The organism is Nocardioides exalbidus, from assembly GCF_900105585.1.
GTDB classification, from domain to species: Bacteria; Actinomycetota; Actinomycetes; order Propionibacteriales; family Nocardioidaceae; genus Nocardioides; species Nocardioides exalbidus.
This window is the reverse complement of the sequence record NZ_FNRT01000002.1, coordinates 3671337-3785084: the sequence shown is the minus strand read 5'-3', so window position 1 is coordinate 3785084 and position 113748 is coordinate 3671337. Positions and strand designations below refer to the sequence as shown.

The 113748-nt window shown below is 71.6% G+C and carries 106 protein-coding genes, 1 pseudogene and 1 riboswitch (2 of these 108 running past the window's edge); of the genes and pseudogenes, 42 read left to right on the top strand and 65 right to left on the bottom strand.

The genetic code is table 11. From position 1 onward, the window contains the following. From clsA to BLV76_RS18340, 15 genes are all read left to right on the top strand, one after another. On the top strand, positions 1–572 hold the 3' portion of the coding sequence (gene clsA / locus BLV76_RS18410; protein ID WP_090970985.1) for a cardiolipin synthase ClsA. Its footprint begins 28 nt before the window's first position; 572 of the gene's 600 nt are visible here — the last part of the coding sequence; its start codon lies beyond the left edge, outside the window; its stop codon occupies positions 570–572. Continuing rightward, positions 565–1497, top strand: a complete 933-nt coding sequence (locus tag BLV76_RS18405) for a DUF881 domain-containing protein (protein ID WP_090970983.1) — start codon at positions 565–567, stop codon at positions 1495–1497. The genes clsA and BLV76_RS18405 overlap by 8 nt, the downstream gene beginning before the upstream one ends. A gap of 7 nt (positions 1498–1504) precedes the next feature. Further along, positions 1505–1837: a small basic family protein gene (locus tag BLV76_RS18400; protein ID WP_090970982.1), complete on the top strand. Its 333-nt coding sequence runs from the start codon at positions 1505–1507 to the stop codon at positions 1835–1837. Beyond that, the gene (locus BLV76_RS18395) at positions 1830–2621 is read left to right on the top strand and encodes a DUF881 domain-containing protein (protein ID WP_090970980.1); all 792 of its coding nucleotides are present in this window, start codon (positions 1830–1832) and stop codon (positions 2619–2621) included. Before BLV76_RS18400 ends, BLV76_RS18395 begins: the two co-directional genes overlap by 8 nt. A 9-nt stretch (positions 2622–2630) precedes the next feature. Beyond that, positions 2631–3017 (top strand): glycine cleavage system protein GcvH, encoded by a 387-nt coding sequence (gene gcvH / locus BLV76_RS18390; RefSeq protein WP_090970978.1) that lies wholly within the window; start codon positions 2631–2633, stop codon positions 3015–3017. Positions 3018–3126: 109 nt separating this feature from the next. Next, entirely contained in the window at positions 3127–3639 is a 513-nt protein-coding gene (locus tag BLV76_RS18385) for a zinc-ribbon and FHA domain-containing protein (protein WP_090970976.1), read from the top strand. 3 nt (positions 3640–3642) lie between these two features. Continuing rightward, a complete protein-coding gene (ftsR, locus tag BLV76_RS18380) occupies positions 3643–4383 on the top strand; it encodes a transcriptional regulator FtsR (protein WP_090970973.1) in 741 nt (246 codons plus the stop codon). 87 nt (positions 4384–4470) lie between these two features. After that, a complete protein-coding gene (locus BLV76_RS18375) occupies positions 4471–4950 on the top strand; it encodes a bifunctional nuclease family protein (RefSeq protein WP_090970970.1) in 480 nt (159 codons plus the stop codon). 259 nt (positions 4951–5209) lie between these two features. Next, entirely contained in the window at positions 5210–5794 is a 585-nt protein-coding gene (locus BLV76_RS18370; protein ID WP_090970968.1) for a MerR family transcriptional regulator, read from the top strand. Between the two features lie 106 nt (positions 5795–5900). Continuing rightward, positions 5901–6020, top strand: a riboswitch (glycine riboswitch). A 63-nt stretch (positions 6021–6083) separates the two neighbouring features. Next, positions 6084–8954: an aminomethyl-transferring glycine dehydrogenase gene (gcvP, locus tag BLV76_RS18365; protein ID WP_090970967.1), complete on the top strand. Its 2871-nt coding sequence runs from the start codon at positions 6084–6086 to the stop codon at positions 8952–8954. A gap of 16 nt (positions 8955–8970) precedes the next feature. Then, entirely contained in the window at positions 8971–10239 is a 1269-nt protein-coding gene (locus tag BLV76_RS18360) for a serine hydrolase domain-containing protein (protein ID WP_090970964.1), read from the top strand. 46 nt (positions 10240–10285) lie between these two features. Further along, entirely contained in the window at positions 10286–11614 is a 1329-nt protein-coding gene (locus BLV76_RS18355; protein WP_090970962.1) for a glycoside hydrolase domain-containing protein, read from the top strand. Between the two features lie 102 nt (positions 11615–11716). Next, complete coding sequence (locus BLV76_RS18350) at positions 11717–12913, top strand: SHOCT domain-containing protein (protein WP_090970960.1); 1197 nt, start codon at positions 11717–11719, stop codon at positions 12911–12913. A 1-nt stretch (position 12914) separates the two neighbouring features. Continuing rightward, positions 12915–14156, top strand: coding sequence for a hypothetical protein (locus BLV76_RS18345; protein WP_090970958.1), 1242 nt, complete (start codon positions 12915–12917; stop codon positions 14154–14156). Continuing rightward, positions 14153–14434 carry a hypothetical protein gene (locus tag BLV76_RS18340; RefSeq protein ID WP_217630388.1) on the top strand — a complete coding sequence of 94 codons (282 nt, stop codon included), beginning with the start codon at positions 14153–14155 and terminating at the stop codon, positions 14432–14434. Before BLV76_RS18345 ends, BLV76_RS18340 begins: the two co-directional genes overlap by 4 nt. 50 nt (positions 14435–14484) lie before the next feature. Here the strand turns inward: BLV76_RS18340 and BLV76_RS18335 are convergent, their stop codons facing one another. From BLV76_RS18335 to BLV76_RS18315, 5 genes are all read right to left on the bottom strand, one after another. Then, positions 14485–15879: a metallopeptidase TldD-related protein gene (locus tag BLV76_RS18335; protein WP_090970956.1), complete on the bottom strand. Its 1395-nt coding sequence runs from the start codon at positions 15877–15879 to the stop codon at positions 14485–14487. Then, positions 15879–17396 carry a TldD/PmbA family protein gene (locus BLV76_RS18330; RefSeq protein WP_090970954.1) on the bottom strand — a complete coding sequence of 506 codons (1518 nt, stop codon included), beginning with the start codon at positions 17394–17396 and terminating at the stop codon, positions 15879–15881. The genes BLV76_RS18335 and BLV76_RS18330 overlap by 1 nt, the downstream gene beginning before the upstream one ends. A gap of 23 nt (positions 17397–17419) precedes the next feature. Continuing rightward, positions 17420–20419, bottom strand: coding sequence for an AAA family ATPase (locus tag BLV76_RS18325; protein ID WP_175539735.1), 3000 nt, complete (start codon positions 20417–20419; stop codon positions 17420–17422). After that, positions 20416–21582 carry an exonuclease SbcCD subunit D gene (locus BLV76_RS18320; RefSeq protein WP_090970950.1) on the bottom strand — a complete coding sequence of 389 codons (1167 nt, stop codon included), beginning with the start codon at positions 21580–21582 and terminating at the stop codon, positions 20416–20418. The genes BLV76_RS18325 and BLV76_RS18320 overlap by 4 nt, the downstream gene beginning before the upstream one ends. 84 nt (positions 21583–21666) lie before the next feature. Then, positions 21667–22494, bottom strand: a complete 828-nt coding sequence (locus BLV76_RS18315) for a formate dehydrogenase accessory sulfurtransferase FdhD (RefSeq protein ID WP_090970948.1) — start codon at positions 22492–22494, stop codon at positions 21667–21669. Positions 22495–22665: 171 nt separating this feature from the next. Here BLV76_RS18315 and BLV76_RS22680 point away from each other — a divergent pair, with 171 nt between their 5' ends. Next, positions 22666–22806, top strand: a complete 141-nt coding sequence (locus BLV76_RS22680) for a hypothetical protein (protein ID WP_175539734.1) — start codon at positions 22666–22668, stop codon at positions 22804–22806. Positions 22807–22883: 77 nt separating this feature from the next. Here BLV76_RS22680 and BLV76_RS18310 read toward each other — a convergent pair whose 3' ends face one another. Next, positions 22884–24908, bottom strand: coding sequence for an MSCRAMM family protein (locus BLV76_RS18310; RefSeq protein ID WP_090970946.1), 2025 nt, complete (start codon positions 24906–24908; stop codon positions 22884–22886). Between the two features lie 72 nt (positions 24909–24980). Between BLV76_RS18310 and BLV76_RS18305 the strand changes: the two genes are divergently transcribed. Next, positions 24981–25412: an OsmC family protein gene (locus BLV76_RS18305; protein WP_090970944.1), complete on the top strand. Its 432-nt coding sequence runs from the start codon at positions 24981–24983 to the stop codon at positions 25410–25412. Positions 25413–25436: 24 nt separating this feature from the next. Here BLV76_RS18305 and BLV76_RS18300 read toward each other — a convergent pair whose 3' ends face one another. Together BLV76_RS18300 and BLV76_RS18295 are read right to left on the bottom strand one after the other, a co-directional pair. Then, on the bottom strand, positions 25437–26201 hold the full coding sequence (locus tag BLV76_RS18300; RefSeq protein WP_090970943.1) for a peptidylprolyl isomerase: 765 nt from the start codon (positions 26199–26201) through the stop codon (positions 25437–25439). 25 nt (positions 26202–26226) lie between these two features. After that, positions 26227–27066, bottom strand: a complete 840-nt coding sequence (locus tag BLV76_RS18295) for an aldo/keto reductase (RefSeq protein WP_090970941.1) — start codon at positions 27064–27066, stop codon at positions 26227–26229. A 100-nt stretch (positions 27067–27166) separates the two neighbouring features. Here BLV76_RS18295 and BLV76_RS18290 point away from each other — a divergent pair, with 100 nt between their 5' ends. Then, positions 27167–28447: a calcium-binding protein gene (locus BLV76_RS18290; RefSeq protein ID WP_090970939.1), complete on the top strand. Its 1281-nt coding sequence runs from the start codon at positions 27167–27169 to the stop codon at positions 28445–28447. Positions 28448–28466: 19 nt separating this feature from the next. Here BLV76_RS18290 and BLV76_RS18285 read toward each other — a convergent pair whose 3' ends face one another. After that, complete coding sequence (locus tag BLV76_RS18285) at positions 28467–30182, bottom strand: cation:proton antiporter (RefSeq protein WP_425433735.1); 1716 nt, start codon at positions 30180–30182, stop codon at positions 28467–28469. A 212-nt stretch (positions 30183–30394) separates the two neighbouring features. Here BLV76_RS18285 and BLV76_RS23205 point away from each other — a divergent pair, with 212 nt between their 5' ends. Then, entirely contained in the window at positions 30395–30547 is a 153-nt protein-coding gene (locus BLV76_RS23205; protein ID WP_139306683.1) for a lytic polysaccharide monooxygenase, read from the top strand. Between the two features lie 232 nt (positions 30548–30779). On the opposite strand, the gene BLV76_RS18280 is transcribed toward BLV76_RS23205, so the two are convergent. Continuing rightward, positions 30780–31994 (bottom strand): MFS transporter, encoded by a 1215-nt coding sequence (locus BLV76_RS18280; protein ID WP_090970934.1) that lies wholly within the window; start codon positions 31992–31994, stop codon positions 30780–30782. Continuing rightward, on the bottom strand, positions 31991–32443 hold the full coding sequence (locus tag BLV76_RS18275) for a YiiD C-terminal domain-containing protein (RefSeq protein ID WP_281246171.1): 453 nt from the start codon (positions 32441–32443) through the stop codon (positions 31991–31993). The genes BLV76_RS18280 and BLV76_RS18275 overlap by 4 nt, the downstream gene beginning before the upstream one ends. A gap of 67 nt (positions 32444–32510) precedes the next feature. On the opposite strand from BLV76_RS18275, the gene helR reads away from it, so the two are divergent. Beyond that, positions 32511–34673, top strand: a complete 2163-nt coding sequence (gene helR, locus BLV76_RS18270) for an RNA polymerase recycling motor ATPase HelR (protein ID WP_090972945.1) — start codon at positions 32511–32513, stop codon at positions 34671–34673. Here helR and mmuM read toward each other — a convergent pair. Continuing rightward, complete coding sequence (mmuM, locus tag BLV76_RS18265) at positions 34663–35571, bottom strand: homocysteine S-methyltransferase (RefSeq protein ID WP_090970930.1); 909 nt, start codon at positions 35569–35571, stop codon at positions 34663–34665. The two genes, helR and mmuM, sit on opposite strands and share 11 nt — an antisense overlap. 62 nt (positions 35572–35633) lie before the next feature. Here mmuM and BLV76_RS18260 point away from each other — a divergent pair, with 62 nt between their 5' ends. Further along, positions 35634–36425 carry an Fpg/Nei family DNA glycosylase gene (locus tag BLV76_RS18260; RefSeq protein ID WP_090972943.1) on the top strand — a complete coding sequence of 264 codons (792 nt, stop codon included), beginning with the start codon at positions 35634–35636 and terminating at the stop codon, positions 36423–36425. Positions 36426–36431: 6 nt separating this feature from the next. Here BLV76_RS18260 and BLV76_RS18255 read toward each other — a convergent pair whose 3' ends face one another. Then, positions 36432–38795, bottom strand: coding sequence for an ATP-binding cassette domain-containing protein (locus BLV76_RS18255; RefSeq protein ID WP_090970928.1), 2364 nt, complete (start codon positions 38793–38795; stop codon positions 36432–36434). A gap of 154 nt (positions 38796–38949) precedes the next feature. On the opposite strand from BLV76_RS18255, the gene BLV76_RS18250 reads away from it, so the two are divergent. Genes BLV76_RS18250 through BLV76_RS18240 form a run of 3 tightly spaced genes read left to right on the top strand, consistent with a single transcriptional unit; the run spans position 38950 to position 40879 of the window. Next, a complete protein-coding gene (locus BLV76_RS18250; RefSeq protein WP_090970925.1) occupies positions 38950–39432 on the top strand; it encodes a pyridoxamine 5'-phosphate oxidase family protein in 483 nt (160 codons plus the stop codon). Positions 39433–39439: 7 nt separating this feature from the next. Then, entirely contained in the window at positions 39440–40246 is an 807-nt protein-coding gene (locus BLV76_RS18245) for an SRPBCC family protein (protein WP_090970923.1), read from the top strand. Positions 40247–40255: 9 nt separating this feature from the next. Beyond that, positions 40256–40879, top strand: coding sequence for a CG0192-related protein (locus BLV76_RS18240; protein WP_090970921.1), 624 nt, complete (start codon positions 40256–40258; stop codon positions 40877–40879). A gap of 57 nt (positions 40880–40936) precedes the next feature. Here the strand turns inward: BLV76_RS18240 and BLV76_RS18235 are convergent, their stop codons facing one another. Both BLV76_RS18235 and BLV76_RS18230 read right to left on the bottom strand, forming a co-directional pair. Continuing rightward, entirely contained in the window at positions 40937–42715 is a 1779-nt protein-coding gene (locus BLV76_RS18235; protein ID WP_090970918.1) for a hypothetical protein, read from the bottom strand. An 83-nt stretch (positions 42716–42798) separates the two neighbouring features. Next, a complete protein-coding gene (locus BLV76_RS18230; protein ID WP_245734749.1) occupies positions 42799–43920 on the bottom strand; it encodes a DNA glycosylase AlkZ-like family protein in 1122 nt (373 codons plus the stop codon). A gap of 207 nt (positions 43921–44127) precedes the next feature. Here BLV76_RS18230 and BLV76_RS22675 point away from each other — a divergent pair, with 207 nt between their 5' ends. After that, positions 44128–44274 carry a hypothetical protein gene (locus BLV76_RS22675; RefSeq protein ID WP_175539733.1) on the top strand — a complete coding sequence of 49 codons (147 nt, stop codon included), beginning with the start codon at positions 44128–44130 and terminating at the stop codon, positions 44272–44274. Here the strand turns inward: BLV76_RS22675 and BLV76_RS18225 are convergent. Next, a complete protein-coding gene (locus BLV76_RS18225) occupies positions 44261–46066 on the bottom strand; it encodes an alkaline phosphatase D family protein (RefSeq protein ID WP_245734748.1) in 1806 nt (601 codons plus the stop codon). The two genes, BLV76_RS22675 and BLV76_RS18225, sit on opposite strands and share 14 nt — an antisense overlap. Further along, positions 46063–47079 carry a zinc-dependent alcohol dehydrogenase family protein gene (locus tag BLV76_RS18220; RefSeq protein WP_090970916.1) on the bottom strand — a complete coding sequence of 339 codons (1017 nt, stop codon included), beginning with the start codon at positions 47077–47079 and terminating at the stop codon, positions 46063–46065. Before BLV76_RS18220 ends, BLV76_RS18225 begins: the two co-directional genes overlap by 4 nt. Before the next feature lie 91 nt (positions 47080–47170). Here BLV76_RS18220 and BLV76_RS18215 point away from each other — a divergent pair, with 91 nt between their 5' ends. Further along, complete coding sequence (locus BLV76_RS18215; RefSeq protein ID WP_139306622.1) at positions 47171–48691, top strand: hypothetical protein; 1521 nt, start codon at positions 47171–47173, stop codon at positions 48689–48691. An 89-nt stretch (positions 48692–48780) separates the two neighbouring features. After that, entirely contained in the window at positions 48781–50304 is a 1524-nt protein-coding gene (locus tag BLV76_RS18210; RefSeq protein WP_090970912.1) for a helix-turn-helix domain-containing protein, read from the top strand. A gap of 112 nt (positions 50305–50416) precedes the next feature. Here BLV76_RS18210 and BLV76_RS18205 read toward each other — a convergent pair whose 3' ends face one another. After that, positions 50417–51508, bottom strand: coding sequence for a hypothetical protein (locus BLV76_RS18205; RefSeq protein ID WP_090970908.1), 1092 nt, complete (start codon positions 51506–51508; stop codon positions 50417–50419). 96 nt (positions 51509–51604) lie between these two features. Continuing rightward, entirely contained in the window at positions 51605–51856 is a 252-nt protein-coding gene (locus BLV76_RS18200; RefSeq protein ID WP_281246183.1) for a TFIIB-type zinc ribbon-containing protein, read from the bottom strand. A gap of 44 nt (positions 51857–51900) precedes the next feature. Here BLV76_RS18200 and BLV76_RS18195 point away from each other — a divergent pair, with 44 nt between their 5' ends. From BLV76_RS18195 to BLV76_RS18185, 3 genes are all read left to right on the top strand, one after another. Then, on the top strand, positions 51901–52698 hold the full coding sequence (locus BLV76_RS18195; protein ID WP_245734747.1) for a glycerophosphodiester phosphodiesterase family protein: 798 nt from the start codon (positions 51901–51903) through the stop codon (positions 52696–52698). Between the two features lie 5 nt (positions 52699–52703). Beyond that, positions 52704–54080, top strand: a complete 1377-nt coding sequence (locus BLV76_RS18190) for an MFS transporter (RefSeq protein WP_090972935.1) — start codon at positions 52704–52706, stop codon at positions 54078–54080. A 198-nt stretch (positions 54081–54278) separates the two neighbouring features. Then, complete coding sequence (locus BLV76_RS18185; protein ID WP_090972933.1) at positions 54279–54659, top strand: RNA polymerase-binding protein RbpA; 381 nt, start codon at positions 54279–54281, stop codon at positions 54657–54659. A gap of 27 nt (positions 54660–54686) precedes the next feature. Here the strand turns inward: BLV76_RS18185 and BLV76_RS18180 are convergent, their stop codons facing one another. From BLV76_RS18180 to kdd, 7 genes are all read right to left on the bottom strand, one after another. Then, positions 54687–55223, bottom strand: coding sequence for an FxsA family protein (locus BLV76_RS18180; RefSeq protein ID WP_217630387.1), 537 nt, complete (start codon positions 55221–55223; stop codon positions 54687–54689). After that, positions 55220–55972 (bottom strand): polyprenol monophosphomannose synthase, encoded by a 753-nt coding sequence (locus tag BLV76_RS18175; protein ID WP_425433734.1) that lies wholly within the window; start codon positions 55970–55972, stop codon positions 55220–55222. The genes BLV76_RS18180 and BLV76_RS18175 overlap by 4 nt, the downstream gene beginning before the upstream one ends. 7 nt (positions 55973–55979) lie before the next feature. After that, complete coding sequence (lnt, locus tag BLV76_RS18170; RefSeq protein ID WP_090970898.1) at positions 55980–57503, bottom strand: apolipoprotein N-acyltransferase; 1524 nt, start codon at positions 57501–57503, stop codon at positions 55980–55982. 423 nt (positions 57504–57926) lie between these two features. Next, positions 57927–58331: a 3-aminobutyryl-CoA ammonia lyase gene (gene kal / locus BLV76_RS18165; protein WP_090970896.1), complete on the bottom strand. Its 405-nt coding sequence runs from the start codon at positions 58329–58331 to the stop codon at positions 57927–57929. Next, entirely contained in the window at positions 58328–59068 is a 741-nt protein-coding gene (kamE, locus tag BLV76_RS18160) for a lysine 5,6-aminomutase subunit beta (protein ID WP_090970894.1), read from the bottom strand. The genes kal and kamE overlap by 4 nt, the downstream gene beginning before the upstream one ends. Then, complete coding sequence (gene kamD / locus BLV76_RS18155) at positions 59065–60666, bottom strand: lysine 5,6-aminomutase subunit alpha (protein WP_090970892.1); 1602 nt, start codon at positions 60664–60666, stop codon at positions 59065–59067. The genes kamE and kamD overlap by 4 nt, the downstream gene beginning before the upstream one ends. Beyond that, positions 60666–61748: an L-erythro-3,5-diaminohexanoate dehydrogenase gene (gene kdd / locus BLV76_RS18150; RefSeq protein WP_245734746.1), complete on the bottom strand. Its 1083-nt coding sequence runs from the start codon at positions 61746–61748 to the stop codon at positions 60666–60668. Before kdd ends, kamD begins: the two co-directional genes overlap by 1 nt. Positions 61749–61906: 158 nt before the next feature. On the opposite strand from kdd, the gene BLV76_RS18145 reads away from it, so the two are divergent. Together BLV76_RS18145 and BLV76_RS18140 are read left to right on the top strand one after the other, a co-directional pair. Then, on the top strand, positions 61907–63373 hold the full coding sequence (locus tag BLV76_RS18145) for a KamA family radical SAM protein (protein WP_090970890.1): 1467 nt from the start codon (positions 61907–61909) through the stop codon (positions 63371–63373). Positions 63374–63574: 201 nt separating this feature from the next. Then, positions 63575–64531 carry a hypothetical protein gene (locus tag BLV76_RS18140; protein WP_090970886.1) on the top strand — a complete coding sequence of 319 codons (957 nt, stop codon included), beginning with the start codon at positions 63575–63577 and terminating at the stop codon, positions 64529–64531. Between the two features lie 91 nt (positions 64532–64622). On the opposite strand, the gene BLV76_RS18135 is transcribed toward BLV76_RS18140, so the two are convergent. The 11 genes from BLV76_RS18135 to pafA all read right to left on the bottom strand — a co-directional run bounded on the left by BLV76_RS18135 (position 64623) and on the right by pafA (position 75856). Continuing rightward, positions 64623–65075, bottom strand: coding sequence for an Lrp/AsnC family transcriptional regulator (locus BLV76_RS18135; RefSeq protein ID WP_090970883.1), 453 nt, complete (start codon positions 65073–65075; stop codon positions 64623–64625). Positions 65076–65084: 9 nt separating this feature from the next. After that, positions 65085–66020: a 5'-3' exonuclease gene (locus BLV76_RS18130; protein WP_245734745.1), complete on the bottom strand. Its 936-nt coding sequence runs from the start codon at positions 66018–66020 to the stop codon at positions 65085–65087. A gap of 30 nt (positions 66021–66050) precedes the next feature. Continuing rightward, the gene (locus BLV76_RS18125) at positions 66051–68783 is read right to left on the bottom strand and encodes a DEAD/DEAH box helicase (RefSeq protein WP_175539816.1); all 2733 of its coding nucleotides are present in this window, start codon (positions 68781–68783) and stop codon (positions 66051–66053) included. Between the two features lie 68 nt (positions 68784–68851). Beyond that, the gene (locus tag BLV76_RS18120) at positions 68852–69778 is read right to left on the bottom strand and encodes a diacylglycerol kinase (protein ID WP_090970878.1); all 927 of its coding nucleotides are present in this window, start codon (positions 69776–69778) and stop codon (positions 68852–68854) included. A gap of 36 nt (positions 69779–69814) precedes the next feature. Further along, on the bottom strand, positions 69815–70207 hold the full coding sequence (locus BLV76_RS18115; protein ID WP_090970876.1) for a hypothetical protein: 393 nt from the start codon (positions 70205–70207) through the stop codon (positions 69815–69817). A gap of 43 nt (positions 70208–70250) precedes the next feature. Continuing rightward, on the bottom strand, positions 70251–71075 hold the full coding sequence (gene tatC / locus BLV76_RS18110) for a twin-arginine translocase subunit TatC (protein WP_245734744.1): 825 nt from the start codon (positions 71073–71075) through the stop codon (positions 70251–70253). Further along, on the bottom strand, positions 71076–71363 hold the full coding sequence (gene tatA / locus BLV76_RS18105; protein WP_217630386.1) for a twin-arginine translocase TatA/TatE family subunit: 288 nt from the start codon (positions 71361–71363) through the stop codon (positions 71076–71078). 51 nt (positions 71364–71414) lie between these two features. Next, positions 71415–72404 carry a helix-turn-helix transcriptional regulator gene (locus BLV76_RS18100; RefSeq protein WP_090970873.1) on the bottom strand — a complete coding sequence of 330 codons (990 nt, stop codon included), beginning with the start codon at positions 72402–72404 and terminating at the stop codon, positions 71415–71417. Further along, positions 72401–73369, bottom strand: coding sequence for a helix-turn-helix transcriptional regulator (locus BLV76_RS18095; RefSeq protein WP_245734743.1), 969 nt, complete (start codon positions 73367–73369; stop codon positions 72401–72403). The genes BLV76_RS18100 and BLV76_RS18095 overlap by 4 nt, the downstream gene beginning before the upstream one ends. Before the next feature lie 63 nt (positions 73370–73432). Continuing rightward, on the bottom strand, positions 73433–74392 hold the full coding sequence (locus tag BLV76_RS18090; protein ID WP_175539731.1) for an FKBP-type peptidyl-prolyl cis-trans isomerase: 960 nt from the start codon (positions 74390–74392) through the stop codon (positions 73433–73435). A 102-nt stretch (positions 74393–74494) separates the two neighbouring features. Then, entirely contained in the window at positions 74495–75856 is a 1362-nt protein-coding gene (pafA, locus tag BLV76_RS18085) for a Pup--protein ligase (protein ID WP_090970867.1), read from the bottom strand. 79 nt (positions 75857–75935) lie between these two features. On the opposite strand from pafA, the gene BLV76_RS18080 reads away from it, so the two are divergent. Then, the gene (locus tag BLV76_RS18080) at positions 75936–76424 is read left to right on the top strand and encodes a hypothetical protein (protein ID WP_090970865.1); all 489 of its coding nucleotides are present in this window, start codon (positions 75936–75938) and stop codon (positions 76422–76424) included. A gap of 10 nt (positions 76425–76434) precedes the next feature. Beyond that, positions 76435–76845 (top strand): hypothetical protein, encoded by a 411-nt coding sequence (locus BLV76_RS18075; protein WP_090970863.1) that lies wholly within the window; start codon positions 76435–76437, stop codon positions 76843–76845. Between the two features lie 13 nt (positions 76846–76858). Here BLV76_RS18075 and prcA read toward each other — a convergent pair whose 3' ends face one another. The 4 genes from prcA to dop all read right to left on the bottom strand — a co-directional run bounded on the left by prcA (position 76859) and on the right by dop (position 80492). Continuing rightward, positions 76859–77758, bottom strand: coding sequence for a proteasome subunit alpha (gene prcA / locus BLV76_RS18070; RefSeq protein ID WP_090970861.1), 900 nt, complete (start codon positions 77756–77758; stop codon positions 76859–76861). A 111-nt stretch (positions 77759–77869) separates the two neighbouring features. Continuing rightward, positions 77870–78700 (bottom strand): proteasome subunit beta, encoded by an 831-nt coding sequence (gene prcB, locus BLV76_RS18065; RefSeq protein WP_245734742.1) that lies wholly within the window; start codon positions 78698–78700, stop codon positions 77870–77872. Beyond that, on the bottom strand, positions 78697–78894 hold the full coding sequence (locus BLV76_RS18060; RefSeq protein ID WP_090970859.1) for a ubiquitin-like protein Pup: 198 nt from the start codon (positions 78892–78894) through the stop codon (positions 78697–78699). Before BLV76_RS18060 ends, prcB begins: the two co-directional genes overlap by 4 nt. A 77-nt stretch (positions 78895–78971) precedes the next feature. Next, entirely contained in the window at positions 78972–80492 is a 1521-nt protein-coding gene (gene dop / locus BLV76_RS18055; RefSeq protein WP_090970857.1) for a depupylase/deamidase Dop, read from the bottom strand. A gap of 3 nt (positions 80493–80495) precedes the next feature. Between dop and BLV76_RS18050 the strand changes: the two genes are divergently transcribed. After that, positions 80496–81119 (top strand): class I SAM-dependent methyltransferase, encoded by a 624-nt coding sequence (locus BLV76_RS18050; RefSeq protein ID WP_090970855.1) that lies wholly within the window; start codon positions 80496–80498, stop codon positions 81117–81119. Between the two features lie 156 nt (positions 81120–81275). Here BLV76_RS18050 and BLV76_RS18045 read toward each other — a convergent pair whose 3' ends face one another. The 4 genes from BLV76_RS18045 to BLV76_RS18030 form a co-directional block, all read right to left on the bottom strand. Further along, entirely contained in the window at positions 81276–81623 is a 348-nt protein-coding gene (locus BLV76_RS18045) for a hypothetical protein (protein WP_090970853.1), read from the bottom strand. A gap of 30 nt (positions 81624–81653) precedes the next feature. After that, positions 81654–83399 (bottom strand): proteasome ATPase, encoded by a 1746-nt coding sequence (gene arc, locus BLV76_RS18040; RefSeq protein WP_090970851.1) that lies wholly within the window; start codon positions 83397–83399, stop codon positions 81654–81656. 113 nt (positions 83400–83512) lie between these two features. Continuing rightward, a complete protein-coding gene (locus BLV76_RS18035; protein ID WP_090970849.1) occupies positions 83513–84493 on the bottom strand; it encodes a tRNA (adenine-N1)-methyltransferase in 981 nt (326 codons plus the stop codon). Positions 84494–84527: 34 nt separating this feature from the next. Continuing rightward, a complete protein-coding gene (locus tag BLV76_RS18030; protein ID WP_090970848.1) occupies positions 84528–85697 on the bottom strand; it encodes a site-2 protease family protein in 1170 nt (389 codons plus the stop codon). Positions 85698–85756: 59 nt separating this feature from the next. Between BLV76_RS18030 and BLV76_RS18025 the strand changes: the two genes are divergently transcribed. Then, the gene (locus BLV76_RS18025) at positions 85757–86692 is read left to right on the top strand and encodes a RecB family exonuclease (RefSeq protein WP_090970845.1); all 936 of its coding nucleotides are present in this window, start codon (positions 85757–85759) and stop codon (positions 86690–86692) included. On the opposite strand, the gene BLV76_RS18020 is transcribed toward BLV76_RS18025, so the two are convergent. The 7 genes and pseudogenes from BLV76_RS18020 to metH form a co-directional block, all read right to left on the bottom strand. After that, positions 86677–87813, bottom strand: a complete 1137-nt coding sequence (locus BLV76_RS18020; protein WP_090970843.1) for an ABC transporter ATP-binding protein — start codon at positions 87811–87813, stop codon at positions 86677–86679. The two genes, BLV76_RS18025 and BLV76_RS18020, sit on opposite strands and share 16 nt — an antisense overlap. Continuing rightward, entirely contained in the window at positions 87810–88838 is a 1029-nt protein-coding gene (locus tag BLV76_RS18015) for an ABC transporter ATP-binding protein (protein ID WP_090970841.1), read from the bottom strand. The genes BLV76_RS18020 and BLV76_RS18015 overlap by 4 nt, the downstream gene beginning before the upstream one ends. Positions 88839–88842: 4 nt before the next feature. Then, the gene (locus tag BLV76_RS18010; protein ID WP_090970840.1) at positions 88843–89817 is read right to left on the bottom strand and encodes an ABC transporter permease; all 975 of its coding nucleotides are present in this window, start codon (positions 89815–89817) and stop codon (positions 88843–88845) included. Positions 89818–89823: 6 nt separating this feature from the next. Continuing rightward, a complete protein-coding gene (locus BLV76_RS18005; RefSeq protein WP_090970838.1) occupies positions 89824–90834 on the bottom strand; it encodes an ABC transporter permease in 1011 nt (336 codons plus the stop codon). A 92-nt stretch (positions 90835–90926) separates the two neighbouring features. Next, positions 90927–92558 (bottom strand): ABC transporter substrate-binding protein, encoded by a 1632-nt coding sequence (locus tag BLV76_RS18000; protein WP_217630385.1) that lies wholly within the window; start codon positions 92556–92558, stop codon positions 90927–90929. Positions 92559–92682: 124 nt separating this feature from the next. Beyond that, positions 92683–93330 (bottom strand): HAD family hydrolase, encoded by a 648-nt coding sequence (locus BLV76_RS17995; RefSeq protein WP_245734741.1) that lies wholly within the window; start codon positions 93328–93330, stop codon positions 92683–92685. Positions 93331–93335: 5 nt separating this feature from the next. Next, positions 93336–97012: pseudogene (gene metH / locus BLV76_RS17990) on the bottom strand (methionine synthase). A 250-nt stretch (positions 97013–97262) separates the two neighbouring features. Here metH and BLV76_RS17985 point away from each other — a divergent pair. After that, positions 97263–98108, top strand: coding sequence for a PAC2 family protein (locus BLV76_RS17985; protein ID WP_090970833.1), 846 nt, complete (start codon positions 97263–97265; stop codon positions 98106–98108). A gap of 183 nt (positions 98109–98291) precedes the next feature. Here BLV76_RS17985 and mshC read toward each other — a convergent pair whose 3' ends face one another. From mshC to BLV76_RS17965, 4 genes are all read right to left on the bottom strand, one after another. Then, positions 98292–99530, bottom strand: a complete 1239-nt coding sequence (gene mshC, locus BLV76_RS17980; protein WP_090970829.1) for a cysteine--1-D-myo-inosityl 2-amino-2-deoxy-alpha-D-glucopyranoside ligase — start codon at positions 99528–99530, stop codon at positions 98292–98294. 87 nt (positions 99531–99617) lie between these two features. Further along, entirely contained in the window at positions 99618–100412 is a 795-nt protein-coding gene (locus BLV76_RS17975) for an SCO1664 family protein (protein ID WP_245734740.1), read from the bottom strand. After that, complete coding sequence (locus BLV76_RS17970) at positions 100402–100986, bottom strand: DUF3090 domain-containing protein (RefSeq protein ID WP_090970827.1); 585 nt, start codon at positions 100984–100986, stop codon at positions 100402–100404. Before BLV76_RS17970 ends, BLV76_RS17975 begins: the two co-directional genes overlap by 11 nt. A gap of 10 nt (positions 100987–100996) precedes the next feature. Next, a complete protein-coding gene (locus BLV76_RS17965; protein WP_090970825.1) occupies positions 100997–101716 on the bottom strand; it encodes a histidine phosphatase family protein in 720 nt (239 codons plus the stop codon). 32 nt (positions 101717–101748) lie between these two features. Here BLV76_RS17965 and corA point away from each other — a divergent pair, with 32 nt between their 5' ends. Both corA and BLV76_RS17955 read left to right on the top strand, forming a co-directional pair. Next, a complete protein-coding gene (corA, locus tag BLV76_RS17960) occupies positions 101749–102729 on the top strand; it encodes a magnesium/cobalt transporter CorA (RefSeq protein WP_090970823.1) in 981 nt (326 codons plus the stop codon). Continuing rightward, positions 102726–103973 (top strand): MFS transporter, encoded by a 1248-nt coding sequence (locus BLV76_RS17955; protein WP_245734739.1) that lies wholly within the window; start codon positions 102726–102728, stop codon positions 103971–103973. The genes corA and BLV76_RS17955 overlap by 4 nt, the downstream gene beginning before the upstream one ends. Here BLV76_RS17955 and BLV76_RS17950 read toward each other — a convergent pair. Next, a complete protein-coding gene (locus BLV76_RS17950) occupies positions 103939–104763 on the bottom strand; it encodes an undecaprenyl-diphosphate phosphatase (RefSeq protein ID WP_090970821.1) in 825 nt (274 codons plus the stop codon). The genes BLV76_RS17955 and BLV76_RS17950 overlap by 35 nt on opposite strands. A gap of 65 nt (positions 104764–104828) precedes the next feature. Between BLV76_RS17950 and BLV76_RS17945 the strand changes: the two genes are divergently transcribed. Further along, the gene (locus BLV76_RS17945; RefSeq protein ID WP_090970819.1) at positions 104829–105776 is read left to right on the top strand and encodes an aldo/keto reductase; all 948 of its coding nucleotides are present in this window, start codon (positions 104829–104831) and stop codon (positions 105774–105776) included. Positions 105777–105832: 56 nt separating this feature from the next. After that, the gene (locus tag BLV76_RS17940) at positions 105833–106060 is read left to right on the top strand and encodes a DUF5703 family protein (protein WP_090970817.1); all 228 of its coding nucleotides are present in this window, start codon (positions 105833–105835) and stop codon (positions 106058–106060) included. Positions 106061–106212: 152 nt separating this feature from the next. Here the strand turns inward: BLV76_RS17940 and BLV76_RS17935 are convergent, their stop codons facing one another. The 5 genes from BLV76_RS17935 to BLV76_RS17915 form a co-directional block, all read right to left on the bottom strand. After that, positions 106213–106677, bottom strand: a complete 465-nt coding sequence (locus BLV76_RS17935) for a DUF427 domain-containing protein (protein WP_090970814.1) — start codon at positions 106675–106677, stop codon at positions 106213–106215. A gap of 42 nt (positions 106678–106719) precedes the next feature. Beyond that, on the bottom strand, positions 106720–107382 hold the full coding sequence (rpe, locus tag BLV76_RS17930) for a ribulose-phosphate 3-epimerase (RefSeq protein ID WP_090970812.1): 663 nt from the start codon (positions 107380–107382) through the stop codon (positions 106720–106722). Positions 107383–107391: 9 nt separating this feature from the next. Beyond that, positions 107392–108339: a lipid kinase gene (locus tag BLV76_RS17925; protein WP_090970810.1), complete on the bottom strand. Its 948-nt coding sequence runs from the start codon at positions 108337–108339 to the stop codon at positions 107392–107394. A gap of 62 nt (positions 108340–108401) precedes the next feature. After that, a complete protein-coding gene (ligD, locus tag BLV76_RS17920; RefSeq protein WP_090970808.1) occupies positions 108402–109361 on the bottom strand; it encodes a non-homologous end-joining DNA ligase in 960 nt (319 codons plus the stop codon). 16 nt (positions 109362–109377) lie between these two features. Next, the gene (locus BLV76_RS17915; protein WP_090970806.1) at positions 109378–110355 is read right to left on the bottom strand and encodes a hypothetical protein; all 978 of its coding nucleotides are present in this window, start codon (positions 110353–110355) and stop codon (positions 109378–109380) included. A gap of 182 nt (positions 110356–110537) precedes the next feature. Here BLV76_RS17915 and BLV76_RS17910 point away from each other — a divergent pair, with 182 nt between their 5' ends. After that, positions 110538–111287, top strand: a complete 750-nt coding sequence (locus BLV76_RS17910) for an AAA family ATPase (RefSeq protein WP_090972914.1) — start codon at positions 110538–110540, stop codon at positions 111285–111287. A gap of 49 nt (positions 111288–111336) precedes the next feature. On the opposite strand, the gene BLV76_RS17905 is transcribed toward BLV76_RS17910, so the two are convergent. The 3 genes in view from BLV76_RS17905 to fmt are tightly spaced (each overlapping or abutting the next) and all read right to left on the bottom strand, a layout consistent with a single transcriptional unit that may run on beyond the window. Beyond that, positions 111337–112668, bottom strand: a complete 1332-nt coding sequence (locus BLV76_RS17905; protein ID WP_090970804.1) for an RsmB/NOP family class I SAM-dependent RNA methyltransferase — start codon at positions 112666–112668, stop codon at positions 111337–111339. Beyond that, the gene (locus BLV76_RS17900) at positions 112661–113086 is read right to left on the bottom strand and encodes an MmcQ/YjbR family DNA-binding protein (RefSeq protein WP_090970803.1); all 426 of its coding nucleotides are present in this window, start codon (positions 113084–113086) and stop codon (positions 112661–112663) included. Before BLV76_RS17900 ends, BLV76_RS17905 begins: the two co-directional genes overlap by 8 nt. Next, positions 113083–113748 carry the 3' portion of a methionyl-tRNA formyltransferase gene (gene fmt / locus BLV76_RS17895; RefSeq protein ID WP_090972912.1) on the bottom strand. Its footprint extends 267 nt past the window's final position, so only the last 666 of its 933 coding nucleotides appear in the window; its start codon lies off the right edge, out of view; its stop codon occupies positions 113083–113085. The genes BLV76_RS17900 and fmt overlap by 4 nt, the downstream gene beginning before the upstream one ends.

Sequence of the window (113748 nt, the reverse complement as noted above, 5' to 3'; positions counted from 1 at the left end):
CCGTGCCCAACATCATCAGTGTGGTGCGGCTCGCCGGTGTGCCCTTGTTCCTCTGGCTGGTCCTCGGCCCGGAGGCCGACGCGATCGCGCTCGTCGTGCTGATGGTGGCGGGGTTCACCGACTTCCTCGACGGCTGGCTGGCCCGGCGGCTCAACCAGTACTCCAAGCTCGGCGAGATCCTCGACCCCGTCGCCGACCGGCTCTACATCCTGGCCGTCGTCATCGGGCTGTTCCTGCGCGACATCATCCCGTGGTGGGTCGCGATCGCCCTGCCGCTGCGCGACCTCCTCCTCTGGGGACTGGTGCCGATCCTGCGCACCCGGGGCTTCTCCGCCCTGCCGGTGCACTTCCTCGGCAAGGCCGCGACCTTCAACCTGCTCTACGCCTTCCCGCTGCTGCTGCTCGGCGAGGGCGACGGGATCGTCGCCACCCTCGCCCGCACGTTCGGCTGGGCCTTCGCGTGGTGGGGGATCGGCCTCTACTGGTGGGCGGGCGTGCTCTACGCCTGGCAGGTGCGCAAGCTGATCCGCGAGACGCCACGGCGTACGTCGCCGGCCTCCGACCATGCCTGACACCAAGCCCGACCGGAGGCCCGACTCGCGGCCCGACACGAGGCCCGACTCGAGGCCGGCCGCCCGCGACCTGCCCGACCACGTCACGGCGCCCCTGCTCTCGCTCATCACCGCGCGCTCGCTGGACGAGGACTACGCGCACGTCGCACGGCAGCGCGCCGCTGCCGGGCTGCCGCCGAGGACGACGTCGCGGGGCCGGCCGCACTGGGCCAGCCTCGTCGCGATCGGTGCGCTCGGGGTGATGGCCGCGATCGTCGCCGCGCAGACCGACCGGGAGGCCGCGGTCAACGAGCTCAGCCGGGCCGCGCTGGTGCAGCAGATCGAGGCCCGTCGCGACGAGGTGCGCAGCCTCCAGCACGACGTGGGCGAGCTCACCCGCTCCAACGCGGCGGCCGCCAGCAACAGCACCACCGTCCAGGGACAGCTCGACGACATCGACAACCGCGTGCGCCGCGCCGAGCTCAACACCGGGTTCTCCGTCGTGCACGGGCCGGGCGTGCGGATCACCGTGGACAACCGCCCGGGCGTCGACGTCAACGGCGAGATCCGCGACGAGGACCTCGCGATCCTCGTCGACGGCCTGTTCGAGGCGGGCGCCGAGGCGATCGCGATCAACGACCAGCGCATCAACGCCCTCGGCGGCATCCGCAACACCAGCCGGGCGATCCACGTCAACGGCCGACCCGTCAACGCCCCCTACGTCGTGTCCGCCATCGGCGACCCGAAGACCCTCCAGGCCAGGCTGCTCCAGACCTCGGAGGGCCAGGAGTGGTTCGCGCTCGTCAACGGCCTCGATTTCGTCTACACACCCCAGAATGTGGACGACATCCGCCTGCCGGCTGCCCCGGAGCGAGGCTTGCGTGATGTGATCGAGGACAACGCCGACCCGGACGGCACACCAGGAGGAGGGGGCAACGCGCCATGACCGCCCGATGATCGCCGCGCTCGGCCTGCTCCTCGGCATCCTCGCCGGACTGGTCTTCGCCCCCGACGTCCCGCTCGGCCTGCAGAACTACCTGCCGATCGCGGTGGTCGCTGCCCTCGACGCCGTCTTCGGCGGCCTCCGCGCCTACCTCGACGGCATCTTCGACGACAAGGTCTTCGTCGTCTCGTTCGTCAGCAACGTGGTGATCGCGGCAGCGATCGTCTACCTCGGCGACCAGCTCGGTGTCGGCGCCCAGCTCACCACGGGCGTCGTCGTCGTCCTCGGCATCCGGATCTTCTCCAACGTGGCCGCCATCCGGAGGCACGTCTTCCATGCCTGACCAGCCCGACCAGCCTGACCGACCCGACCGGCCCGAGCACCCACCCGGGCACGTGAGGCCCGACCCGGAGAGCCCGGGCCGCGAACGGCTGCGGCACGCCCTGCTGAAGCCCTCGCGGCGCCAGGGGATCGTCGCGGTCCTGCTGGCCGTCCTGGGCTTCGGGTTCGTCGTCCAGGTGCAGGACACCGCGGCCAACGACACCTACGCCGGCCTGCGCGAGGGAGAGCTGATCCAGGTCCTGGACGGACTCACCGGCACCGCCGAGCGCGCCCGCCGGGAGGTCGACCGGCTCGAGGGCCGACGCGACGAGCTCAGCAACGAGAACCAGGCCCGCGCGGCCGCCCTCGACGAGGCCGAGCAGCGGGTCCGCACCCTCAACATCATCGCGGGGCTGGTGCCCGTCTCCGGTCCCGGCCTGCGCGTCACGATCACCGAGTCCACGAGCCGGGTCAGCGTCGGGTCGCTGCTCGACACCGTCCAGGAGCTGCGCACGGCCGGCGCCGAGGCGATGGAGTTCAACGACTCGATCCGCCTCGGGGCCGACAGCTCCTTCGAGAACGCCGTCGGGGGGATCGAGCTCGACGACCAGCTGCTCGAGCCGCCCTACGTCCTCGACGTCATCGGCGACATCCACAACCTCCGCACCGCGCTCACGTTCTCGAGCGGGCCGGTCGAGACCCTGGAGACGCTCGACGGCGCGAGCGTGACGATCGAGAAGGTCGAGGTGACCAGCGTCCGCGAGGCGCCGAGACCTGAGTATGCGGAGTTCGGCACGGGCCAGTAGCCTGCCGCCATGTATCCGGAGAACCTGAAGTACACCAGCGAGCACGAGTGGGTTCGCACCCCCGGCGATGCCGAGGGGTCGGTCCGGGTGGGCATCACCGACTTCGCGCAGGACGCGCTCGGCGACATCGTGTACGCCTCCCTCCCGCAGGTGGGCGACCAGGTCACGGCGGGGGAGACCTGCGGCGAGCTGGAGTCGACGAAGTCGGTCAGCGACATCTACGCCCCGGTCACCGGTGAGGTCGTCGCGGTCAACACCGCGCTCGACTCGACCCCCGAGCTGGTCAACAGCGACCCCTACGAGGCGGGCTGGCTCTTCGAGGTCGGCGTCGCCGACGCCGCGCAGGTCGACGGCCTGATGGACGCCGCGGCCTACCAGGCCGGCCTCGACGCCTGACCACCGCACCGAATCCGCCAGCCGCCCATCACCGGGCTGGTAGGTTCGGACCAACCGTCAACCTCAACCCTCGGCTGAGGGTTGGGCGTCGATCCGTCGAGGAGCATCCATGCCGTTCTGCACCGCCTGTGGCAAGCAGAACCCCGACGACGCGCGCTTCTGTGCCCAGTGCGGCACCAAGCTGCTCGCCGGGGAGGACACCGGGGCGAGCCCGGTCGAGACCACCGCGACCATCACCTTCGGCGTGCCCGACCAGCGCGAGTCCTCCGACCGCCAGCTGAGCCCGGTCGACGCCGCCGCGGTCGACGCCCTCCCGGAGGGCCACGCCCTCCTCGTCGTGCAGCGCGGGCCCAGCGCCGGCAGCCGGTTCCTCCTCGACGTCGACGTGGTCGGCGCGGGTCGCCACCCCGACAGCGAGATCTTCCTCGACGACGTGACCGTGTCCCGTCGGCACGCCGAGTTCCGTCGTACGGGTGCCGGCTACACCGTCAGCGACGTCGGCAGCCTCAACGGCACCTACGTCAACCGCGACCGGATCGACTCCGTCGAGCTCAACGACGGCGACGAGGTCCAGATCGGCAAGTACCGGCTGGTGTTCTTCTCCTCCCACCCGGACAACTGATCCGTGAGTGCCTCGACCTCTCCGGGCTCGAGTCGCGGCGCCCGCCTCAACATCGGGCAGGTCCTCGACCAGCTGCGACCCGACTTCCCCGGCGTGACGATCTCCAAGATCCGGTTCCTGGAGGACCAGGGCCTGGTCAAACCCGAGCGCACTCCCGCCGGCTACCGCAAGTTCTCCTCACAGGACGTCGACCGGCTGCGCTACGTCCTGACGATGCAGCGCGACCACTACCTCCCGCACAAGGTCATCGGGGAGCACCTGGACGCCATCGACCGCGGCCTCGAGCCGCCGGCCATCGAGGGCGTCGTGCCCACGGTCCCGAAGGTCGCGCTCAGCGCCGACGGACTGCCGAGTCCCGAGTCCTTCCGCCGCTCGAGCGACCTGCGCCTGTCGCGTCGTGAGCTGGTCAAGGTCGCCGACATCACCGAGGAGCTGCTTGCCGAGCTCGAGCAGTACGGCCTGGTCACCGCGCGCACGGGCACCGGGCACTTCGACTCCGACGCCCTCGTGGTCGCCCAGACCGCACGCGAGCTGGCCGACTTCGGGTTCGAGCCGCGCCACCTGCGGGCCTTCAAGACGGCCGCGGACCGCGAGGTCGGGCTCGTCCAGCAGGTCGTCGCACCGATCTCCCGTGGTCGCGACACGGCTGCCCGCGCCCGGGCCGAGGACGCGACGGCGGAGATCGCCGCGCTGTCCGTCCGCCTCCACGCGACGCTCGTGAAGGTCGGGCTCGACCGCGGCTGAGCCGCCGCCTCACCCCGGAGCGCACCCCCGCCTCACCCTCGCCGCACCCCCGGCGTCCCGCATGGGTCGCGTGAGTAGGGTGGCTGCATGCGTGAGATGGACGTCGTCGGAGTCCGCGTCGAGATGCCCTCCAACCAGCCGATCGTGCTCCTGCGCGAGGTGACGGGGGAGCGCTACCTGCCGATCTGGATCGGTGCCGTGGAGGCGACGGCGATCGCGTTCGCCCAGCAGGGAGTGACGCCACCGCGGCCGCTGACCCACGACCTGATGCGCGACGTGCTCGCCGCGACCGGCCAGCGACTCGACGAGGTGCGGATCGTCGACATGCAGGACGGCATCTTCTTCGCCCAGCTCGTCTTCGACGGTGGCGCCGAGGTCGGGGCCCGCCCGTCGGACTCGATCGCCCTCGCCCTGCGCACCGGCACCCGCATCGTGTGCGCCGAGGCGGTGCTCGAGGAGGCCGGCCTGGCCGTGCCGGCCGAGCAGGAGGACGAGGTCGAGCGGTTCCGCGAGTTCCTCGACCACGTCTCGCCCGACGACTTCGAGTCGCCGGACTCGCCTGAGTGAGCCTCACCGGTCACAGGGGGCTTCACGCGCACCCCCAGAAACACTCACCCTCAACCTGAGGTCGAGGGTTGGCGACACGCCGCGGACGTGGATGGACAACCTGCGTGCGCGGGCATACCTTGAACTGTCTCTGTTGTAACTCCACCGTTGTGGTTGCCGGTCCTCCGGCCTCCGAGCGGGCCCTTCCCCCAGGAGTTACCGCTCAGCGGAGGAACTGACCTGGAGGGTCACTGTGGTTAGCAACGAGAACGACCCCGGCGTGGACGGCGCCGCGATCAAGGCGGCGGCCGAGGCTGCCGACCTCGCCGAGGAGCAGGGCCTGCTCTTCGACGACGACGTCTCCCCGCTGCCGAGCGACACCGGCTACCGTGGACCGACGGCGTGCAACGCCGCCGGCATCACCTACCGCCAGCTCGACTACTGGGCCCGCACCGGGCTCGTCGAGCCCAGCGTGCGCGGCGCGGCCGGGTCCGGCTCGCAGCGCCTCTACTCCTTCCGCGACATCCTGATCCTCAAGGTCGTCAAGCGCCTCCTCGACGCCGGCATCTCGCTCCAGCAGATCCGCACCGCCACCGCCCACCTGCGCGAGCGCGGCACGGACGACCTGACCCGCGTGACGCTCATGAGCGACGGCGCCTCGGTCTACGAGTGCACCAGCAACGACGAGGTCATCGACCTCCTCCAGGGCGGCCAGGGCGTCTTCGGCATCGCCATCGGCGGCGTCTGGCGCGAGATCGAGGGCACCCTCGCCGAGCTGCCCAGCGAGCGCACGGCCGAGGAGCCGGCGGCGTCGGTCGCCGGCGACGAGCTCGCGGCCCGTCGGGCCGCCCGCCAGACGGGCTGACCGCACCCGGATCGCCCTCCAGAACCCCAGCAGAGCAGTCGAAGCCGCCCGAAACACCGGGCGGCTTCGACCATTTCTGTTGCGTATCGCTAAACTCGAGGTGCCGACATCCCGTGCGGGAGAGTCGTGGAGGCAGGCCCCGAGCAGTCGGGACGGACCGGCCGCCGCGCGCCGAAGGGGCAATTCCTCCCCGGAACCTCTCAGGCACCCGGACCGCACGGGTTGGCACTCTGGAGGCCAGCTGGGCCGACAGAGGGGGAGGTCCACCTCGTGACCTCTGGGAGCTCCTGTGACGGACGCCACCTCCACCCCCTCCGCGACGAGCGACACCCGACAGCTCGGTGAGTTCGTCGCGCGGCACATCGGACCCGACGAGTCGTCGGTGGCGCGCATGCTCGCTGCCGTGGGGCACGAGTCGCTGGAGTCCCTGATGTCCGCAGCCGTCCCCGGCGGCATCCGCTCGGCCGCCGCGCTGGAGCTGCCCGACGCCCTCGACGAGGAGGCCACCGCCCGCGCCCTGCGCGCCCTCGCGGCGCAGAACCACCCGGCGGAGGCGATGATCGGGCTCGGCTACCACGCGACGATCACGCCTCCCGTGATCCGGCGCAACGTGCTCGAGGACCCCTCCTGGTACACCGCCTACACGCCCTACCAGCCGGAGATCTCCCAGGGCCGGCTCGAGGCGCTGCTCAACTTCCAGACCGTCGTCGCCGACCTCACCGGTCTCCCGACCGCCAACGCGTCCCTGCTCGACGAGGGCACGGCTGCCGCCGAGGCGATGACGCTCGTACGCCGTGCGCAGCGCAACGCGACCGGCCCCTTCGTCGTCGACGCCGACGCCCTCCCGCAGACGATCGACGTGATCCGCACCCGCGCCGAGGCGATGGGCATCGAGGTGGTCGTCGCCGACCTCGACGCGGGGCTCCCGGACGGCGAGCTGAGCGGCGTGCTCGTCCAGTACCCCGGGGCCTCGGGCTCCGTCCGCGACCCGCGTCCGGTGATCGACGCGGTCCACGAGCGCGGCGGGCTGGCCGTCGTCGCTGCCGACATCCTGGCCCTGACCCTGCTCGAGGCACCGGGGACCTTCGGCGCCGACGTCGTCGTCGGCTCGTCCCAGCGCTTCGGCGTACCCCTGTTCTACGGGGGTCCGCACGCCGGCTTCATGTCCGTGGCGGCCGGCCTCGAGCGGCACCTGCCCGGCCGGCTGGTCGGCGTCTCGGTCGACGCCGAGGGACGCCCGGCCTACCGGCTCGCGCTGCAGACGCGCGAGCAGCACATCCGCCGCGACAAGGCGACGTCGAACATCTGCACCGCGCAGGTGCTGCTCGCGGTCGTCGCCTCGATGTACGCCGTCTACCACGGGCCCGAGGGCCTGCGGCGGATCGCCCGGCGCACCCACGACCACGCCAGCCGGATCGCCGCGTCGCTGCGGGCCGGGGGAGTGCAGGTCGTCAACGACACCTGGTTCGACACGCTCACCGTGGCAGTGCCCGGTCGCGCTGCGGAGGTCGTCTCCGCCGCGCGCACCGTCGGCCTCCACCTGCGCCTCGTCGACGCCGATCACGTCGGCGTCTCGACCTCGGAGCGCACCTCGCACTCGACCGTCTCCGCCGTGCTGCGAGCGTTCGGCGTCGCGGCCGACGACGGCGCCGACCGCTCCGGGCTCCCCGAGGACCTGCACCGCACCACCGAGTTCCTGACCCACGAGGTCTTCAACTCCCACCGCAGCGAGACGCAGATGCTGCGCTACCTGGCGAAGCTGTCCAACCGCGACTACGCGCTCGACCGCGGCATGATCCCGCTCGGCTCGTGCACCATGAAGCTCAACGCGACCACGGAGATGGAGCCGGTCAGCCTGCCGGGCTTCGCCGACCTGCACCCGTTCGCACCGGCGCAGGACGCCGCCGGCTACCGCGAGCTGGTCGACGACCTCGAGGGCTGGCTGGCCGAGGTCACCGGTTACGACAAGGTCTCGGTGCAGCCCAACGCCGGCTCGCAGGGCGAGCTCGCCGGCCTGCTGGCCATCCGGGGCTACCACCACGGCAACGGGGACACCGGCCGCAACATCTGCCTCATCCCGTCGTCGGCCCACGGCACCAACGCCGCGTCCGCCGTCATGGCGGGCATGAAGGTGGTCGTGGTGAAGGCGGCCGACGACGGCTCGGTCGACCTCGACGACCTGCGCGCCAAGTGCGACCAGCACGCCGAGACGCTCGCCGCGATCATGGTGACGTACCCCTCGACCCACGGTGCCTACGAGGACACGATCACCGACCTCTGCAAGATCGTCCACGACCACGGTGGCCAGGTCTACGTCGACGGCGCGAACCTCAACGCGCTGCTCGGCTTCGCCCGCCCCGGCGAGTTCGGTGGCGACGTGTCGCACCTCAACCTGCACAAGACGTTCTGCATCCCGCACGGTGGCGGCGGTCCCGGCGTCGGCCCCGTCGCCGTCCGCGCCCACCTCGCGCCCTACCTCCCCTCCCACGGGTGGCACCCGGAGGAGCAGAAGCGCGCCGGCATCGGTCCGATCAGCGCCGCGCCCTACGGGTCGGCCGGGATCCTGCCGATCACGTGGGCCTACATCCGGATGATGGGCGCCGAGGGGCTCACCCGCGCGACCGCCGTCGCGGTGCTGTCGGCCAACTACATCGCGAGCCGGCTCGGGGAGCACTTCCCGGTCCTCTACCGCGGCCACGGCGACCTGGTCGCCCACGAGTGCATCCTCGACCTGCGCCCGCTGACCAAGGCCAGTGGCGTGAGCGTCGACGACGTCGCCAAGCGGCTCGTCGACTACGGCTTCCACGCACCGACGATGTCGTTCCCGGTCGCCGGGACGCTGATGGTCGAGCCGACCGAGTCCGAGGACCTCGCCGAGATCGACCGCTTCTGCGACGCGATGATCGCCATCCGCGGTGAGATCGCGCGCGTCGAGGCGGGGGAGTGGACGCCGGAGGACTCGCCGCTGCGCCACGCGCCCCACACGGCCCGTGCGCTCGTCGGCGAGTGGGACCGGTCGTACTCGCGCGAGGTCGGCGTCTTCCCGCAGGGCATCGACCCCGACAAGTACTGGCCGCCGGTCGGCCGCATCGACCAGGCCTACGGCGACCGCAACCTCGTGTGCGCCTGCCCCCCGCCGGAGGCGTTCGCGCAGGACTGATCGCTAGGGTCTGCCCATGAGCGACCAACGGCAGAGGCTGCTGGACGTCGCGCAGGCCGAGGGCCGGCTGACCTCCGTGGTCGGCGCGGTGCTCGACCGCTACGGCGCCGTGTGGGCGGGAGGGGCGGGCGACGCGCCCGGCCTCGACGGGCAGTACCGGATCGGGTCGATCACCAAGACCCTCACCGCCGTGCTGGTGATGCAGGCGCGGGACGCGGGGCTGCTCGACCTCGCCGACCCGCTGTCCGCACACCTGGGCGACGTCGGCTACGGCGAGACCACCGTCCGCGACGTGCTCGCGCACACCTCCGGCATGCAGAGCGAGCCGCGGGGCTCGTGGTGGGAGCGCACGCGCGGCTCCGACTTCGCCTCGCTCGTCGCCGCGAACGACGGGAGCGGTCGGGTGGCCGCCGCGGGCGACTGGTTCCACTACTCCAACCTCGGCTACGGCCTCCTCGGCGAGGTCGTGGCCCGGCGCCTCGGCGTGCCGTGGCGCGTGCTCGTCTCGGAGCGCCTGCTCCAGCCGCTCGGCATGCGGGCGACGTCGTACCTCCCCCGTCCCGGGGCGCAGCCGGGGTGGAGCGTGGACCACTTCACCGGCATCCGGGTGCACGAGCCGCTCGCCGACACCGGGGCGATGGCCGCGGCCGGGCAGCTCTGGTCGACGCTGGGTGACCTGGTGACCTGGGGCCAGGTGCTCGGTGGCGCCCGTCCCGACGTGCTGCCCGCGGACACGCTCGCGGAGATGCAGCGGCCGGTGACGGCGGACTACGGGCTCGGCCTGATGCTCGGCGTGCACCCCGGAGGGCGCCTGGTCGGGCACAACGGCTCGATGCCCGGCTTCCTGGCGGCCCTCCACGTCGACCCCGACAGCGGGATCGGGGCCGTGGTGCTGACCAACGCGACGACCGGGATCGACCCGCGGGTCCTCGCCGTGTCGCTCATCGAGGGCGACCCCGACGCCGCGGACGAGCGCCCGCCCCCGTGGCGCCCGACCGTCGTGCTGCCGCCGGAGGTGGTCGGGTTCCCGGGCCTGTGGTTCTGGGGCAACTCGGCCTACGACGTGCGCTGGCACAACTCCGGGCTCGAGCTGCGCCCGATCGCGCGCGGGGGAGCCGTGAGCGACCGGTTCGAGCTCGTCGACGGCCGCTTGGTCGGCGTCCTGGGCTACCACCGCGGCGAGCACCTCGACGTCGTACGACATCCGGACGGGTCGATCCGCAACCTCGAGTGCGCGACGTTCGTCTACACCCGGAAGCCCTACGACACCCTGCGCCCGACCTGACGGGGGTCGACTAGGGTCGGCCATCCAGCACTCTCGGGGGAGATCCATGCACGCACCTGCCAGTCCTGCCCGCCTGACCGTCGTCGCGGCGGTCGTCCTCGCGTTCTGCGCCACGTTGCTCGTGGGAGGTGGCGCGGAGGCCGCCGGCAGCAAGGACGGCCTCACCGGCTACGCCTTCGACGCACGCTGCGCGCCGACGCAGGAGCAGATGGACGCCTGGCTGACGTCGTCGCCGTTCTGGGGCGTCGGGATCTACATCGGCGGATCGACGGCGTCGTGCCAGACCAGCGCGACCGACCCCGGCCAGCCGCACCTCGACGCCACCTGGGTGTCGCGCCAGAGGTCGTCCGGCTGGCGCGTGCTGCCGATCTGGGTGGGCCCGCAGGCGGCGTGCTCGTCGTACGCCGACCTGATCGATCCGAACCCCGCGGGGGACTACGCAGCCGCTGACGCGCGGGGCCGCGCCGAGGCGACCGCTGCCGTCGTCCGCGCACGTGAGCTCGGCATCAAGGCGCGCACGACTCTCTGGTACGACCTCGAGGGCGGCTTCGACGTCGCCGACGAGGACTGCCGGCGCTCGGCCCTGCGGTTCCTCAGCGGCTGGACCGAGGCGCTGCACGACCTCCGCTACCGCTCGGGCGTCTACTCCAGCATCTCGGCGGGCATCCACGCGCTGGACAACGCCGACAACCTCTCGCCCGGGTCCTACGAGATGCCTGACCAGGTCTGGTTCGCGTGGGACAACGACCGCGCGAACGTCGACGTGGACCAGCGCTGGGTCCGCAAGGACAGCTGGGAGGGCGAGCGCATCCACCAGTACCAGCTGCACACCGACGCCGCCTACGGCGGTGTCGCGCTGACGATCGACCGCAACTTCCTCGAGCTCGACGGTGGCTCGCAGCCGCCTCGCAACCTCCTCGCGTGCGGCCGCACGGACCTCGACCTCCGGTCGTACCCCCGGCTCCGCACCGGCCGCAGCGGCGATGCCGTGGAGGCGCTGCAGTGCCTCCTGAGGAAGCACGCCGGCTACCGCAGTCGCCTCGACGGGCGGTACGACACCCAGGTGGCGCGTGCCGTGCGGAAGTTCCAGCGCCGGCACGACCTGCGCCAGACCGGCAGGACCGATCCCGCGACGTGGACCGCGCTGTTCGCCCAGGGGTCGAAGCCGCTGGTGAAGGTGGGCTCGTCCGGTGACGCGGCGCTGCGGCTCGAGCGTGCGCTCCGGGCCGCCGGGTTCGGATCGGTGAAGGTCACCGGGGTCGTCACCGACCGCACCACCAGGGCGGTCGCGCGCTGCCAGCGGCGGGTCGGCCTCGACCCCACCGGGGTCGTCACGACCGACACCTGGAAGGCGCTCCAGACCGGCGCGCGCTGACCGGCGTTGCGAAGTCCGTTTCACCTGCCTCGGCCACGTGCTGGGGTCTAGTGTTGCCGCGGGCGCATCCATGGCGCACCGCATCCGTCAAAGGGGAATGACATGGGACTGTTCCAGGCTGTCAGCGGCGCCATCGGAGGCACGCTCGCCGACCAGTGGCTCGACTTCTACGGCGTGCCGGACGGGCTCCCCGCGACCGCGGCGCTGTTCCCCGCGGTGGCCAAGGGTCAGAACGCCGGTCGCGGCAGCAACACCCGCGGCTCCGAGGGTGTCATCACCAACGGCTCGAAGATCGTGGTCCCCGAGGGCTACGGCCTGGTCCTGGTCGAGGACGGTGCGTTCACCGGCTTCGCCGCCCAGCCCGGCGGCTACATCTGGGACTCCGAGGAGACCGCCTCGCAGTCGATCTTCTCCGGCGGCGGCCTCGTCGACTCGCTCATCAAGCAGAGCTGGGAGCGCTTCAAGTTCGGCGGCCGCCCGGGCTCGCAGCAGACCGCGATCTTCGTGGCGCTGAAGGAGCTGCCCAACAACAAGTTCGGCACCCAGTCGGAGATCTACTGGGACGACGCGTTCCTGAACACCCAGGTCGGCGCGATCACGCGCGGCACCTACACGCTCAAGATCACCGACCCGCTGACCTTCATCCGCAACTTCGTCTCGGCGTCGGTCATCAACGGCCACGGGGTCTTCGACTTCACCGACATCGACAACCCGGCCGGTGAGCAGCTCTTCAACGAGGTCGTCGGCTCGCTGGCCCCGGCGTTCTCGATGTACACCAACGACCCCGCCAAGGGGAACCGGATCACCAAGCTCCAGCAGGACTCCATCGGCTTCGCCCACTCCCTCTCGGCCGCCGTCGAGCAGAACTACCAGTGGCGCACCGATCGCGGCCTGGAGATCGTCAAGACCGCCATCATCTCGATCGAGTACGACGAGAACACCCGCGAGCTCCTCAAGAACGTCCAGCGTGCCGACGCACTGTCGGGCCAGCGCGGCAACTCGAACCTGCAGGCGTCCGTCGCCGCCGGCATCGAGTCCGCGGGCGAGAACGCCGGTCCCGGTGGGCTCATCGGCATGGGCATGGCAACCGGCGGCATGGGTCTCGGCGGGCTCCAGCAGCCGGCGGGCCAGCCGGCCCCGGCTGCGCCCGCCGCCGCCCCGGCTGCGCCGGCGGCTCCTGCCGCGCCCGCCGCGGAGGACCCCATGGCGGTGCTCAAGCGGGCCAAGGACATGCTCGACGCCGGCCTGATCACCCAGGAGGACTACGACGCGGCGAAGGCCAAGGCGCTCGGTCTCTGACATGCCTGACGAGAACAAGCCCTTCGACGGCCCGCCCCTGTCGCTGGAGGAGGAGCTCGCCGCCGCGCGCGCCGAGCCGGAGCCCGGTCCCGACATCAAGACCGTCAACGAGGACCTCGCCGACGGCCTGAACCGCTGCCCCAAGTGCGGCTCGACCGACGTCCGGCTGCGCGGGTCCACGGGCATGCTGGTCTGCCTGTTCTGCCGCCACGAGTGGCAGGAGTCGCGGGTCGAGGAGGAGTTCGGCCTCGGCGAGGGGATCGACGACCTCCAGGGCACCGTCATCGCGGGCGGCGCCGAGGAGATCGACGACGACGCCGGTGCCGTCATGACCCTCAAGTGCGGCGGTTGTGGTGCCGAGGTGGTGGTCGACACCGCCCACGCGATGAACGCGCGCTGCCACTGGTGCCGCCACACCCTCAACATCCAGCAGCAGACGCCCAACGGCGCCGTTCCGGACGCAGTGCTGCCGTTCCGGCTGACCCACGACGAGGCTGTCGCGCGGATCAGGGAGTTCGCCTCCAAGCGGCGGCTCTTCGCGCACCCCCGGTTCAAGAAGGAGTTCGTCCCGGAGAACGTGCTCGGCGTCTACCTGCCCTACCTCGTGATCGACGCGCGCGCCGAGGCGACGTACGCCGGCACGGGCGAGGTGCAGACGCGCCGCTGGAGCGAGAAGCACGGCGACAGCAGCACGACCTACTACGCCGCCGACGTCTTCAAGGTCGACCGCAAGGTGCAGTTCACCGTCGACGACCTCACGATCGAGGGCGCTGCGGACCGGGCCAGCAATGACGAGTCGAAGACCAACAACATCGTCAACACGATCCTCCCGTTCGACACGAAGAACGCCGTCAAGTGGAACTCCAGCTATCTCGTCGGGTTCACCAGCGAGAAGCGCGACCTCGACGTGGACGACCTCCAACCGGTGCTCCAGGACCAGCTGCTCTCCATCGGCCGCTCGCAGGTCGAGGGCTCGATCGCCGAGTTCGACCGCGGGGTGCGCTGGGAGCAGGAGGGCCTCGACGTCGGCGGCTCGCGCTGGGTCTCGATGTACCTCCCGGTCTGGGTCTACTCCTACTTCCAGGAGGACACGAAGATGCTCCACTACATCGCGGTCAATGCCCGCACGGGCGAGACGATGGGCAGCGTGCCGGTCTCGCAGTGGCGACTGGTGCTCGCGGCGATGACGGTCGGCACCTTCCTCGAGGGCATCGCCGGCGTGCTCCTGGTGGCGTTCTCATGAGCGGGCTCGTGCTCGACGTCGTGGTCATGGCCTCCGACGGTCCGCCGGTCTGGCTCCTGGCCGCGGGTCCGGCGGGAGCCGTCGCGACCTACTGGGCGTTGTTCCGCTACTACCGCAACACCGACAAGTCGCACTCCTACGAGCGCGACACGATCATCGAGGCGAAGCCGGTCCAGGGCGGTCGGGAGAAGATCGACCACATCTCCAAGACCCGCAAGTCCGGGATCGACGGCGACAACAGCTCGCGCCACCGGGAGCGGGTCAACCGACTGCGGTGACGCGTGGGTCGACGCGCGGGTCGACGGGCGGGTTGGCCTGCGGGACCCGGTCAGACGCCCTGCGAGACGCTCGACATGTTGAAGTCGGGGATCCGCAGGGCCGGCGTCGCGGTGCGCGAGAAGTAGTCGTCACCCCACTCGCGGCTGAAGCTCGGGACGGTCGTCGAGGCCGCGCTGAACCGGTTGAGCAGGTCGATCGGGCTCTCGTTCCAGCGGAAGTTGTTGGCCGCGCCGACGATCTCACCGTCCTCCACGACGTAGACCCCGTCGCGGGTCAGTCCGGTGAGCAGCATGCTCTGCGGGTCGACCTCGCGGATGTACCACAGGCAGGTCAGCAGCAGGCCCCGCTGGGTGCCGGCGACCAGGTCGTCGACCGAGCCCGCGCCGTCACCGACCTCGAGGACGAGGTTGTCGATCATCGGGGTCACCGGCTGCCCGGTCATCCCGGCCGAGTGCCGCGTCTGGAGCAGCCCGGTCAGCAGGCCGTCCTGGATCCAGTCGGTGCGCTCGAGGGGGAGCCCGTTGTCGAAGACCGAGTCGGTGTTGTCAGAGGCTCCGGCGACCACGAACGGCGCGCACTCCAGGCCGCGGTAGGCCGGGTCGGAGAACAGGCTCACGCCGGGGGCGGCGACCTTGTCGTGGATCCGCGTGCCACCGCCTCGCCGGCTGTAGACCGACTCGCCCTCATGGGCGACCCGGGCGCCGGCTCCCCAGTAGGCGTCGATCATGAGGTCGGCCACCGACGACGGCGGCAGGATCGTGTCGTAGCGGCCGGCGGGCAGCTCGATGCGCCGCTCGGCCCACGAGAGGCGCTGGGCCACGGTGGTGGCCATGGCAGCCGCGTCGACGTCGCCGAAGTCGCGGGTCGCGCCGCCGACCCAGGCGCTCCGGGTCAGGCTCGTGTCCTTGGCGGTGCACGCGTAGTGCCCGGTCGGCTGCACGTGCCGCAGGCGCAGACCACGCGTCGACCCGAGGTAGGTCGTCGTGACGTCGTGGTTGACGAATCCGTAGAGCAGCCGGTCCTCGGCGCTCGCCTGCCCGAACGCCTCGCCGAGCGCCGGCGCGAAGGCGTCGTAGACACCGATGTCGGTGGTGGCGGGGGAGTCGTCCCAGTCGGACGAGGTCCGGTCGCCGACGAGGTCGGCGACGTCCTCTGCCGGCGAGCCCGCCCGGGCGGCTGCGTCGGCCGCCTCGACCAAGGCCGTGACCGCTTCCGTCGTCGCGGCGCTCCCGGAGACCGAGCCGGTGGCGATGCCGCCGTCGACGGAGGCGAAGCTCACGATCGTCACCGCGACCTCGGTCATCACGCCGTTGGTGGTGAGCGTGTTGTTGGCCCAGCGCAGGTTGGCGCTGGTGACGTCGCGGACGATGGCGATGCAGTCGTCGGCGCGGGAGGTCGCGAGCGCGTGCTCAACGAGCTGCTGCGCAGTGGTGGAGCTGGTCATCAGTGGCCTGCCTCGTCGATGGTGTTGAGGATGTTGACGCCCCGGAAGAGGGCGCTCGGGCAGCCGTGGCTGACGGCCGCCACCTGCCCCGGCTGGGCCTTGCCGCAGTTGAAGGCCCCACCGAGCACCCAGGTGTCGGGGCCGCCGACGGCCTCCATGGATCCCCAGAAGTCGGTCGTGGTGGCCTGGTAGGCCACGTCGCGCAGCATGCCGTCGAGCTTGCCGTCGGTGATCTTGTAGAACCGCTGGCCCGTGAACTGGAAGTTGAACCGCTGCATGTCGATCGACCACGACTTGTCGCCGACGACGTAGATCCCGCGCTCCACGCGTCCGATCAGGTCGTCGGTGGAGAGACCGTCGGTGCCGGGCACCAGCGAGACGTTGGCCATGCGCTGGATCGGGATGTGGCCGGGGGAGTCTGCGTAGGCGCACCCGTTGGACCGGCCGTCGTTGAGCTCCGGCTTGAGGTGCCCCATCGATCGGTCGAGCTGGTAGCCGACGAGGACCCCGTCACGGACGATGTCCCAAGTCTGGGTCGCGACGCCCTCGTCGTCGTACCCGACCGTGGCGAGCCCATGGTCCTGCGTGCGGTCGCCCTGCACGTTCATCACGGGCGAGCCGTAGCGCAGGGTGCCGAGCTTGTCGTAGGTGGCGAACGACGTCCCGGCGTAGTTGGCCTCGTAGCCCAGCGCGCGGTCGAGCTCGGTCGCGTGGCCGATCGACTCGTGGATGGTGAGCCAGAGGTTGGAGGGATCGACGACGAGGTCGTAGGTGCCGGCCTCGACGCTCGGCGCCCTGAGCTTCTCCGCGAGCAGGTCGGGCACCTCGGCGATCTCGGCGTCCCAGTCCCAGTGGGCGCCGGAGAGGTACTCCCAGCCGCGCCCGACCGGCGGGGCGACGGACGCCATGGAGTCGAAGATGCCGGTGTCGGCGTCCTCGCCGGTGGCCTCGAACCCGGGCTGGAGGCGTACGCGCTGCTGCGTGGTGCGGGTGCCCGACAGGTCGGCGTAGTACTTGTTCTCCTGCACCTGCTGGAGGAAGGCCGTCGCGTGCGCGACGACGCCGGTGCGCAGCCGCTGGGTCCAGTCGACGAGCAGGTCGGCCTTCTCCCGGGTCGGCACCTCGAGCGGGTTCACCTCGTAGCCGGAGATCCAGGTGACGTCGTCGTGCACGGGCTCGGGGGCGAGCTCGACGGGGGTGGTCGTCATCGCCGCGGCGACCTTGGCGACCGCGACGGCGGTCTCCGCGACCCGCCGCGCCTCCTCGTCGGTCAGGACGACGCCGGAGGCGAAGCCCCAGGCGCCGTCGTGCACGACCCGCACCGCGAAGCCGAGGTCCTCGGCGTCGCTGGAGGTCTGGAGCACGCCGTCGCGGGCGCCGAGGTACTGGTAGCGGTTGCGCTCGAAGCGGAAGTCCGCGTGGCTGGCGCCGAGGTCCTGGGCGCGGGCCAGGGCCACGTCGCCGAGGCGACGGTGCGGCAGGTCGGAGAAGGTCGGGTCGAGCCCGGGCGCACTCATGGGACGAACCTACCCAAGGATCCTCAGCCGGTCCGGAGGGACACCCGGCTTCCGCTGCGACCGCGGTGGACCCGCAGCTGGGTGGGGATCCGGGTCTGCAGCTCCGGCACGTGGCTGACCACGCCGACCACCCGGCCCCCGTCACGGAGGGCGTCGAGGGTGTCCATCACGTCCTCGAGGGTCTCGGCGTCGAGCGACCCGAATCCCTCGTCGACGAAGAGGGTGTCGAGGTCGGCGCCACCGACCTCCTGGGTGATCACGTCGGCGAGCCCGAGCGCGAGCGCGAGGGACACGACGAACGTCTCGCCGCCGGAGAGGGTCGCGGGGTCGCGGGTGTCGCCGGTCCAGTCGTCGCGCACGAGCAGGCTCAGCCCACCACGCTGCTCGCCGGCACCGCGCTGCCCGGTGTGGACGAGGGAGTAGCGCTGGTCGCTCATCGTCGAGAGGCGCTGGTTGGCCGCCTCGACGACCTGGCTGAGCCGGTGGGCCAGGACGTAGGCCGACAGGCGCATCTGGAGGCGGTTGTCGGGGTGCTTGCCCTCGACCAGCGACGCGAGGTCGGCGACGAGGTCGAGATCGGCGCGCGCGGGCTCCCACGCGGCGAGTGCTGCCTCGAGCTCGGCCGCGAGCGAGCCGAGCCGGCGCGAGCGCTCCACCAGGCGCAGGTGGTGCTGCTGGGCCGTCGCGGCCCTCGCCCGGGCCGCCCGGTGGACGTGGTCGAGCGCGTCGAGGTCGGGGACAGGGCTCTCGGACGCCCGGACGAGCGCAGCGTCTGACAGCACCTCCGCGACCCGGACGACCTCCCTCTCGTGGGTCTCGATCGCGTCGTCCAGCTCGGCCAGGCGCGCCTCGTCGAGCCAGGCGCCAGCGGCCTCCGCTGAGGTCGCAAAGCCCGTGCTGACCGCCAGGGCGTCGGCGGCGTCGCGGGTGCGGACCGAGGACTCCCGGGCGCGAGCGAGGTCCGCGCCGAGCTCGGCGCAGCGTCCGGCGAGCTGCTCGACCTGCTGGTGGAAGGACGTCAGCGCCTCGAGGTCGCCGTCGTCGCCCGCGACGACGGCCACCTGGGCGTGGAGGTCGGTGAGCCGCGCCTCGAGGACCGCGATCGCGGTGTCGCGGCCGCCGGTCGACCTGACGAGGTCGGCTCGCTCGTCCGACAGGGTCGTGACCTCCGCACGCAGGGCGGCTTCGTCGGCCTCCAGCGTCGGCAGCTCGTCCGCGTCGCGCCTCGCGGCGAGGAGGTCCTGCTGGAGCCCGGCATGCTGGGTGAGGAGCTGCTCGAGCGTGTCCCCGGACTCGGCGAGGGCCGTGGCGAGCCGGGTCTCGAGGCCGCGCACCTGCTGGCTGTGGGCCTCGACCACGACCTCCAGGTCGTCGACCGCGCGCCGCGCGTCGCGCTCGACCGCCTCGTCGGGAGCACCCGGGGCGGGCGATGCGGGGTGCGGGTGGTCGGCCGAGCCGCAGACGGGGCAGCTCGCTCCGACGGCGAGCCGGCCGGCGATCTCGGCGGCCATCCCGTCGAGCCGCTGCTCGCGCACCTGCACGAGTGCCTCGCGGGCGACCAGCCGGGTCTCGGTCGCCTCGGCGAGCAGGAGCTGCGCGTCCGCGACCTCCTGGCGGAGCCGCGCGGCCGTGCGGGCGGACCCGATCCGCACGTCGAGCGCGGCGAGCGACTGGCCGAGCACGACCGTCCGGGCCTGTGCGTCACGTGCGTGCTCGACCCGGGGGACCAGTGCGTCGAGGACGTCGGGGAGCTGGGCGAGACGCGCGTCGACGCGCACCATCTCGACGGCGGCTGCCTCGCGCCCCGCCAGGGCCTTCTTGAGCTCGCGCTCCACATCGAGCGCCTCGACCTGCAGTGGACGGACCCGCGCCAGGTCGGTGAGCGCCTGCAGGGAGGTGCGTCGGAGCTCCGAGACGGTGGCGGTGTCGACGAGGAGGCCGTCGCCGCCCTCATCTGCGACCAGGTCCGCCAGCCGTCGGCGAGCCTCGTCGTCGGCGACCGTGAGGCGGTCGACGGCACGATCGGCGTCGACGGCCAGGTCGTGGAGCGGGCGCACGACCGCAGCCCGTCGGGCGTCGTCGGCCCGCCGTCGGCGCTCGGCATGGTCGGCCGCCGCCCCGTCGAGGGCATGGTGGTCCTCGAGCGCCGCCGCCCGGACTGCCTGGAGTCGAGCCGTCTCGTGACCTGCCGTCGCGAGACCGGCGGCCTCCTGCTCGACGCTCGCCGTGGTCTCGACGTCGACGAGCGCCAGGACGACGGCCGCGTCGACGGACCCGGCCGCCGAGGTCGTCCAGTCGCGGATGAGCGCCGGGTGGGCGGACCAGTCGTCCGGGGCGACGTCGTGCGCGACCTCGCTGAACCGGCTGACGAGGTCGGCGACACCCCTCTGGTGCGCGTCCGACTCACGTCGGAGCGCGACGCGGCGGTCGCGCAGCCAGCGCTCGGTGCGGTCGAAGCGGGCGGTCTGGAAGACCTGCTGCAGGAGAGCGTGCCGGTCCTCCGAGCGTGCCCGCAGGAATGCCTGGAACCTGCCCTGGGGGAGCAGGGCCACCTGGCAGAACTGGGGGAGGGTCATGCCGACGAGCCGGGTGACGAGGTGCCCGGTCTCGTCCAGGCGCGTGCTGAGGGGCACCCACTGCGCCGCGCCGGCGTCGTCGGAGCGACGCTCGGAGATGACCACGTGGGCCTGCTCCGTCGTGGTGCCGGTGCCACGCTTCTTGGGCCGCGACCACGCGGGCGAGCGGTCGATGCGGAAGCGGCGGCCGGAGAGGGTGGCCTCGAGGACCACCCGCGGGACGACGTCGGGTGCGGCGTGGTCGGAGCGCAGCCTCTTGGCGACCGACCGGTCGCCCGGGACGTCGCCGTAGAGGGCGAAGCACACCGCGTCGAGCACGCTGGACTTGCCGGCGCCCGTGGGGCCGCTGAGCAGGAAGAGCCCTGCGTCGGACAGCGCGTCGAAGTCGATCCGGGTGCGGTCGGCGAACGGCCCGAAGGCGGTGACCTCGAGATGGTGCAGCCTCACGTGCTGCCTCCCGGGACCAGCACGTCGAGGTCGGGGTCGTGGCAGCACGCGTCGACCGCCTGCTGCAGCAGGTCGGACTCGGCGTCGGTGGCCGCGGTCCCGCGGACGTGGCGGACGAAGTCGAGCGAGATCGCGTGGTCGCTCGTGCCGGCCGCGGGACGCGCGGGCACGCCGGGCGCGGGAGCAGCCGTCGGGAACTGGAGCACCAAGGTGTGCGGGAAGCGCTGGCGCAGCTGCTCCATCGCCCGCACCGGACGGCGGGCGTCGGTCAGCGTGACCTGGACCCAGTCGTCCTCGCGGTCGTCCAGCGACGGGTCGAGCAGGAGGTCGGCGAGCGTGCCCATGAGCCGGGACAGGCGCCGCGGCACGGGCGCCTCGACCCAGGTGGCGTCGACGAAGCCCGACGGACCGAGCTCGACCAGCCAGGACCCCTTCTGCTGGTCGGCCTCCGAGAAGGAGTAGGCCAGGGGTGACCCGGAGTAGCGCAGCCCGGGGCCGAGCACGTGGGGCCCGTGGAGGTGGCCGAGCGCGGTGTAGTCGATGCCGTCGAAGACGCTCGTGGCGACGCGGGAGACACCGCCGACGCTGATGTCGCGCTCCGACTCGGACGGGCTCGCGCCCGCGACGAAGGCGTGCGCCAGCACGACGGAACGGGTCTCACCGGACCGCGCGGACAGGTCGGCCCGGACCCTGCTCATCGCCTCCGACAGCGCGGCCTCGTGGCTGCGGCGTCCGAGCTGCCAGGGCTCGAGGAGCGCCGAGGGATCGAGGTAGGGGAGGGCGTGGATCGCGACCGGGCCGTGGCGGTCGTCGAGGACGACGGGGGTCCCGACGGAGGACGCGTCGGTGCGGACGAAGACGCCGGCTGCGTCCATCAGCCGGGAACCGAACCCGAGGCGCTGGGCGCTGTCGTGGTTGCCGCTGCTCACCACGACCCGGGCGCGGGAGGAGGCAAGCCGGGCGAACGCCTCGTCGGCCAGCGCGACGGCGTCGACGTGGGGGAGCGCGCGGTCGTAGACGTCTCCCGACACCACCACGACGTCGACCTCCTCGGCGGCGACCACGTCGAGCAGGTGGTCGACGAACGCACCCTGGTGGCCCAGGAGGTCTTCACGGTGGAACGACCTTCCCAGGTGCCAGTCGGAGGTGTGGAGGATGCGCACGGGACGACCGTAGAACGACGCACCGACACCGCCCGGGCACCGCGCCGTCCGCACGGAGGTGTGATGTCCGGGGACGCGAGCGGATCAGCAGTAGCTGACGGACCGACCCGGCGAGGTGAAGCCCCACAGGGCGATCCCGGCCTCCTCGGCGAGACGGGCCGCCAGGCTCGTCGGCGCGCCCACGGCGACGATGGACCCGATCCCGCTGGCGGCCGCCTTCTGGACGAGCTCGAAGCCCACCCGCCCGCTCAGCACGAGGCAGGCGGCGGCCGGGTCGTCCCCGGCGAGGACCCGCGCTCCGACGACCTTGTCGACGGCGTTGTGGCGCCCGACGTCCTCCCGCACGACCAGCAGCGTGCCGTCGGCGTCGGCGAGACCGGCCGCGTGCACGCCGCCGGTCTTGGTGAAGAGCGACTGCCGTTCGCGCAGCGCGTCCGGGAGGCGTCGTACGACGTCCGCGGACGGGCGCGCTCCGGCCCAGGGGGCAGCGGCCCGGGTCACCAGCGCCTCCGAGACGCTGTCCTTGCCGCACACGCCGCACGCCGACGACCCGGCCGACGCGGCGACGTGGCGGTGGGGGAGGTCGGCGGCACCGGTCACGGAGACGGTGACCACGTTGAACTCCTGCTCGGGATTGAGGTCCTCGTCGGTGCAGTAGGCGACCTGGGTGAGCCCGGCGGGAGTCGTGATGCCCTCGTTGACCAGCCAGCCGGCGGCGAGCTCGAAGTCGTGACCGGGCGTGCGCATCGTGACCCAGGCGCGGCGTGGCTCGAGCCGTCCGACGCGGACCCGGATCTCGAGCGGCTCCTCGGTGATCAGCCGGTCCTCGCGGTCGATCCGGTCCTCGCCGCGGTGCTCGGAGACGCGCGTGCGGACCGTCGGGCCGGGACGTCGCGTGCGCTCGGTGGTCACGTCCCGAGGGTAGCCGTAGGCCCCGCGCGGTGGTGGCCGAGATCACCCCGTCGCCGATGCGGACCGACGTCTTCTTCGTCCGTAGAATGTAAGAGCCGCAAAGGAGCGGCTACCTCTTACCAATCACGCTCATCGCCAGAGGGCCGGAAGCCCTCGGAAGGACAGATCTCCATGAACCCGCAGCTGCACCTCGCCCTGAGGCTCGTCGACGCGCGCGCCCACTCGGACGAGGACCGTGCCCTCCTGCGTGACGTGGAGATCGCCCGCAGCGACGAGCGTCGAGCCCGTCGCGCTGCGCGTCGCCCCCGCTGACGCAGCGCGACTCCGCGCCCGATCCCCACATCGGGCGCACGACACCCTGCCAGTCATTCCTGACTGGCAGGGTGTTCTCACGTCCGGCGGGTACGACGCCGCGCGACGGCCACGAGCGCGAGCCCGGCGAGGACCAGGGCGAGGCTCCCCGCCCCGAGCCACACGGACGGACCGCCCGTGTCCGGGAGCACCGCGCCGCCGTCGCCTCCGCCGCCCGAGCCGTCGTCCGTCGGTGACGCGGTGGGCGAGCTGGTCGGGGACTCGGTCGGCGAGCTCGTGGGGCTCGACGTCGGAGTCGCGGTCGGGGTCGCGGTCGGGGTCGTGGTGGGCGGCGAGGTCGTGGGGGGCGTGGTGGGTGCCGGGGCGAGCACGAAGTCCTGGCCGCCGCGGATCTCGCCCTCGCTGGTGATCGTGACCGTGTGGGACGCAGGCCCCGTCACGACCGTGCCGGCAGGCGGCCGGACGGTGAGGGTCCACGTGCCGGGTCCGAGCTGGTCGAGGAAGTACTGCCCGTCGGCGTCGGTCGTCACGACCGTCTGCCCCGTCGGGCCGTCGACGACCACCTGCACGCCGGCGACGGGCTGACCTCCCTGGGTGACCGTGCCGCCGACGGCACCCGGTCGGGTGAGGTCGACGTCCTGGTCGGTGAGCCCGCCGGAGGGAACGGTGACGGCGCGTGGCGGGGGAGCGGTGTAGCCGGCGGGGGCGACGACGCTGAGCGTGTAGTCGCCCGGCGGCACCGCGTCGAGGACGTAGGTCCCGTCGCCCTCCGTCGCGACGGTGATGGGCGTCCCGCCTCCGGCCGGGGTCAGGACCACCTGCACACCTCCGAGGCCGACTCCGCCGCCGGACACGGTCCCGGAGACCGACGGCAGGGCGACGACCTGGAAGTCCTGGCCGGTGACGGGCTGGGTGGCGACGTCGATGCCGGTGATGGAGGTGCCGCCCGGTCCCGCCGAGTAGCCGGCGGGCACCGCGATCGAGACCGTGTAGCCCGTGCCGATCGCGTTGTCGTCGAACAGGTAGCTCCCGTCGGCGCGGGTCGTGGTCGACGTGGTGCCCCCGCCCGGTGCGGTCAGGGTGACGACGACGCCGGCGACCGGCCCGGCGCCGTCCGTCACGACTCCGCTGATCGCCTGCGGGACGATCTGGCGCACCTCGAAGTCCGCGCGTGAGGCCGGGTCGTTGTCGTTGCCACGGTTGGACACCGTCAGCTCGGCCGGACCGACGATCGCGCACGAGGCCGGGACGTCGAGGCGGACGACGTAGCCGGCCTGGGTGGCGTACTCCCCGAACGAGTAGGTGCCGTTGGCCGCCGGGGTGGTCGTGGCGAGCTCGTCGCCGAACGGCGAGACGAGCGTCATCGTCGCCTGCGTCGGCGCGCACGACCCGGTGCCCGACACGTCGTCGACCGTCCCTCCGATCGGCCGGGCGCGGCTGACGAACCAGGTCTGGTAGACGGGGAAGCCGGCGCGCCGGGTGAAGGTCAGGGTGAGGCTGGAGATCCGGATGTCGGGCTCGAACCAGCCGCTGGCCCCGTCGGTGTCCGTGGCGGCGGCGTTGCCGGTCAGCGTCGACGTGGCCGCGCTCCACGTGGGCAGGTCGGTGCCACCGGCGTAGTTGAAGGCGCCGCGGTACCAGCTGTCGACCTCGGCGGCCGGCACGGCCGCACCGCTCGCGTCGGTCGCCGTCACGCGTACGGCGTCCGCGTCGACGTCGCCGAGGACGAAGGCCCAGCCGGTGTCGGGCGTCGGCGCCGCGAAGGTGTACGTCGTCGTGGACGGCGTCGTGGCGGTGTCCGCCTTCGGGCGGAGCAGCAGGTAGGCGCTGCCGCTGCTGGTGCCGTACTTCGCGCCCGGCGGGGTCGCTGGGCCGAGGAACGTGCTGGTGCCGGCGGGGAGCGACACCGGGGCCCGTGAGTCCGAGACGACCGTCGCCGGCGGGAAGCCGGGCGACTGCTGGGTCATGGTCGTGCGGTAGGCGTTGGCCGTGCCCTGGACGGGCGCCCAGGCCGCCCAGCGGTCCGTGAGCGCGTGGGCCGGGCCGGCGACGAGACCGACGCACAGGACGCCTACCGCGAGCAGAGCGGTCTTCCGAGACATGAGTGGTTCCCCCAGATCGAACGTCCCTCACGAGGAGGATAGACCCGCGATCGCCTCTGGCAGGGTGGGCGCATGACTGACGACACCGTGCGCAGCGTGGAGCTCACCCGCATCGGCCCCGCCCGCTTCAAGGCCACCAACGCCAGGGGAGGGGAGACGTTCTTCGGCACCGGGGGAGAGGATCCCGACTTCACGCCGGTGGAGCTCCTGCTGGCCGCCATCGCCGGGTGCAGTGCCCTCGACGTCGAGGCCATCACCCACAAGCGCACCAGCAGCACGACCTTCGACGTGCACGCCGAGGGCCACAAGGTCAGTGACGATCACGGCAACCACATGTCCGGGATCCGGGTGTCGTTCGACGTCGACTTCCCCGACGGGCCGGACGGCGAGAAGGCGCGCGGTCGGCTCGAGCGCGCGATCGAGATGTCGCGCGACCGGCTGTGCACGGTCTCGCGGACGGTGCAGCTGGGGGCGGAGGTCGGCTACGAGCCGGTCAGCGACTGACTCGAGCGCTCCTCGGCGGACGCGTCAGCTGACGGTGACCTTCTCGATGCTGACCTCCTTGTTGGGCGCGCCGCCGCCGGCGGGGTTCGACGCGTCGTTGCCCTCCTTGGCGATCGCCTGGAGGACCTCGAGACCGGGCTCGTCGATCTGGCCGAAGACCGTGTAGTCCGGGGTGAACTGGGAGTCGCGGAAGACGAGGAAGAACTGCGAGCCGTTGGTGTCGGCGCCCGCGTTGGCCATCGCGAGGGTGCCGGCCGGGTAGGTCTCGTCACCGCTGAGCTCGTCGGCGAACGAGTAACCGGGGCCGCCCGACATGGTGCCGCTCGGGTCGCCGCACTGGAGGATGCCGAAACCGTCCTGGTCGCCGATGCGCGGGCAGACGGTGTCGTCGTAGAAGCCCTGCTCGGCGAGCGAGACGAACGAGTTCACGGTGCACGGCGCCTTGGCGGCGTCGAGCGTGAGGCCGATGTCGCCGAAGTTCGTGGTGATGGTTGCGGCGACCGTGCCCTCGGACGGGGCGTCCGTGCTCGGCGCCTCGACGTCGCGCGCCGGGTCCTGGCCGTCGGAGGGGTACTCGCAGGAGGCCGTCGCGCCGGCCGGCTCGGACGTGGACTCCGAGGGCGAGTCCGAGGGCGATTCCGAGGGCGAATCCGAGGGCGACTCCGAGGACGCGTCGGACGAGGAGGAGCTCGACGGGTCCGTCGCGGTGTCGCTGTCGGCCTCGTTGCCGCACGCGGAGAGGGCGAGGACGGACAGGCAGGCGGCCACGGTGGCGAGTCGCTTCAGCATGCGGGTGACTCTAGCCAGCGCCGCCTCACATCTCCTCGTGGGTGTCGGGGTCGCCGCCGAAGAGCCGTCCGTCGTCCTCCGCGAGCCCGGTGATGGCAGCCATCTCGTCGTCGGTGAGCTCGAAGCCGAAGACGTCGAGGTTCTCGGCCTGCCGGGAAGGGTCGGCGGACTTGGGGATCGGCAGCGACCCGAGCTGGACGTGCCAGCGCAGGATGACCTGCCCGGCCGAGACGTCGTGGGCCGCCGCAGCCATGGTCACCGCGTCCTCGTCGAGCGGTGCCCGGCGCTTGCCCATCGGGCTCCACGCCTCGGTGCGGATGCCGAGTCGCTCGTGCACCTCGCGCATGTGGGCCTGCGGGAAGCGGGGGTGCAGCTCGACCTGGTTGACCGCCGGGACGACGCCGGTGTCGTCGATGATCCGGGTGAGGTGCTCCTCGGTGAAGTTGGAGACGCCGATCGAGCGGACGAGACCGTCCTTCTGCAGCTGGACGAGCGCGCGCCACGCCTCGACGTACTTGCCCTGCGACGGGTTGGGCCAGTGGATGAGGTGGAGGTCGGTGCGCTCCAGCCCGAGCCGGCCCAGCGACTCGCGCACCGACGCGATGGCGTCGTCGTACGCGTGGTGGCGGCCGGGGATCTTGCTGGCCACGAGGATCTCGTCGCGGGGGACCCCCGAGCGGCGGATGGCCTCGCCGACCTCGGTCTCGTTCCCGTAGTTCACGGCTGTGTCGACGAGCCGGTAGCCGGCCTCGATCGCGCCGGCGATCGAGCCGATGCCGTCCTCGTCGCGCAGGGGATAGGTGCCGAACCCGATGGCGGGGATCGTGGTGCCGTCGTTGAGGTCGTACGTCGGGATCTGGGACATGCGTCCAACCTAGGACCGGTCGCCACAACTTCCTCACCTCTCCGTGCATCAGACTGGTACGGCCCCGCCCAGGGGCTCGACGCCCTCGGAGGAGATCACCGTGCGACGCACCGCTGCCGCTGTCCTGACGATCGCCATGACGCCGTTGGCCGTCGTGGGCCTGTCCGCCGGGACGGCTGTGGCCCAGACGACGTGCGACGGGAAGGCGCCGACGATCGTCGCGCTCCCGGGTGTGCCGACGTCCGGCACCCCGGGCGACGACGTGATCCTCGGCACCGAGGGGCGCGACACCATCGACGGCGGCGCGGGGAACGACACGATCTGCGGTCTCGGCGACGCCGACGAGCTCATCGGGGGGCCGGGCGACGACCGCCTGTTCGGTGGCCTCGACGGCGAGTACTCCCCGGACGACGGCTACGACGGCGACGTGCTCGTCCCCGGTCCCGGTGACGACGTCATCGATCTGGGTGACGACCCGCAGTCGGCCGACGTGGACTACGTGGACCGTCTCGCCGACTACGACACGGTGTCCTTCGCCGGTGCCCGCGGCCCGGTCACGGTCGATCTCTCCGCCGGTACGGCGACGGGCGAGGGCGGGGACACCATCGTCGTGCCTGCCTTCTCAGGCGGGATCATCGGATCCGCGTACGACGACGTGCTCACCGGCACCGACGGCCCCGACCGCATCCGTGGTGGTGCCGGCGACGACCGGATCGACGCCCTCGGTGGCGACGACGACCTCCAGCCCGGAGCCGGCGACGACCTGGTCCGCGCGGGCGACGGGGACGACATCGTGGTCTCGCCGGAGGGCGGCCGTGACCGGATCCTCGGAGGCGCGGGCGAGGACTTCCTCGAGACCTACGGCCGCGGCGCCTTCATCGGCGGTGGCGCCGGGGACGACTACCTCGTCGGGCAGCTCGGCGTCAGCGTGCACGGCGGTGCGGGCGACGACGAGATCGACGCCGTCCTGCGCCGCGGCAAGGCCATCAGCGTGAGCGGTGGCGCGGGCCACGACATCGTCCGGCTGCGCGCACCGAAGTCGCAGTTCCCGCGCGGCTCGCAGTACGTCGTCGACGTGCCGCGCAAGCAGGTCATGGTCTCCGGTGCGAAGCGGGCGCGCTACACGAAGGTCGAGGACCTGCGGTTCTCCGCGGGTCGCGCGTCCCTGCGCTACCTCGGCGGCCCGGGGCGCGACAGCGTCTCGGTGGGCGGAGGCCTGCAGATCACGGCGTACGGCCGCGGTGGTCGCGACGTCCTCATCGGCGGCAGGCGGGACGACCTCCTCGTCGGTGGTCCGGGTCGCGACCAGCTCGTCGGCGGTGCCGGGCGCGACCGATGCCTCGGCGGTGAGGAGCTGCGGCAGTGCGAGCTGCGTCGCTGATCCCGGCGCGCCCGGTGGCTCACCTCTCGAGCCGCAGCTCCTGGGCGTCGATCATCGACGACGCCATGGTGAGCGCCCCGGTGCTGTAGGCGCCGATCGCGCGCTCCTCGTGCAGCGCGTCGCGCATCAGCGCGATGAACTCACGGTGCAGGAGCACCCGCTGGGTCGCCTGCGTGAGCGCCTCGGGCGTGGCGTCGGCCCGTCGCTCCTCGATGCGGTCGAGCCACGACAGTGACTGCTCGGCGACGTCGGGGTCGATCCTCTGTCCGTCGATGACGATCTGGTCGAGCGGACCGAGTGCCGTGACGGCCGTGCTGGTGATGTCGCCGAAGAGGTCGACCACCTCGTCGCGCTGCTTGGTCGGGTCGGTGCCGGTCACGCCGAGCCACCGGATGACGAGCGGGAGGGTGCCGCCGTAGAGGAGGAGCGAGGCCACGGCCACGACGAAGGCCACGGTGATCAGGAGCGTGCGCTCGTCGACCTCGGGGCCGATCGTGAGCGCGGCCGCGAGGGTGACCACGCCGCGCATCCCGGCCCACGACAGCACGGCGCCGCCGCGGGCGGTGATCGGCTCGCTCTCCTGGTAGTCGACGTCGGCCTTGCCGCGCTGCACGCGACGGCGGTACATCGACAGGCGCTGCTGGCCACGCTCGCTGTCGATCCGCTCGCCGCCCTCCTCGGTCATCGTGTCGACGCGTGTGCTGATCTGGTCGAGGCGCTCGCGCATCGCGTCGAGCTTGGGCTGCTGGCGTCGCTCGCTCAGCACCTCGACGCCGACGAAGCCCACGCGCAGCACGAGCAGGAGCGCGAACACCACGGCGGAGATGGCGAGGACCTCGGGCACGGTGCTGTTGGACTCGTCGAGGTCGCGGAGCAGCGACTCGAGCTGGAGTCCCATGAGCAGGAAGACGCCGTTCTCGACGAGGAACTGGAGCGTGAGCCAGTTGGTGCGCTCGGTGAGGCGTTCGCGGGCGCTGAACTTCCGCGCCCCGTAATGGCCAGTGACCAGGCCCGCAACGACCACGGCGACGACGCCCGAGGCCTCCGCCTCCTCGGCGGGGAGGAAGGCGAGGAACGGAACGATGAAGCTGACGGCCGTCATCAGCACCGGGTCGTCGAGCTTGCTGCGCAGCCACACGGTGGCGTGGCCGACGACGAAGCCGATCACGACGGCGAGGACGACCGCCTTGGCGAAGTCGAAGACCGCGTCGCCGAGGCTGAAGCCCGCGGTGATCGCGAGCAGGGCCGTGCGCAGCACCACGAGGGCGGACGCGTCGTTCAGGAGGCTCTCGCCCTCGAGCACGGTCATCAGCCGGTGGGGGAGCCCGAGCCGCTTGCCGATCGCGGTCGCGGCGACGGCGTCGGTGGGGCTGACGACGGCGCCGAGCGCGACCCCGGCCGCGAACGACACGTCCGGCGCGATGAGGTGGACCACCGCCCCGACGGCGAGCGCGGAGACGATGACCAACGTGACGGAGAGCCACGTGATCATGCCGAAGCTGCGGCGCAGGTCGACGACGGGCACCTGCACCGCAGTGGCGTACAGCAGGGGCGGCAGCGCGCCGATGAGGATCCAGTCGGGCTCGAGCTCGAAGTCGGGCGTCGCGGGGATGACGCTGAAGACGATGCCGACCACCAGCAGGACCAGGGGCGTGGCGATGCCGGTCCGGCGGGAGAGGACGGCTGCGACGACGATGGCCATGAGCGCGGCGATGGCGAGGGTGAGCAGCTCCACGGGCATCAGGGTAGGCCGCGACGGTCCGGTCTCAGGATGCAAGACCGACGGCACCGCGATCCGCTGGGGAGTCCGCCAGACCCGTGACTAGCACCTTCGTCGTCGTACGACGCCAGTGGTCCGGTGGGTTTGTCAGGGGACCGGACCAATGGTCCCTTGTGGCGCGTCGAGGGTGCTTCCTACGGTCCTGAGGCACCGGCCGATCGGCCGTCATCCACATCATCAGCCACACGATCACCGGCCTGTCGCCCGGGCGCCACACGATCCTGGCGCGCTGGAACGTCGCCGACACGGTCAACGCGTTCTACAACTGCGTCGACGTGGACGTCGTGAGCGGCGTGGGCAACGGGCTCGAGCACGACTGACGGACGCCGACAGTGGAGCCAGGCGCCGGTAGATCGGGCTCCTGGCTCCATTGTCGGGAGGAGTGGCCCGATCCACTTGTAATGACATAATGTCAGTTATCGGCGATATACTCACGCTCAGGGAACCCCTCTCGCCACACGTGTCCGCGATACTGCCCCTCTCGATGCACCACGAGGGCCATGTCTCGGACACGTGTGGCGTCGGCGGCCGAATCACATCCTCGTGGGGTGCCTACACCGGCGCCCGGACGTTCCGGAACGGCGTTGCAGCCAGGCTGAGCGTGACGAGCCCGAACAGCACGGCCGAGAGCACGAGCACCGGTGTGATACCCCAGGCGTCGGCCAGGATGCCGGCGATCGGCGAGGCCACCACGACGACCGCGCGGTTGAGCGAGCGCAACGTGGTGTTGGTGCGGGCCTGGAGCTCGTCGGGCGTCACCAGCTGGCGATAGCTCATCTCGTGGGAGTTGCTCATGCCCATCGCGAGTCCGTAGAGCAGCTGCCCGAGCGCCAGCACGACCACAGCGGCGCCGCCGACCTGGCCCGCAACGGCGTACGTCACGACGGCGACCGTGGTGATCGCGTGGCACAGGATGATCGTCCAGCCGGTGCCGAGCCTGCGGCCGACGGCCGTGGTGACGAGGGTGCCGACCACTGCGCCGACGCCTCCGACGGCTCCCGTGACACCGAGCTGGACGGCGCTGAGGTCGAGGACCAGGAACGCGTACGGCGCCAGCACGACACCGACGACGGCGTGGGCGAGGAACCATCCGTGCGTGTTGATCGCCAGGGTGGCGAGACCGGAGCGGCCGTAGGCCCACCGGATGCCCTCGCCGATGTCCGCGAGCAGCCCTCGCACCGTCAGCCCGGCGCGGGCAGGCGGCTCCTCGTGCTCGATCCGGCGCAGGGTGAGCGCCGAGTAGAGATAGGTGAGGGAGTCGACCAGGACGGCGACCGGCGCACCGACGAGGCTAACCAGTAGTCCCCCGATCGCCGGCCCTGACGTGGTCGCCACGGCGTCGGCGCCGTCGATCCGCGCGTGCGCCCGCTGCAGGTCCTCGCGTCCGACGATCCGCGGCAGGAACGACATCGACGCCGAGCTGTTCACGACCGCGGCGGTGCCGTAGGCGGCGACCACGACCAGCAGCACCGGCAGGGTCAGCACATCGAGCCACCACAGGAGCGGGATCGCGAGCAGGAGCACGGCCTGCACCACGTCGGTGCCGACCATCAGCGGCAGCCGGCGCCGTCCGTCGACGAGCGCGCCGACCACGATCCCGACGACGAGGTACGGCAGCCACCGCACGGCGTTGAGCCAGCCGACGTCGGACGCCGTCCCGTCCAAGGTGAGGACCACCAGCGCCTGCAGAGCGAAGAGGGTGACGTAGGTGCCGAAGCCGGAGACCGCAGACGCGCGCCAGTAGCGGGCGAAGCTCGGGGAGATCACCCGAGGCGCCGGACCTGGTAGGTCCCGACGGTGGACGCGACGACCTCTCCCCCCGCGTCCGTCAGGGTCGCCTCGAGCGCGAACTCACCTTTCCCGGTGGTGAGCGCCGACTCGCGGACGCGGGCGACCTCGTCGTCCGGCAACGACGCCTCGGCGCGTACGACGCCCAGCGCGGGCCGCCGGAACCGGATGGTCGACTCCTTGACGAGCGGCACGAAGCCGGCGAGCTCGCCGCCGAGGTCGAAGCTCGCCATCGCGAGCAGGCCACCGAGCATCTCGGCCACGCTGAAGAGCGACCCGGCGTAGGTGACCCCGAAGTGATTGGTGTTGGGCTCGGGCGGCAGGTCGGCGCTCGCGAAACCGGGCCGGACCTCGACGACGCGGATGCCCATGGCCTCCAGGATCGGGACGGAAGCGAGGCCCCCGTCGTGGCCAGCGGCTTCCTCCACTCCCAAGGTATAGGCGATCAGGGGGCTTGTTTCAAGACCCTGTCGGTGACCCACACTGCTCGGCGTGATGCCGCACGACACCGCTCCCTTCGCCCTTCCCGACGCCCTCGCCGACAAGCTCGAACCGTCCCTGACCGACACCGACCGCGACCACTTCCGCACCGTCGCCGCGAGCCTCGAGCACGCCATCGCCGAGCTCGAGGCCGGCCTGGCCGAGACGAAGCAGGCCACCGCGCGCCACGGCACCGCGGCCCTCGAGCGGGACCAGGAGGTGCACCGCCAGACCGCGCGGCTGCGGGCGCTGCGCCGCTTCGACCTCGACCTCTGCCTCGGCCGCATCGTCCACGAGGGCGTCGCCGAGCCGACGTACATCGGCCGCTTCGGGCTCTCCGACCAGGACGGCAGGCGCCTCCTCGTCGACTGGCGCTCCCCCGCTGCCGAACCGTTCTTCGCCGCCACGCACGCCCATCCGCAGGGACTCGTCAGCCGTCGTCGCTACCGGTGGACCGGTGGCCGCATCGTCGACTACTGGGACGAGGCGTTCACCGAGGAGGGGCTCACCCACACCGCCGCGCTCGACGACCAGTCCGCGTTCATCGCGACCCTCGGGGGCAGCCGGACGGCGCGGATGCGCGACGTGCTCGGCACGATCCAGTCCGACCAGGACGCCATCATCCGCGCGGGCTCGAAGGGCGCGCTGGTGGTCGACGGAGGCCCGGGCACGGGGAAGACGGTCGTGGCGCTGCACCGCACGGCCTACCTCCTGTACTCCGACCCGCGGCTCGGGCACCGTCACGGCGGTGTCCTCTTCGTCGGACCCCACCAGCCCTACCTGGCCTACGTCAGCGACGTCCTGCCCAGCCTGGGCGAGGAGGGCGTGCAGACCTGCACGGTGCGCGACCTCGTGCCCGAGGCGCCCGCTGCCCGCCCGGAGGCGGACGAGCGCGTGGCGGCGCTGAAGGCCGACCTCCGCATGGTCGCCGCGATCGAGCCGGCGGTGGCGCTCTACGAGGAGCCGCCGAGCGACGCCCTGCTCGTGGAGACGCCGTGGGCCGACGTCCGGATCACCGTCGCGGAGTGGAAGGAGGCCTTCGACTCCGCCGACCCCGGCACCCCGCACAACCTGGCTCGCGACGACGTGTGGGAGGAGGTGCTCACGATCCTGGTGGACAAGGCGGACCTCGACGACCTCTCCCCTGACGAGTTCCGCGCCGTGCTGGAGCGCAACGCGGCCCTCCGCGAGGAGTTCGACCGCCACTGGCCGCTCCTCGAGCACACCGACCTCGTCGGCGACCTCTGGACGGTCCCGGCCTACCTCCGCCACTGCACGCCGTGGCTCGGGCCCGACGAGGTCACGGCGCTGCGTCGCGAGGACCCGGAGGCATGGACGTACGCCGACCTCCCGCTGCTCGACGCGGCCCGGCTGCGGCTCGGCGACCCGGAGGCGTCGCGCCGCCGGCGTCGTACGCAGGCGGCCGAGGCGCGCGAGCGGGCCAGGATGGGAGAGGTCATCGACGACCTGCGCACGACCGCACGCGAGTCCGGCGCCGACGAGTTCGGCGACGGGCTGGTCTCGATGCTCGTCCACGGCGACCTCCAGACCGCGCTGGTCGACGACGCAGCGCTGCCGACGGCCGACCCCGACCTGCTGGAGGGGCCGTTCGCGCACATCGTGGTCGACGAGGCCCAGGAGCTCAGCGACGCGGAGTGGCAGATGCTCCTGCGGCGCAACCCGTCGCGGAGCTTCACGATCGTCGGCGACCCCGCCCAGGCGCGGCACGGCTTCACCGAGACGTGGACCGAGCGGCTCACGCGCATCGGTCTCCCGGACGCGACCGTGGCCCCACTCACGGTGAACTACCGCACGCCCGCCGAGGTCATGGCCGAGGCCGAGCCGGTGATCCGGGCCGTGCTCCCCGACGCCAACGTCCCGACGTCGATCCGCGAGAGCCGGATCCCGGTGCTCCGCGCCCCGGTGGCCGACCGCGACCGGATCGTGGCCGAGTGGCTCGCCGAGCACGCCGAGGGAACCGCTGTCGTCATCGGCGACGCGTCGTACGCCGACTCGGCGCGCGTCCGCTCGCTCACGCCGGAGCTCGCGAAGGGCCTCGAGTTCGACCTCGTCGTCCTGGTCGATCCGCAGAGGCTCGGCGACGGCATCACCGGGGCCGTCGACCGCTACGTCGCGATGACGCGTGCCACGCAGCAGCTGGTGCTGCTCACGTCGTAGCGCCCACCAGCTGCCGCAGCGCGGAGACGTCCTCGGGGCCGACCCGGCAGCATCCACCCACCAGCCGGGCCCCGGCCGCGACCCACGCCGAGACGTCCTCGGCGTCGAAGGCGGAGCGCCCCTCCCACGCACGCGTCTCCGCGTTCCAGGCCTGGCCGGAGTTCGGGTAGACGATGGCAGCGCCGTGCGCCCCGGCCAGCGGCACGGCGGCCCGGGCGTCGGCCGGAGTGGTGCAGTTGACGCCCACGGCGAGCACCTCGGGGACGTCGGCCGCCATCGCGAACGCGTCCTCCAGCGCCTCGCCCGCCCGGGTGCGGTCCCCGGCGGCCGACAGCGACAGCCAGGCCGGCACGCCGGTGCCGTCGAGCTCGGCCAGCACGGCCTCGACCTCGGCCAGGCACGGGATCGTCTCGATCGCCAGGATGTCCGCGCCCTCCCCCACGGTCGCGGCGAGCACGTCGAGCCGCGGTCGGTGGAAGGTGCGCAGGCCGGCGACGTCGAGGTCGTAGTCACCCCGGTACTCCGAGCCGTCGGCCAGCACGGCGCCGTAGGGCCCGACCGACGCCGCCACCCAGGCGTCGGGGGCGGCCGCGTCGCGCGCGTCGGCCGCGAGCGACACGCTGCGGCGCAGCAGCCGCGCCACCTCGTCCCGGTCGACGCCGGTGGCGCCGAAGCCCTCGAAGGAGACCTGGTAGGACGCGGTGGTGGCCACCTCGGCCCCGGACTCGAAGAACTCACGGTGCGCGCGCTCGATCGCGGCCGGGTCGTCGCGCAGGAGCCGGGCGGACCAGAGGTCGGAGGAGAGGTCGTGGCCGTGCCGCTCGAGGAGGGTGGCGAGGCCGCCGTCGAGGACGACGGGACGCGCGGTGATGGCGTTGCTGAGGCTGGTGCGGGTCACCGGACGAGTCTTGCACCCGAGGGGTGTGCCTGACGCGTGGTCTCGTCGGCGACGATCGCCGCGTGCCAGAGGGACACACGATCCACCGACTCGCCCGTCGCCACGCCCGGCTGCTGGGCGGCAGCCACGTGTCGGCGGACAGCCCCCAGGGCCGCTTCGAGGACGGTGCGGCCCTGCTCGACGGCCGCGAGCTCGCGGCGACGGACGCGTGGGGCAAGCACCTCTTCCACCGCTACGACGACCTGTGGCTGCACGTGCACCTCGGGCTCTACGGCAAGTTCCGCGACGGGGTGCTGCCCGCTCCCCCGACCCGTGGTGCCCTGCGGCTCCGCCTCCTCGGGGGCGGTCACTGGCTGGAGCTCCGTGGCCCGACCGCGTGCGAGGTGCTGACCGACGACGAGCGCCGCGGGATCCTCGCGCGGCTGGGCCCGGACCCGTTGCGACGTCGGCCGGACGTGGAGGCCTTCGTGGCTCGCGTGCTGCGCAGCCGGGCGCCGATCGCCACGCTCCTGATGGACCAGTCGGTCGTCGCGGGCGTCGGCAACGTCTATCGCGCGGAGGTGCTGTTCCGGCAGCGCCTCGACCCGTTCCGGCCGGGGCGGGCCCACGACGCGGCGACGCTGCACGCGCTGTGGGACGACCTCGTCGGCCTGCTCCGCGCCGGCGTGCGCGCCGGCCGCATCGTCACGACGCACCCCGAGGACCGGGAGCGTCCCGCCGGGCGGCCGCGGCGGGTCGACGCGCACTACGCCTACGGACGCGCCGGACTGCCGTGCCGGATCTGCGGCACGCCGGTGCAGGACACGACCATCGGAGCGCGGCGGCTCTTCTGGTGCCCGGTCTGCCAGGCCTGAGTGGCGTCAGGCGCCGACGTACTCCTTGAGGTGCTTGCCGGTCAGCGTCGGCTTCTTCGCGCCCACCATCTCGGACGGCGCCCCCTCGAAGACGACGGTGCCGCCGTCGTGGCCGGCACCGGGTCCGATGTCGATGATCCAGTCGGCGTGCGCCATCACGGCCTGGTGGTGCTCGATCACGATGACGGACTTGCCCGAGTCGACCAGGCGGTCCAGCAAGCCCAGGAGGTTCTCGACGTCGGCGAGGTGGAGGCCCGTCGTCGGCTCGTCGAGGATGTAGACGTCGCCCTTGTCGCCCATCTGCACGGCGAGCTTGATCCGCTGGCGCTCGCCGCCGGAGAGCGTGCTGAGCGGCTGGCCGAGCGTGATGTAGCCGAGGCCGACGTCGACGAGGCGCTCGAGGATCTTCACCGCGGCCGGGATCTTCGCCTCGCCGTCGCTGAAGAGCACGAGCGCGTCCGACACCGACATCTCGTGCACCTCGGCGATGTCCTTGCCGCCGAGGGTGTACTCCAGCACCTCGGCCTTGAAGCGACGGCCCTCGCACTCCTCGCACGGAGACTCAACCGTCGCCATGGGTCCGAGCTCGGTGAAGATCACGCCGGCGCCGTTGCAGGTGGAGCAGGCGCCCTCGGAGTTGGAGCTGAAGAGCGCCGGCTTCACACCGTTGGCCTTGGCGAACGCCTTGCGGATCGGCTCGAGGAGGCCGGTGTACGTCGCGGGGTTGCTGCGGCGGGAGCCCTTGATGGCGCCCTGGTCGATCACGATGACGTCCTCGCGACCCGCGAGCGAGCCGTGGATGAGCGAGCTCTTGCCGGACCCCGCCACCCCGGTGACGACGGTCAGCAGGCCCAGTGGCACGTCGACGTCGACGTCCTTGAGGTTGTGGGTGCTCGCACCGCGCACCTCCATCTGCCCGGTCGCCTTGCGCACCGAGTCCTTGAGCGAGGCGCGGTCGTCGAGGTGCCGGCCGGTGATCGTCCCGCTCCGGCGGAGGCCGTCGACGTCGCCCTCGAAGCAGATCTCGCCGCCGCCGGCACCGGCCGCCGGGCCGATGTCGACGACGTGGTCGGCGATCGAGATCGTCTCGGGCTTGTGCTCCACGACCAGGACGGTGTTGCCCTTGTCGCGGAGCTGGAGCAGCAGGTTGTTCATCCGCTCGATGTCGTGCGGGTGGAGGCCGATGGTGGGCTCGTCGAACACGTAGGTCACGTCGGTCAGCGACGACCCGAGGTGCCGGATCATCTTGGTGCGCTGCGCCTCGCCGCCCGACAGCGTGCCGGCCGGGCGGTCGAGCGAGAGGTAGCCGAGGCCGATCTCGGAGAACGAGTCGAGCAGGTGCTGGAGCCCCTTGAGCAGCGGCGCGACGGACGGCTCGTCCAGGCCGCGCACCCACGCGGCGAGGTCGCTGATCTGCATCTCGCAGAGGTCGGCGATCGACCTGCCGTCGATCTTCGAGGCCCGCGCCTCCGGGGTGAGTCGAGTGCCGTCGCAGTCGGGGCAGGTCTGGAAGGTCACCGCGCGGTCGACGAAGCGCCGGATGTGCGGCTGCATCGCCTCGGGGTCCTTGGACAGGATCGACTTCTGGATCTGCGGGATCATGCCGGTGAAGGTCAGGTTGACGCCCTCGACCTTCAGCTTGGTCGGCTCTGACCACAGCATCGTCTCGAGCTGCTTCTTCGTGAACGACTTGATCGGCTTGTCCATCGGCAGGCCCATGCCCTCGAACAGCCGGCCGTACCACCCGTCCATCGAGTAGCCCGGCACGGTCAGCGCGCCGTCGTTGAGCGACTTCTCGTCGTCGTAGAGCGCCGTCAGGTCGATGTCGTTGACCTTGCCCATGCCCTCGCAGCGCGGGCACATGCCGCCGAGGTAGACCTCCTGCTTGGCGATCCGGCGCTCGGTGCGGCCGCCCTTCTCGGTCGTCATCATGCCGCTCGCCTTGCGGGTCGGGACGTTGAAGGAGTACGCCGTCGGCGGGCCGACGTACGGGTCACCGAGGCGGCTGAAGAGGATCCGCAGCATCGCGTTGGCGTCGGTGGCGGTGCCGACCGTGGAGCGCGGGTTGGCGCCCATCCGCTCCTGGTCGACGATGATCGCGGTCGTCAGGCCCTCGAGGTGGTCGACGTCGGGCCTCGCGAGCGAGGGCATGAACCCCTGCACGAACGCGCTGTAGGTCTCGTTGATCATCCGCTGCGACTCGGCCGCGATGGTGGCGAAGACCAGGGAGCTCTTGCCGGAGCCGGAGACGCCGGTGAAGACCGACAGGCGTCGCTTGGGCAGGTCGACCGAGACGTTCTTGAGGTTGTTCTCGCGCGCGCCCTCGACGCGGATCAGGTCGTGGTCGTCGGCTGGGTGTGTGGTCGTCATCGCCTCGGTGTCTCCCCGGTCGTGTCGTGTGCCTGCTCGCGCGGGCAATCCTGCCAGTACGACGGACGGGGACGCGGGGACGTGACATCGCCGCGGGCCGGCCCGCCCCTCGGTGTGTGGTGCCGCATCTGCGCATCGTGCGACGGTCGATGGCATGACCACTCATGACGACCAGCTCGCGACCGTTGCCGAGATCATGGAGGACACCCGCATCGCGGTGCTGACCTACGTCTCGGCCGACGGCGCCCTCGTCTCGACGCCGATGGGCACCCAGGACTTCGAGCACCCGGGCACCGTCTGGTTCCTCACCGAGCGCGACACCGACAAGGTCCGCGCGATCGAGGCCGACCCGCGGGTCAACGTCGCGTACGCCAGTGGCGACGGCTGGGTGTCGCTGACCGGCACGGCGCGGGTGAGCGAGGACCGGGAGAAGCTCAAGCAGCTCTGGGACCTGTCGGCCGGTGTCTTCATGACCGGTGGGCCGGAGGACGAGTCCAACGTCCTGCTCGAGGTGTCGGGCAGCTCCGCGGAGTACTGGGACTCCCCCGGCAAGGTCGCGTCGGTCCTCGAGCTGGCCAAGGGCCTCGTCGGTCGAGGGACGCCCGACCTCGGCGACAACGACACCGTCGCCCTCTGACGACCCGGTGCTCGTCCACGCACACGGACCGGCCGGCGCCGACGAGGCCTGGCTGCGGTTCACCACCCCGTCGACCTGGCCGGTCTGGGCGCCGCTGATCACCGCCGTCGAGGCGTCGCACGACGAGCTCGAGGTCGGCACGACGGGGCGCGTGCACGGCCCCGGACCGGTGTCGATCGACTTCGAGGTGACCGCCGTCGACGCCGTCCGACGATCGTGGTCCTGGCGGGTGCACCGTGGCCCGGCGTCGGTCGAGATGTCGCACCACGTGCTTCCCGCCGCCGGGGGTGGAAGTCGTGCCCTGCTCCGCGTCCACGGTGCGTCGGCGACGCTCCTGCAGCCCTATCGCATCCCTGCAGCCGCCGCGCTCCGCGGCCTCGTCCGTGACCGCTTCGGCCTGGCTCGGGATCAGGAACCGGTCGAGACGTTCGACTTCCGCTTCGACCGGACGTATGCCCTGGCCGGTCGCCCCTTCGGCATCACGCCGCGCACGACGACCATCGAGGTGGGCCCCGAGTGGCTCTACGTCGGCTACGGCCCGTGGCGGCTCGCGACCCCGCGCAGCAACATCGCGTCGGCCGAGGCGTCCGGCGGCTTCGGGTTCGTGAAGACCGCCGGTCCCCCGCACCTGTCCCTCGCCGACCGCGGCATCTCCTTCACGACCAACGGCGAGCGGGCACTCTGCCTCACCTTCCACTCCCCCGTCCCCGCCATCGACCCGACCGGCACGATCCGGCACCCCGGCGCGACGTTGTCGGTGGCCGATCCCGCGCGTCTCGCGGAGGCGCTGGGGCTCTCGCTCCCCGCGGCCTAGAGTCCGCCCATGGGAATCGTCCACCGCGCCACGCTGTCGCCGTCGAAGCAGGAGATCGTCGAGGCCTGGCTCCAGACGCGCACGTGGCCGACGGGGAAGGTGGTCGCCGAGAAGCTGGCCGAGTACCGCTACGACGACCCCGACGGCGAGGTCGGGGTGGAGACGATCCTGTGGCGGTGCGACGACGGGGCCGTCGTGCAGACACCGCTCACCTACCGTGCGGCGCCGCTCGCCGGTGCCGAGGACCACCTGATCACCACCACCCAGCACTCGGTGCTCGGCGAGCGGTGGGTCTACGACGGCTGCGGCGACCCGGTCTGGGCGCGCACGCTCGTCACCGGCATCCTCACCGGCGCCCGTCAGTCGCAGATGTTCCTCGAGCAGGACGGCGAGCGCGTCGACATCCCGGCGCGGATGCAGGTTCGCGGCAGCGGGTCCGGCACGAGCGCTCCCCCGGTCGCGTCGATCGACGAGGTGACCGACGACGGCAACCTCACTGTCGTACGCGCCGGGGACACCGAGATCGCGCTCGCGCGTGTCCTCGGCACTCCCCTCGGCGAGGGCCCGCACCTCCTCGGCCGGGTCGGGCACCGCGGCGAGACCACGGTGCTGGCCGTGCTGCGGACCCACTGACCCGCACCCGGCCCGCCCACCGGGACGGCTCCGGGCAGGCGGGCCGGCAGGCAGCGGCTACTTCCTCCTGGACCTGCGCGCCGGCGCCTTCGCCATCTCGCCGAGCCGGTCGACCCCCGCGTCGACCACCTCGGACATGGATGCCAGGTCCCGCTGCAGGTCGCGGACACCTGCGGAGAGCGCCGTCGCCATGCCCCGGGTGACGATCGCCGACTCCTCCTCGCCGAAGCGGGGCGGCTTGGCGGGCGGGTAGGGGTGCGCCTCGCGGAGCGCGACCAGGGCACCGCCGAGAGCGATCTTCATCAGCGGCTCGGGATCGATCCAGGGCATCTCGGGCAGTCCGTCGCGGACGACCGGGTCCCACGGGTTCACCCAAGGCACCAGCTCGGCCCACACGATCTCGAGCCACGGGATGACGAAGTGCAGCGAGCGGCACACCGTCGCACGGCGCCCGAGGACGTCCCGCGCCTGCGACCCGATCTCGAAGAAGTCGCGGACGCTGACCTCCTGGATCCGGGTGTTGGGGTCGAGCAGCGTGGCCTCGACGACCCGGTCGTTCCAGACGAGGTCCCACCAGAAGCCGTCGTTCATCGCCTGGACCAGCGGCGCGGGCGAGAGCCAGACCGCGGTGTTGACGTAGTAGTGCTGGACCTTCTTCAGCACCTCCTGTCCGGCCGCGCTGGCCAGGAACCCCGTGTGCTTGCTGGGGTCCTCCCCCGGCCGGCCGAAGTCGTCGAAACCACCGCCCTCGAGGATCCCGATGAGGTTGACGTTCACGAAGTGGTGCCAGGTCGAGTCGGTCACCACCCGCCCCACGCCGGCGCGGTGTCCGTCGTACGCGCAGAGCAGGCCGAACGCGTGCGCGAAGGTGGCGAGCTTGCTGCCGGCGGTGTTGCCGGCGGGGACGCGCCCGTGGGCGATGATCCGCGGCTCCTCGCGCCCGGTGCCGTCGAGGCGGTCCGGGTACTCCGGGCTCCCGTCGCGGCAGGCGAGGGACATGTCGTCCGGGACGCGCACCTCCCCCTCGTGCGGGTGGTCGGGGAACACGTCGATCCGGCCCAGCGGGCTGCACAGGATCGGGTGCGGGTAGCGCTCCTCCCTCAGCGCGCCCCACGGCGCGTGGTAGAGGTCGAGGTCCAGGCTCTGCGGCACGTCGTCGCTCTGGTCGCTGAACTGTGTGCCGGGGTCGTGCCCGGGTGCGTTCGAGTCGTTGCGCCGAGGGCCGCTCATGCTGACTTCCCCGCTGCCGAAGTCGGCCCAGTGACGCATGTTGCGGGCCCGGTCGAGCGCCTTGCCCATGCCGGCCCCGAGGAAGGCGTGGTCGCCCGTGGCGAAGAGGCCGCGACCGCCGTTCATGTGAGCGGTCAGGTTGTCGAGCTCGGCGTCGCTCAGCCGGTCAGCCGGATAGCTGGCACTCGAGCTCCGCGTGCCGTAGGTCGGCTGCTTGTAGTCGGTCTCGACGCCGAACAACCACACCTCGTCGTACGTCGTGGGCGTGAAGTGGCTTGCGACGTCGAACCGGAAGCCCTTGATCCGCTTGGTGATCCGCGGCTCGCGGGCCAGCATCGCGCTGTCGGTCACGTCCGAGCGCAGGTGCCCGAGGGTGATGTCGAACCGTGCGTAGCGGCGACCGTCGTTGACCAGGCTCGTGACGAAGGCGGAGAGGCCGAAGTCGCCGTCACCGAAGTCGAGACCGTCGGTGACGAGGAGCACCTTGACCGTGACCGTGCTCCACCACGGCCAGTAGAGCTCTGGCCGGACGAGCGCGTCGTCGAGCCGGAACCGAGCCAGGTCGTGGAGTGTCACGATGGGTGCTGCGTCGGTGATGTCTGGCATGTGAACCTCCGAGAGTGACGGGCCCACCCGTTGGACCCACTCTTGAGGAGGTACCGGCGGAGCGACCTGATACCCCGGTCCAGTCAGGTGCGGACGACGGCCAGCCCCAGCCACCCGGCGAGCGCGTCGACCTCCGCGTCGACGCGCTCGCGGCGCGCTGCCGACCAGTCGCCGTCCTCGTGGATCGCGTCGACGACGAGCACTCCACCCTCGCGGTCGGCGGTCGCGTCGACCTTCCCGACGAGCTCGTCACCGTCGAGGACGGGCATCGCCCAGTAGCCCCACTGACGCTTCGCCGCGGGCTTGTACATCTCGAGCTGGTAGTCGAACTCGAGGAGCTCCTCCATGCGCTTGCGCTCGAAGACCAGCCGGTCGAGCGGCGACAGGATCGCGGTGCGCGGCTCGAAGCCGTCGAGGTCGTCGAGCCGGTCGGGGTCGACCCGCCAGACGCCCCGCACGCCCTCGACGCGGGCGCCGAGGCCGGCCCCGCGGACGTCGTACCTCTCCTCCCAGTCCTCGAGCTGGCGGGGACGGGCGATCCCGTGCGCGCGCAGGCGCCGCCGGGCGAGCTCGTGGTGCGCCTCCTCCACGGGTACGACGGCGTCGCCGGGGTGCACGCGGGAGGCGAGGTCCCAGCGGCGCTCGCGCCCCTCGCGGCTGGCGACCGCGACCTCGCCGCGCGACTCGAGGCACTCGAGCAGCTTCATCACGTTCTTGTTGTTGGTCCACCCGGTCGAGCGCCACGGCACCTCGCAGGTGTCGGGCAGGTCGCGGGCCGCCGTCGGCCCCTCCGCACGCAGGAACGCGAGGATGTCCTGCCGGCAGCCGTCGTTGGCCGCCACCCAGTCGCGGAGGTCCTCCTGCCACTCCTTCAGCGGCGGCTCGCCCGGCCACAGCGCCATGTCGGCCGCGAAGAGCGCGATGTCCTCGCTCGGGCGCAGCATCGCCCTGAGCTCCACGACGGCCCCGTCGCCGACGAGGTCCTCGAGGTCCTCGGGCTCGTAGTGCGCCCCGAGCCGGGTCCACAGCGCCAGGTCGGCGTGCTCGGCCACGACGCGGGTCAGGTCGACCTGCAGGAAGCCGAGGTGCCGGATCGTCGCGAGCACGTCGGACGGTCGATCGGCAGTCAGCAGCTGGGCGCGTACGGCGATCCGGCGGGCGTCGCGGCGGCTCAGCTCGATCATCGGGGTCCCGGGTGCGGCCATGCCGAGATCCTAGGCACGACGGGCAGGGGTGAAAGGGCCAGCCGGCATGGCCCGAACGGGTCATTCATGCCCCAGATCGGGCAATCCCGGCGGGTTTCCGACGTGGATCGCGTCACGCGGTGCGACTCTCGACGTCTAGTCAGCATCCGCTCGCCCACCAACACGGGCGGGACATCTCGGACCAACCAGCTGCCGTGGGGGCACACCATGTGGGACACCGTCGAGACCAGCACCAACCACCTGTCGCACGACATTCCGTGCACCGGCTGCGGCCACGGCCGCCACACCTACCTGCCGTGCTCCGACACGTGCGACTGCGCCCACGGGCGCGAGCGGGTGCTCAGCGCCGTCTGACCCGGCTCCGGACCGACGTCCACACCTTGGCCGCGGCGCTCTCGTGCTCCGGTGGCCTGCCCTGCTCGTCGAGCTCGTAGGCAGCGACCTTGGCCAGGAGCGGACGCTCGTGGCGGGCGTCGACCACCTCACCGGTCACCCACCACATGCGCAGGCTCGGACCGGTGACACGGACGAACGCGAGGTTGTTGTCGAACCACGGCCCCTGGGCGTAGCGCCAGTGCAGCGGTGAGTCCGGGACCCGCGTCGACCACGACGCCACCCGCCCCAGGGGGCCGGCCACGCCGTAGGACAGGACCGCCGTCGCGAACCGCATGTTGCGCGAGAGCGGGTTGCGGATGGGTGAGCAGACCGCCTGGAGCACCGTCGAGGTGAGCGCGCGTCCGCTCCGGCGGGAGCTGCGCGCCGGTCGTGCCTCGCTGACATAGCTGTGGTGCACGTCGCCGGAGAGGAAGGTCACCGTCGACGGCGCGCGGCCGCGCTCCCCCGCCGCGACCTCCATCGCCTGGCGGGCGACCTGCTGGAAGCTGTTCTGGAAGGCGCCCCAGTGCTCGAGGTCGACGGCCTTGCGCATCTTCTCGCCGAACCGGGCGCCGTGCTCGCCCCACGCTCCGTCGGTCAGCGCCTCGCTGAAGGCCTCGAGGTGGTGCAGCCCGCGCGCGAGGAGGAACGGCACCGAGGTGCCGACGAGCAGGTGGTCGACGTCGCCGCGCAGCTGCGAGTCGAGCCAGGCGGCCTCGTCGGGATCCAGCATGGCCCGGTGCTCTGGATCGAGCTCTCGCGCCGCCCGCGAGTCGACCACGACGAGACGGGCCTGGGTGTCGAAGTCGCGGGTGTAGCTCCACCGGTAGGTCTCCGGGTGCTGGTCGACCCGCTCGGCGAAGGCGTCGAGGGCCGTGCCGAGGTCCAGCTCGTCGTCGCCCTCGTGCGCCAGCACGGCGGCGTACAGCTCGTCCGTGCGGCGCTCCTCGGGCGAGAGGTTGCCGAGGTGCTGGTGGACCCAGTACGACGCCAGGCCGGCGACGATCCGGCCGTGCCACCACGACGTGGCCTCCATCTCGCGGCGCCAGACCAGCGAGGTGTTCCAGTCGTCGCGGATGTCGTGGTCGTCGAAGATCATCGCGCTCGGCACGGTGGACAGGAGCCACCGGTTGGCCGGGTCGGACCACGCCAGCGAGTAGAGGTGGGCGTACTCCTGGTAGTCCTTCAGCTCCGTCCAGGGGGCCTGGTCGATGTCGCGCCGGGACTCGATGAAGGCCCGCATCTCGTCGGTGGTCTCGTCGGCGTAGACCTGGTCGCCGAGGAAGAGCAGCAGGTCCGGCAGCCGGTCGGGGGCGAGGTCGGGATCGTCGGCGTCCGCCGGCGGCACCTGGTCGCCGACCCGCAGGGCCCAGGCCCTCAGGGCGTCGACGCCGTGGGCGTCGTTGCCCTTCGCGTCGTGCGAGACCGAGGTGCGGCACGACCCGAACGCCATGCTCAGCGGGCGACCGGGCTCGAGCGTCGCGATGACCGGGGCCGGGAACGGCGAACCGGGCTCGGGCCACACCTGCGACCCGTCGACCTCGACGGCGTAGGGCTCGGTCGTGCCCGGCGCGAGGCCGTCCAGCTCGACGAGGGCGTAGTGGTGCCCGTGCACCCCGAAGGTCCGCGCGCTCGCGGTGCTCGACCCGCGCGTCACGGTCACCGTGCCGGGGTGGCGCGTCTCGACCCAGATCGCGGCGGTCGTCTCGTCGACGTACCTCAGGAGCGGGCCGAGGACGAGCGGACCGTCGGGCAGGTTCGCCTCGCTCACGGCTGGAGGAGGACCTTGATCGCGCGGCGCTCGTCCATGGCGCGGTAGCCCTCGGGCGACTCGGCCATGGGCAGCGTCAGGTCGAAGACCTTGCCCGGGTCGATGGTGCCCGACAGCACGCGGTCGAGCAGGTCGGGCAGGTACTTCCGCACGGGGGCCATGCCGCCGGCGAGCCCGACGTTGTGCGAGAACATCCGGCGCACCGGCAGCTCCACGCCGTGGGGCACGCCGACGAAGCCGACGGTGCTGCCGGGCCGCGCGACGGCGAAGGCCGTCTTCATCGACGCGTCGGTCCCGACGCACTCGAGCACCGCGTCGGCGCCGACCCCGCCGGTCATCTCGGCGATGAGGGCCTCGCCCTCCTCGCCGCGCTCGGCGACGACGTCGGTGGCCCCGAAGGCGCGGGCGATCTCCTGGCGGGGCTCGTGGCGCGACATGGCGATGACCCGCTCGGCGCCCATCTGCGCCGCGGCGAGGACGCCGCTGAGGCCGACGGCGCCGTCGCCGACGACGACGGCCGTGCTGCCGGGCCTCACGCCGGCCGCGACCGCGGCGTGCCAACCCGTGGCCATCACGTCGGTGAGCGCGAGCAGGGAGGGGATCATGCCCGCGTCAGGCATCCCGTCGGTGGCGACGAGGCTGCCGTCGGCCTGCGTCACCCGGGCGTACTCCCCCTGGCCGCTCTGGGTGATGCCGACGTTGACGCACGCCGACTGCATGCCGGCGCGGCAGTGGGCGCAGGTGTTGTCGCAGTGGCAGAACGGCACGATGACGAAGTCGCCGACCCTGGTCGTGGAGACCTCGGAGCCGACCTCCTCCACGATGCCGACGCACTCGTGCCCGATCGTGCTGCCGGCCTTGACGGGGTTCTCGCCGCGGTAGGGCCACAGGTCGGAGCCGCAGATGCAGCCCGCGACGACCTTCACGATCGCGTCGGTCGGGGCCTTGATCACCGGGTCCGGGACCTCCTCGAAGCGGATGTCACCGGGGGCGTGGATGGTGGTTGCGCGCATGACGGCGATCCTGCCACGCGCACCCGACAACCTTTTCGCCCGCAGGGACGTCTCTCGCAGCAGGCACCATCACCCGGGGGGAACTCACCGCATGCCACGTCGTCCACGACCAGTCATCGCACTCGCAGTCGCAGCCGTCGCCGCGGTCGCTCCGTGCCTGGCGGCGCCGCCTGGCCACGCCGCTGCGCCCTCCACCTGCCTCGGCAAGGCAGTCACCATCGTCGCGACCTCGACCGTGACCGAGGGCACCGAGGGCGACGACGTCGTGGCCGTGGAGCCGGGCGCCTGGACCCGCTTCGACGCCAAGGGTGGCGACGACACCATCTGCATCGACGTCCCGGCCTCGATCGTCACCGACCACCACGGCGGTCGCGACATGATCGCGAGCCTCGATGCCGGCGCCGGGGACGACATCGTCGCCAACCTCATGTCCGCCGGGACGTCCGGGGTCATCACGACCGTCGTGCTCGGCCTGGGCAACGACACCTTCACCGGCGCCGACGTCGGCGAGAGCGTCTCGACCGAGCGGGTGGCCGGAGGCTCGGTGACCCCGACGACGGACCCGCAGCTGCTGGGTGAGCAGCGCGACGTCGTCACCGGCGCCGCCACCGTGTTCAGCTCGGCCCCGGTCGACGGGCCGAGCCACGACCGCATCACCTTCGGCAGCGGCGATGCCCGCGCGGTGATCGACGGCGTGATGGCGCCCGACGGCCTCCTGGACGTCTCGGCCGCGAGCACCGCCGGCCTCGAGCTCCCCCTGCCCGACCGCAGCCGCCCCGTCGCCTACGGCGGGGTGCTGGTCGACAACCAGGCGCGGCAGGTCGTGGCCGGAGACCCGACGCTGCGCTGGGTCGGGGATTTCCAGACCATCGAGATCGGCTCCCCGACACGCGTCCTGGGTGCGCCCGTGTCGTTCCTCGGCACCGACATCGACGAGACGGTGACCTTCCGCGACGCCCAGGCTGGCGACGTGGTGCTCGGCGGGGGCGACGACTCGCTGACCGTCCAGGGACTCAACCTGGCCACGCTGCCGCAGTCGGCGCACGGGGGTGGCGGCCGCAACACGGCGTACTTCGAGGTGCCGTGCCGCCAGAGCCTGGTCGTCCGTCTCGACAACGAGGCCTCCTGTGACGGCAGGTCCGGCGACTTCACCGGCTTCCACACCGTGGCCGCGGGCACCACGGGCGTGGCCGCCCCCGCCGTCCGGCTCGTGGGGACCTCCCGCCGTGACGAGCTGCGGGCCTTCGGCAGTCGCGCCGCGGTCGACGGTGGACGGGGCGCCGACGTGATCGACGCGATCGCGCCGGTCGTCCGCGTGCGCGCCGGAGACGGTGCGGACCGCGTCTTCGCCGCGGGCCTCGACGTCGTGGCGCGTGGCCAGGCCGGACCCGACCGCATCGAGGTCGTCGGCGGCGAAGGGCGCTTCGAGAGCGGCGTGAAGCACCGCCGCCGCGTGGCGCTGGGCGGACCGGGTGCGGACAAGCTCGTCGGAGCCGACGACGCCCGCGCCGACCGCCTCGTCGGCGGGAAGGGCCGGGACAGGGCGGACGGGGGCAAGGGGCGTCGCGATTACTGCTCAGCGGAGGTCACCCGCCGCTGCGAGCGCCCCTGAGGTCACCCCGGACAGCGCCCTCGCCGCGGCTGACATGCCCGTGTCGGCCGCGGCTGGCTTTATCTCATATCTGAGATACCGTGGTCGGCATGGCTGACTACAAGGGCCGCATCGGCAACCTCATCCGCGACGCGCGCAAGCACCGCGGGCTCACCCAGCACCAGCTCGCCGAGCTCCTCGGCACGAGCCAGAGTGCGATCAACCGGATCGAGAAGGGCCACCAGAACCTGTCGCTCGAGATGCTGGCGCGCATCGGCGCCGCCCTCGACTCCGAGATCGTCGCCCTCGGCGCCGGCCCGACGCACCTGCGCGTCGACGGCCCCACCACGCTCTCCGGCTCCATCGACGTCAAGACCTCCAAGAACGCCGGTGTCGCGCTGCTGTGCGCGTCGCTGCTCAACAAGGGCCGTACGACGCTGCGCAAGGTCGCGCGCATCGAGGAGGTCAACCGCCTGCTCGAGGTGCTCAACTCCCTCGGCGTGGCCACCCGCTGGGTCGGCGACGAGAACGACCTCGAGATCATCCCGCCGGCCGAGCTCAACCTGGCCGCGATCGACGAGGGTGCTGCCCGCCGCACCCGCTCGGTGATCATGTTCCTCGGCCCGCTGCTGCACCGCGTCGAGGAGTTCGAGCTCCCCTACGCCGGTGGCTGCAACCTCGGCGAGCGCACGGTGGAGCCGCACATGTCGGCACTCCGCCCCTTCGGCCTCGACGTCAAGGCGACCGACGGCGCCTACCACGCGCGCGTCAACCGGGCGATCGAGCCGGAGCGCCCGATCGTGCTCACCGAGCGTGGCGACTCGGTCACCGAGAACGCGCTCATGGCGGCCGCCCTGCACCCCGGGACGACCGTCATCCGCAACGCCTCGTCCAACTACATGGTCCAGGACCTCTGCTTCTTCCTCCAGAAGCTGGGCGTGGACATCGAGGGCATCGGGACGACCACCCTCCGCATCACCGGCAAGTCCTCGATCGACGTTGACGTCGACTACGCGCCGTCGGAGGACCCGATCGAGGCGATGTCGCTGCTCGCCGCCGCGATCGTGACCAAGTCGTCGATCACCATCCGCCGCGCCCCGATCGAGTTCCTCGAGCTCGAGCTCGCGATCCTCGAGGAGATGGGCTTCCGCTACGACCGCTCGGAGGAGTACGCCGCCCGCAACGGCGAGACCCGCCTGGTCGACATCACCACGCACCCCTCCGAGCTCCGGGCGCCGCTCGACAAGATCCACCCGATGCCGTTCCCCGGCCTCAACATCGACAACCTGCCCTTCTTCGCGGTGATCGCGGCCGTGGCCGAGGGCCAGACCCTGCTCCACGACTGGGTCTACGAGAACCGCGCGATCTACTTCACCGAGCTCAACAAGCTCGGCGCGCAGGTCAAGCTCCTCGACCCGCACCGCGTGCTCGTCGAGGGACCGACACACTTCTCCGGTGCGGAGATCGTGTGCCCGCCCGCCCTGCGCCCGGCGGTCGTGCTGCTCATCGCGATGCTCGCCTCGAAGGGCCGCAGCGTGCTGCGCTCGACCTACGTCATCCACCGCGGCTACGAGGACCTCGCCGAGCGCCTCAACGAGCTCGGCGCCAACATCGAGACGTTCAGGGACATCTGATACGACGCTCGTGCTCGTCAGAGCATGTCGAGGCGCCGCCGATCAGCTGGAGCTGGCGGCGCTTCGCGTGGTCCGGGTACGCGGTCGCGTCGGAGCTCGTGTCGCGACCTCGTCAGGAGACCAGGATCTTCTCCGTCGGAGTCGTGACAGCCTCCGAGGGTCGGAGGTAGGCGCCGTGCGCGAGGGCCATGAGGGTCACCGCGACGACCGGGTCCCAGCGCTCGGCGTTGTGCGGCTCGAAGAGGAAGGTGAGCAGCAGCGCGCCGAACGCGGCGGCCATGAGCACCGTGTTGCGCGTGGTGACCACCAGGACGACGAACACGAGCAGCGCGAACGCTCCCAGCACGAGGTGAGCCACACCCTCGGGGGCCGCGAACAGCTTCTCCTCCATGCCGTCGTTGCCCGCCCATCCCGTCAGCCACCGCCCCGAGTAGGCCACGTAGTCCAGGCTCCAGGTGCCGATCCCGTGGAAGGCATCGGGGTTGAAGACGCTGAAGAACATGCGGTGGTACGGCACCCGCGTCGCGTAGCCGCTGCCGAAGAGCAGACCGATGGCAGCCACAGCAGGCAGTGCCATCGCGGTTGCCAGCTCGAGGACCTGCCGCGAGGTGGTGCCGACCCAGGACGGGCGGACGAACGCCAACAGTCCCCACGGTGCGAGTCCGAACGCGAGCACCAGCACGTACTGCGAGTGCCACACCGCGAGCACGAGGGTGCTGCCGCCCACTGCGAGGAGCCAGCGAGCACGCCGATCGGGCGGCGAGGTGTGTGCCGCCATCACCACCATCGTGACCACCACGAACAGCGCCATGCCAATCCAGTTCTCCTCAGCGCGGCTCGACAGCGTGCGCAGCACCGGCGAGGTGCCGAGATAGCCGAGGGCAACGACCGCGGCGACAAGACCACCGCCCGCCGCGCGCGCAAGCAGTACGAGTAGCGCTACGGTCACCAGCACAGCCGCGCAGATCAGGGCGTACCACGCCATGCTGGGTGTCACGGTCTCGTTGCCCTCGAAGAGGCACGCCCATCTCGTCAGGAACGCGTTGCCGAGCGGATGTGCACTGTCGCCCATGCCCTTGACGATCCATGGCTGAGAGCACACGCCAATGGTCGTGTAGCCGATGAGGGTGTCGGTGTCGAAGTCGGGCACCGCGTGGTGCCACACCAGCGACCAGTGGGACACCACCACGATCAGCGCCACCACGGCAGGTGCCGACCACGTCGTCAGCCGATGTCTCATCACACGCCCCCGTCAACCCAGCAGAACGGGACGAGAGCCTAGGGCACCGGCGTCATGGCGTCAGTCGAACAGCGTCTCGACCCAGGCCTGGGAGACCTTGGCGGGCGTGGGCGGGGCGGTCATGTCGGCGGTGATCCGCGGCATCGGGGCGGTGTGCTGGCCGGCGTTGCGGTGCCAGTCGGTCTCCGCCTCCACCAGCAGGCCGAGGTCGGCGCGGTCCAGGAACACGCCGTGGCCGTCGGGGCACCGGGCCACCGAGGCCTGGCCGAGGGTCCGCTCATCCATCTCGACTCCGCAACGCGGGCAGCTCATGCTCTCCATCCCACGACGGTAGCGCCCGGCCCCATACTTCTGCGGTGACCGCGCCGCGCCCCGTGACTCCCCCGTACCTCGACTCGCCCAAGCCCCTCGCCTTCGCCCACCGCGGCGGCGCCCACCACCCGGAGATCGAGGGCCTGGAGAACACCCTCACGGCCTTCCGGCACGCGGTGTCGCTGGGCTACACCTACCTCGAGACCGACGTCCACGTGACGCGCGACGGTGTCCTGCTCGCCTTCCACGACACCGTCCTCGACCGGGTCACCGACCGCACCGGCACCGTCGCGGAGAGCACGTACGCCGACGTGCAGGCAGCGCTGATCGGCGGGAGCGAGCCCGTGCCGACGCTCGCCGAGCTCTTCGACGCCTTCCCCGACGCCCGGTTCAACATCGACCTCAAGTCCGAGGGCGCCGTCGAGGCGCTGGCCACGTTCGTCGAGGAGCGCGAGGCGTGGGAGCGGGTGCTGGTCGGGTCGTTCTCGGGCCGCCGGATGAACGCCTTCCGCAGACGGACCGGTGGCCGCGTCGCCACGTCTGCCCACCCGCTCGAGGTGGCGGCGTACGTCCTGTCCCCCAGCGCCCGGCTCGCGCGGTTGCTGACGCGGGGCCGCCCGGTGGCGCTCCAGGTCCCGCACCGGCGGGGCCGGCTCGTGGTGGTGTCGCCCGGGCTCGTCCGACGGGCGCGCTCGGCGGGCGTCCAGGTGCACGTGTGGACAATTGACGACCCGATCGAGATGAACACCCTCCTCGACCGTGGTGTCGACGGCATCATGACGGATCGCACGGACATACTCAGGGACGTGCTCCGCGCCCGCGGACAGTGGCACGAAGGGTGACGCGCATGACGAACGTTGATGGTGGTGGGGTCAACGGAGGGGTGGCCGACCTCGAGCCGCTGGCGCTGCAGAAGGAGCAGAAGGCCTGGTACTGGTACGACTGGGCCAACAGCGCCTACGTCACCACGGTCAGCACCGTGCTCTTCGCGCCCTACATCATCGCGATCGCCAAGGAAGCCGCGGTCGACAACCGGATCTCCCTGCTCGGGCTCTCGGTCGCACCCGGGTCGCTGCCGTCGTACCTCGTGACGATCTCCACGATCATCTCCGCCATCGTCCTGCCCCTGATGGGTCCGATCGCGGACCGCACGGCCAACAAGAAGCGGCTGCTCGCGACCTTCGCGTGGCTCGGTGCGCTGTCCGGGTCGCTGATCTTCTTCGCGACCGGCAGCAACTGGCAGATCGGCGCCGTCGGATTCTTCCTCGCCAACATCCTGCTCGGCGCTTCGCTCGTGGTGAACGACTCGATCCTGCCGCTGATCTCCGACGAGGAGAACCGCGACCGGGTCTCCTCGCGCGGCTGGGCGTGGGGCTACCTCGGCGGCGGGCTGCTGCTCGCGGTCAACCTCGCGCTCGTCACCCTGCACGACACCTTCGGGCTCACCGAGGGGATGGCGGCGCGCACCAGCATGCTGTCGGCCTGCATCTGGTGGGCCGCCTTCACGCTGATCCCCTACCTCAAGCTGCGCGACCACGAGCCGGTGCTGCCGCCCGTCGAGGGCGGCAAGCAGGGCATCCTCGCCGAGAGCTTCGGCCAGCTCGGCAAGACGTTGCGCGAGCTGCCGAAGTACCCGGTCGCGCTGAACTTCCTGCTCGCCTACCTCTTCTTCAACGACGGCATCCAGACCGTCATCGCCTCCGCGTCGACGTACGGCTCCGAGGAGCTCGGCTTCGGTCAGTCGGTGCTGATCGGCACGATCCTGCTCGTCCAGTTCGTCGCGTTCGGCGGCGCACTCGTCTTCGGGAGGCTGGCGGCCCGGTTCGGCTCCAAGCACACGATCCTGGGCGGCCTCGTGGTGTGGATGGTCATCGTGACCGCAGCACTCTTCCTGCCGGAGAAGGGCCTGGTCCCGTTCCTGCTCCTCGGTGTCGCCATCGGCATCGTGCTCGGCGGCACCCAGGCGCTGGCGCGGTCGTACTTCTCGCTCCTCATCCCCCGGGGCAAGGAGGCGGAGTACTTCAGCTTCTACCACGCCATGGACCGCGGCACCTCGTGGTTCGGCACCCTCGTCTTCGGCCTCGTCTACCAGCTCACCGACTCCTACCGGCCGGCGATCTTCGCGCTCATCGCGTTCTTCGTGCTGGGCGGCGCGCTGCTCCTCCGCGTCGACACGGCCAAGGGCATCCGCGACGCCGGCAACGACGTGCCGGCCGTCATCTGACTGCACCCCCAGGGGTGAAGTTCGTCTCGCCCGAGCGTGGGCGTGTCGACCACGAATCCGCGGAATGTGGCACGCCCCGCTACCGTTGAAGGATCGACGGGGATCTACACGAAGTCGTCACGAGCGGCAATCCGGTAGGCCCCACCATCCCGAACACAACACAACGGGGTCAGCAAACCCAAACTGGAGGTGGGCACGGTGGCGGAGCGCACACTGCGTGGCGCGAGGCTCGGCGGCCAGAGCTTTGAGGACGAGCGCGGCATCGAGTTCGCGGCTCGCCAGCAGGTCGGCTACAAGTGCAAGCAGGGGCACGAGTTCGAGGTCACGATGTCGGTCGAGGCCGAGATCCCGGCCGTGTGGGAGTGCCCGCGCTGTGGCGCGGAGGCGCTGAGCACGGCGGGCATCCTCCCCGAGGAGAAGGTCGAGAAGCCGGCTCGCACGCACTGGGACATGCTCCTGGAGCGTCGCTCGGAGAAGGAGCTCGAGGACATCCTCAAGGAGCGCCTCGAGCTGCTGCGCGGCGGCGAGATCGGCCCCGCGCACCTGCACCGCGCGAACAAGAAGAAGCGCGTCAGCTAGTCACCCAGACTGCTGCGACAGACCCGGTCACTCGACCACGTCGCCCCGGACCACCGGCCCATCGCCGCCCGGTCCGGGGCGACGGTCATCTCCGGGGCCGAAGCCGGGCCCGAACGCCCCGCCCAGTCCGGGACCGAACGTCGGTGCGGCGACCAGCCGCCGCTCGACCACGGTGGTGAGCAGCCGGCGCGCCAGTGGCCGGGTGAACGGCAGGATCAGCACGATCCCGACGACGTCGAGCAGGAAGCCCGGGCTGAGCATCAGGGTGCCGCCGATGAGGATCAGCGCACCGTCGGCGATCTCGCGGGCCGGCATCCGGCCGCCCTGCAGGGCCTCCCGGAGCGCCTGCCACGCGCGGGCGCCCTCACGCTTGATCAGCCACGCCCCGAGCATGCTGTCGAGGACGAGCAGCACGATGGTCCACCAGGCACCGACGACCTGACCGACCTGCAGGATGAACCAGATCTCCGCGATCGGGACGACCACGAAGGCGAGCGCGAGGAGCGGTCGCAGCCAGGGGCGTCGGCGTCGGGGGGCCCGTGCGGGCGGGATCGTCTGGCTCACGCCGGGCGCTTCCTCCGGTGCAGCTGGGCGCGGCGCTCGGACAGGCCCCACCGGGTGATCAGCTTGAGGGACTCGCTCGCGACCTGGCCGCTCATCTTCGAGTCCCCGCGCACCCGCTCGATGAACTCGATGGGCACCTCGCGCACGCGCAGGCCGCGCGTGACGGTGCGGTAGGCGAGGTCGGTCTGGAACACGTAACCAGTAGACAGCACCGAGCCAAGGTCGATCGCCTCGAGCGTGGTCCGGCGGAAGAGCCGGAAGCCGGCCGTCGCGTCCTTGACGCGGATGCCGAGGAGCAGGCGGACGTAGAGGTTGCCGCCGCGTGAGAGCAGCAGGCGCTGGAGGGGCCAGTTGACCACCGACCCACCGGGGACGTAGCGCGACCCGATGACGAGGTCCGCGGACGCCAGCGCGTCGAGCAGGCGGACGAGCTGCTCGGGCTGGTGGGAGCCGTCGGCGTCCATCTCCCCGATCACGTCGTAGCCCTGCTCGAGCGCGACGGCGAAGCCGTTGAGGTAGGCGGCGCCCAGGCCGGCCTTCTCGGTGCGGTGCACGACGCTGATCGCCTCGTCGCCGGCCGCGAGCCGGTCGGCGATGTCACCGGTGCCGTCGGGGCTGTTGTCGTCGACGATCATGATGTCGACGCCGGGCTGGGCGGTGCGCAGCCGGCCGACGATCCACTCGATGTTCTCGGACTCGTTGTAGGTCGGGATGACCATCACGCATCGGCCGAGGCCTTCGACACTCACGGTGGGATTACCTCGCTGCGGTTGCGGTGGGGTCGGTCGACTGTCGCCGACGACGATAGGCGAAGACGGCCGCTCCCGTGCTGAGGACGAGGAAGACGAGGCTGAGCCGCGACGGCCAGAGACCGAGCCGGACCGCGGGCGTGACGGTCGTGCTGAGCCCCACCTCCTCGAGCAGCACCTGCTGGCCACGAGCCGGGACGGACGCGACCACGGACCCGTCGGGGCGCACGACCCCGGAGATGCCGTTGATCGCCGCGACGACCACCCAGCGGCCGGTCTCCTGCGCCCGGAGCCGGCTGATCTCGAACTGCTGGTCGAGCTGGGAGGTCCGGCTGAACATCGCGTTGCTCGTCTGCACCGTCACCAGCTGGCCGCCGCGGGCGACCTGGCCGCCGATGCCGTCGTCGTACGCCACGTCGAAGCAGATCGCGTCGGCGACCCGGATCCCGGCGACGTCGAGCGGCTCGAGGCTGGTGCCGCGGACCATGTCGCGGGGCACCTCGGTGAGCCGGCCGTAGGTCGACGGCATCCAGCTGACGTCGCGGAAGGGGATGTACTCCCCGTAGGGCACCGGGTGGCGCTTGGTGTAGCGGTCGCCTCCCCCGATCCCCGGCTCGTAGACGATGCCCTGGTTGAGCACCTCGGTGTCGTCGAGCGGGTTCGTGTTGGTGCCGCCGACGATGACCGGCACGTCGATGGCGTCCGCGGCCGCGACGATCCCGTCGTGCACGCCCTCGTCGAGGAACGGGTCGACCGCGGTCGAGTTCTCGGGCCACACGACGAAGTCGGGCTGCGGTGCCTCCCCCGCGTCGACCGACGCTGCCAGCTCCTCGGTCAGGCGGACGTGGTTGGCGGTCACCTCGCGGTGGACGGCCGGCACGTTGAGTCCGGTGCCCGGCACGTCGCCCTGCACGGCAGCGACGGTCGCGGTGCCGTCCGGGGTGATCGGGTACGCCGCCACGGCGGGCGCCAGCGTGACCACGGCCAGCCCGGCGACGCCCGCGACGACCCGGCGCGTGGGCCTCGGCCGCTCGAGCAGCAGCCACGCGAGCGTCGTACCGCTGAGGGCGACGAGGAGGCTGACGCCGGTCATCCCGACCCACGGGAGCGCGTCGGCCCACGGGGTGCCGGCGGTCGCGTAGGCCAGGCGGCCGAAGGGCATCCCGCTGAACGGCCACCCGCTGCGCCACGTCTCGACGCCGACCCACCACAGGGCGGTCCAGAGGGGCCACAGGCGGTGCCGCATGCTCCAGGAGAGCCCGAGGCCCAGCGGGACGAAGAAGGCCGTCTCCATGGCGCACATCGCGATCCACGCGTCGGTGCCGACCGAGCGCATCCAGACCATGACGGCGTAGATGAAGGTGAAGCCGAAGAGGAGGCTCGGGATCCAGGCGCGCCCGGGCCGCAGCCCGTGCACCGAGAGGATCAGCGCGGCGATGCCGACGGGCATGAGCACGGCCCACCCGACGGGCTCGAACGCGGCTGCCAGGACGAGGCCGCCGACCAGGGCGACGAGGCAGCGGAGCGGCACGTGCGAACGGTAGCCGACGGCATCACACGTCTCGCAGCACGCCTGCAGCGGTGCGGGAGCGACCGCGGGGCTTCGGACCAACGCACGACCGTCTGGCTGACGATCGCACGAAGTTGTCTACGGCCTCGTGGTCCCTCCCGCATCCAGCCCCCGCGGTGCGCCCCCGGCGGGGCGGCTGACGGAGGGCATCGCTGGCTTCGCGTACCCCACGTCGGACTCCCCACTGCCGATGGCGCCACCCGCGGGCTGCACAGGCGGACCACGGAACCTTCCCTCCCCGCGCCAATGGTGTCAACACGGCCCTGACCTGCGCGAACGCGCGAAACCGCAGGTCAGTGGAGTGCGTCTTCGGGCAAACTCGTTCCGTCAATTTTTGACGCGGTCGGCGTGTCGCCGCGGACACGCCGAGGGCATGTGCATCGCTCAGGCGGAGGCCGACGGGACGACGACCGTGCCGGTGGCCGTCGTGGCCACGACCGGCGGGTCGAGGACCTCGGCGGCGCCGGGCGCCTCGGCCGTCGGGGCACCCCGGCCGACCACGTGGACGGCGAAGTCCATGACCCGGCTGCGGGTGCCCTCCTTGACCAGGGTGGCGGTGATCTCGAGGACGTCGCCGGCCCGCACGGGGGCCCTGAACTGGACGTCGGAGTAGGACGCGAACAGTCCCTCGTCGCCGTCGAGCACGATGCACATCTCGGTCGCCACGTCACCGAAGAGGCCCAGGCTGTAGGCGCCGTCGACCAGGTTGCCGGCGTAGTGGGCGTGGGAGTACGGCACGTAGCGGCGGTGCGTGACGACCGTGCCGACCCTGATCGGGGTCTCGCTCATGAGGCGGTCCTGTTCGTGAGTCGGTGGACGATGAAGGAGGCGACCTCGCCCGGGGTCGTACCCCTCGTGAAGACGCGGTCGACGCCGAGCTCGTCGGCCATGGTCTCGTCGAAGCGCGGTCCGCCGACGACGAGGAGCGGGCGCGTGGCGGCCGGGTAGGCCTCGCGGAAGGCCGCGGACATCTCACGGGTGTTGAGCAGGTGCGCGTCGCGCTGGGTGACGACCTGCGAGACGAGCACGGCGTCGGCCTTCTCCTCGCGGGCGGCCTCGACGAGCTGCGGGACCGAGACCTGGGCGCCGAGGTTCACGACCTTGAGCTCGCGGTAGTACTCCAGGCCCTTCTCCCCCGCGAACCCCTTGATGTTGAGGATCGCGTCGATACCGACGGTGTGCGCGTCGGTGCCGATGCACCCGCCGACGACCACGAGGCGCCGGCGCATCGACTGCTTGATCGCCGCGTTGGCCTCCTTGGGCGTGAGCAGCGGGTAGTCGCGCTCGACGACCTCGACTGTGCTCGGGTCGACGAGGTGGTTGACCCGGCCGTAGACCACGAAGAACGTGAAGCCCTCCCCCATCGGCTTGGCGTGCACGACGAGGGCAGGGTCCATGCCCATCTTGTTGGCGAGCTGCACCGCGGCGCCCTCGGCGACCTTGGAGTGCTCGATCGGGAGGGTGAACGACAGCTGCACCATGCCGTCGCCGGTGGTGTCGCCGTAGGGGCGGATGAGGCCGGTCACTGCTGCGCTCCGTCCAGGATCTCGGTGGCGGGGTTGTAGTAGTCGGCTGCCTTGCGGGCGACGCCCTCGAGGCCCTTGCCCTTGTCAGCAGGGCGCTTCATCAAGCCGAAGGTGCCGTCGGCGATCGCCGACAGGAGCGGCGGCTGGCCGGGGACGCTCGTGTCGGCCTTGATCTGCTCGAGCAGGCCGACCGCGTCGCCGAGCACCTCACGGGCACGGGTCGCGATGAAGCCGTCGGGCGAGGGGTGGAAGTCCTCGCGGAGGTTGCCGGCGGCGTTCATGACGTAGCGGACGTTCTGGAGCGCGAGGTCGCGGTCGGAGATCCACGGCGTCACGACGGCCTCGGTCATCATCCCGACGAGGAGGATGCCCTGGCCCGTCATCGCACCGACGAGGTTGAAGAACCCGTCGAGGAGGTAGCCCTTGAAGATGTCACCCGTCATGTGGCGCGTCGGCGGCATCCACTTGAGCGGAGCGTCCGGGAAGAGCTCGCGCGCCAGCATCGCGTGGGCCAGCTCGAGCCGGAACGAGTCCGGCACGGCCGGGTCGATCTCGAAGGCGTGGCCCAGCCCGAGCTGCCAGTCCTCGAGGCCGGCCTCCTTGGCGAAGTACTCGTTGAGGAGCTGGCTGGTCGTGACGGTGTGCGCGGCCTCGATGGCGTCGGCGGTGGTGAGGTAGTTGTCCTCGCCGGTGTTGATGATGATGCCGGCGCGCGCGTGGATCTGACGGCTGAACCGCTGGTCGACGAAGGTGCGGATCGGGTTGATGTCGCGGAAGAGGATCCCGTACATCGAGTCGTTGAGCATCATGTCGAGCCGCTCGAGCCCGGCCAGCGTCGCGATCTCCGGCATGCAGAGCCCGGAGGCGTAGTTGGTGAGCCGGACGTAGCGGCCGAGCTCCTTCGACGTCTCGTCGAGGGCCGCCCGCATCAGGCGGAAGTTCTCCTGGGTGGCATAGGTGCCGGCGAAGCCCTCGCGCGTGGCGCCCTCGGGCACGAAGTCGAGCAGCGACTGCCCGGTCGAGCGGATCACGGCGATGATGTCGGCGCCCTCACGGGCCGCCGCCTGCGCCTGCGGGATGTCCTCGTGGATGTCGCCCGTGGCGACGATGAGGTAGATCCACGGCTTGCTGGGCGCGTCGCCGACCTTCGCGATCATCCGCTCGCGCGCGGTGCGCTGGCGGTCGATCTGCTTGACGCCGACGGCGACCGCCTTCCGCGCCGCGCTCGCGGCACGCGCCGCGTCGCGGCCCTCCGGGACCCGGAAGGTGACCGAGCCGGCGGCCGCCTTCTGGGCGAGCGTCAGCAGGTCGTCGCCCTCGCCCCGGCGCAGGGCGTCCCACACCGGCAGGCTCACCCCGTGCTCGAGCCCGGTGTCGGCGCGTACGGCGTCGGTGAGGCGGTTGACCCACGGTGTGCCGTCGGGGTCGGCGCCACCCAGGCCGGCGAGGCGCAGCGTGGCGCGCTCGACCGACACCGTCGTGTGCAGGGTGGCGAGGTCGACGATGGGCTTGCCGACCTGCCGGGCGAGCGTGCGCGCGCGGCGGACGTCGGCCGTGGCGATGCCGAGCTGGCTCTTTGCCTTGCCGGCGGCGGCCATCAGAGCCTCCGCTCGAACAGGGCGCGGACGCCGGGGTCGGCGCGGAGGACCTCCATGGCGTAGGCCGCGTGGCCAGGGACGTAGCCGTTGCCGACAAGCATCCGGACGTCGGCGGCGAGGCCCTCGGCGCCGAGCGCCGCGGCGCTGAAGCTGGTGGCCATCGAGAAGAAGATGACGGTGCCGCCCTCGGCCGTGGCCAGGATCGCGCCGCCCTCGCACCCGGGGACGTCGACGCACACGACGGTGATGTCGGCGGGCCCGCCGGCGGCGGTGACCGCGTCGCGCAGGGCGATCGGGTCGCGGGCGTCGGAGATGGTGACCGCGTCGGCGATGCCCGCGTCGACGAGCAGGTCGTGCTCGCCCTGGTGGGGTACGACGCCGATCGTCCGCGCCGCCCCGGCCTGTCGGGCGGCGGCCAGGCTCAGGGAGCCGGACTTGCCCGCTCCGCCGATGACCGCGACGGTCGGGGCGCTGGCGCCGTCCTGCTGGGCGCGGGCGGCGTACTCCTCGACGACGCGCGCGGTCAGCGCGGGTGCGCCGCAGACGTCCATCACGCTCAGCGAGAGGGCCGGGTCGAGGTCGTCGGGGATGACGGCGGCGATCGAGCGGCCGAAGAGGATGGCGTAGCCGTCGCAGGGGACCTGCTCGCTGCGGCCGTCCCACTGTGCGAGCCCGTCCTCGATCACGAGCGGGGTGAGGGTCAGGCTGACGAGCGTGGCGACGCGGTCGCCGACGGAGAGCCCGAGGGGCGAGTCCGGGCCGACCTCGTCGACGGTCCCGACCAGCATGCCGCCGGAGCCGGTGACGGGGTTCTGCATCTTGCCGCGGGTGGCGACGATGTCGAGGACCTCGGTGCGCACGCCTTCGCCGCTCGTCTCGCCGTACTTGGTGTGCGCGCGCTCGAGCTGGCGGAACGACGCGGCGTCGAGGTTGAGCCGCTCGACGCGGACGCGCACCTCGTCGGGCCACAGCTCCCGGCGCGTGTCGAGGCTCTGGGCCGCCTGCGGCAGGACGGCGCTGTCGTCCAGGACGCGGTGCAGGCCGGTCGGATCGCCGGTGCGGATGTCCGTCGGGCTAGTCAATTCGGGCCATCCTTCTCGTTCTGTGCTCTAGAACCGTAAATCTTGCGGCGTGGCATTGGACTCGCCGCACGTTCTCCACGTACTCTTCCAGATGTGTCGCCGCACACACAACCGGCGCGCCGCTCCGCCGCTTCAGCTCTGATCCCACAGGAGACCTCATGAGCATCGAGACCGCCAGCCCCGTCGACCAGGCCCTCCTCTCCGGCCAGCCCTACCCCTACCAGCGGGTCGAGCTCGTCGAGCCCGACTGGACGCGGTTCCCGGGCTGGGCGGACGTCTCCGCGAGCGACTGGGCCTCCGTGCAGTGGCAGCGTGCCCACTGCATCAAGAACGTGAAGCAGCTGCGCGAGCTGATGGGCGACCTGCTCGACGAGCGGTTCTACGCCGACCTCGAGCGCGACCAGGCCGAGCGCGCCACCATGTCGATGCTGGTGCCGCCGCAGATGATGAACACGATGGTGCCGACCGTGTCCCCGGCGGGCGCAGGCTCGCTCACCGAGGCGTTCTACGCCGACCCGGTGCGCCACTACATGATCCCGGTGTTCAGCGACCGCCGCACCGACTGGCCCTCGCACCCGCACGCGGCGCGCGACTCCCTCCACGAGCACGACATGTGGGCGACCGAGGGGCTCACCCACCGCTACCCCACGAAGGTGCTGGCCGAGCTCCTGCCGACCTGCCCGCAGTACTGCGGCCACTGCACCCGCATGGACCTCGTCGGCAACTCGACCCCCGTCATCGACAAGCTGAAGTTCGCCGGCAAGCCCAACGACCGGCTCGGCGACATGATCGACTACCTCAAGCGCACCCCGTCCGTGCGGGACGTGGTCGTCTCCGGCGGCGACGTGGCCAACATGCCCTGGCCCCGCCTCGAGGCGTTCCTCATGTCGGTGCTCGAGGTGGACAACATCCGCGACATCCGGCTCGCAACCAAGGCCCTCATCGGCCTCCCCCAGCACTGGCTGCAGCCCGACGTCGTCGAGGGCGTCTCCCGCGTCGCCGCCGTCGCCCGCTCGCGCGGGGTCTCGCTCGCGATGCACACCCACGCCAACCACGCGAACTCCGTGACGCCGGTCGTCGCCGAGGCGACCAGGGCGATGCTCGACGCCGGCCTGCGCGACGTACGCAACCAGGGCGTGCTGCTGGCCGGCGTCAACGCCGAGCCGCACGCGCTCCTCGACCTCTGCTTCCGCCTGCTCGACGGCGCGCAGATCATGCCCTACTACTTCTACATGTGCGACATGATCCCGTTCTCGGAGCACTGGCGGGTCTCGCTCGCCGACGCCCAGCGGCTCCAGCACCACATCATGGGCTACCTCCCCGGCTTCGCGACGCCGCGCATCGTGTGCGACGTGCCGTTCGTCGGCAAGCGCTGGGTGCACCAGAACGCCGACTACGACACCGAGCACGGCATCTCGTTCTGGACCAAGAACTACCGCACCTCGATCGAGGCCGACGACACCGAGGCGCTCTCGCGCTACTACGAGTACTACGACCCGATCCACACCCTCCCCACCTCCGGCCAGCAGTGGTGGGAGCAGCACGGCCGCCTCGACGAGGCCTCCCTCAAGGCCGCCGAGATGGCCGAGGCGTCGCGTCGTACGGCCGCCCTCCAGGCCTGGTGAGCTGGCTGCCTGCTCCTGCGTGATCCCCGGCTCCCCTTTTTGGTTCCCCCGCACATGCGGGGGAACCCAGACCTCGGGGGGTGTGCAAGCAGCAGGAAGTCCGCCACACGCCCACGAAGTCCGGGGGGCAGCCGCGCCCGTTCTCCACAGATCGGGCCACACGGGTTCCCGCGCCCGTCGCGCGCCGAGGAGTGTTTCCGCATGCAGCGGCCTCCACAACCGGACCTCACGAACGTCGTACGGCTGCGACGCGAGTACATCGCCGACGGCTACACCGACTACCAGCTGAACCGGCTCGTGGCTGGTGGGGTGCTGCACCGCGTCCGACGCGGGGCGTACGTCGACAAGGTGCTGTGGGACCGTTTGTCCGCCTCCGACCGCCACCGGGTGCTGTGCCGCGCCGTGCTGCGTACGGCGCATCCGCTGACCGTGCTCACCCACGTCTCGTGCACCGTCGAGCGCGGCGCCCCGGTCTGGGAGATCGGACTCGACGAGGTGCACACGACACGCACCGACGGCAAGGGCGCCCGCCGGGAGGCCGGAGTCGTCCATCACGTCGGAGAGCTCAGCGAGAAGGAGGTCGAGGTCGTCAACGGGGTGCGGGTGAGCCCGGCTCCCCGGGCTGCGGTCGAGGTGATCTCCACCTCCACGGCGGAGGCGGCTCTCGTGGTGATCAACGGACTGCTCCACGCCGGCGAGATGAGTCACGACGAGCTCGTTGCCTCCGTGAAGGCGATGAAGCACTGGCCCCATACCCTGTCCGCGCACCTCGTGGTTGCCCTGGCAGACCATCGTCTGGAGTCGGTCGCTGAGACCCGGACGTACGTCATGTGTCGGCAGCAGAAGCTGCCCCGCCCAGAGGTGCAGGTCCCGATCCTGGACGAGAGCGGGTGGGAGTTCGCGAGAGTCGACTTCGCATGGCCCGAGCGCGGCGTCTTCCTGGAGTTCGACGGTCGGATCAAGTACGAGAAGTTTCGCCGCGAGGGAGAGACACTCGAGCAGTTCCTCATGCGCGAGAAGAAGCGCGAGGAGAAGATCTGTCAGCTGACCGGTTGGGTGTGCCTGAGGATCGGGTGGGCGGACCTGGAGAAGCCGGTGGTCACGGCGAGACGCATTGGGCGGGTCCTCGAGGGCCGCCAGTGGCCGACCGGCGCCTGACTCCCGAGCGTGTTGCGAACTTCATGGGGCTTGCACGCCCCGGGAAGCTGGCAATCCCCCGGATAGCCGGGGGAACACAACGACGACAGCCTCAGCCGATGGGGCGGTTCTCATAGGGCGTGGAGAGCACGATGGTGGTGCGGGTGGAGACGCTGGCGGCGCCGCGGATGCGGGCGAGGAGGTCCTCGAGGTCGCGGGGGGTGGCGACGCGGATCTTGAGGATGTAGGACTCCTCGCCGGCGACGGACCAGCACGACTCGATCTCGGGGATGCCGACGAGCCGTTCGGGGTAGTCGTCGGGCTGGGAGGGGTCGATCGGGGTGATCGAGATGAAGGCGGTGAGCGGGCGGCCGAGCTGGTCGTGGTCGACCGTCGCGCCGTAGCCGGTGATCAGGCCGCGCTGCTCGAGCCGCTTGACGCGCTGGTGGACCGCGGAGGTGGAGAGGTCGGTCGCCTTGCCGAGGTCGGTGAAGGACATCCGGCCGTCAGCGGCCAGGAGGGAGAGGATCTGCCGGTCCTTGGACTCAACCTCAGGAGAACTCACGGACGCACCCTAGTCCGAACCGGACAGGGCCTGCACGAGTCTCACGGCCGACGAGCCCAGGTCCCAGCGCTCGTCGAGCGCGACGACGGCGTCGTGGTCGGCCGGCGTGCGTGGTCGGGCGAGGTCGGAGGAGCCGAGGTCGAGGTCACGGCGTACGGCGACCACCTCGGGCGCGACGTCGAGGTAGTCGAGCGCCGCCTTGATCTTCCCGCGCGGACCGGGGCCCATGTCGGACTCAGGGTCGCTCGCGGCCGCGACGACCGCGTCGATCGAGCCGAACCGGTTGAGGAGCGTCGCGGCGGTCTTGTCCCCCACGCCGGCCACACCCGGGAGGCCGTCGGAGGCGTCACCGCGCAGGGTCGCCAGGTCGGCGTAGTGGCGGGCGTCGACGCCGTACTTGTGACGCACCCACGCGTTGTCGACCCGCTCGTGCTTGCTCACACCGCGGGCGACGTAGAGCACCCGCACGGCCGCCTCGTCGTCGACGAGCTGGAACAGGTCGCGGTCGCCGGTGACGATGTCGACCGGCATGCCGGCGCCGGTGGCGAGCGTGCCGATCACGTCGTCGGCCTCCATCTCGGGGTGGCCGATCCGGGCGATGCCGAACGCCTCGAGCACGTCGACGATGATCGGGATCTGCGCCTCGAGCGGGTCGGGCACCTCCTCGACGTCCGGCCTCGGGCCGGGCACCTCGGTCACCACGCGGTGGGCCTTGTAGGACGGGATGAGGTCGACGCGCCACTGCGGGCGCCAGTCGTCGTCCCAGCAGCACACGAGGTGGCTGGGGTCGTACTCCCCCACCAGGCGGCTGATGAAGTCCATCAGGCCGCGCACCGCGTTGACCGGCGTGCCGTCGGGCGCCTTCACCGAGTCGGGGACGCCGAAGAACGCGCGGAAGTAGAGCGAGGCGGTGTCGAGCAGCATGAGGCGGTCACCGGAGGCCATGACCGAAGCCAACCACAGATGAGGCGGGGCTCACTCCGCCAGCACGCTGTAGGCGATGACGCCTCGCTTGAGCTGCTTCGCGGCCGTCCTCGCGGTGTCGCGCAGGGGCGAGTCGCCGGCAGCGTCGGCGACCTGGCCGCAGAGGTCGAGCAGCTGCTTCATCCAGCGCACGAAGTCGCCGGCCGACAGCCCCGTCACCATGAGCACGTCGTCGAGGTCGTCGCCCTCGGCCCACCGCCACGCCGCCCAGGCGAAGCCCATGTCGGGCTCGCGCAGGAAGTCGAGCTTGTGCTCGCGCTCGAGGGCGTCGAGGCGGCCCCAGACCTTGACCAGCTCGGCGAGCACGGGACGGACGCGACCACCCGGCATCTTCGGCGACGACGCGTCGTCGGCGCGGCGGGCCTCGAAGACGAGCGCCGACAGCACCGAGGCGAGCTCGGAGGGCGGGAGGTCGTCGAACAGGCCCTCGCGGATCGCCTCAGCGGCGACGAGGTCCATGTCGGTGTAGATGCGGCGCAGGTGGCTGCCCTCGGCCGTCACCTTGTCGCCGTCGAGGTAGCCGAGCGACGTGAGCACGTCGCAGACCCGGTCGAAGGTGCGCGCGACCGTGTTGGTCCGGTTCTCCACCCGTCGCTTGAGCGTCTCGGTGTCGCGCTCGAGCTTGAAGTAGCGCTCGGCCCACCGGGCGTGGTCCTCGCGCTCGGGGCACTGGTGGCACGGGTGCGCCTTGAGCTCGGCGCGCAGCGTGCCGATCTTGCGATCGGTGGGCGTGTCGCTGAACGAGTCGCGCTGCCTGGCCCGACCCGTCGTGGGCGCGTCGAAGGAGTCGGCCCGCGACTTCAGCGCGTTGGCGAGCTCGCGCCGCTGCGCGGGGTTGCGTCCGTTGAACGACTTCGGGAGCCGGAGCCGCCCGATCGACTCGACGGGCACCGGGAAGTCCATCGGTGCGAGCCGCCGCGCCTGCCGGTCGGCGGTGACGACGTAGGGCCGGGGCTCGTCGCCCGAGTGGCCGGGGTCGATGACCACCGCGAGGCCGCTGAACTTGCCGGCCGGCACCTGGATCACGTCGCCGGGGCGCAGCTTGCCGAGCGACTTGATGGCGTCCTCGCGGCGGTCGTGGCGGCGTTCGCGGGCGGCGCCCTTCTCGAGGTCAGAGATCTGGCGGCGCAGGCCGGCGTACTCCATGAAGTCACCGACGTGGCAGTGCGCCGCGTCCCGGTAGCCGTCGAGGGCCTCCTCGGCCTTCTGCACCTGGCGCGCGAGCCCGACGACGGCGCGGTCCGCCTGGAACTGCGCGAAGGACTGCTCCAGCAGCGCGCGCGAGCGCTCCCGACCGAACTGGTGCACCAGGTTGACGGCCATGTTGTAGGACGGCCGGAACGACGAGCGGAGCGGATACGTACGCGTCGACGCCAGGCCGGCGACCTCCCGCGGGTTCATCCCGGGCTGGTAGAGCACGACTCCGTGGCCCTCGATGTCGAGCCCGCGGCGCCCCGCGCGACCGGTGAGCTGGGTGTACTCCCCCGGCGTCAGGTCGGCGTGGGTCTCGCCGTTCCACTTGGAGAGCTTCTCGATCACGACCGTGCGCGCCGGCATGTTGATGCCGAGCGCGAGCGTCTCGGTCGCGAAGACGACCTTGACCAGGCCCTCCTGGAACAGCTCCTCGACGACCTGCTTGAAGGCCGGCAGCAGGCCGGCGTGGTGCGCCGCGATGCCGCGCGTGAGCCCGTCGAGGAACTCGTGGTAGCCGAGGACGTGGAGGTCCTCCTCCGGCAGGGAGCGCGAGGCCTCCTCGACGCGGGCGAAGATCTCGTCGCGCTCGGCGGCCGTCGTGAGCCGGACGTTGGCCTGCACGAGCTGGGACACCCCGGCGTCGCAACCGGCGCGGCTGAAGATGAACATGATCGCCGGCAGCAGGCACTCGCGATCGAGCCGCTCGACGACGTCGACGCGGCTGGGGATCCACACGCGGCGGCCGTTGCCGACCGAGCGCGGGTTCTTCGACGAACCCGGCTTGCCCTTGCGTGGCGAACGACGGTCGCGCATCAGGCGCGTGCTGGCCCAGTCGTCGCGCGCGATCCGGGTCAGCTCGTCGTTGACCGGGGCACCCTCCTTGACGAACCCGGCGCTCGCGTCGACGTCGGAGGAGGCGAACAGGTCGAGCAGCCGCCGGCCCACCATGACGTGCTGGAAGAGCGGCACCGGCCGCTTCTCCTCGAGGATCGTCGTGGTCTCTCCCCGGACGGTCTCCAGCCACTCGCCGAACTCCTCGGCGTTCGACACCGTCGCCGACAGCGACACCAGCGTGACCGACTCGGGCAGGTGGATGATGACCTCCTCCCACACCGCCCCGCGCATCCGGTCGGCGAGGTAGTGCACCTCGTCCATCACGACGTAGCCGAGCCCCACCAGCGTGCGGGAGCCGGCGTAGAGCATGTTGCGCAGCACCTCCGTGGTCATCACGACCACGGGCGCCTCGCTGTTGACGACGTTGTCGCCGGTGAGCAGGCCGACGTTGTCGGCACCGTAGCGCTTGACCAGGTCGTGGAACTTCTGGTTCGACAGCGCCTTGATCGGCGTCGTGTAGAACGCCTTGCGCCCGGTCTGCAGCGCCAGGTGGATGGCGAACTCGCCGACGATCGTCTTGCCGGAGCCGGTCGGCGCGGCCACGAGCACCCCACGGCCGCTCTCGATCTCCTGGCACGCGCGCACCTGGAAGTCGTCGAGCTCGAACCCGTAGAGGCCGGCGAAGTCCTTGAGCATGGGGTAGGGCTTCTCCCGCTGGAAGGCGGCGTAGCGCTCCGACGGGGTCTGCTCGTGCTGGTCCTCACTCACGCGATCACCTCCAGGGCACCCGGGACGCACTCCACGGTCAACGGCAGCGGGCCGAAGCGCTCGCCGTCGGCGTACGACACGATGCCGGGTGCCGCCACGGTCACCGAACGCACCCTCCGGTGGACGTATTCCTCGACGCCGTCGATCCTGCCGGTGAAGAGGCGCGGGTAGGACCGCACCAGCTTGGGCTTGCTCATCCGCGTGATCACCACGACGTCGAGCAAACCATCGTCGAGCAAGGCGCCCTCGGTGATGCGCAGTCCACCGCCGAAGGACGGGCCGTTGCCGACCGCCACCAGCATCGCCTCGTGCTGGACGGTCTCCGGGCCCGAGCCGTCGTCGAGCTGGAGCACGTAGGGGATGGGCCGGAAGGTCCGCAGCTCGGCCAACGTGGCGAGGTTGTAGCGCATCTGCCCGCGCGGCCAGGTCATCGTGTTGGCACGCTCGTTGACGATCGCGTCGAACCCGGCTGCCAGCACGGTCACGAAGTAGCGCCCGCCGCTGCGGGCGAGGTCGATCGTGCGCCGCTGCGACGCGATGACGCGGTCGGCGGCGGCAACCGGGTCGGTGCGCGGCAGCCCGAGGTACCGGGCCACGTCGTTGCCGGTGCCTGCCGGGATCAGCCCGAGGGGTACGCCGGTGCCGGCGACCGCCTGCACGCCGAGGTGCACGAGCCCGTCCCCGCCGCAGACGACGAGCGCCTCGACACCGTCGGCCACGCAGCCACGGGCAAGGTCGGCCGCCTCGTCGGCGTCGCGGCCCTGCAGGTTGCGCACCACGAAGCCGCTCTCGCGCAGCCGGGCCAGGGCCGCGTCACGGTGGCGGGCGCCCCGCCCCCGGCCGGACGTGGGGTTGGTCAGCAGGGCGATCTCGCGCCCACGCACCGCCTGCTCGGCGTGCTCGGGCCCCACCGGGTCGTGCATGAGCGCGACCCTATCCCCCGGGCCGGACGTCGGCCGTCAGCGACTCAGCCGCAGCAGCGCGGCGTACTGCTCCTCGTGCGCGCCCACCGCCCGGGCGAGCCGGCCGAGCGCGTCGAGGACGAGGTCGGGGCCGAACCGCGTGCCGGGCACGGCGAGCGCGAGGCGGCCGTCGACCTCTCCCACCACGACCTGGCCGTGCCGCCACGCCTGGTGGACGCGCAGGCGGATCGCCGAGTCGACCACGGGCTCCGGATAGGCCTCGTCGACCGCGAGCAGGTCGCAGGCGACCTCTTCGCCGGCCTGCGCGGTGAGCCGCCCGCGGACCAGGTGACCCGTCCGCAGGCCCTCGTCGGAGGCCCACACGACGTCGTGGGTGCCGAGCCACTCGGGCAGGTCGAACGGGTCGACGTCCGTCAGCGTGGCCTGCATGCCGCCACCCTGCCAGACCGTCGACGCCGCATCGCGTGCCGGGTCAGAGGCCGTTGGCGGCGAGCTTGCGGGCGTGCTCGCGCGCCCGGCGCCGGTCGTTGAGCCGCGCGATGACCTCGGAGGCGAAGAACAGCACCATCATCGGGACGGCCATCAGGCACATCGAGAACGGGTCGGTCGACGGGGTGGCTGCCGCTGCGAAGATGAACGTGCCGATGACGATCCAGGGGCGGTAGGCCGCGAGCTGGCGCCCCTTGACCACCCCGGCGAAGTTGAGCAGGACCACGAAGACCGGGATGTTGAACGACAGCCCGAACACCAGGAGGGTCCGCGTGAAGAACTGCAGGTAGTCGTTGAAGTCGATGAGGTTGGTGACGCCCTCGGGGTTGAACCCGATCAGCACCTCGAGCGCGACGGGCAGCGTGAAGTAGCCGAGGGCGACACCGACGAGGAACAGCGGACCGGCGACCGCCACGAAGATCTGCGTCATCTTGCGCTCCTGGGCGTAGAGCCCGGGGAGCACGAAGGCCCAGATCTGGTAGAGCCAGTAGGGCGCGGTGACCACGACGGCGGCGAACCCGGCCAGCTTGAGCCACAGCATCAGGCCGGCGGCGGCGCCGCTGGTCGTGGCCTCCGTGGTCCCGTCGGCGAGCTTGGCCTGGGCGTCCTCGTAGGGGCCGAAGACCCCCTCGAGGAGGAAGTGGCGGAAGTAGAGGGCGACGGCGAACGCGACCACGAACGCCAGCAGGCACCTCAGCAGGCGCGCGCGGAACTCGCGGAAGTGGTCGGACAGGGCCATCCGGCCGTCCGGGCCGACGTCGTGGCGCGGCCCGCCCTGGAACAGGCCGACGAGGGCTCCGAGCCTCACTCAGGCGGTGGTGTCGTCGCGCCGCTCGCGGAGGACCTCTCCGGAGGTCTCGCCGGGCGTCTCGGACCGGACCTCGTTGCGCGTCTCGATCTCGCGCTGCTCCGCGGTCTTGGTGTCGTCGTCGTCACCGTCGCGGAGGTTCTTGGTCTCGTCCTTGAAGATGCGGAGCGCCTGGCCCGAGCTGCGGGCGAGGTCGGGCAGCTTGGCGGCACCGAACACGAGCACGACGATCACCAGGATCACCAGCCACTCTGCACCCTGCGGCATGCCGATCATCGGGTTGATCATGGGGAACACTCCGTCTTTCTGGGGGTTGGGGGTCCGGTCCGTCGTGGACTGCTAGGAGTCTACGCCGTCGGCCTGATAGAGGCTGAGGGTTGACTGTGCCGCCTCTGTGAATGCCTGGGCGTACGCCGCCGGCGCCAGCAGCGTGGCGTGCGGGGCGAGCCGCAGCAGGAGCGACTGCACCCACTGCTCGCTGGCCACCTCGAGGTCGACGTCGACCGTGTCGTCGGGCCCCGGTCGCTGGGCGGTGACCGGGTAGTACTCGACCACCCAGCGCGCCGGCGGCGCGAGGCGCAGCGTGACCGTGGTCGTCTCGGCGTCGGTGAACCAGCCACCGGTCAGGTCGCGGGCCCGCGCACCCGGGTCGAGCACGGGCGTGTCGAGCTCGGTCGCGGACAGGATCCGGTCGACGCGGAAGGCGCGGTCGCCCTGGGCGGTGTGGCACCACGCGTCGAGGTAGAGCACCTCCTCGACCCGGGCCAGCCCGCGCGGGTCGACGACCCGCTGGGACGCCTGGTCGCGCGAGGGCACGTGGTAGGTGATCTCGACCTGGTGGCCGTGCTCGATCGCCGCTTCGAGGGTCGGTCGCACCGCACTGGCCTCGAGCGGCGTCGGCGTGACGTGGAGGCGCAGCAGGCCCTCGCCGTCCTGTCCCGCAGCCTCCTCGAGCTTGGCCAGCGTGCGCTCGATGACGTCGCGGGCCTCGGTGGGCGCGGCCTCCACCATCGTGCGCAGCGCGACCACGAGGGCGGTGGCCTCGGCGGGCGAGAACCGCACCGGCCGGGCGAGGTAGTCGGCGTTGTCGACGCGGATGATCCGGTCGCCCTCGAGGGCCTCCAGGTCGACCTCGATCAGGTCACCGGGCAGCCCCGGCGAGAGACCGGTCATGAACAGCAGGCGCAGGTCGCGCTCGATCTGGTCGGCGTCGGTGCCGAAGTGGGTGGCGGCGTCGTCGAGCCGCACCTCGCCACGGGCCAGGAGGTAGGGGACGAGCGCGAGCAGGCGGGCGACCTGGTCGGGAGCGGTGTCGGCGGACTGGGTCATGCCTGCGCACCTCCCCCGGCGGGCTCGGCGCCTGCGACGGCCTCCAGCCGGGCGACCACGTCGTCCCGCAGCGCCTGCGGTCCCTGGACCACGGCGTCGGAACCGTAGGTGAGGACCTCGTCGGAGAGCTCGTGCACCGGACCCTCGACGACCAGCAGGTCCCAGCCGGCCGGCTCCTCGAGCGGGGTGACCGACTCGGCGCGCCGGCGGAGCCCGATGCCCATCCCCTGCCGGACCCGGACCTCGGCCCGGACGGAGGGGAACGACGGCGAGAGCCGCCGCGCGACCGCGCGCACGTCGGTGCCCGGCGGGACGTCGTACGCCGCCGACTTGCCCGTGGCGCGCACGGTGCCGACGATGCGGGAGAGGCGGAAGACGCGCTCGGCGCCGCGGTCGACGTCGAGGCCCACGACGTACCAGCGACCCGAGGAGCGGGCCAGCCCCCAGGGCTGGAGCCGGCGCGCGCTGGGCTCGGTCTCGCTCGGCCGCTGGTAGGCGAAGCTCACCTGCCGGCGCTTGCCGATCGCGTCCCACAGGGGCTCGAAGGCGGGCTCGTCAGCGGCGATCGCCGGGGCGACCACCTCCAGGCGGGACGGGTCGATCTCGACGCCCTGGCCCTTCAGCTTCGCGAGCGCGCGACCCGTCGCCTTTGCCAGCGTGGCCTGCTGCCAGACCTGGGCGGCGAGGCCGAGCACGGCGGCCTCGTCGGACTCGAAGCGGATCTCCGGAAGCGAGGTCTGCTCGGTCGGGATGCGGTAGCCGATCTCGTCGTCGAAGAAGACGTCGGCGCTGCCGACCTCGATCACCGCGCCGATCTGGCGCAGGGCGTCCTTGTCGCGCTCGAAGGCGCGCTCGAAGGCCTCGTCACCGGCCGGACCGCGAGGGTGCTCGGGGTAGACCGCCTCGCGGATGGCGTCCTTGCCGATGAATCGCTTGGCGCCGAGCAGCAGGATGTGCAGGTTCATCAGGCGTTCGGCCCGTGGCTGCGCCATCCCGCTCCCTCCCCTGTCCGTGCCGGCTCGTGCGACTCAGGAGGCCGCGAGGATGTCGACGACGAAGAACAATGTGTCGGTGCCCTTGATGCCGGCGCTCTCGTTGCCCTTCTCGCCGTAGCCGTCGGCCGGCGGGATCTCGAGGATCACGCGCGAGCCCACGGTGCGACCGACGAGGCGCTCGTCCCAGCCGGTGATGACCTGGCCGACGCCGATCGGGAACTCGGCCGGCTCCTTGCTGTAGGACTCGTCGAACGGCGCCTTGGCGTCGTAGACCTGGCCGAGGTAGTTGACCTTGAGGGTCTGGCCGGACTTGACCTTCGCGCCGTCACCCTTGACGAGCGTCGTCGCGATGAGCTTGCCGCTCGGCTCGTGGGCGTTCGTGAAGTCGAGGCCCGTGATGACGCCGTCCTTCTCGATGAGGGTCGGTGCCCAGCTCGCGGGCTTCTTCTCCTCGCCCTGGGGGCCGTCGAGCGGCGGGACGGTGTCCTTGCGTCCCATGATGTCCACGATCGCGAGGACGGAGTCCTTGTTGCCGATGCCGATCGTCGGGTTGCCCGTCTCGCCGTAGGCCTTCTCGGCCGAGGTCAGCAGCACCACGCGGTCGCCGACCTTGTGGCCGATCGTGGCCTCGCGCAGGAACGGCAGGATGTCGTCGGAGATCTCGACCGACTGGGTCGCCCCGCCCTTGGTGTAGGTGCTCTGGGCTTCCTTCTCGGTGAAGCCGTTGCCGATCCACCAGTTCGCCTGCACCGTGTCGCCGTCGGCCACGGTCTCGCCGTCGCCCTCCACCAGGACCTCGGTCTCCTCCTGGGAGCCGTCGAGACGACCGTCGAAGGTGACCTTGGGCTCCTTGCCCTGGTCGCCGGTGATCGTCACCGAGCTGAGCGGCGCGCCCCCGGCCTCGTCATCACTGGACGCCGAGCCGCACGCGGCGAGGCCGAGCAGGGTGAGGGCGAGGACACCGCTGAGCGCAGCGGAACGTACACGGGACACGAGATCTACCTCATCGATCGACTCAGGCGTTTGCCGGGTCACCATATCCAGCGCTGCCCAGCGGACGACGACGACACCGGTCACGGACCGGTCACGAGTGGGTCACATGCCGTCGATGAGGCGCTGGACGCGCTCGTCGTAGGCCTTGAAGGGGTCCTTGCAGAGGACGGTGCGCTGCGCCTGGTCGTTGAGCTTGAGGTGCACCCAGTCGACGGTGAAGTCGCGTCGGCGCTCCTGCGCCTTGCGGATGAACTCGCCACGCAGGCGCGCGCGGGTGTTCTGCGGGGGGACGCTCTTGGCCTCGAAGATCTTGAGGTCGCTGGTGACGCGGGCGACCGCACCGCGCTTCTCCAGCAGGTAGTAGAGGCCGCGACCGCGGTGGATGTCGTGGTAGGCCAGGTCGAGCTGGGCGATGCGCGCGTCACCCAGAGACAGGCCGTGCTTGGCGCGGTAGCGCTCGATCAGCTTGAGCTTGATGACCCAGTCGATCTCGCGGTCGACCAGGCCGAGGTCGTCGGACTCGACGGCCTTGAGGCCGCGCTCCCAGAGGTCGAGCGCGCGCTCGATGGTGGGCGTGGAGATCTGCCGGCGGTCGACGAAGTCACGGGCCTTGGACAGGTACTCCGCCTGGATCTCGAGCGCGCTGGCCTCGCGACCGTTGGCCAGGCGCACCTTGCGCTGGCCCGTGGGGTCGTGGCTGATCTCGCGGATCGCGCGGATCGGGTTCTCCATCGTGAGGTCGCGCATCACCACGCCCTCCTCGATCATCCGCAGCACCAGGTCGCACGAGGCGACCTTGAGCATCGTGGTCGTCTCGCTCATGTTGGAGTCGCCGACGATCACGTGCAGCCGGCGGAACCGCTCCGCGTCCGCGTGCGGCTCGTCGCGGGTGTTGATGATCGGACGGCTGCGGGTGGTCGCGCTGCTGACGCCCTCCCAGATGTGCTCCGCGCGCTGGCTCACGCTGTAGGACGCCCCGCGCGGGGTCATGACGACCTTGCCCGCGCCGACGACGATCTGGCGGGTCACCAGGAACGGGATCAGGATGTCGGCGAGCCGGCTGAACTCGCCCGCTCGTCCGACGAGGTAGTTCTCGTGGCAGCCGTAGGAGTTCCCGGCCGAGTCGGTGTTGTTCTTGAAGAGGTAGATGTCGCCGGCGATGCCCTCCTCGTGGAGGCGCGCCTCGGCGTCGAGCAGCAGGCCCTCGAGGATCCGCTCCCCCGCCTTGTCGTGGGTGACGAGGTCGACGATGTCGTCGCACTCGGGCGTCGCGTACTCCGGGTGGCTGCCGACGTCGAGGTAGAGCCGCGCGCCGTTGCGGAGGAACACGTTGGACGACCGGCCCCAGCTGACCACCTTGCGGAACAGGTAGCGGGCCACCTCGTCGGGGCTCAGCCGGCGCTGGCCCTTGAACGTGCACGTCACGCCGTACTCGTTCTCGATGCCGAAGATCCGCCGGTCCATGGACCCACACTAGGACCGGGGACCACAGAGTTGTTGCTGCTCCGCGCCGAAACTTGGCGCTCCTGCCTAGGTTGCGGGCATGGATCGCCCTCTGGAGTCCCGCCTCGACTCGTGGCCCGCACACATCGCCCTGGCGGTCGCCACCGGACTGGTGACGACCCACGTCCCGGTCCAGCGCTGGTCGCGGCCGGCGCGCTGGGCACTCCACGGCGGCCTCGGGGCGCTCGGTGCGGGCGCCGTGGCGATCGGCATCTCCCAGCTCGACGCCCCCGACGCGCCGGCAGCTCGGGAGACCGGTCCCGTGCGCCCGGGCACGGCCACGACCGTGGCGCTGGCGGTGGGTTTCGGTGCGCTCGTGGCCGGGATCAGCCGCGGCGGGCAGGCTGTTGACGCCTGGGCCGAGCGCTCGCTCGCGACGCGGGGCGTACGCCGTCCCCGACTGTGGATGGGCGTGGTGGCTGCGGGTGCCTCGCTGGCGATGAGTGCCAGTGACAGGCGTCGGGCCGAGCAGCAGGCCCAGCCCACGCCCGGGCGACGACATCTTGACGGGTCCGCCCCGGTGGGGTGAGCGTGGCTCCATGAGAGCCCGTCACCTCGTCGCGACCGTCCTGGTCGAGCCGGGCGTCGTCGCGGACCTCGAGCTCCGGGTGATGACCGAGGACATGTGGTTGTGGCCCGTGCGCACGGCACCGGTCGTGATCGACGGGGCGCGCATGGAGTTCCAGGTGCGGCGCCGGCTGGTCGAGCAGCACCGTGGCGAGTGGGACGACGCGGGCACCTGGACGCCGGTGTGGATCGGCTTCGGCGCGGCCTGGCACGAGTTCGGCCCCGACGGCAACGTCGTGCCGACCGGACCGCTGCCGTGGGCGGCCCACCAGCGGCTGTGGGGCGCGCTGGACGAGTTCACGCCGTTCGTGCGCTACCGCCGCCGCCTCGGCGGCATCCCGACCGAGCCCACGGCCGAGTGGCCGGGGCTCCACCTGCACTGAACCCGTGCCGACGTCAGCTGTCGCCGGGCTCCGGCGGCGCGACCGGCGGCGCCACGGGGGGCGCGACGGGCGGCTCGCCCGTGACCGGGTCCTCCAGCGGGGCGACCGCACCGCTGACCTGGTCGGTGGGGTCGTTCGGGTCGTCGACACCTGACTGGTGCTGGCCGACTCCCCCGTTGGCGTCCGGTCCGTCCTCCGCCGCCGGGTCGGCGGCGCCCCTGACGCCGAGGATCTCCTCGAGCCGTGACGCCCGCAGGCGGAGGAACTTGCGGGGCTGGGTGCGGGTGCGGTCCAGCGCCGCGACCTCGAGGGCGTCGGCCGGGATCACCCGGTCCTCGGACTCGGTGTGGCCCAGGGCTGCGACCGCGACGCGCAGCGCGTCGGCCAGGCTCGCGCCCTCGACGTAGTGCTCGGCGAGGTGCCCGGCGACGACGTCGGCGGCACCGCCCATCACGGCGTAGCCGTGCTCGTCGGCGACCTGGCCGTCGTAGGTCAGCCGGTAGAGCTGGTCGTCCGCGGCGGAGTCGCCGATCTCGGCGACGAAGATCTCCACCTCGTAGGGCTTCTCCCCGCCCGAGGAGAAGATCGTGCCGAGGGTCTGGGCGTAGGCGTTGGCCAGCCCGCGACCGGTGACGTCGCGGCGGTCGTAGGCGTAGCCGCGCATGTCGGCGAGGCGTACGCCCGCGATGCGGAGGTTCTCGAACTCGTTGTAGCGCCCGACCGCGGCGAAGGCGATGCGGTCGTAGATCTCGCTGACCTTGTGCAGCGCCTGCGACGGGTTCTCCGAGACGAACAGCACGCCGTCGGCGTACTGGACGGCGACGACCGACCGACCGCGGGCGATGCCCTTGCGGGCGAAGTCGGCCCGGTCCTTCATCAGCTGCTCGGGCGAGACGTAGAACGGCATGCTCATGCGACGCCTCCGGCCTCGCAGGAGCAGGCCCGGGCATGGCTCGTCCGGACTGCCTCGCTTCGCTCGGCCACGAGGCTGCTACGCGCACTGTGCATGGGGTGTTCCAATCCGTCAGGTGAGGGAGGCGGCGGGCCCGTCGGGGCGCTGCATCCGGGCGGCGATCATCCGGTCCGCGATGGCCGAGACCTCCGCGTCGGGCATCCGCCGGCCGCCGTCGGGCGTGATCACGTGGACGACCGGGAAGATCCGGCGGGTGAGGTCGGGGCCGCCGGTGGCGGAGTCGTCGTCGGCGGCGTCGTAGAGCGCCTGGACGACGGCGGTGACGACGCCCTCCTCGTCGAGGTCGTCGCGGTAGAGCTTCTTGAGCGAGCCACGCGCGAAGAGGGAGCCGGAGCCGACCGAGTGGAAGGCGGTCTCCTCGTAGCGGCCGCCGGTCACGTCGTAGCTGAAGATCCGGCCCTGGTCGGCGACGAGGTCGTAGCCGGCGAAGAGGGGCACGACGGCCAGGCCCTGCATGGCGAGACCGAGGTTGGCCCGGATGAGCGCCGAGAGACGGTTGGCCTTGCCGTCGATCGACAGCGTGGTGCCCTCGATCTTCTCGTAGTGCTCGAGCTCGGTCTGGAACAGCCGCACCATCTCGACCGCCAGGCCGGCGGTGCCGGCGATCCCGACGACGGAGAACTCGTCGGCCGGGAAGACCTTCTGGATGTCGCGCTGGGCGATGATGTTGCCCATCGTCGCGCGCCGGTCGCCCGCCATCACGACACCGCCGGCGAAGGTCGCGGCGACGATCGTGGTGCCGTGGGGCGCGAGGTCGCCGGCGTCTCCCGTGGGGACGGCGCGTCGCGACGGCAGCAGGTCAGGCGCCTGGGCGCCCAGGAAGTCGGCGAAGCTCGACGTGCCGGGCGTCATGAAGGACGTGGGCAGGCGGGAGTCGCTCACTGGCCGCCCTTCTGGATGAACGACTTCACGAAGTCCTCGGCGTTGGACTCGAGGACCTCGTCGATCTCGTCGAGGATCGCGTCGACGTCCTCGTCGATCATCTCCTTGCGCTCGGCGACGTCGGTCTCCACGACCTCCTCGGTCGCCGTCTCCTCCTGGGAGGACTTGCGCGGTTGCTTCTGCTCCTGGGCCATGCCTCGACCCTATCCACTCCCGCCGACGTCACAAGGAGGTTGACCGTGGGCGGACGGGCGCGTCGGGCGTCCCCGGGCTACCGGGTGATCGCGCTGACGAGCGCCTGGGCGGTGTCGCTGCGGTCGATCAGGTCTCCGACGTGGGCGCGGGTGCCGCGGAGCGGGTCGATGGTGGGGACGCGCTGGAGCGACTCACGACCGGGCAGGTCGAAGATCACCGAGTCCCACGACGCGGCGGCCACGGCGCCGGCGTACTTCTCGAGGCAGCGACCGCGGAAGTAGGCGCGCGTGTCGACCGGCGGCTCGTGCATGGCCGCGTCGACGGTGGCGTCGTCGAGCAGGCGCTGGATCCGGCCGGCACCGGCGAGGCGGTGGTAGAGCCCCTTGTCCGGGCGGACGTCGGCGTACTGCAGGTCGATGAGGTGCAGCTTCGCGTCGTCCCAGTCGAGCCCGTCGCGGTCGCGGTACTGGCTCAGCAGCTTGAGCTTGGCGACCCAGTCGAGCTCGGCCGCGCACTCCATCGGGTCGCGCTCGAGGCGGGTCAGCACCGACTCCCAGCGCGCCAGCACGTCGACGGTCTGCTCGTCGGCGTCGGCGCCGTAGCGGTCCTCGACGTACTTGCGGGCGAGCTCGAGGTACTCCAGCTGCAGCTGCACGGCGGTGAGCCGGCGCCCGTCGCGCAGGGTGACCAGCTGCTTGAGCGTGGGGTCGTGCGAGACCTCGCGCAGCGACTTCACGGCTCCCTCGACACTGAGGTCGCGGTCGATGAAGCCGTCCTCGATCATCGCCAGGACGAGCGAGGTGGTGCCGGACTTGAGGTAGATCGAGATCTCGGCGAGGTTCGCGTCACCGAGGATGACGTGGAGCCGGCGGTAGATCGCGGGGTCGGCGTGCGGCTCGTCGCGGGTGTTGATGATCGGCCGCTTGAGCGTGGTCTCGAGACCGACCTCGACCTCGAAGTAGTCCGAGCGCTGGCTGATCTGGAAGCCGCGCTCGGGCGTGGTGTTACGGCCGTCCTGGCCGATGCCCACGCGACCGGCACCGCAGACGACCTGCCGGGAGACGAAGAACGGCGTGAGGTGGCGGACGATCTCGGCGAACTGCGTCGAGCGCCGCATCAGGTAGTTCTCGTGGGCGCCGTAGGAGGCGCCCTTGTTGTCGGTGTTGTTCTTGTAGAGCACGATCGGCGTGCTGCCCGGGACCATCGCGGCCATCCGGGACGCGTCGAGCATCACCTGCTCCCCCGCCTTCTCCCAGCGCACCACGTCGAGCGGCGTGGTCACCTCGGGCGAGGAGTACTCCGGGTGCGCGTGGTCGACGTAGAGCCGGGCGCCGTTGGTGAGGATGACGTTGGCGAGGCCGAGGTCCTCGTCGGTGAGCTGGCTCGGGTCGGCGATCTGCCGCGCCATGTCGAAGCCGCGGGCGTCGCGCAGCGGCGACTCCTCCTCGAAGTCCCACCGGGCACGGCGGGCGCGGGCGGTCGAGCTGGCGTAGGCGTTGACGATCTGCGACGAGGCGACCATGGGGTTGGCCGACGGCTGCCCCTGCACCGAGATGCCGTACTCGACCTCCGTGCCCATCACCCGTCGTACGCTCATGCCATGAGCCTACGGGTGTGGGACGAGCGTGTCGTTCCCCGTCTGGTCGACCTCAGCCTCAAGGGCGAGGAGGTCGGCGAGATGCGCGAGGTGACGTGCGCCGGGCTCACCGGCCGGGTGCTCGAGGTCGGCTTCGGCGGCGGCCTCAACATCCGCTGGTATCCGCCCGAGGTCACCGCGGTGACGGCGATCGAGCCGTCCGACCTGGGCTGGGAGATGTCGGGGCGACGGCGGGCCAGGACCCACCTGCCGATCGAGCGCGCCGGCCTCGACGGGCAGCGGCTCGACCTCCCGGACGACTCGCACGACAGCGCGCTCATCACCTTCAGCCTCTGCACGATCCCCGACCCGCTGCTCGCGCTGCGCGAGGCGAGACGCGTCGTCGTCGACGGCGGTCGGCTGCACGTCCTGGAGCACGGACTGGCGCCCGACGAGGCCGTACGCCGATGGCAGCGCAGGCTGGAGCCGCTGCAGCGCGCCGTCGCCGGGGGCTGCCACCTCACGCGGGACGTGCCGGCGCTGGTGGTGGAGGCAGGCTGGGAGGTCGAGGACCTGCAGCAGGAGTACCTACCCGGTCCTGCGGTCTCGCGACCGTGGGTGTTCGGCACCCGGTTGGTCGCGACCTGAACGGTGGTGACCGGCCGGGCTCAGCGCCCGCGGCGCATGAACCCCATCACCAGGAAGACGACGACCACGACGACGACGATGATCAGCAGGAGTCTCATCTGCTCAACCTAGACCTGTCCCGCCGTGGCGCAACCCCTCCCGAGGGGTGTTCGGGGCTCAGGGGCGCCTGGACTGCCACGCGTGCGCGACGTTCACGCCCACGATGCCCGCGATGGTGACGAGCAGGGCGAGGAACTGGCCGTTGACGCCCAGCGCGATGCTGATCGGGATGAAGGCGATCAGGGAGATGATCCCCAGCGCCAGCTGGCGCCCGCCGGCGCCCGCGATCGCGGCCGAGTGGCGCTGCTGCACCTCGAGCTGGTCGGCGACCCGTCGCTCGACGGCCCGCTCGATCCGCTCGGCGAAGCCGTCGACGAGCTCGGCGTCGTAGCGGGCGCCGAGCTCGCGGCGGGTCGCCAGGGCGGCCTCGATGTCGCCGTGGCCGAGGTCCTCCTCGGGAACCATGAGCCCTCCCCGGGTGTGTGCTGGCGCGGGCTAGAGGTACTGGCCCGTGTTGGCGACCGTGTCGATCGAGCGGCCGGGCTCGGTGCCCTGCTTGCCGGTGATCAGGGTGCGGATGAAGACGATGCGCTCACCCTTCTTGCCCGAGATCCGCGCCCAGTCGTCCGGGTTCGTGGTGTTGGGGAGGTCCTCGTTCTCCTTGAACTCGTCGACGCACGCCTGGAGCATGTGCTGGACCCGGAGGCCGCGCTGCGCGGGGTTGAGGTCGCTGTCGAGGAAGTCCTTGATCGCCATCTTCTTGGCCCGGTCGACGATGTTCTGGATCATCGCGCCGGAGTTGAAGTCCTTGAAGTAGAGGACCTCCTTGTCACCGTTGGCGTAGGTGACCTCCAGGAAGCGGTTCTCGTCGGTCTCGGTGTACATCCGCTCGACCGTCGCCCGGATCATCGCGTCCACCGTCGCCCGGCGGTCGTGGCCGAACTCGGCCAGGTCGTCGGCGTGCAGGGGCAGGGTCGGGGTGAGGTACTTCGAGAAGATGTCGCGCGCCGACTCGGCGTCGGGGCGCTCGATCTTGATCTTCACGTCGAGGCGGCCGGGTCGCAGGATGGCCGGGTCGATCATGTCCTCGCGGTTCGAGGCGCCGATGACCAGCACGTTCTCCAGCAGCTCGACACCGTCGATCTCGCTGAGGAGCTGCGGCACGATCGTGTTCTCGACGTCGGAGGAGACGCCCGACCCGCGGGTGCGGAACAGGGAGTCCATCTCGTCGAAGAACACGATGACCGGCGTGCCCAGCGAGGCCTTCTCGCGCGCCCGCTGGAAGACCAAGCGGATGTGGCGCTCGGTCTCGCCGACGTACTTGTTGAGCAGCTCGGGGCCCTTGATGTTGAGGAAGTAGGACTTCCCCGACGCGCCGGTGCGCTCGGCGACCTTCTTGGCCAGCGAGTTGGCGACCGCCTTGGCGATCAGCGTCTTGCCGCAACCGGGCGGGCCGTAGAGGAGCACGCCCTTCGGCGGCTTGAGCTCGTGGTCCTTGAAGAGCTCGGGGTGGAGGTAGGGCAGCTCGACGGCGTCGCGGATGGCGTCGATTTGGGTGGTGAGCCCGCCGATCTGCGTGTAGTCGATGTCGGGCACCTCCTCGAGCACGAGCTCCTCGACCTCGGACTTCGGCACGACCTCGTAGACGTAGCCGGCCCGCGTGTCGAGCAGCAGCGAGTCACCGGCGCGGATCGTCACGTCCTCGGCGCGCAGCGGCTCGGCGAGGCGCACGACGCGCTCCTCGTCGGCGTTGGCGATCACGAGCGCGCGCTCGCCATCGGCGAGGATCTCCTTGAGCATCACGACCTCGCCGACCTGCTCGAAGTCGAGCGCGGCGACGACGTTGAGGGCCTCGTTGAGCATGACCTCCTGGCCGCGCACGAGGCCGTCGAGCTCGACAGCGGGGCTGACGCTCACCCGGAGCTTGCGGCCACCGGTGAAGACGTCGACCGAGCCGTCGTCGTTGCGGGCGAGGAAGGTGCCGAAGCCGGCCGGCGGCTGGGCGAGCCGGTCGACCTCCTCCTTGAGCGTGGTGATCTGGTCGCGCGCGTCGCGCAGCGTCTGGGCGAGCCGCTCGTTCTGGCTCGAGACCGCGGCCAGGGAACGCTGTGCGTCGGCGAGGCGGCCCTCGAGGCCGCTCGGGGCTCCGGGGGCGTCGTCCAGGCGGCGGCGCAGGTCGGAGACCTCGGCCTCCAGGTAGCGCACCTGAGTGGCAAGTTGCTCACGGGTCGGCTCAGTCATCTCGCACCTCCTGTTTCGACACTACCCATGAACCACAGGGACGGAAGTGGATATCTCGCCGTGTTGGTCACTGTTGTGCAACGACGGCTCACACCAGTGACCGTCGCCACGGCTCAGGACCCGTCGTCGGGCTGGACCGACTCGAGCGTGGGTACGTCGGCGGGGCGCGGGCCGGTGTAGTCCGGTCCGTAGGCCCCCGGCGCGGGTCGCCGGGTCCGGCGCGGCGGCGCCTCGCCGGGCGCCATCCGGCGGGCCGTGACGAGGAAGGCGGTGTGGCCGATCATCTTGTGTCCGGGACGCACCGCGAGTCCCTCGACGTGCCAGTCGCGGACCAGCGACTCCCACGGCTGGGGCTCGGTGAAGCCGCCGTGGGTCCTCAGCGTCTCGACGACGCGGGACAGCTGCGTGGTCGTGGCGACGTACGCGCAGACGATGCCGCCCGGCACGAGCGCGTCCGCAACGGCGTCGACGCAGTTCCACGGGTCGAGCATGTCGAGGATCACCCGGTCGACCTGGGTGCCGAGCGCCGGCAGGCCCTCCTTGAGGTCCCCGAGCTGCAGGTCCCACGCGGGGTGCGTGGCGCCCTCGGGGGCGGAGAAGAACTGGTGGACGTTGCGGCGGGCGACGTCGGCGAACTCCTCGCGCAGCTCGAACGACGTGACGCGGCCCCACGGGCCGACCGCCCGCAGCAGCGAGCAGGTGAGGGCGCCCGACCCGGCGCCGGCCTCGACGACGCGAGCGCCGGGATAGATGTCGGCGAGCGCGACGATCTGCGCGGCGTCCTTGGGGTAGACGACGGCGGCGCCGCGCGGCATCGACACGACGAACTCGTTGAGGAGCGGGCGGAAGACGAGGTACTGGCCGCCGGCGGACGACACGAGCGTGAAGCCCTCCTCGCGCCCGATCATGTCGTCGTGGTCGAGGTGGCCCTTGTTGGAGAAGAACCGCTTGCCGGCCACGAGCTCGAAGTTGTGCTTGCGGCCCTTGTTGTCGACGAGCCGGACCCACTCGCCGACGCGTAGCGGCCCGCGGTGGACGCCGGACCAGGCCTCGGCTGGGACGTCGGCGCGGTCATCGGTGGAGGGCTCGGACATGGCCGGAACCCTAGTAGTCCGGAGCCGAAATCACTCAGCCGCGGGCGTTCTCGCGGAAGGCGCGGTCGACGTCGGCGGTGGACAGCACGCCGTAGATCCGGCCGTCGTCCTCGACCAGGAGGTACTCCTCGGCCGGGCGCTTGCTGATGGCGAGGATGAGGTCCTCGCCGGCGACGGCGGCCGGGAGCGTCAGGCCGTCCTCCATCGCCCGGGTCACGGTCGAGACCGCCACCCACGGGCGTCGCTCGGCGGGCATCGCGGTGACCGCGGCCTCGCTGACGATGCCGACAGGGGTGCCGTCGGCCGCCACGGTGACGATGCTGCCGGCCTGCGCCTCCTGGGCGCGTCGCACGGCCTCGGCCAGCGGCAGGTCCTCGGGGACGGTGAGCGTACGACGCGCCAGCGGGCGCGCGACGAGGGCGGGGAGGCGCTGCCGGATCCGGGCGTGGGCCATCGCGGCGGTCGCACCGGTCCAGAGGAACAGGCCGAGGATGAACACCAGGACGAGGTCGAGGATCGTCGGCGAGACCCCGGTGACCTGCTGCTGGACGAGCGGCCACGCGAGCAGCGCCAGGGCGGTGAGGCGACCGCCCCAGCCGGCGACGATCGTGCCGCGGTGCTGGTTGCCCGAGGCGCCCCAGACGATGGCCTTCAGCACCCGTCCGCCGTCGAGCGGCAGGCCGGGCACGAGGTTGAGCACGCCGATGACCAGGTTGGCACCGGCCAGGCCCTCCACCGCGACCTGCAGGAGGCCGTCGGGCACGACGAACCACAGCCCGACCGCCACCAGTCCGACCGCGACCGACGTGAGCGGCCCGACCACCGCGATCCAGAACTCGTGGCGGGGCTTGCGCGACGTGCCGTCGATCTCGGTCATCCCGCCGAGGAAGTGGAGGGTGATCGAGGTGACGCCGTAGCCCAGGCGCTGGGCGACGACGGCGTGCGAGGCCTCGTGGAGCAGGACGGACAGGTAGAGGATCACCGCGAAGACGAAGCCGGCGACGTACTTCCAGACACCGAGGCCGGGCTCCACCTGCTCGATGCGCGGTGCGAACGCCACCGAGATCAGGAGCGCGACGAGGAACCACGAGCTCGTGATGAGCACGTCGATGCCGGCGATCGATCCGATCCTGAAGGATCCCGGCGGTCGGGGCGCACGACGGGACGACCCTGCGGCAGGGGCTGGATCGGAGGGATCGGACACGACACGACCCTAGCCAATGGCCGAGCGCTGTCGTACGGCTCACCTAGGGTTGCCGCGTCATGTCGATCCCCGCCCCGTCCACCCCTCCCTCCGCCCCTCCCTCTGCGCCTGCCCCGCCGTCGGCGTCCTCGGGCTCACCGGCCGAGCGGATCTCGACACCGGTGGACGGCGTCGACGTGCTGGGCGCCCTGTCGCCGAGCCGCGCGGGCGACTTCATGTCGTGCCCCCTGATGTACCGCTACCGCACGATCGACCGGCTGCCGGAGGAGCCGTCACCCGACGCGGTCCGCGGCACGGTCGTGCACAAGGTGCTGGAGGACCTCTTCGACCTCCCCGCCGCCGATCGCACGCCGGAGCGCGCCTCCGACATGCTCGAGCCCGCCTGGGAGGCGATCCTCGAGGCCGAGCCCGGGCTGGCCGCGATGTTCGGCGACGAGGGCCCCGAGGTCGCCACCTGGCTGACGTCGTGCCGGACGGTGCTCGTGCGCTACTTCGACCTCGAGGACCCGCAGCGCCTCGAGCCCGCGGAGCGCGAGCTCTACGTCGAGGCGCTCCTCGACTCCAAGCTGCTCCTGCGCGGCTTCATCGACCGGGTCGACGTCGCGCCCGACGGACGCATCAGAGTGGTGGATTACAAGAGTGGCCGGTCGCCTGGCGAGGGCTACGAGGCCAAGGCCCTCTTCCAGATGAAGTTCTACGCGCTGGTGATGTGGCGGCTGCGCGGCATCGTGCCGTCGGTGCTCCAGCTGATCTACCTCGGCAACGGCGAGATCCTGCGCTACTCCCCCGACGAGGACGACCTCCGCGCGACCGAGCGCAAGGTCGAGGCGATCTGGCGGGCCATCGAGCTCGCCCGGGAGACGGGAGACTGGCGTCCCAGCCCGTCCCGGTTGTGCGACTGGTGCTCCTACCACCAGCACTGCCCGGCCAAGGGCGGGACGCTGCTCCCGCTCCCCGTCCTCGAGCCGGGCGCGACCGCTCAGACGCCGACGTAGGCCTCCGGCGGAGGGGTCGGGCCGTCCGGGCCACCGAAGCCCTCGGTCACCAGCACGGGGTCGACCGTGTGGGGCTGGATCTCGCCCGAGGCGACCTGCTCGGCGAAGTGGCACGCCACCCGGTGGCCGGCCGAGGCGCCGTCCACCTCGACGACCCGCAGCTGCGGGCGTTCGGTGTCGCAGAGCGTGTCCTGCTTCCACGGGCACCTGGTGTGGAAGCGGCACCCGGTCGGCGGGTTGGCCGGCGACGGCAGGTCGCCGGTGAGCAGGATCTGCTCGCGGGCGTCCTCGACCACGGGGTCGGGCACGGGCACCGCCGACATCAGCGCCCGCGTGTAGGGGTGCAGCGGGACGTCGTACAGCTCACGCGCTGCGGACTCCTCGACGAGGCCGCCGAGGTACATCACGCCGATCCGGTCGCTGATGTGGCGGACGACGGCGAGGTCGTGGGCGACCACGAGGTAGGTCAGTCCCAGGTCGTCCTGGAGGTCCTGGAGCAGGTTGATCACCTGGGCCTGGATGGAGACGTCGAGCGCGCTCACCGGCTCGTCGGCGACGATGAGGTCGGGGTCGACCGAGAGCGCGCGGGCGATGCCGACGCGCTGTCGCTGGCCGCCCGAGAACTCGTGGGGGTACTTGCTGAGCGCTGCCACCGGCAGGCCCACGGCCGTCATCAGCTCGCGCAGCCGGGTGCGGGTGGCGGCCTTGTCGGTGTCGAGGCCGTGCGCACGCAGCCCCTCGACCAGCAGCGACTCCACGGTCTGGCGCGGGTCGAGGCTGGAGAGGGGATCCTGGAAGACCATCTGGAAACGCTTCCGCTCTCGCCGCAGCTCCTCGCCCTTGAGCGAGGCGATGTCGGTGCCGTCGAAGACGACGGACCCGGCAGTCGGTGGCTCGAGGTTGAGGATCGCCTTCCCGAGGGTCGACTTGCCACAGCCGGACTCCCCCACGAGCCCGTAGGTCTCGCCGCGGCGGATGCTGAGGTCGACGCCGTCGACCGCGCGGACGTGGCCGACCGTGCGGTCGAAGACGATCCCGCTCTTGATCGGGAAGTGCACCTCGAGGTCGCGGACCTCGACGAGCACGTCGGAGCCGGGCTCCTCCGTCGCCTCCGCGGTCATCGGTCGCCTCCCATCGGGTTGAAGCAGCGGTGGCCGACGACCTGGTCGCCGTCCCACTCGGGCATGTGGCTGGTGCAGGCGTCGACGACCTGCGTGCAGCGAGGTGCGAAGGCGCAGGCAGAGGTCCACGGGAGATTGTCGGCGACCGACCCGGGCACCGGGCTCAGCTTCTCCCCCAGCGGCGCGTCGAGCCGCGGGATCGAGTTGAGCAGGCCGACCGTGTAGGGGTGCCGCGGCCGGCGGAACAGGCCGTGGCGCCCGCCCCGCTCGACGACCTTGCCGCCGTAGAGGACGTTGACCTCGTCGCAGAGGCCGGCGACGACACCCAGGTCGTGGGTGATCATCACCAGGGCCGTGCCGGTGTCGACGACCAGCTCCTTGAGCAGCGCGAGGATCTGCGCCTGGATCGTCACGTCGAGCGCGGTGGTCGGCTCGTCGGCGATCAGCAGGCGCGGGTTGCAGGCCAGCGCCATCGCGATCAGGGCACGCTGGCGCATCCCGCCGCTGAGCTGGTGGGGGTAGTTGACCAGCCGCGCCTTCGGGTCGGGGATGCCGACCCGCTCGAGCAGGTCGCGCGCCCTGGGGGTCGCCTCCTTGCGGCTGAGGCCCTGGTGGCGCTCCATCACCTCGGTGACCTGCCGCCCGATCGTCACGACGGGGTTCAGCGACGAGAGCGGGTCCTGGAAGATCATCGCGATCTCGGCACCTCGCCGGTCACGCATCGCCGACGGAGACAGGCTCAGCAGGTCCTGGCCGTCGAAGATCGCGGACCCCTCGACGGTGTTGCCCCGACCGGGGAGCAGGCCCATGATCGCGAGCGACGTGACCGACTTGCCGCAGCCCGACTCACCGACGAGGCCGACGGTCTGCCCCGGTCGTACGTCGAAGCTGACCCCGTCGACGGCGGTGAACGGTTCCTCGCCGTGGCGGGCGAAGGTGACGCGCAGGTCGCGCACGGACAGCAGCGGCTCGGACGAGCCCCTCGGGTGGCGGACGGTCTGTGCCTGGGCCTCAGGTGGGGTCATCGGGTCACCTCCGGGACTTCGGGTCGAGGGCCTCGCGCAGCGACTCGCCCATCAGCGTGAAACCGAGGGCGACGACGATGATGCAGCCGGCCGGGTAGAACGCGAGGTGCGGCGCCTCGGAGATGTACTTCTGGGCCAGGCCGAGCATCTGCCCCCACTCGGGTTGCCTCTGGTCGGGGTTGCCGAGCCCCAGGAACGACAGGGCGGCCGCGTCGATGATCGCCACCGCGAGCGAGAGGGTCGCCTGCACGATCACCGGGCCCAGCGAGTTGGGCAGCATGTGGCGGAACACGATCGCCCGTGGCCGGACGCCGAGCGACCGCGCCGCGAGCACGTGGTCGCTCGAGCGCTGGGCGAGCATCGACCCCCGGAGCAGGCGGGCGAAGACCGGCACCTGGATGACCGCGATCGCGACGATGAGCGTCCACTGGCTGGGCTGCCGCGCGAGGGAGGCGATCGTGAAGGCCAGCAGGAGCGACGGGATGGAGAGCATCACGTCGACGATGCGCATCACGAGGGAGTCGACCCAGCCACCGACCGCTCCGGCGATCGTGCCGAGCGTGAGGCCGCCGAGCAGCCCGAACAGCGTGGCGAAGACACCGACGACCAGCGTCTGGCGGCTGCCGACCAGGAGCCGGGAGAACAGGTCGCGCCCGCGGTCGTCGCCGCCGAGCAGGTGGCCGGCCTCCGGGCCCGGCACCGGGTTGGTCTGCGGGCGCACCTCGTCGATCAGCGGTCGCGCGGTGACGTCCCACGGCGCGATCCACGGTGAGATGACCGCGAGCACGACGAAGGCGATCGTGATGGCCGCCCCGATCAGGAAGACCGGGTTGCGGCGCAGTCGCTTCCAGGCGCTGCGGATCAGCGAGACGCCGGGCTCGTCGGCGACCACGCCGGCCGTGGCGAGGGCGTCGATCCGGTCCCGGCGCATCCGGCCGTAGCCGGGGCGGTCCGGCTTCTCAGTGGTGGGCTCGGTCATCGCACCTCACCTCGTCCTGATCCGGGGATCGATGATCGCGTAGGCGATGTCGACCAGCAGGTTGACCACGACGTAGATGACCGCCGCGGCGAGGATCAGCACCTGGAGCACCGGGTAGTCCTTGCGCTCGAAGGCGGTCGCGAGGGCGTCGCCGACGCCGCGGAACGAGAACACCTTCTCGGTGAGGATCGCCCCGGCCAGCAGGCCGCCGATCTGGAGCCCGATGGTGGTCACGACCGGCAGCATGGCGTTGCGCAGGACGTGGCGGGCACGGATGACCCCGGCGGTGAGGCCCTTGGCCTCCGCGGTCCGCACGTAGTCCTCGTCGAGCACGTCGAGGACCGAGGCCCGGGTGATCCGGAAGATCACGGCGAACGGGATCGTCGCCAGCGCGAGCGCGGGGAGGATCAGGTGCGTGAGCGCGTCCCAGGCGGCGTCCCACTCACGGGTGAGGATCCCGTCCAGGACGAACATCCCGGTGACGCGGGTGGCGTCGAGGCCGGTGCTCTGCCGCCCGGAGACCGGGAGCAGGTTCCACTCGACGGCGAAGAAGTACTTGAGCAGGAACGCGGTGAAGAAGACGGGCACCGCGACCCCGACGAGCGAGAAGATCACGGCACCGGTGTCCGTGACCGACCCGTGCCGGCGGGCGGCGACGTACCCCAGCGGGATGCCGAGCGCGATGGCCAGCACCATCGCGAAGAACGACAGCTCGATCGTGGCAGGCAGCCGGTCGAGGAAGACCTGGAAGGCGTCCTCGCCGGGGAGCACCTGGGTGGAGACGCCGAAGTTGCCCTGCACGGCCCGCTCGAGGAAGCGGAGGTACTGCACGTAGATCGGCTGGTCGAGGCCGAGCGCGGCCTCCAGCGCGGCACGGCGCTCGGGGGTCTGGCGCTCCCCCAGCATCGCCGACACCGGGCCGCCGGGCAGCGAGCGCAGCCAGGCGAAGACGAGCATCGACAGGACGAGGACGACCACGGCCATCTGCAGCAGTCGCCGTACGACGAAGCGGATCACGGGTTCTCCTCACACGCGCTTGCGCGGGTCCGGGGGCCGGCGGTCGGCCGGCCCCCGGACGTCGCAGACATCGATCGGGCAGCGGGTGTGGGCTACTGGCCGCCCTCGACGGTGACCGAGTCGAACTCCTCGGCGGTCAGCGGGCTCGGCACGACCCCGTCGACGCCGGGGCCGACGACGAGGGCCGGCGGCGAGTGGCTGATCGGCAGGCCGGGGAGGTAGTCCTCCATGATCTGCTGGTTGATCTCCTCGAACGCAGCCGCGCGCTCGTCCTCGTCGACGACCGCGTCGGCCGTCTTCAGGTCGTCGGCCAGCTGCTTGCCCCACGGCATGCCCTTGGTGCCGAAGTCGTTCTCCTTCAGGTTGCCGAAGAACGTCCCGATGAAGTTGTAGGGCGAGTCGTAGTCACCGGTCCACCCGAGGATGTAGGCGTCGTAGCGGCCGGCCGTCACGTTGTCGAGGTAGCCACCGTTCCACGACGCGGTCTTCACGTTGACCTTGACGCCGACGGCCTCGAGGTCGGTGCGCAGGGCCTCGAAGATCTTCTCCGGGTCCGGCATGTAGGGCCGGCTCACCTCGGTCGGGTAGGCGAAGGTGAGCTCCATGCCCTCGGCGCCGGCCTCGGCGAGCAGGCGCTTGGCCTCGTCGGGGTCGTAGGAGTACGGCTCCAGGCTGGTGTTGTAGCCGCTGACGGTGTCGGGCATGAACTGCGTCGCGACCGTCGCGCCCTCGGGCAGCTGGGTCTGGACGAGCTGGTCGCGGTTGAGCGCGTGGTAGAGCGCCTGCCGGACCTTCGGGTCCTTGAGCTGCTCGTTGGTGCCGTCGAGGTTGAAGCCGAGGTAGAGGATGTTGAACGCGTCGCGGATCTCGACGCTGTTGCCGTCGTCCTCGAGGCCCTGCCAGTCCACCGGGTTGGGCAGGTCGTAGCCGTTGATGCTGCCGGCCTCGAGCTCCTGGCGCCGGGTGCTCTCGTCGGGGATCACCCGGAACACGAGCTCGCTGACGCCGGCCTTCTCGCCGTAGTAGTCGTCGTTGCGATCGAGGGTGATCACACCGTTGGCCTCGTCGTAGTCACCGAAGGTGAACGGGCCGGTGCCGACGGGGTTGCTGGCGTAGTCGGGGAAGGCGAAGCCCTCGCCCTCGGCGGCGATGCCGTTGGCGTCGCCCTCCTCCATCGCGGTGGGCGACTGCATCGACAGCGACGCGAGCGAGAGCATCGTCGGGAACCCGGAGGTCGGGCCGCTGATCGAGATCGTGGCCTCGTAGTCGCCGGTGGCCTCGCAGCCCTGGTAGAGCGAGTTGGCGGCGTCGTTCTTGAACGAGCCCATCACGTAGCCCCAGTACTCACCGGCGGTCTGGCCGGCCTCGTTCTGGTCGAACATCCGCTCGAAGTTCGCGCACACCGCGTCCGCGTCGAAGTCCGTGCCGTCCTGGAACTTCACGTCGTCGCGCAGCGTGAAGGTCCACTCGGTGCCGTCGTCGTTCGGCGTCCACTCGGTCGCCAGCTCGGGCACGATCTCGGCGGTGCCGGGCTCGATGCCGACGAGGCCCTCGAAGATCTGGCGGGTGACCCGGAAGGTCTCGCCGTCGGTGGCGTAGAACGGGTCGAACATCTCGGGGGCGCCGGCCGCGCCGAAGACGAACGTGCCGTCGTCGCCGCCACCTCCCCCGCCCTCGTCGTCCCGCTGGCTCTCGGCGCAACCGGCGAGGGCTGCGGCCGCCATGAGGGTTGCCGTGAGTGCTGCGACGCTGCGTCTTGGTGTCATCGAGGGGCCTTTCCGAGGGGGTCCGTGATGCGCCCGGTGGGCGTTGGCGGACCACCCTAGACCCCGCCGGGTGTGTGACGGATCACACGCCTTCGGTGAGGCTCCTCAGCCCAGCCGTGTCCAGCCCGGCCAGCGTCTCGGCGAACACGCGCCGCTCACCCTCCAGGATCGGCACGTGGTTCGGCACGCAGAGCACCGTGCACCCGGCTGCCGCCGCCGACTTCGCGCCGACGTTGGAGTCCTCGATCGCCACGCAGTCGGCCGGGTCGAGGCCGAGCTCGGCGGCGGCGGTGAGGTACGGCTCGGGGTGCGGCTTGCCGAGCTCGACGCGGTCGCCGGTGACGACGGTGGCGAACGTGCCCTCCGGCAGGTGGGCGAGGATCGGCGTCACGAAGCGCTGCCACGACATGGTCACGAGCGCGCACGGGACGCCGTCGGCGTGGAGGTCGGTCAGCAGCTCGAGCGCGCCCGGGCGCCACGGCACGTCGTCCTGCACTCGCGTGACGACACCGTCGAGCAGCTCGTCGACGATCTGCTGCGGGGTGCGGTCGATGCCCATGTGCACCCGGATGTAGTCACCGGAGTCGAGCAGCGCGTTGCCCACGAGGTTCATCGCGTGCTCGTGCGACCAGGTGCCGCCGTACTTCTCGGCCATCGCGTACTCGGTGTCGATCCAGTACGGCTCGGTGTCGACGAGCGTGCCGTCCATGTCCCAGAGCACGGCCTTCACGTCTGTCAGTCCTCCGGGTCGTAGCCGAGGTTGGGCGAGAGCCACCGCTCCGCCTCGGCGAGGGTCCAGCCCTTGCGCTCGGCGTAGTCGGCGACCTGGTCGCGGGCCAGGCGACCGACGACGAAGTACTGCGACTGCGGGTGGGAGTAGTAGAAGCCGCTCACCGAGGCGCCCGGCCACATCGCCATCGACTCGGTGAGCTCGATCCCGGTGTGCTGCTTCACGTCCAGGAGCTCCCACAGGGTCTGCTTCTCGGTGTGCTCCGGGCACGCCGGGTAGCCGGGGGCCGGACGGATGCCGTCGTACTGCTCCTTGATGAGACCGACGTTGTCGAGGTCCTCGTCGGGTGCGTAGCCCCACAGGTCCTTGCGGACCACCTCGTGCAGGCGCTCGGCGAAGGCCTCGGCGAGCCGGTCGGCCAGGGACTCGAGCAGGATCGCGTTGTAGTCGTCGAGCTCGGCGCGGAACGCGGTCACCCGCTCGGTGACACCGTCGCCGGCCGTGACGGCGAAGCCGCCCACGTGGTCGCGCAGGCCGCTCTCCCGGGGCGCGACGAAGTCGGCCAGGGACCGGTTGGGTACGCCGTCGCGGTGCTGGCCCTGCTGGCGCAGGTGGTGCAGCGTGGCGTGCACCTCGCTCCGGTCGTCGCCGAGGTAGAGCTCGACGTCGTCACCGACGGACGCGGCCGGGAAGAACCCGACGACACCGTGGGCACGGATCCACTTCTCCTCGATCACCTTGTCGAGCATCGCCTGCGCGTCGTCGTAGAGCTTGCGGGCGGCAGGCCCGGAGGTCGGGTTGTTGAGGATGTCGGGGAACGAGCCCTTCATCTCCCAGGCGTTGAAGAACGGCTGCCAGTCGATGTAGGGGCGCAGCTCGGCGAGGTCGAAGTCGCGCAGGACCCGCACGCGCTCGCCACCGTCGGCGAGCATCCGCGGCGCGGGCGGCTGGTAGCCGGTCCAGTCGATCGAGGCCGCGTTGGCGCGCGCCTGCTCGAGCGTGGTCATCGGCCGGTCGTGCTTGGCCGCGTGGCGGGTGCGGAGGGAGTCGAAGTCGGCCTGCACGTCGGCCATCAGCTTCGTCCGACCGGTCTCGTGCAGCAGCGCCGCGGCCGTGGGCACCGAGCGCGAGGCGTCCTTCACCCAGACGACCGGGCCGTCGTACTTCGGGTCGACCTTCACCGCGGTGTGGGCGCGCGACGTGGTCGCCCCGCCGATGAGCAGCGGGATCTCCAGGCCCTGTCGCTGCATCTCCGTGGCGAAGTTGACCATCTCGTCGAGCGAGGGGGTGATCAGCCCGGACAGGCCGATGATGTCGGCGCCGACCTCGGTGGCGGTGTCGAGGATCTTCTGCGCCGGCACCATCACGCCGAGGTCGATCACCTCGTAGTTGTTGCACTGCAGCACCACGCCGACGATGTTCTTGCCGATGTCGTGGACGTCTCCCTTGACCGTCGCCATGACGATCGTGCCGTTGGTGTCCTTGGCGGTCGCCAGCTCGGGGTTGTCGAGCTTCTCCTGCTCGATGAACGGGATGAGGTAGGCCACGGCCTTCTTCATCACGCGTGCACTCTTGACCACCTGCGGCAGGAACATCTTGCCGGCACCGAACAGGTCGCCGACGACGTTCATGCCGTCCATCAGCGGGCCCTCGATGACCTCGATCGGGCGGCCGCCACGTGCGGCGATCTCCTGGCGCAGGATCTCGGTGTCGGACTCGACGTGCGCGTCGATGCCCTTCACCAGCGCATGGGTGATCCGCTCCCCGATCGGCAGCGAGCGCCACTCGTCCTCGGCGACCTCCTCGGCCTCGGCCGAGGAGTTGTGCGCCTCCGCGATCTCCAGCAGCCGCTCGGCCGCGTCGGGTCGGCGGTTGAGCACGACGTCCTCGATGCGTTCGCGCAGCTCGGGATCGACCTCGTCGTAGACGACGAGCGCCCCGGCGTTGACGATCCCCATCGTGAGGCCGGCCTGGATGGCGTGGAAGAGGAAGACCGCGTGGATCGCCTCCCGGACCGGGTTGTTGCCACGGAAGGAGAAGGAGACGTTGGAGATGCCGCCGCTGACCTTCGCGCCGGGGAGGTTCTCCTTGATCCAGCGGGTGGCCTCGATGAAGTCCTGGCCGTAGGTGGCGTGCTCCTCGATGCCCGTCGCGACCGCGAAGACGTTGGGGTCGAAGATGATGTCCTCGGGCGGGAAGCCGACCTCGTCGACGAGGATGCGGTAGGCGCGCTCGCAGATCGCCTTGCGGCGCTCGAGGTTGTCGGCCTGGCCGTCCTCGTCGAACGCCATCACCACCACCGCGGCGCCGTACTTGCGGCACAGGCGCGCGTGCTCGCGGAACGGCTCCTCCCCTCCTTCATGGAGATGGAGTTGACGATCGCCTTGCCCTGCACGCACTTGAGGCCGGCCTCGATGACCTCCCACTTGGAGGAGTCGACCATCACCGGGACACGGCTGATGTCGGGCTCGGCCGCGATCAGCTTGAGGAAGCGGTCCATCGCGGCGACGCCGTCGATCATGCCCTCGTCCATGTTGACGTCGATGACCTGCGCCCCGGCCTCGACCTGCTGCGCGGCCACCGCCAGGGCGGCGTCGTAGTCGCCGTCCTTGATCAGCTTGCGGAAGCGGGCCGAACCGGTGATGTTGGTGCGCTCGCCGACGTTGACGAAGAGGCTCTCCTCGGTGATCGTCAGCGGCTCGAGGCCGGAGAGACGCATGACCGGCTGGTGCGGGACGGGCTCGCGGCGGGTCTTGCCCTCCACGGCCTGGGCGATCGCCTCGATGTGGTCGGGCGTGGTGCCGCAGCAGCCGCCGACGAAGTTGAGGAAGCCGGCCTCCGCGAACTCGGCGAGGACCGCGGCCGTCTGGTCGGGGGTCTCGTCGTACTCACCGAAGGCGTTGGGCAGTCCGGCGTTGGGGTAGACGCTGACGAACGAGTCGGCGAGGCGGGACAGCTCGGCGACGTAGGGGCGCATGTCGCGGGCACCCAGCGCGCAGTTGAGGCCGACCGCCAGCGGACGCGCGTGGCGCACGGAGTCCCAGAACGCCTCGGTGACCTGGCCCGACAGCGTGCGACCGGAGGCGTCGGTGATCGTGCCGGAGATGATCACCGGCCAGCGGCGCTCCTGCTCCTCGAACAGCGTCTCGACCGCGAAGATCGCGGCCTTGGCGTTGAGGGTGTCGAAGATCGTCTCGACCATCAGCAGGTCGGCGCCGCCGTCGACGAGGCCGCGGGCTGCGACGAGGTAGGCCTCGGCGAGCTGGTCGAAGGAGACGTTGCGCGCGCCGGGGTCGTTGACGTCGGGCGAGATCGACGCGGTGCGCGTGGTCGGGCCGAGCGCGCCCGCGACCCAGCGGGGCCGGTCGTCGGTGGCGACGGCGTCGGCGGCCGCGCGGGCGAGCCGGGCCGCCTCGTAGTTGAGCTCGTAGGCCAGCTCCTCGAGCCCGTAGTCGGCGAGGGAGACCGCGTTGGCGTTGAAGGTGTTGGTCTCGATCACGTCGGCGCCCGCGCGGAGGTACTCCTCGTGGATGGTCCGGATGATCTGCGGCTGCGTGATCGTCAGCAGGTCGTTGTTGCCGACCAGGTCGCTCGGGTGGTCGGCGAAGCGCTCGCCGCGGTAGCCCGCCTCGTCCGGGCGGTCGCGCTGGATCGCCGTGCCCATCGCGCCGTCCAGCACCATGATCCGCTCGCTCAGGATCGACGTCAGTGCGTCGGTGGCGTCCGGGCGGTGCTGCGGGTTCACGATGTGACCTTCCTCGATGCCGAGCGCGGCGCACGCGGCGTACGCACCAAGCCTAGGAACATGTGTCCGGCACGCGGACCTGGTTCCCACATGGTGGCACCCACCGACACCGGCACGAAATCATCACGACCGGGTCACGACGGCCCAAACAGCCGGCCTCGCTGGAGGCACGTCCTAGGCTGGGCGGGTGATCGAGTTCGACGACGTGCAGGACCTCGTCTCCCCCGTGGTGATCGCAGCCTTCGAGGGCTGGAACGACGCAGCCGACGCGGCCTCGGGCCTGGTCGACCACCTCATCGAGCAGTGGAACGCCGAGATCATCGGCGCGGTCGACCCCGAGGAGTTCTACGACTTCCAGGTCAACCGGCCCGTCATCGCCACCGACGTCAACGGCCATCGCCGGCTCACCTGGCCGACCACCCGGATCGCGGTCGCGCGCCCGGTCGGGCTCGACCGCGACGTCATCCTCGTGCGGGGCATCGAGCCGAACATGAAGTGGCGCCAGTTCTGCGCCGAGCTGCTCGCCGCCTGCGACGACCTCGGCGCGGAGCTCGTCGTCACGCTGGGCGCGCTGCTCGCCGACAGCCCCCACACCCGGCCGATCCCGGTCACCGGCACCGCGTCCGAGCCCGAGCTGGTCGACCGACTCGACCTCGAGCAGTCCACCTACGAGGGGCCGACCGGGATCGTCGGCGTCTTCGGCGACGCCTGCGCGCAGCTCGACATCCCGTCGGTGTCCTACTGGGCCGCGGTCCCCCACTACGTCGCCCAGCCGCCGTGCCCCAAGGCCACCCTCGCCCTGCTCGGCCAGCTCGAGGAGCTGCTCGAGACCCCGATGCCGCTCGGCGACCTCGTCGAGGACGCCAAGGCGTGGGAGCGCGGCGTCGACGAGCTCGCCGCGGAGGACGAGGACGTCGCCGACTACGTCCGGGCGCTCGAGGAGACCCGCGACACCGCCGACCTCCCCGAGGCCTCCGGCGAGGCGATCGCGCGCGAGTTCGAGCGCTACCTCAAGCGCCGCGACACCGACTGACCGCTCGTCGCGCTCGTCGCGCTCGCCCGAGCGGTGAGTGAGCCACATCGCCGCTGCCCGGAACGTGGTCCACGCACCGCCCGCGGGTGTGTCTCACGACGACACGCCCCTCCGCGGTGTCCCAGCCACGTCCCGAGGCCTCCGGACGTGGCTCACTCACCGCTCGACGGCGTGCGTACGCCGTCAGAGCGACAGGCCGAGCGCGGCGTCGAGCAGGCGGTGGACGGTGGCGGCCGCCTCGGGGTCCGAGGTGTCGGCGAGCCCGGTCGTGCCGAGGGTGGCCTCGACCCACGCCTGGACCGCAGCCACCGCGGTCGGGGCGTCCAGGTCGTCGGCGAGGGCGTCGAGCACGGCCGTCACGACCGGCTCGGCCTCGGCGCCCGCGCCGAGTGCGAGGGCGCGGCGCCAGGTGGCGAGCGTGTCGACGGCGTCCCAGAGCTGGTCGTCGGTCCACTCCCAGTCGCTGCGGTAGTGGTGGCGCAGGAGCACGAGGCGGATCGCCATCGGGTCGACCTCGCTCAGGCGCAGGGCCGAGACGAAGACGAGGTTGCCGCGCGACTTCGACATCTTCGCGCCGTCGTAGGCCACCATCCCGGCGTGCGCGTAGGTGCGCGCGAACGTCTCGCCGGGGTGGGCGACCTGGCCGTGGCCGGCCGACATCTCGTGGTGCGGGAAGACCAGGTCGCTGCCGCCGCCCTGGACGTCGAACGACGTGCCGAGGTGGTCGAGGGCGATCGCCGTGCACTCGATGTGCCAGCCGGGCCGACCGGGACCGAAGGGGCTGTCCCAGGCCGGCTCGCCGGGGCGCTCGGCCCGCCAGAGCAGGCAGTCGAGCGGGTCGCGCTTGCCCTCGCGGTCGGGGTCGCCACCGCGGTCGGGGAAGATCTCGAGCATCGCCTCGCGGCTGAGCCCCGACTCCGAGCCGAAGCGCTCGTCGGCGGTGACGGAGAAGTAGAGGTCGTCGTCGACCCGGTAGACCGCACCGGCCTCGTCGAGGCGCTGGATCAGGGCGATCACCTGCGGGATCGACTCCACGGCGCCGATGTAGTGCGCCGGCGGCAGGACGCGGAGCGCCTCCATGTCCTCGCGGAAGAGCTGGGTCTCGCGCTCGGCCAGCTCCACCCAGTCGACCTTGACCTTCGCCGCGCGCTCGAGCAGGGGGTCGTCGACGTCGGTCACGTTCTGGACGTAGGTCACCTCGTGGCCCGCGTTGAGCCACGCGCGGTGCAGCAGGTCGAAGCCGACGTAGGTCGCGGCGTGGCCCATGTGGGTCGCGTCGTAGGGCGTGATCCCGCAGACGTACATCCGGGCCGGCCCCTCCGGCGAGGTCTCGACGACCGACCCGGTCGCGGTGTCGTGGAGACGTACGGCGGGCCCGGTGACGGGCAGCTGGGGGACGTCGGGGGCGGACCAGGCTCGCATGTGGCGCAGCCTATCGGCCGGGCTCCAAGGCCCGACGCCACGGCCGGTCCGCGCGGTCGACTCGTTCCTCGGCGGCGACTGCCGGTCTCAGAAGGGCGGCCAGGGGATGACGGGATACCGCGACGACGCAGGGGCCGGGAAGGTGCCGCGTGACAGGAGCCGGGACAGGCGCTTCACCGTCACCTCGACCTCCTCCTGCGTGAGCGCGGCCGCCAGCCTCGCGCCGAGGTCGCCGGCGAGCGCCGACGAGAGCCGGCGGAGTCCCTCGGTCTCCGCCTCGGAGATCGGCTCGCCCACGAAGCCCCAGAGGACCGTGCGGAGCTTGTGCTCGACGTTGAAGGTCAGGCCGTGGTCGACACCGTGCCGGTGGCCGTCGGCCATCGGCAGGACGTGCCCGCCCTTGCGGTCGGCGTTGTTGACGACGGCGTCGAAGAGCGCCATCCGGCGCATGGGCTCGGAGTCCTCGTGCACGAGCGACACCGGCTGGTCGTGGGCGTCCAGGCCGTCGAAGACGTGCCGGAAGCCGCTCGGCACCCGGCCCTCCTCGACGATGTCCACGGGCGACTTGTCGTCGACCTCGTCGCGCCACAGCTGCACCATCCCCGGGCCGTGCGGCCCGTCGCCCAGCACCGTCGGCGGGACGACGTCCCAGCCCAGCGCCTGCGAGACGGCGTACGCCGACACCTCGCGCGCCGCGAGCGTCCCGTCGGGGAAGTCCCACAGGGGCTTCTCGCCCGCGATCGGCTTGTAGACGACCCGCACTCCCCCGAGCTCTCCGACGAAGGTGGCGTTGGACGCGGGCAGGACGCGCCCGTGCAGCTCGAGCTCGCCGGTCGGGAAGCCGTCCGGCAGCTCGCCGGACAGGGTGGGGTCAGGGATCACGACGCCGGAAGCCGTTGGCCCGGACGCAGAGGTGGCCGGCGGGGTCGATCGGCTCGCCGCAGAACGGGCAGTCGGGCCGCCCGGCCCCGATCACCGAGCGCGACCGCTCGACGAACGAGCGCGCCGCGGCGGCGGTGATCCGCACGAGGAAGATCTCCTCCGGGTCCGGCTCGAGCAGGTCCTCGAGGTCCTCCTGGAGCTGCTCGGGCGAGACGACCGCGGCCTCGGTGAACGGGAAGACCTCGATCACGACCCGCTCGTCCGGGCCGTCCCACGACAAGGTCATGGTGCCGGCGCGGAACTCCTCCTCGATCGGCTGCTCCAGCGGCTGGCTGTCGACGAGGTCGCGCGGCGCGATCGCCGGGATCAGCAGGTCGTCGCCGGCCGCGCGCATGATCTCGTCGAGCAGCTCGTCGATCCGCTCGGCGAGCGCCTCGACCTGCTGCTTCTCCAGGGAGACGCTCACGATCCGCGCGCCCTCGCGGGCCTGCAGGAAGAACGTGCGCTGGCCGGGTTCGCCGACGGTGCCCGCGACGAAGCGCTCGGGTGGGTCGAAACGGTGCACGACTGGCATGTCGTTCAGCCTAGGACGTGGCCGTCTGCGGCCCGGCGCCGCCACCGACCGCAGCGTCGGTGGAGGCACGCCTCGACCGGGACTTCTTCTTCGGTGGGGTCAGCCAGGTGAGGTCGCCCGCATGGGTGTTGGTGCCGACCACGAAGGGGCGTGACTCGGTGTAGCGGATGATCGAGACCGACGCCGGGTCGACGTGGATGCGCTGGAAGAGGTCGAGGTGCGTGCCGAGGGCGTCCGCGAGGATCGACTTGATCAGGTCGCCGTGGCTGACTGCGAGCCACACGGCGTCGTCCCCGTGCTCGGAGGCCACCCGCGCGTCGTGGCGGCGTACGGCGGCCACCGCCCGGTCCTGCATGGCCCGCATCGACTCGCCCCCCGGGAAGGTCGCCGCCGACGGCTGGGTCTGGACGGTCTTCCAGAGCTTCTCCTTGGCGAGCTCCTTGATCGGCCGGCCCTGCCACTCGCCGTAGTCGCACTCGGACAGCTGCTTCTCGACGCTCGCGCGCAGCATCCCGGGCTGGCGCGAGGTGATCTCCTTCGCGGTCTCCCGGCAGCGCTCCAGCGGACTGGTGACGGCCGCCGCGAGGCGTACGCCCGCGAGCCGATCGCCGACCGCGACCGCCTGCTTCACGCCGGTCTCGTCGAGGTGCACGCCCGGCGTGCGGCCCGCGAGGACACCGGCCGTGTTGGCGGACGAGCGGCCGTGTCGCACGAGGATCAGGGTTGCCATACGGGGCAGGCTAGTGGGACTAGCCTGAGCCCGTGATCGTCGACAACGCGCTCTACCACGACGGCAGGCGTGTCGCCCTCGGTGACGGCGACGACCAGAGCCTCGGCTCGGCGCGGGTCCCGTGCGACCCGGGCGACTTCCAGTGGATCGGCATCCACGACCCGACGCCCGACGAGCTCGACCTCATCGCGCGGACCTTCGACCTGCACCCGCTCGCTGTCGAGGACGCCGGGGACAAGCACCAGCGCCCCAAGCTCGAGCGCTACGACGACACGTTGTTCCTGGTCCTGAAGACGCTCTGGTACGTCGACGAGCACGACGCCGTGGAGACCGGCGAGATCAACATGTTCGTCGGCCGCGACTTCGTGGTCACCGTCCGGCACGGCAAGGGCATCGACCTGTCCACGGCACGCAAGGACCTCGAGGAGCGCGCCCAGGTGCTGGAGCACGGGCCGATGGCGGTGCTCTATGCGATCTGCGACCGCGTCGTCGACGAGTACGAGAAGGTCGGCGCCGCGCTCGAGGAGGACGTCGACGAGGTCGAGGAGTCGGTCTTCTCCCCCGCCCGCACCGACGACTCCACCCGCATCTACGTCCTCAAGCGCGAGATCGCGGAGGTACGACGCGCGGTGCTGCCGCTGCGCGAGCCGATGCGCAAGTTCGCGATGGGCGTGCACCCGAGCATCTCCAGCGAGACCGCGACCTACTTCCGCGACGTCGCCGACCACCTCCAGCGCGTCGCCGAGGTCATCGACAACCTCGACAACCTGCTGTCGACGGCCTTCGACGCGCACCTCGCCCGGATCTCGGTGCAGCAGAACGAGGACATGCGCAAGATCTCGGCCGGCGCGGCGCTGGTCGTCGTACCCACGCTCGTGGCCGGGATCTACGGCATGAACTTCGACTACATGCCCGAGCTCCACTGGCGCCTCGGCTACCCGTTCTCGCTGCTGCTGATGGGCGGCATGGTCACCGCGCTCTTCGTCTGGTTCAAGAAGTCCGGCTGGTTGTGACGCAGGAGTCCCGGGTCGCTCCGTCTGCGTGGCGGGTGGTCTGGTGGTTCGGCTTCGTCAGCCTGGCCGCCGACATGGTCTACGAGGGCGCGCGCTCGGTCTACGGCCCGGTGCTCGCCGCCCTCGGTGCGTCGGCGGTGGTCGTCGGCCTGGTCACCGGTGCCGGCGAGGCGGTCGCGCTCGTGCTCCGGCTGGCGTTCGGCCCGATCGCCGACCGGACCGGCCGCTACTGGTCGCTCACCATCCTCGGATACGGACTCACCGCCGTCTGCGTGCCGCTGCTCTGGCTGGCGCCTCGCCTGGGTGCTGCGGGGCTCGCCTTCGCCGCGACGATGATCCTGCTCGAGAGGCTCGGCAAGGCCATCCGGTCGCCGTCGAAGTCCGCCCTCCTCGCCCACGTCGCGACGGCGGTCGGTCGTGGTCGCGGCTTCGGCGTCCACAAGGCGCTCGACCAGGTGGGAGCCTTCGCCGGGCCGCTCCTGGTCGCGGCCGTCGTCGCCGCTTCGTCCCTCTGGGCCGGCATGGCGGTGCTCGCGGTGCCCGGCGTCGTCGCGATGGTGCTGCTGTTCACGCTGCGCGCCCGCGTCCCCGACCCGGGGGTGTACGACGACCCGCCCGCGCCGGCGACCAGCCCGGCGCCCGACGAGGAGCGCCGTGGCTGGTGGGCCGAGGCGGTCGGGGCCGGGCTGTCCGGCGAGTTCTTCCGCTACGCCGTCGCGGCATCGCTCACCACGGGCGGGCTGGTGACGTTCGGGATCATCGGCTACCACCTGACCGTCGACGGGCTGGTGCCCGTCGCGGCGGTCCCGGTCGTCTACGCCGCCGCGATGGCCGTCGAGGCGGTGGCAGCGCTGGTCGTCGGCACCGTCTACGACCGCACCGGGACCCGCGTGTTGCTGGTCGTGCCGGTCCTCGTGGCGCTGGTGCCGGCGCTCGCACTGGGCTCAGCCCTGTGGTCGGTCCTCGCCGGCGTCGTGGCGTGGGGCTTCGCGCAGGGCGTGCAGGACTCCACGATCAAGGCCGTCGTGGCCGACCTCGTCGAGGCGCCGCGGCGGGCGACGGCCTACGGCGTCTTCGCCGGCATCCAGGGCGCGCTCGCGATCGTCGGAGGCGTGGCGGCCGGCTGGCTCTACGAGCGGTCGCTGGTGGCGCTCGTGGTCGTGGTCGCGCTCACGCAGGTCGTCGCGCTGGTGCTGCTGCTGGCGACCTTCAGGGGTTCAGCACGCCGACGCCGAGCAGGATGAGGACGCCTGCGCCCAGCAGGATCCGGTAGACCACGAACGGCGTGTACGAGCGCGTGCTGACGTAGCGCAGCAACCAGGCGATGGCGGCGTACCCCACCACGAACGAGACCACCGTGCCGACGATCGTCGGGCCCCAGCCGAAGTCGTTGTGGCCGTTCGGGATGTCCTTGAGCTCGAAGATCCCGGCCCCGACGACGGCGGGGATCGCCAGCAGGAAGGCGAACCGGGTCGCCGCCTCGCGATCGAAGCCGAGGAGGCGTCCCATCGAGATCGTCGCACCGGAGCGCGAGACGCCCGGGATGAGCGCCATCGCCTGGGCGACGCCCATCAGCACCGCGTCCTTGAGGGTGATCTTCTTGATCGTCCGGTCCGTGCGGCCCACGCGGTCGGCGATGCCGAGCACGATGCCGAGCACGATCAGCGTGCAACCGACGATCCAGAGGTTGCGGAAGTCGCGCTCGATGACGTCCTTGAGCAGGACGCCCAGCACCACGATCGGCAGCGAGCCGATGATGACGTACCAGCCCATCCGGGCGTCCAGCGTGCCGCGGTGCTCGGCCCGGAAGAGCGAGCGCACCCAGGCGTTGCCGATGCGCCAGATGTCCTTGCGGAAGTAGATGAGGACCGCCAGCTCGGTGCCGATCTGGATGACCGCGGTGAACGCGGCTCCCGGGTCGCCCCAGCCGAAGAGCTCGGGGAAGATCCGCAGGTGGGCGCTGCTCGAGATCGGGAGGAACTCGGTCAGGCCCTGGATGATGCCCAGGACCACGGCCTTGAGGAGATCGGTCACGAGGCGTGAGCCTAATGGCGCGTCCCTGCAACGAACCTGACGGGCGCGTGGCTAGTCTCGCCTGCATGCAGCAGCGTTCCCTCGGCGCCACCGGGCTCAAGGTCTCCCGGCTCGGACTCGGCACGATGACCTGGGGCCGCGACACCGACGAGCACGAGGCGCGCGACCAGCTCGTCGCGTTCACCGAGGCCGGCGGCACGCTCCTCGACACCGCGGCCGGCTACGGCGACGGGGCGAGCGAGGAGCTGATCGGTTCGCTCCTCGGCGACGTCGTCAGCCGCGACGAGGTGGTCCTCGCCACCAAGGCCGGCATCTCGCGTCGCACCGGCGAGCGGGTCACCAACACCTCGCGCGGCAACCTGCTCGCCACCCTCGACGCGTCCTTGAAGCGGCTCGGCGTGGACCACGTCGACCTGTGGCAGGTGCACGTCTGGACCGACGAGACGCCGGTCGAGGAGACGCTCCACGCGCTCGACCTCGCCGTGTCGTCCGGCCGGGCGTCCTACGTCGGAGTCTCCAACTACACCGGGTGGCAGACCGCGCAGGCCGCCACCTGGCAGCGCGCCGTCCCGGGCCGGGTGCCGCTCGCCTCGACGCAGGTCGAGTACTCGCTGCTCAACCGCAACGTCGAGCACGAGGTCGTCCCGGCCGCGCAGGCGCTCGGCCTCGGCGTGCTGCCGTGGTCGCCCCTGGGTCGCGGCGTCCTCACCGGCAAGTACCGCACCGGCACGCCGTCCGACTCGCGCGCCGCGACCGAGCACTTCGGGCGCTTCGTCGGCGTCTACCTCGACGACCGGGGCCGCGGCATCGTGGAGGCCGTCGCCCGCGCCGCCGACGGCCTCGGCTGGTCGCCGCTCGAGGTGTCGCTGGTCTGGGTGCGCGACCGGCCCGGGGTGACCGCCCCGATCGTCGGCGCGCGCACCGCCGCCCAGCTCGACGGGGCCCTCGGCGTCGAGGACCTCACGCTCCCCGTCGAGATCCTCGACGCCCTCGACGACGTCTCCGCGGAATAGGACCGCGCCGACGCCCGTTCCGCCCTCACTTGTCCCCCGAGCAGTCAGGAGAGCAGATGGCCCGCATCCAGCGTCGCCCGCCCGGCCGAGGCATCGAGTGGGAGTTCGAGACCCTCGTCCTGGACCGCGACCTCTCCCGCAACGTGGTCACGCGCATGCTCGTCGAGCGCGCGGAGCACGGCGGCTGGGAGCTCGACCGGCTCCGCATCGGCAACGACGGCAAGCGACGCGTGGTGCTGCGGCGCAAGATCATCCGGCAGCGGCTGACCCTCTTCGCCAGCTGACGTCCCCGCCGCCGCTCGGCCGTGAGTCTCTCGGAGACTCATGGCGGAGGTCGGGACTCGATCCTCGCGCTACCGAACGGTACGGGTGTCCCGGGGCCCCGATCGCAGCCGTACTGTTCGGTAGCGGCGGACCCGCGCCCGGAACCAGGGAGCTACCAGCCCGAGGTGCCCGGGGCGCCCTTGAACGGACCGGTCACGCGCGAGGTGATCCAGCCGCCGTAGAAGTTGCCCGGCTGCGGCACCACGACCTCGTCGTCGACCGTGCACCGGTCCACGCGACCCGGGTAGAGCGCGACGTGGTCGAGCAGCACCTCGAAGCCCTTCGACGGCGTCGGGTAGGTCCACGCGATCGAGGCCAGCACCTCGTCGCGGACCACGAGGTCGAAGTAGGCCGCCTGACCCTTCCACTCGCACCACGACGCACCGCGACCCGGCCGCAGCACGCCGTCGGAGAACGACGACAGCGGGAGGTAGTACGTCGGCGGGTGGCTCGTCTCGAGCACGCGCAGGCTGCTCGTCGTGTCGGCGACGACGAGACCGCCGTGGGTCACGACGACGTGCTCGCTGCTCGGGTCGATCGCAGGTGGACGCGGGTAGTCCCAGACGGACTCGGTCATGGCTACAACCTACGGAGCCACACCTAGGGGCTCACGCGGTGCTCACGCCGAGGCGGCCTCGGCCGTGGCCTTGAGCTCACGCACCATCGCGTCGGGGTCGTCGGCGGAGTAGACCGCCGAGCCCGCGACGAAGACGTCGGCACCTGCCTCGGCGCACCGCTCGATGGTCTCGAGCGACACCCCGCCGTCCACCTGGAGCCAGGTCTCGACGCCGTGCTTGCGCATCAGCTCGCGGGCAGTGCGGATCTTCGGCAGGCACAGGTCGAGGAACTTCTGGCCCCCGAAGCCCGGCTCGACGGTCATGATCAGGAGCATGTCGAGCTCGGGCAGGAGCGCCTCGTAGGGCTCGATCGGCGTCGCCGGCTTCAGCGCCATGGAGGCCCGCGACCCCTGGGCCCGGATCTCGCGCGCGAGCCGGACCGGCGCCTTGGCGGCCTCGGCGTGGAACGTCACCGACCCGCAACCGGCCTCGGCGTAGGCGGGCGCCCAGCGGTCGGCGTCCTCGATCATCAGGTGCACGTCGATCGGCTGCGAGGCGTGCTTGCTCAGCGCCTCGATCACCGGCAGGCCGAGCGTCAGGTTGGGCACGAAGTGGTTGTCCATCACGTCGACGTGCACCCAGTCGGCACTGGGGATCCGGGCGACCTCGTCGGCGAGGCGCGACAGGTCGGCGTTGAGGATGCTCGGCGTGATCTGGATGCCCACGGCACGATCCTAGGGAGTCGGCTCCGCGTCCATCCGGGCGGCTCGACTCGCAGCCGGTACGACGACGTGGAGGGCGTTGCGCTCGACCTCGAACGTCGCGGGCGTGCGGGCGGCGATCTCGCCGTCGAGGTTCACGTCCAGCGGCTCGTCGGTGACGATCCGGATGCGGCGTGCCGTGAGGTGGTGGACGCGCTCGTGCTCGACGAGCTGTCCGGTGCGCAGCAGCCGCGCGACGGACAGGTGGTCGCGCAACCGGCCCTGCTCGACGGCGTACACGTCGAGGAGGTGGTCGTCGATCGAGGCGTTCGGGGCCACGGTGAGGCCGCCGCCGTAGTGCCTGCCGTTGCCGACGGCGACCTGCATGAGGTCGCGCAGCTCGAGGACGGTCCCGTCGTCGAGCTCGAGCCGCGCGGCGAACGGTCGGTGCGAGCGGTACGCCGCCAGGGTGGCGGCCGGGTAGGCGAAGCGCCCGAACCGTCGCTTGAGCCCCGGCGTGAGTCGCTGGGTCACCGCGACGGACAGGCCGACCGACGCGACGTTGAGGTAGGCGCGACCGTCGACGGTGCCGAGGTCGACGTCGACGACCTTGCCGGTGGTCAGGGTCGCGACGGCCTGCTCGAGCACGGACGGGATCTCGAGCGTGCGGGCGAAGTCGTTGGCCGTGCCGAGCGGCAGCACGCCCAGCGTGGTCCGGGTGCGACTGACGAGTCCGGCGGCGCACGCGATGGTGCCGTCACCGCCGCCGACCACCAGCAGGTCGGGCTCGTCGGCGACCGCCACCTGGAGTGCGTCCATCAGCTCCCCGCCGCCGTGCGCCGGCCGGACACGGACGTCGTCGGACACCGACCGGAGGGCGGCCTCGACCAGCGGCAGGGCGCGGAGGCCGGTCCGGGACGCGGTGTTGACGACGACGGAGACCCGGTCGCTGCGGGGCTGGGTGGGACAGGCGTTCGTCATGACGCGACGCTACGGAGCGTGCGTGAGAGTCGCGTGAGGACCACCTGTGGGGAGCCTGTGCGCTACCCGTCCTCGGGCTCGGGGGGTGCCTCCGCACCTTCGTCGTCGTCGCGGTCGGCCCACTCCAGCAGCGGGGCGATGTCGAACGGGTGCCCGTCGATGTCGGCGTGCAGGTCACCGATCTCGGCGAACCGCCCGGGCATGGTGGCGATCGTGAAGTCGTCGGGCTCGCACCCGTCGACCTCGTCCCACCGGATCGGCGCGGAGACCCGGGCGGTGGGCACGCCGCGCACCGAGTAGGCTGCCGCGATCGTGTGGTCGCGCGCGTTCTGGTTGTAGTCCACGAACAGCTGGGCGGGATCGCGGTCCTTGCGCCACCACGCGGTCGTCACCTCTCCCCCGGCCCGGCGCTCGACCTCGCGCGCGAACGCCAGCGCCCCGCGTCGTACGTCCTGGAAGCCGTGGTCGGGCGGGATCCGCACGTAGATGTGCAGGCCCGAGCCGCCGCTGGTCTTCGGGAAGCCGGTGGCTCCGAGCTCGTCGAGCACCTCGTGGGCGACGTGCGCGACGCGCTGCACGGTCTCCCAGCCGCACTCCGGGCCGGGGTCGAGGTCGATGCGCCACTCGTCGGGCTTCTCGGTGTCGGCACGACGGCTGTTCCACGGGTGGAACTCGACGGTCGACATCTGGACGGCCCAGATGACGCTGCCCAGCTCGGTCACGCAGAGCTCGTCGGCCGTCCGCTTCCAGCGCGGGAAGAACAGCTGGACGGTCTCGACCCAGTCGGGCGCGCCGGACGGGAGCCGCTTCTGGTGGACCTTGTCGCCGGCGAGGCCCTTCGGGAAGCGGTGCAGCATGCACGGCCGCTCGAGGAGCGCGTTGACGATGCCGTCGCCGACGGCGAGGTAGTACTCGACCAGGTCGAGCTTGGTGGCGCCGCTGTCCGGGAAGTAGACGCGGTCGGGGTTGGTGACCTTGACGACGCGGTCGTCGACCTCGATCTCGACGAAGGGGGAAGCCACTCCCGCAGCCTACGGGCTACTTCTTGTCGGGTGCCTCGGACGGCACGGGCTCGGCAACCGTCACCGTGACCGTGTCCGACCAGCCCTCGTCGGCGTACTGGGACTGCGGGCGGTGCCAGCGGAACTCCGTGGTCTCCGAGACGGGTACGACGACCCGCGCCAGGCCGTCGGCACCGGCCAGCTGCGGTCCGCCGACCGGCGTCCACGCGCCGTTGCCGGTGCGGGACTCGAGGACGAGCGGGTCGCCGGTGACGCGGCCGCTGCCGTCGGCCACCCGGCCGGTGAGCGTGACGTCGTCGCCTGCCGCGACCTGCTTGGCCGGGGTGCTGATCGCGGTCGTGAGCGACAGGCCCTCGAAGTCGAAGGTCGAGCCGCCCGCACGGACGGCGTCCAGGTTGAACGGACGAGCGTCGCAGCCGAAGCCGGTGACCACGAACCCGGCACCGTCGCCGTGCTCGGCGGCGAAGTCGGCGGGAGTGGCCGAGCCGGCCGCGGAGACCTGCCGGCGGCTGCCGAGGTCGACGAGGGACCAGTCGTAGGTGAGCGAGGCGCTGGACACCTGCGTCCAGCCTCCCGCCGGGGCGGTGACGGGAGCGCGGCCCGCCCAGGCGGTGCCCGCGGGGCTGTCGGACGTGATCGCGACGACGTAGGACACGCCCTGGCTGCCGGCAGTGGCGGCGACCGAGAGCGACGCGTCGACGCCGGCGAGCGAGGTGAAGCTCGAGTAGGGACCGGAGGCGCTGCCGCCACCGGTCGGCACGATGCCGAGCGAGCGGCGGCCGAGCGGTGCGGAGTAGGGGCCGAGGTTGATCCGCGACTGCGGCGCCGCGCCGGCGGTGAAGACGCCGTCGCAGCCGACGTAGGTCAGGAACGTGTCGGAGTCGCCGGTCGTCGGTCCGGCGAGGGTCCGCGTGTCGGCGTGGGCAGGCGCGACGCTCATCGCACCCAGCGCCGCACCCGTCGCGACGATCCCGAGAATGTTCCGCAGCTGCATCAAGAGTCCTGCTCCCCGTACGCTCTCGCATCCCTCCGATGCGACGCGCTCACCCCATCATGCTCGACTACCCCACGGTTGTGAACACGCGGCCCGGAGATGACCAATTCTTCGTATTCGGGTGAACAGCCCCGTGACGCGTGCCGATCGGCTCCGTCGGTGGTGGTGGCTACGGTGGCGCCATGCCGCTGAGGGGTGACGACTTCCCGCGCCACCCGGTGCGTCGCGCGGAGGCTCGCGCGAGCCACGGGCTGAGCCCGGACGCCTATCCCGCCTCCATCCCGGCGGTCGCCCAGGTCCTCGCCGACGGGCTCGACCTCGAGCCGGGGGTGACGTTCCTCGTCGGTGAGAACGGGTCGGGCAAGTCGACGATCGTCGAGGCGGTCGCGACCGCCTTCGGGTTGTCGCCCGAGGGCGGCAGCACCCACAGCATGCACTCGACCCGACCGACGGAGTCGTCGCTCGGCGACGCCCTGCAGCTGGTGCGCGGGGCGGGTGCGAGCAAGTGGGGCTTCTTCCTGCGCGCCGAGACCATGCACGGCTGGTACTCCTACATCGAGGACAACCCGAGGACCTCCGGCGACCCGGACGTCGCCTTCCACACGCTGAGCCACGGCGAGTCCTTCCTCGCCGTGCTCGAGTCGCGCTTCACCGGCAAGGGGTTCTTCTGCCTCGACGAGCCCGAGGCCGCGCTGTCGTTCTCGTCCACGCTCGGCCTGATCTCGACCCTCCAGCGCGTGGTCGCCCGCAAGGGCCAGGTCCTCTGCGCGACCCACTCCCCCGTGCTCGCCGCGATGCCGGGCGCACGGATCCTCGAGGCCGGACCGTGGGGACTGCGCGAGACGACGTGGGCCGAGCTCGACCTCGTCGACCACTGGCGGCGCTACCTCGCCGAGCCCTGGTCCTACCTGCGGCACCTGCAGGACGACTGAGCGACGCCGTCCTCGCACGCGGCCTCACACGAGGGCCTCACACAGGGCCTCACACGAGGGCCCGGCGGCGCAGGGTCGCCGCGAACATCGCGTCCGTGCCGTCACGGTGCGGCCACAGCTGGAACCGGTCGACCTCGACGGTGTCGTCGCGGCTCGCCACGACCGCGTCCACCACCGCGGCCGTCTCGGCCAGCACCGGCGAGCAGGTCGCGTAGACCACGATGCCGCCCGGCCGGACCGACTCCAGGGCCGCGTCGAGCAGTGCCCGCTGGAGGACGGTGAGCACGTCCAGGTCCTGGGGCGTACGACGCCAGCGCGACTCCGGCCGACGTCGGAGCGCACCCAGTCCGGAGCACGGCGCGTCGACGAGCACCCGGTCGAACGTGCCCGGCACCCAGGCCGGTCGGGTGCCGTCGCCCGCGACGACGTGGACGGCTCCGGTGGGGACGGCGCGCATCGCCGACCGCACGAGGACCGCCCGGTGGGGCTGGCGCTCGTTGGCCACGAGCACCGCGCCGCGCTGTGCCGCCAGCGACGCCAGCAGTGCTGCCTTGCCGCCGGGACCCGCGCACAGGTCGAGCCACCGTTCGTCCCGCCCCTGCAGCGGGGCGTCGACCGTCGCGAGCGCCACCAGCTGCGATCCCTCGTCCTGCACGCCCGCACGGCCCTCGGCCACAGCGGCGACGCCGGCGGGATCGCCACCGTCGAGCACGACGCCGTAGGGCGACCGGACGGTGCGAGTGCCCCCGGCGGACTCCAGCTCGACGACGTCGGCGAGACCCGGACGCGCGACCAGGGTGACGCGCGGCGCGGCGTTGTCGGCCGCCAGCAGGTCGTCGAGCTCGTCGTCGGTGCCCAGCGCCTCCGCGAGCGCGTCGACCACCCATCGTGGGTGCGAGCGGGCGACGGCGAGGTGGCCGCGCAGGTCGCCCGGACGGTCGGGTGCGACCTGCTCCACCCACGCGTCGAGGTCCTGGCGGCTGACCTTGCGCAGGACGGCGTTCACGAGCCCGGCGGGCCCCTGCCCGACCGTGGCCCGGACGAGGTCGACGCTCGTCGAGATGGCCGCGTGGTCGGGCACGCGCATCGACAGCAGCTGGTGGACGCCGAGCCGCAGCACGTCGCGCACCTCGGGCTGGAGGCGCGGCTTGGTGAGGCAGGCGTCGATGACCGGGTCGTAGAGCCCGTGCATCCGGATCGCACCCGACGCCAGCTCGGTCGCCAGGCCGGCGTCACGGCCCTCGAGCCGGTGCTTGCGGAGGACCTGCGGCAGCACGAGGTTGGCGTACGCATCGTCGACGCGGACAGCCGTCAGCACGTCGAGCGCGGCCCGCCGCGGACGATCGACCGGGCGGCGTCCGCGGCGGGCGCGGTCATTCACCGAAGTACTCCCGCACCAGCTTCTTCGGCGCCTTCGCGGCCCACGCCTCGGTGATCACCTCGACGAGCTGCTCGCGGGTGATCTCGCCGAGCCGGGACTGCTGCACGAGCACCGCGCTGTAGCCCCTGAAGTGGTCGATGGTGAAGAACGGCGTCGACGGGTCCTCGACCAGGGCGAGCTTCTCGACCTCCGTGGCCGTCGAGATCACCAGCAGGTCGTCGTAGCGCTCGCCGGTCCCGGGATCGACCGCGGTCGGCCCCGGCGCCCGGTGGAGCACGAAGCCCTTGCCCTTCGGGCCGCGCGGCACCTTCCAGGTCGGGCGGTCACCCCAGGAGGTGCCGAGCTCGGTCTCGGGCAGCGAGGCGCAGATCTCGTCGACGTCCTCGGGACGGGCCGGTCGCGGGTCGGAGGTGCTCACGCCTCGGAGCCTAGGCGCGCGCCGGACTCGAGGCGCACGCCGCGGGCCCAGTCGGCCGCTCCCATCTGCCTCTTCCCGAACGCCTTGACCTGGCCGAGCTGCACCGGGGTCGACGCGGTGCCGACGAGGACGGCGTTCTTGGTGACCTCCAGGACACCGGGCTCGAGGGGCTCACGATCGGTGATCGTCACCGGCCCGATCTTGATCCGCTCACCCTCGAACGTGCTCCACGCGCCCGGTGCGGGCTCGCAGGCGCGCACCTGGCGGTCGATCCCGACGGCCGGGTGCGACCAGCTGATCCGCGCGTCGTCGACCAGGATCTTCGGCGCGAACGAGATGCCCTCGCCCGGCTGGTCGAGGGCGGCGACGGTGCCGTCCTCGATGCCGTCGAGCGTCTGCACCAGCAGCCCGGCGCCTCCTGCCGCGAGGCGCTCCAGGAGGTCTCCGGCGGTGTCGGTGGCCCGCACCCGCTCGGTCATCACGCCGAAGACCGGACCTGCGTCGAGCTCCTTGACGATCCGGAAGGTCGTCGCACCCGTGACCGCGTCACCGGCCCACAGGGCGTGCTGGACGGGCGCGGCGCCACGCCACGCCGGCAGCACCGAGAAGTGCAGGTTGATCCAGCCGTGCGGCACCAGGTCGAGGGCCGACTGCGGCAGCAG

Bases quoted from the DNA above. Each gene is read 5' to 3' on its own strand.
- BLV76_RS18405 (WP_090970983.1), top strand. From the start codon at position 565: ATGCCTGACACCAAGCCCGACCGGAGGCCCGACTCGCGGCCCGACACG.
- BLV76_RS18400 (WP_090970982.1), top strand. From the start codon at position 1,505: ATGATCGCCGCGCTCGGCCTGCTCCTCGGCATCCTCGCCGGACTGGTC.
- BLV76_RS18395 (WP_090970980.1), top strand. From the start codon at position 1,830: ATGCCTGACCAGCCCGACCAGCCTGACCGACCCGACCGGCCCGAGCAC.
- gcvH (WP_090970978.1), top strand. From the start codon at position 2,631: ATGTATCCGGAGAACCTGAAGTACACCAGCGAGCACGAGTGGGTTCGC.
- BLV76_RS18385 (WP_090970976.1), top strand. From the start codon at position 3,127: ATGCCGTTCTGCACCGCCTGTGGCAAGCAGAACCCCGACGACGCGCGC.
- BLV76_RS18375 (WP_090970970.1), top strand. From the start codon at position 4,471: ATGCGTGAGATGGACGTCGTCGGAGTCCGCGTCGAGATGCCCTCCAAC.
- BLV76_RS18360 (WP_090970964.1), top strand. From the start codon at position 8,971: ATGAGCGACCAACGGCAGAGGCTGCTGGACGTCGCGCAGGCCGAGGGC.
- BLV76_RS18355 (WP_090970962.1), top strand. From the start codon at position 10,286: ATGCACGCACCTGCCAGTCCTGCCCGCCTGACCGTCGTCGCGGCGGTC.
- BLV76_RS18350 (WP_090970960.1), top strand. From the start codon at position 11,717: ATGGGACTGTTCCAGGCTGTCAGCGGCGCCATCGGAGGCACGCTCGCC.
- BLV76_RS18345 (WP_090970958.1), top strand. From the start codon at position 12,915: ATGCCTGACGAGAACAAGCCCTTCGACGGCCCGCCCCTGTCGCTGGAG.
- BLV76_RS18340 (WP_217630388.1), top strand. From the start codon at position 14,153: ATGAGCGGGCTCGTGCTCGACGTCGTGGTCATGGCCTCCGACGGTCCG.
- BLV76_RS18335 (WP_090970956.1), bottom strand. From the start codon at position 15,879: ATGACCAGCTCCACCACTGCGCAGCAGCTCGTTGAGCACGCGCTCGCG.
- BLV76_RS18330 (WP_090970954.1), bottom strand. From the start codon at position 17,396: ATGAGTGCGCCCGGGCTCGACCCGACCTTCTCCGACCTGCCGCACCGT.
- BLV76_RS22680 (WP_175539734.1), top strand. From the start codon at position 22,666: ATGAACCCGCAGCTGCACCTCGCCCTGAGGCTCGTCGACGCGCGCGCC.
- BLV76_RS18310 (WP_090970946.1), bottom strand. From the start codon at position 24,908: ATGTCTCGGAAGACCGCTCTGCTCGCGGTAGGCGTCCTGTGCGTCGGT.
- BLV76_RS18305 (WP_090970944.1), top strand. From the start codon at position 24,981: ATGACTGACGACACCGTGCGCAGCGTGGAGCTCACCCGCATCGGCCCC.
- BLV76_RS18300 (WP_090970943.1), bottom strand. From the start codon at position 26,201: ATGCTGAAGCGACTCGCCACCGTGGCCGCCTGCCTGTCCGTCCTCGCC.
- BLV76_RS18295 (WP_090970941.1), bottom strand. From the start codon at position 27,066: ATGTCCCAGATCCCGACGTACGACCTCAACGACGGCACCACGATCCCC.
- helR (WP_090972945.1), top strand. From the start codon at position 32,511: ATGCCGCACGACACCGCTCCCTTCGCCCTTCCCGACGCCCTCGCCGAC.
- BLV76_RS18255 (WP_090970928.1), bottom strand. From the start codon at position 38,795: ATGACGACCACACACCCAGCCGACGACCACGACCTGATCCGCGTCGAG.
- BLV76_RS18250 (WP_090970925.1), top strand. From the start codon at position 38,950: ATGACCACTCATGACGACCAGCTCGCGACCGTTGCCGAGATCATGGAG.
- BLV76_RS18240 (WP_090970921.1), top strand. From the start codon at position 40,256: ATGGGAATCGTCCACCGCGCCACGCTGTCGCCGTCGAAGCAGGAGATC.
- BLV76_RS18235 (WP_090970918.1), bottom strand. From the start codon at position 42,715: ATGCCAGACATCACCGACGCAGCACCCATCGTGACACTCCACGACCTG.
- BLV76_RS18230 (WP_245734749.1), bottom strand. From the start codon at position 43,920: ATGGCCGCACCCGGGACCCCGATGATCGAGCTGAGCCGCCGCGACGCC.
- BLV76_RS22675 (WP_175539733.1), top strand. From the start codon at position 44,128: ATGTGGGACACCGTCGAGACCAGCACCAACCACCTGTCGCACGACATT.
- BLV76_RS18220 (WP_090970916.1), bottom strand. From the start codon at position 47,079: ATGCGCGCAACCACCATCCACGCCCCCGGTGACATCCGCTTCGAGGAG.
- BLV76_RS18215 (WP_139306622.1), top strand. From the start codon at position 47,171: ATGCCACGTCGTCCACGACCAGTCATCGCACTCGCAGTCGCAGCCGTC.
- BLV76_RS18210 (WP_090970912.1), top strand. From the start codon at position 48,781: ATGGCTGACTACAAGGGCCGCATCGGCAACCTCATCCGCGACGCGCGC.
- BLV76_RS18200 (WP_281246183.1), bottom strand. From the start codon at position 51,856: ATGAGCTGCCCGCGTTGCGGAGTCGAGATGGATGAGCGGACCCTCGGC.
- BLV76_RS18190 (WP_090972935.1), top strand. From the start codon at position 52,704: ATGACGAACGTTGATGGTGGTGGGGTCAACGGAGGGGTGGCCGACCTC.
- kal (WP_090970896.1), bottom strand. From the start codon at position 58,331: ATGAGCGAGACCCCGATCAGGGTCGGCACGGTCGTCACGCACCGCCGC.
- kamD (WP_090970892.1), bottom strand. From the start codon at position 60,666: ATGGCCGCCGCCGGCAAGGCAAAGAGCCAGCTCGGCATCGCCACGGCC.
- BLV76_RS18145 (WP_090970890.1), top strand. From the start codon at position 61,907: ATGAGCATCGAGACCGCCAGCCCCGTCGACCAGGCCCTCCTCTCCGGC.
- BLV76_RS18140 (WP_090970886.1), top strand. From the start codon at position 63,575: ATGCAGCGGCCTCCACAACCGGACCTCACGAACGTCGTACGGCTGCGA.
- BLV76_RS18130 (WP_245734745.1), bottom strand. From the start codon at position 66,020: ATGGCCTCCGGTGACCGCCTCATGCTGCTCGACACCGCCTCGCTCTAC.
- BLV76_RS18125 (WP_175539816.1), bottom strand. From the start codon at position 68,783: ATGCTCAAGGACTTCGCCGGCCTCTACGGGTTCGAGCTCGACGACTTC.
- BLV76_RS18120 (WP_090970878.1), bottom strand. From the start codon at position 69,778: ATGCACGACCCGGTGGGGCCCGAGCACGCCGAGCAGGCGGTGCGTGGG.
- BLV76_RS18115 (WP_090970876.1), bottom strand. From the start codon at position 70,207: ATGCAGGCCACGCTGACGGACGTCGACCCGTTCGACCTGCCCGAGTGG.
- tatA (WP_217630386.1), bottom strand. From the start codon at position 71,363: ATGATCAACCCGATGATCGGCATGCCGCAGGGTGCAGAGTGGCTGGTG.
- BLV76_RS18100 (WP_090970873.1), bottom strand. From the start codon at position 72,404: ATGACCCAGTCCGCCGACACCGCTCCCGACCAGGTCGCCCGCCTGCTC.
- BLV76_RS18095 (WP_245734743.1), bottom strand. From the start codon at position 73,369: ATGAACCTGCACATCCTGCTGCTCGGCGCCAAGCGATTCATCGGCAAG.
- pafA (WP_090970867.1), bottom strand. From the start codon at position 75,856: ATGGACCGGCGGATCTTCGGCATCGAGAACGAGTACGGCGTGACGTGC.
- BLV76_RS18080 (WP_090970865.1), top strand. From the start codon at position 75,936: ATGGATCGCCCTCTGGAGTCCCGCCTCGACTCGTGGCCCGCACACATC.
- BLV76_RS18075 (WP_090970863.1), top strand. From the start codon at position 76,435: ATGAGAGCCCGTCACCTCGTCGCGACCGTCCTGGTCGAGCCGGGCGTC.
- prcA (WP_090970861.1), bottom strand. From the start codon at position 77,758: ATGAGCATGCCGTTCTACGTCTCGCCCGAGCAGCTGATGAAGGACCGG.
- BLV76_RS18060 (WP_090970859.1), bottom strand. From the start codon at position 78,894: ATGGCCCAGGAGCAGAAGCAACCGCGCAAGTCCTCCCAGGAGGAGACG.
- dop (WP_090970857.1), bottom strand. From the start codon at position 80,492: ATGAGCGTACGACGGGTGATGGGCACGGAGGTCGAGTACGGCATCTCG.
- BLV76_RS18050 (WP_090970855.1), top strand. From the start codon at position 80,496: ATGAGCCTACGGGTGTGGGACGAGCGTGTCGTTCCCCGTCTGGTCGAC.
- BLV76_RS18045 (WP_090970853.1), bottom strand. From the start codon at position 81,623: ATGGTTCCCGAGGAGGACCTCGGCCACGGCGACATCGAGGCCGCCCTG.
- arc (WP_090970851.1), bottom strand. From the start codon at position 83,399: ATGACTGAGCCGACCCGTGAGCAACTTGCCACTCAGGTGCGCTACCTG.
- BLV76_RS18035 (WP_090970849.1), bottom strand. From the start codon at position 84,493: ATGTCCGAGCCCTCCACCGATGACCGCGCCGACGTCCCAGCCGAGGCC.
- BLV76_RS18025 (WP_090970845.1), top strand. From the start codon at position 85,757: ATGTCGATCCCCGCCCCGTCCACCCCTCCCTCCGCCCCTCCCTCTGCG.
- BLV76_RS18020 (WP_090970843.1), bottom strand. From the start codon at position 87,813: ATGACCGCGGAGGCGACGGAGGAGCCCGGCTCCGACGTGCTCGTCGAG.
- BLV76_RS18015 (WP_090970841.1), bottom strand. From the start codon at position 88,838: ATGACCCCACCTGAGGCCCAGGCACAGACCGTCCGCCACCCGAGGGGC.
- BLV76_RS18010 (WP_090970840.1), bottom strand. From the start codon at position 89,817: ATGACCGAGCCCACCACTGAGAAGCCGGACCGCCCCGGCTACGGCCGG.
- BLV76_RS18000 (WP_217630385.1), bottom strand. From the start codon at position 92,558: ATGGCGGCCGCAGCCCTCGCCGGTTGCGCCGAGAGCCAGCGGGACGAC.
- mshC (WP_090970829.1), bottom strand. From the start codon at position 99,530: ATGCGAGCCTGGTCCGCCCCCGACGTCCCCCAGCTGCCCGTCACCGGG.
- BLV76_RS17970 (WP_090970827.1), bottom strand. From the start codon at position 100,986: ATGCCAGTCGTGCACCGTTTCGACCCACCCGAGCGCTTCGTCGCGGGC.
- BLV76_RS17965 (WP_090970825.1), bottom strand. From the start codon at position 101,716: ATGGCAACCCTGATCCTCGTGCGACACGGCCGCTCGTCCGCCAACACG.
- BLV76_RS17945 (WP_090970819.1), top strand. From the start codon at position 104,829: ATGCAGCAGCGTTCCCTCGGCGCCACCGGGCTCAAGGTCTCCCGGCTC.
- BLV76_RS17940 (WP_090970817.1), top strand. From the start codon at position 105,833: ATGGCCCGCATCCAGCGTCGCCCGCCCGGCCGAGGCATCGAGTGGGAG.
- BLV76_RS17935 (WP_090970814.1), bottom strand. From the start codon at position 106,677: ATGACCGAGTCCGTCTGGGACTACCCGCGTCCACCTGCGATCGACCCG.
- BLV76_RS17925 (WP_090970810.1), bottom strand. From the start codon at position 108,339: ATGACGAACGCCTGTCCCACCCAGCCCCGCAGCGACCGGGTCTCCGTC.
- BLV76_RS17915 (WP_090970806.1), bottom strand. From the start codon at position 110,355: ATGCAGCTGCGGAACATTCTCGGGATCGTCGCGACGGGTGCGGCGCTG.
- BLV76_RS17910 (WP_090972914.1), top strand. From the start codon at position 110,538: ATGCCGCTGAGGGGTGACGACTTCCCGCGCCACCCGGTGCGTCGCGCG.